Annotated in this window: 103 protein-coding genes, 1 tRNA gene, 3 pseudogenes and 1 other annotated feature (1 of these 108 only partly in view); of the genes and pseudogenes, 55 read left to right on the top strand and 52 right to left on the bottom strand. The window is 63.9% G+C overall.

The window, feature by feature from the left end; all coding sequences use genetic code 11:
- Positions 1-46: 46 nt before the first annotated feature.
- Together C8E02_RS10800 and C8E02_RS10795 are read right to left on the bottom strand one after the other, a co-directional pair.
- Positions 47-931 carry an alpha/beta fold hydrolase gene (locus tag C8E02_RS10800; protein ID WP_120810782.1) on the bottom strand — a complete coding sequence of 295 codons (885 nt, stop codon included), beginning with the start codon at positions 929-931 and terminating at the stop codon, positions 47-49.
- Positions 932-1057: 126 nt separating this feature from the next.
- The gene (locus C8E02_RS10795) at positions 1058-2254 is read right to left on the bottom strand and encodes an alpha/beta hydrolase (RefSeq protein WP_120810781.1); all 1197 of its coding nucleotides are present in this window, start codon (positions 2252-2254) and stop codon (positions 1058-1060) included.
- Between the two features lie 205 nt (positions 2255-2459).
- Between C8E02_RS10795 and C8E02_RS10790 the strand changes: the two genes are divergently transcribed.
- Positions 2460-3131, top strand: coding sequence for a TetR/AcrR family transcriptional regulator (locus C8E02_RS10790; RefSeq protein WP_120810932.1), 672 nt, complete (start codon positions 2460-2462; stop codon positions 3129-3131).
- A 105-nt stretch (positions 3132-3236) separates the two neighbouring features.
- Here the strand turns inward: C8E02_RS10790 and C8E02_RS10785 are convergent, their stop codons facing one another.
- Both C8E02_RS10785 and C8E02_RS10780 read right to left on the bottom strand, forming a co-directional pair.
- Entirely contained in the window at positions 3237-4076 is an 840-nt protein-coding gene (locus tag C8E02_RS10785) for a class III extradiol dioxygenase family protein (protein ID WP_120810780.1), read from the bottom strand.
- A gap of 2 nt (positions 4077-4078) precedes the next feature.
- The gene (locus C8E02_RS10780; protein WP_047965613.1) at positions 4079-4432 is read right to left on the bottom strand and encodes a protocatechuate 4,5-dioxygenase subunit alpha; all 354 of its coding nucleotides are present in this window, start codon (positions 4430-4432) and stop codon (positions 4079-4081) included.
- A gap of 91 nt (positions 4433-4523) precedes the next feature.
- On the opposite strand from C8E02_RS10780, the gene C8E02_RS10775 reads away from it, so the two are divergent.
- Complete coding sequence (locus tag C8E02_RS10775; RefSeq protein WP_211329221.1) at positions 4524-5441, top strand: LysR family transcriptional regulator; 918 nt, start codon at positions 4524-4526, stop codon at positions 5439-5441.
- Between the two features lie 94 nt (positions 5442-5535).
- Here the strand turns inward: C8E02_RS10775 and C8E02_RS10770 are convergent, their stop codons facing one another.
- The 19 genes from C8E02_RS10770 to C8E02_RS10680 all read right to left on the bottom strand — a co-directional run bounded on the left by C8E02_RS10770 (position 5536) and on the right by C8E02_RS10680 (position 25588).
- Positions 5536-6873 (bottom strand): MFS transporter, encoded by a 1338-nt coding sequence (locus tag C8E02_RS10770; protein WP_120810778.1) that lies wholly within the window; start codon positions 6871-6873, stop codon positions 5536-5538.
- A 141-nt stretch (positions 6874-7014) separates the two neighbouring features.
- The gene (locus C8E02_RS10765; protein ID WP_047965610.1) at positions 7015-7962 is read right to left on the bottom strand and encodes an AEC family transporter; all 948 of its coding nucleotides are present in this window, start codon (positions 7960-7962) and stop codon (positions 7015-7017) included.
- Between the two features lie 22 nt (positions 7963-7984).
- Positions 7985-8986 carry an aldo/keto reductase gene (locus C8E02_RS10760; RefSeq protein ID WP_120810777.1) on the bottom strand — a complete coding sequence of 334 codons (1002 nt, stop codon included), beginning with the start codon at positions 8984-8986 and terminating at the stop codon, positions 7985-7987.
- 154 nt (positions 8987-9140) lie between these two features.
- Positions 9141-10103, bottom strand: coding sequence for a Gfo/Idh/MocA family oxidoreductase (locus tag C8E02_RS10755; RefSeq protein ID WP_120810776.1), 963 nt, complete (start codon positions 10101-10103; stop codon positions 9141-9143).
- A complete protein-coding gene (locus C8E02_RS10750; protein WP_120810775.1) occupies positions 10100-10957 on the bottom strand; it encodes a class III extradiol dioxygenase subunit beta in 858 nt (285 codons plus the stop codon). Before C8E02_RS10750 ends, C8E02_RS10755 begins: the two co-directional genes overlap by 4 nt.
- Before the next feature lies 1 nt (position 10958).
- Entirely contained in the window at positions 10959-11396 is a 438-nt protein-coding gene (gene ligA / locus C8E02_RS10745; RefSeq protein WP_047965606.1) for a protocatechuate 4,5-dioxygenase subunit alpha, read from the bottom strand.
- A gap of 3 nt (positions 11397-11399) precedes the next feature.
- Positions 11400-12323, bottom strand: coding sequence for an amidohydrolase family protein (locus tag C8E02_RS10740; protein WP_047965605.1), 924 nt, complete (start codon positions 12321-12323; stop codon positions 11400-11402).
- Positions 12324-12326: 3 nt separating this feature from the next.
- Positions 12327-13259: an NAD(P)-dependent oxidoreductase gene (locus C8E02_RS10735; protein ID WP_120810774.1), complete on the bottom strand. Its 933-nt coding sequence runs from the start codon at positions 13257-13259 to the stop codon at positions 12327-12329.
- 5 nt (positions 13260-13264) lie between these two features.
- Complete coding sequence (ligK, locus tag C8E02_RS10730) at positions 13265-13960, bottom strand: 4-carboxy-4-hydroxy-2-oxoadipate aldolase/oxaloacetate decarboxylase (RefSeq protein WP_047965603.1); 696 nt, start codon at positions 13958-13960, stop codon at positions 13265-13267.
- Positions 13961-13970: 10 nt separating this feature from the next.
- The gene (locus tag C8E02_RS10725; protein ID WP_047965602.1) at positions 13971-14996 is read right to left on the bottom strand and encodes an amidohydrolase family protein; all 1026 of its coding nucleotides are present in this window, start codon (positions 14994-14996) and stop codon (positions 13971-13973) included.
- A 72-nt stretch (positions 14997-15068) separates the two neighbouring features.
- On the bottom strand, positions 15069-16424 hold the full coding sequence (locus C8E02_RS10720; RefSeq protein ID WP_047965601.1) for an MFS transporter: 1356 nt from the start codon (positions 16422-16424) through the stop codon (positions 15069-15071).
- Between the two features lie 260 nt (positions 16425-16684).
- The gene (locus tag C8E02_RS10715; protein WP_120810773.1) at positions 16685-17785 is read right to left on the bottom strand and encodes a 4-oxalomesaconate tautomerase; all 1101 of its coding nucleotides are present in this window, start codon (positions 17783-17785) and stop codon (positions 16685-16687) included.
- 133 nt (positions 17786-17918) lie between these two features.
- The gene (locus C8E02_RS10710; RefSeq protein ID WP_120810772.1) at positions 17919-18833 is read right to left on the bottom strand and encodes a LysR substrate-binding domain-containing protein; all 915 of its coding nucleotides are present in this window, start codon (positions 18831-18833) and stop codon (positions 17919-17921) included.
- A 166-nt stretch (positions 18834-18999) separates the two neighbouring features.
- The gene (locus C8E02_RS10705) at positions 19000-19896 is read right to left on the bottom strand and encodes a shikimate dehydrogenase (protein WP_120810771.1); all 897 of its coding nucleotides are present in this window, start codon (positions 19894-19896) and stop codon (positions 19000-19002) included.
- Between the two features lie 69 nt (positions 19897-19965).
- Complete coding sequence (locus tag C8E02_RS10700) at positions 19966-20973, bottom strand: TRAP transporter substrate-binding protein (protein ID WP_120810770.1); 1008 nt, start codon at positions 20971-20973, stop codon at positions 19966-19968.
- A gap of 62 nt (positions 20974-21035) precedes the next feature.
- Positions 21036-22316 carry a TRAP transporter large permease subunit gene (locus C8E02_RS10695; RefSeq protein WP_047965596.1) on the bottom strand — a complete coding sequence of 427 codons (1281 nt, stop codon included), beginning with the start codon at positions 22314-22316 and terminating at the stop codon, positions 21036-21038.
- 21 nt (positions 22317-22337) lie between these two features.
- Positions 22338-22841 carry a TRAP transporter small permease gene (locus C8E02_RS10690; protein WP_120810931.1) on the bottom strand — a complete coding sequence of 168 codons (504 nt, stop codon included), beginning with the start codon at positions 22839-22841 and terminating at the stop codon, positions 22338-22340.
- 77 nt (positions 22842-22918) lie between these two features.
- A complete protein-coding gene (aroQ, locus tag C8E02_RS10685; protein ID WP_120810769.1) occupies positions 22919-23359 on the bottom strand; it encodes a type II 3-dehydroquinate dehydratase in 441 nt (146 codons plus the stop codon).
- Positions 23360-23692: 333 nt separating this feature from the next.
- Positions 23693-25588 carry a bifunctional sugar phosphate isomerase/epimerase/4-hydroxyphenylpyruvate dioxygenase family protein gene (locus C8E02_RS10680; RefSeq protein ID WP_120810768.1) on the bottom strand — a complete coding sequence of 632 codons (1896 nt, stop codon included), beginning with the start codon at positions 25586-25588 and terminating at the stop codon, positions 23693-23695.
- Positions 25589-26313: 725 nt separating this feature from the next.
- Here C8E02_RS10680 and C8E02_RS10675 point away from each other — a divergent pair.
- The 9 genes from C8E02_RS10675 to C8E02_RS10635 all read left to right on the top strand — a co-directional run bounded on the left by C8E02_RS10675 (position 26314) and on the right by C8E02_RS10635 (position 34583).
- Positions 26314-26640, top strand: a complete 327-nt coding sequence (locus tag C8E02_RS10675) for a c-type cytochrome (RefSeq protein WP_047965593.1) — start codon at positions 26314-26316, stop codon at positions 26638-26640.
- Between the two features lie 15 nt (positions 26641-26655).
- On the top strand, positions 26656-27174 hold the full coding sequence (locus C8E02_RS10670; protein ID WP_147424484.1) for a hypothetical protein: 519 nt from the start codon (positions 26656-26658) through the stop codon (positions 27172-27174).
- 13 nt (positions 27175-27187) lie between these two features.
- Positions 27188-28738, top strand: a complete 1551-nt coding sequence (locus tag C8E02_RS10665) for an FAD-binding oxidoreductase (RefSeq protein WP_120810766.1) — start codon at positions 27188-27190, stop codon at positions 28736-28738.
- A gap of 15 nt (positions 28739-28753) precedes the next feature.
- On the top strand, positions 28754-30226 hold the full coding sequence (locus C8E02_RS10660) for an aldehyde dehydrogenase family protein (protein WP_120810765.1): 1473 nt from the start codon (positions 28754-28756) through the stop codon (positions 30224-30226).
- 59 nt (positions 30227-30285) lie between these two features.
- The gene (locus C8E02_RS10655; protein WP_120810930.1) at positions 30286-30594 is read left to right on the top strand and encodes a high-potential iron-sulfur protein; all 309 of its coding nucleotides are present in this window, start codon (positions 30286-30288) and stop codon (positions 30592-30594) included.
- 61 nt (positions 30595-30655) lie between these two features.
- Positions 30656-30832: a Sec-independent protein translocase subunit TatA gene (gene tatA / locus C8E02_RS10650; protein ID WP_120810764.1), complete on the top strand. Its 177-nt coding sequence runs from the start codon at positions 30656-30658 to the stop codon at positions 30830-30832.
- A 62-nt stretch (positions 30833-30894) separates the two neighbouring features.
- Positions 30895-32346, top strand: a complete 1452-nt coding sequence (locus C8E02_RS10645; RefSeq protein ID WP_120810763.1) for an aldehyde dehydrogenase — start codon at positions 30895-30897, stop codon at positions 32344-32346.
- 339 nt (positions 32347-32685) lie between these two features.
- On the top strand, positions 32686-33582 hold the full coding sequence (locus C8E02_RS10640) for a SphA family protein (RefSeq protein WP_120810762.1): 897 nt from the start codon (positions 32686-32688) through the stop codon (positions 33580-33582).
- 98 nt (positions 33583-33680) lie between these two features.
- The gene (locus tag C8E02_RS10635) at positions 33681-34583 is read left to right on the top strand and encodes a helix-turn-helix domain-containing protein (RefSeq protein WP_120810761.1); all 903 of its coding nucleotides are present in this window, start codon (positions 33681-33683) and stop codon (positions 34581-34583) included.
- Position 34584: 1 nt separating this feature from the next.
- On the opposite strand, the gene C8E02_RS10630 is transcribed toward C8E02_RS10635, so the two are convergent.
- Positions 34585-35508, bottom strand: a complete 924-nt coding sequence (locus C8E02_RS10630) for a helix-turn-helix domain-containing protein (RefSeq protein ID WP_120810760.1) — start codon at positions 35506-35508, stop codon at positions 34585-34587.
- 159 nt (positions 35509-35667) lie between these two features.
- Between C8E02_RS10630 and C8E02_RS10625 the strand changes: the two genes are divergently transcribed.
- Genes C8E02_RS10625 through C8E02_RS10605 form a run of 5 tightly spaced genes read left to right on the top strand, consistent with a single transcriptional unit; the run spans position 35668 to position 40973 of the window.
- On the top strand, positions 35668-37665 hold the full coding sequence (locus tag C8E02_RS10625) for a TonB-dependent receptor domain-containing protein (protein WP_170152142.1): 1998 nt from the start codon (positions 35668-35670) through the stop codon (positions 37663-37665).
- Between the two features lie 56 nt (positions 37666-37721).
- A complete protein-coding gene (locus C8E02_RS10620) occupies positions 37722-38831 on the top strand; it encodes an ABC transporter substrate-binding protein (protein ID WP_211329220.1) in 1110 nt (369 codons plus the stop codon).
- Entirely contained in the window at positions 38828-39898 is a 1071-nt protein-coding gene (locus C8E02_RS10615) for a FecCD family ABC transporter permease (protein ID WP_120810758.1), read from the top strand. The genes C8E02_RS10620 and C8E02_RS10615 overlap by 4 nt, the downstream gene beginning before the upstream one ends.
- The gene (locus C8E02_RS10610; protein ID WP_120810757.1) at positions 39895-40692 is read left to right on the top strand and encodes an ABC transporter ATP-binding protein; all 798 of its coding nucleotides are present in this window, start codon (positions 39895-39897) and stop codon (positions 40690-40692) included. The genes C8E02_RS10615 and C8E02_RS10610 overlap by 4 nt, the downstream gene beginning before the upstream one ends.
- A complete protein-coding gene (locus tag C8E02_RS10605; protein WP_120810756.1) occupies positions 40689-40973 on the top strand; it encodes a DUF2218 domain-containing protein in 285 nt (94 codons plus the stop codon). Before C8E02_RS10610 ends, C8E02_RS10605 begins: the two co-directional genes overlap by 4 nt.
- A gap of 150 nt (positions 40974-41123) precedes the next feature.
- Here the strand turns inward: C8E02_RS10605 and C8E02_RS10600 are convergent, their stop codons facing one another.
- The 5 genes from C8E02_RS10600 to C8E02_RS10580 form a co-directional block, all read right to left on the bottom strand.
- On the bottom strand, positions 41124-42137 hold the full coding sequence (locus C8E02_RS10600) for a Gfo/Idh/MocA family oxidoreductase (protein ID WP_211329219.1): 1014 nt from the start codon (positions 42135-42137) through the stop codon (positions 41124-41126).
- 144 nt (positions 42138-42281) lie between these two features.
- Positions 42282-43268 carry an inositol 2-dehydrogenase gene (iolG, locus tag C8E02_RS10595; protein ID WP_120810754.1) on the bottom strand — a complete coding sequence of 329 codons (987 nt, stop codon included), beginning with the start codon at positions 43266-43268 and terminating at the stop codon, positions 42282-42284.
- Between the two features lie 465 nt (positions 43269-43733).
- Complete coding sequence (gene iolG / locus C8E02_RS10590; RefSeq protein ID WP_120810753.1) at positions 43734-44747, bottom strand: bifunctional inositol 2-dehydrogenase/D-chiro-inositol 1-dehydrogenase; 1014 nt, start codon at positions 44745-44747, stop codon at positions 43734-43736.
- A gap of 89 nt (positions 44748-44836) precedes the next feature.
- On the bottom strand, positions 44837-45655 hold the full coding sequence (locus C8E02_RS10585) for a TIM barrel protein (RefSeq protein ID WP_120810752.1): 819 nt from the start codon (positions 45653-45655) through the stop codon (positions 44837-44839).
- Between the two features lie 82 nt (positions 45656-45737).
- Positions 45738-46637 (bottom strand): sugar phosphate isomerase/epimerase family protein, encoded by a 900-nt coding sequence (locus tag C8E02_RS10580; RefSeq protein ID WP_120810751.1) that lies wholly within the window; start codon positions 46635-46637, stop codon positions 45738-45740.
- 253 nt (positions 46638-46890) lie between these two features.
- On the opposite strand from C8E02_RS10580, the gene C8E02_RS10575 reads away from it, so the two are divergent.
- The 6 genes from C8E02_RS10575 (at position 46891) to C8E02_RS10550 (ending at position 55122) form a co-directional block, all read left to right on the top strand.
- On the top strand, positions 46891-47943 hold the full coding sequence (locus C8E02_RS10575; RefSeq protein WP_170152141.1) for a LacI family DNA-binding transcriptional regulator: 1053 nt from the start codon (positions 46891-46893) through the stop codon (positions 47941-47943).
- Positions 47944-48105: 162 nt separating this feature from the next.
- Positions 48106-49962 carry a 3D-(3,5/4)-trihydroxycyclohexane-1,2-dione acylhydrolase (decyclizing) gene (gene iolD, locus C8E02_RS10570; protein ID WP_245961126.1) on the top strand — a complete coding sequence of 619 codons (1857 nt, stop codon included), beginning with the start codon at positions 48106-48108 and terminating at the stop codon, positions 49960-49962.
- Positions 49963-50436: 474 nt separating this feature from the next.
- Positions 50437-51375: a sugar ABC transporter substrate-binding protein gene (locus C8E02_RS10565; RefSeq protein ID WP_120810748.1), complete on the top strand. Its 939-nt coding sequence runs from the start codon at positions 50437-50439 to the stop codon at positions 51373-51375.
- A 62-nt stretch (positions 51376-51437) separates the two neighbouring features.
- Positions 51438-52991, top strand: a complete 1554-nt coding sequence (locus tag C8E02_RS10560; RefSeq protein ID WP_120810747.1) for a sugar ABC transporter ATP-binding protein — start codon at positions 51438-51440, stop codon at positions 52989-52991.
- A gap of 75 nt (positions 52992-53066) precedes the next feature.
- Positions 53067-54092, top strand: coding sequence for an ABC transporter permease (locus C8E02_RS10555; RefSeq protein ID WP_120810746.1), 1026 nt, complete (start codon positions 53067-53069; stop codon positions 54090-54092).
- A gap of 112 nt (positions 54093-54204) precedes the next feature.
- Complete coding sequence (locus C8E02_RS10550; protein ID WP_170152140.1) at positions 54205-55122, top strand: DMT family transporter; 918 nt, start codon at positions 54205-54207, stop codon at positions 55120-55122.
- Here C8E02_RS10550 and C8E02_RS10545 read toward each other — a convergent pair.
- Positions 55052-55888: a MurR/RpiR family transcriptional regulator gene (locus C8E02_RS10545; protein WP_245961125.1), complete on the bottom strand. Its 837-nt coding sequence runs from the start codon at positions 55886-55888 to the stop codon at positions 55052-55054. The genes C8E02_RS10550 and C8E02_RS10545 overlap by 71 nt on opposite strands.
- A 258-nt stretch (positions 55889-56146) precedes the next feature.
- Here C8E02_RS10545 and C8E02_RS10540 point away from each other — a divergent pair, with 258 nt between their 5' ends.
- From C8E02_RS10540 to C8E02_RS10520, 5 genes are all read left to right on the top strand, one after another.
- Entirely contained in the window at positions 56147-58090 is a 1944-nt protein-coding gene (locus C8E02_RS10540) for a bifunctional 5-dehydro-2-deoxygluconokinase/5-dehydro-2-deoxyphosphogluconate aldolase (protein WP_120810928.1), read from the top strand.
- A 53-nt stretch (positions 58091-58143) separates the two neighbouring features.
- The gene (gene iolE / locus C8E02_RS10535; protein WP_120810743.1) at positions 58144-59043 is read left to right on the top strand and encodes a myo-inosose-2 dehydratase; all 900 of its coding nucleotides are present in this window, start codon (positions 58144-58146) and stop codon (positions 59041-59043) included.
- A gap of 11 nt (positions 59044-59054) precedes the next feature.
- Positions 59055-59852 (top strand): 5-deoxy-glucuronate isomerase, encoded by a 798-nt coding sequence (iolB, locus tag C8E02_RS10530; RefSeq protein ID WP_120810742.1) that lies wholly within the window; start codon positions 59055-59057, stop codon positions 59850-59852.
- Positions 59853-59944: 92 nt separating this feature from the next.
- Positions 59945-61441 carry a CoA-acylating methylmalonate-semialdehyde dehydrogenase gene (locus C8E02_RS10525; RefSeq protein WP_120810741.1) on the top strand — a complete coding sequence of 499 codons (1497 nt, stop codon included), beginning with the start codon at positions 59945-59947 and terminating at the stop codon, positions 61439-61441.
- 170 nt (positions 61442-61611) lie between these two features.
- Positions 61612-62349, top strand: coding sequence for a sulfite exporter TauE/SafE family protein (locus C8E02_RS10520; RefSeq protein ID WP_120810740.1), 738 nt, complete (start codon positions 61612-61614; stop codon positions 62347-62349).
- 84 nt (positions 62350-62433) lie between these two features.
- On the opposite strand, the gene C8E02_RS10515 is transcribed toward C8E02_RS10520, so the two are convergent.
- Positions 62434-63435 carry a LacI family DNA-binding transcriptional regulator gene (locus C8E02_RS10515; RefSeq protein WP_120810739.1) on the bottom strand — a complete coding sequence of 334 codons (1002 nt, stop codon included), beginning with the start codon at positions 63433-63435 and terminating at the stop codon, positions 62434-62436.
- 321 nt (positions 63436-63756) lie between these two features.
- On the opposite strand from C8E02_RS10515, the gene C8E02_RS10510 reads away from it, so the two are divergent.
- The 3 genes from C8E02_RS10510 to C8E02_RS10500 all read left to right on the top strand — a co-directional run bounded on the left by C8E02_RS10510 (position 63757) and on the right by C8E02_RS10500 (position 66743).
- On the top strand, positions 63757-64566 hold the full coding sequence (locus C8E02_RS10510; RefSeq protein ID WP_120810927.1) for a TIM barrel protein: 810 nt from the start codon (positions 63757-63759) through the stop codon (positions 64564-64566).
- A 42-nt stretch (positions 64567-64608) separates the two neighbouring features.
- A complete protein-coding gene (locus tag C8E02_RS10505; RefSeq protein ID WP_120810738.1) occupies positions 64609-65655 on the top strand; it encodes a Gfo/Idh/MocA family oxidoreductase in 1047 nt (348 codons plus the stop codon).
- A gap of 149 nt (positions 65656-65804) precedes the next feature.
- A complete protein-coding gene (locus C8E02_RS10500) occupies positions 65805-66743 on the top strand; it encodes a sugar ABC transporter substrate-binding protein (RefSeq protein WP_120810737.1) in 939 nt (312 codons plus the stop codon).
- A gap of 230 nt (positions 66744-66973) precedes the next feature.
- Here the strand turns inward: C8E02_RS10500 and C8E02_RS10495 are convergent, their stop codons facing one another.
- Entirely contained in the window at positions 66974-67987 is a 1014-nt protein-coding gene (locus C8E02_RS10495; protein ID WP_245961124.1) for a LacI family DNA-binding transcriptional regulator, read from the bottom strand.
- A 207-nt stretch (positions 67988-68194) separates the two neighbouring features.
- Between C8E02_RS10495 and C8E02_RS10490 the strand changes: the two genes are divergently transcribed.
- Genes C8E02_RS10490 through C8E02_RS10475 form a run of 4 tightly spaced genes read left to right on the top strand, consistent with a single transcriptional unit; the run spans position 68195 to position 71749 of the window.
- A complete protein-coding gene (locus C8E02_RS10490) occupies positions 68195-69280 on the top strand; it encodes a fatty acid desaturase (protein WP_120810735.1) in 1086 nt (361 codons plus the stop codon).
- A 55-nt stretch (positions 69281-69335) separates the two neighbouring features.
- The gene (locus tag C8E02_RS10485; protein ID WP_120810734.1) at positions 69336-69656 is read left to right on the top strand and encodes a MocE family 2Fe-2S type ferredoxin; all 321 of its coding nucleotides are present in this window, start codon (positions 69336-69338) and stop codon (positions 69654-69656) included.
- 13 nt (positions 69657-69669) lie between these two features.
- Complete coding sequence (locus C8E02_RS10480; protein WP_120810733.1) at positions 69670-70920, top strand: NAD(P)/FAD-dependent oxidoreductase; 1251 nt, start codon at positions 69670-69672, stop codon at positions 70918-70920.
- The gene (locus C8E02_RS10475; protein WP_245961123.1) at positions 70913-71749 is read left to right on the top strand and encodes a sugar phosphate isomerase/epimerase family protein; all 837 of its coding nucleotides are present in this window, start codon (positions 70913-70915) and stop codon (positions 71747-71749) included. The genes C8E02_RS10480 and C8E02_RS10475 overlap by 8 nt, the downstream gene beginning before the upstream one ends.
- Positions 71750-71883: 134 nt before the next feature.
- Here C8E02_RS10475 and C8E02_RS10470 read toward each other — a convergent pair whose 3' ends face one another.
- Positions 71884-73035 carry a pyridoxal phosphate-dependent aminotransferase gene (locus C8E02_RS10470; RefSeq protein ID WP_211329218.1) on the bottom strand — a complete coding sequence of 384 codons (1152 nt, stop codon included), beginning with the start codon at positions 73033-73035 and terminating at the stop codon, positions 71884-71886.
- Positions 73036-73178: 143 nt separating this feature from the next.
- On the opposite strand from C8E02_RS10470, the gene C8E02_RS10465 reads away from it, so the two are divergent.
- Positions 73179-73268, top strand: a tRNA-Ser gene (locus C8E02_RS10465).
- A 405-nt stretch (positions 73269-73673) separates the two neighbouring features.
- Here C8E02_RS10465 and C8E02_RS17830 read toward each other — a convergent pair.
- Positions 73674-73808 (bottom strand): annotated as a pseudogene (locus C8E02_RS17830) (phage integrase N-terminal SAM-like domain-containing protein); the annotation flags it as partial.
- Between the two features lie 168 nt (positions 73809-73976).
- Here C8E02_RS17830 and C8E02_RS10455 point away from each other — a divergent pair.
- On the top strand, positions 73977-74654 hold the full coding sequence (locus tag C8E02_RS10455; protein ID WP_170152139.1) for an HNH endonuclease: 678 nt from the start codon (positions 73977-73979) through the stop codon (positions 74652-74654).
- A 337-nt stretch (positions 74655-74991) separates the two neighbouring features.
- Here the strand turns inward: C8E02_RS10455 and C8E02_RS10450 are convergent.
- A pseudogene (locus C8E02_RS10450) lies at positions 74992-76124 on the bottom strand (IS3 family transposase).
- Positions 75781-75897: a sequence feature (AL1L pseudoknot), on the bottom strand. It overlaps the preceding pseudogene by 117 nt.
- Positions 76125-76462: 338 nt before the next feature.
- Between C8E02_RS10450 and C8E02_RS10445 the strand changes: the two are divergent.
- Genes C8E02_RS10445 through C8E02_RS10430 form a run of 4 tightly spaced genes read left to right on the top strand, consistent with a single transcriptional unit; the run spans position 76463 to position 83720 of the window.
- Positions 76463-77941, top strand: coding sequence for an ATP-binding protein (locus tag C8E02_RS10445; protein ID WP_120810729.1), 1479 nt, complete (start codon positions 76463-76465; stop codon positions 77939-77941).
- The gene (locus C8E02_RS10440; protein WP_170152138.1) at positions 77931-80666 is read left to right on the top strand and encodes a Z1 domain-containing protein; all 2736 of its coding nucleotides are present in this window, start codon (positions 77931-77933) and stop codon (positions 80664-80666) included. The genes C8E02_RS10445 and C8E02_RS10440 overlap by 11 nt, the downstream gene beginning before the upstream one ends.
- Positions 80656-81588: a PD-(D/E)XK motif protein gene (locus C8E02_RS10435; RefSeq protein ID WP_120810727.1), complete on the top strand. Its 933-nt coding sequence runs from the start codon at positions 80656-80658 to the stop codon at positions 81586-81588. Before C8E02_RS10440 ends, C8E02_RS10435 begins: the two co-directional genes overlap by 11 nt.
- Positions 81589-81608: 20 nt before the next feature.
- Positions 81609-83720: an AIPR family protein gene (locus tag C8E02_RS10430; RefSeq protein ID WP_120810726.1), complete on the top strand. Its 2112-nt coding sequence runs from the start codon at positions 81609-81611 to the stop codon at positions 83718-83720.
- A 245-nt stretch (positions 83721-83965) separates the two neighbouring features.
- On the opposite strand, the gene C8E02_RS10425 is transcribed toward C8E02_RS10430, so the two are convergent.
- Positions 83966-85537: a DNA cytosine methyltransferase gene (locus C8E02_RS10425; protein ID WP_120810725.1), complete on the bottom strand. Its 1572-nt coding sequence runs from the start codon at positions 85535-85537 to the stop codon at positions 83966-83968.
- Between the two features lie 68 nt (positions 85538-85605).
- Here C8E02_RS10425 and C8E02_RS10420 point away from each other — a divergent pair, with 68 nt between their 5' ends.
- Entirely contained in the window at positions 85606-86070 is a 465-nt protein-coding gene (locus C8E02_RS10420; RefSeq protein WP_120810724.1) for a very short patch repair endonuclease, read from the top strand.
- Here C8E02_RS10420 and C8E02_RS17645 read toward each other — a convergent pair.
- Positions 86027-86281, bottom strand: a pseudogene (locus tag C8E02_RS17645) (transposase); the annotation flags it as partial. The gene C8E02_RS10420 and the pseudogene C8E02_RS17645 sit on opposite strands and share 44 nt — an antisense overlap.
- Positions 86282-86521: 240 nt before the next feature.
- On the opposite strand from C8E02_RS17645, the gene C8E02_RS10410 reads away from it, so the two are divergent.
- Positions 86522-86704 (top strand): hypothetical protein, encoded by a 183-nt coding sequence (locus C8E02_RS10410; protein WP_120810723.1) that lies wholly within the window; start codon positions 86522-86524, stop codon positions 86702-86704.
- 378 nt (positions 86705-87082) lie between these two features.
- Here C8E02_RS10410 and C8E02_RS10405 read toward each other — a convergent pair whose 3' ends face one another.
- From C8E02_RS10405 to C8E02_RS10375, 7 genes are all read right to left on the bottom strand, one after another.
- A complete protein-coding gene (locus C8E02_RS10405) occupies positions 87083-89116 on the bottom strand; it encodes an AAA family ATPase (RefSeq protein ID WP_120810722.1) in 2034 nt (677 codons plus the stop codon).
- On the bottom strand, positions 89113-89448 hold the full coding sequence (locus C8E02_RS10400; RefSeq protein ID WP_120810721.1) for a hypothetical protein: 336 nt from the start codon (positions 89446-89448) through the stop codon (positions 89113-89115). Before C8E02_RS10400 ends, C8E02_RS10405 begins: the two co-directional genes overlap by 4 nt.
- Entirely contained in the window at positions 89445-89645 is a 201-nt protein-coding gene (locus C8E02_RS10395) for a helix-turn-helix transcriptional regulator (RefSeq protein WP_120810720.1), read from the bottom strand. Before C8E02_RS10395 ends, C8E02_RS10400 begins: the two co-directional genes overlap by 4 nt.
- Positions 89646-89735: 90 nt before the next feature.
- On the bottom strand, positions 89736-90467 hold the full coding sequence (locus C8E02_RS10390) for a hypothetical protein (protein ID WP_120810719.1): 732 nt from the start codon (positions 90465-90467) through the stop codon (positions 89736-89738).
- Positions 90468-90601: 134 nt separating this feature from the next.
- Entirely contained in the window at positions 90602-91834 is a 1233-nt protein-coding gene (locus C8E02_RS10385; protein WP_120810926.1) for a tyrosine-type recombinase/integrase, read from the bottom strand.
- 561 nt (positions 91835-92395) lie between these two features.
- On the bottom strand, positions 92396-93277 hold the full coding sequence (locus C8E02_RS10380; protein WP_120810718.1) for a hypothetical protein: 882 nt from the start codon (positions 93275-93277) through the stop codon (positions 92396-92398).
- 11 nt (positions 93278-93288) lie between these two features.
- Complete coding sequence (locus C8E02_RS10375; RefSeq protein WP_047965585.1) at positions 93289-93858, bottom strand: LemA family protein; 570 nt, start codon at positions 93856-93858, stop codon at positions 93289-93291.
- A 69-nt stretch (positions 93859-93927) separates the two neighbouring features.
- On the opposite strand from C8E02_RS10375, the gene C8E02_RS10370 reads away from it, so the two are divergent.
- Both C8E02_RS10370 and C8E02_RS10365 read left to right on the top strand, forming a co-directional pair.
- Positions 93928-94791, top strand: coding sequence for a Rossmann-like and DUF2520 domain-containing protein (locus tag C8E02_RS10370; RefSeq protein WP_120810717.1), 864 nt, complete (start codon positions 93928-93930; stop codon positions 94789-94791).
- Between the two features lie 38 nt (positions 94792-94829).
- Positions 94830-95033 carry a hypothetical protein gene (locus C8E02_RS10365; protein WP_120810716.1) on the top strand — a complete coding sequence of 68 codons (204 nt, stop codon included), beginning with the start codon at positions 94830-94832 and terminating at the stop codon, positions 95031-95033.
- Positions 95034-95105: 72 nt separating this feature from the next.
- On the opposite strand, the gene C8E02_RS10360 is transcribed toward C8E02_RS10365, so the two are convergent.
- Positions 95106-95810 (bottom strand): SAM-dependent methyltransferase, encoded by a 705-nt coding sequence (locus C8E02_RS10360; RefSeq protein ID WP_120810715.1) that lies wholly within the window; start codon positions 95808-95810, stop codon positions 95106-95108.
- Entirely contained in the window at positions 95810-96388 is a 579-nt protein-coding gene (locus tag C8E02_RS10355; protein WP_120810925.1) for a Maf family protein, read from the bottom strand. Before C8E02_RS10355 ends, C8E02_RS10360 begins: the two co-directional genes overlap by 1 nt.
- Positions 96389-96516: 128 nt before the next feature.
- Between C8E02_RS10355 and C8E02_RS10350 the strand changes: the two genes are divergently transcribed.
- The 10 genes from C8E02_RS10350 to pabC all read left to right on the top strand — a co-directional run bounded on the left by C8E02_RS10350 (position 96517) and on the right by pabC (position 105376).
- The gene (locus tag C8E02_RS10350) at positions 96517-97017 is read left to right on the top strand and encodes a YceD family protein (RefSeq protein ID WP_120810714.1); all 501 of its coding nucleotides are present in this window, start codon (positions 96517-96519) and stop codon (positions 97015-97017) included.
- Between the two features lie 30 nt (positions 97018-97047).
- On the top strand, positions 97048-97227 hold the full coding sequence (gene rpmF / locus C8E02_RS10345) for a 50S ribosomal protein L32 (protein ID WP_017509929.1): 180 nt from the start codon (positions 97048-97050) through the stop codon (positions 97225-97227).
- A 62-nt stretch (positions 97228-97289) separates the two neighbouring features.
- A complete protein-coding gene (gene plsX, locus C8E02_RS10340; RefSeq protein WP_120810713.1) occupies positions 97290-98336 on the top strand; it encodes a phosphate acyltransferase PlsX in 1047 nt (348 codons plus the stop codon).
- A complete protein-coding gene (locus C8E02_RS10335) occupies positions 98333-99292 on the top strand; it encodes a beta-ketoacyl-ACP synthase III (RefSeq protein ID WP_120810712.1) in 960 nt (319 codons plus the stop codon). Before plsX ends, C8E02_RS10335 begins: the two co-directional genes overlap by 4 nt.
- 170 nt (positions 99293-99462) lie before the next feature.
- On the top strand, positions 99463-100392 hold the full coding sequence (gene fabD / locus C8E02_RS10330) for an ACP S-malonyltransferase (RefSeq protein ID WP_120810711.1): 930 nt from the start codon (positions 99463-99465) through the stop codon (positions 100390-100392).
- 46 nt (positions 100393-100438) lie between these two features.
- The gene (fabG, locus tag C8E02_RS10325) at positions 100439-101176 is read left to right on the top strand and encodes a 3-oxoacyl-ACP reductase FabG (protein WP_047965577.1); all 738 of its coding nucleotides are present in this window, start codon (positions 100439-100441) and stop codon (positions 101174-101176) included.
- Positions 101177-101373: 197 nt separating this feature from the next.
- Positions 101374-101613 (top strand): acyl carrier protein, encoded by a 240-nt coding sequence (gene acpP / locus C8E02_RS10320; protein ID WP_047965576.1) that lies wholly within the window; start codon positions 101374-101376, stop codon positions 101611-101613.
- Between the two features lie 167 nt (positions 101614-101780).
- Entirely contained in the window at positions 101781-103022 is a 1242-nt protein-coding gene (gene fabF, locus C8E02_RS10315) for a beta-ketoacyl-ACP synthase II (protein WP_120810710.1), read from the top strand.
- A gap of 261 nt (positions 103023-103283) precedes the next feature.
- Positions 103284-104582 carry an aminodeoxychorismate synthase component I gene (locus C8E02_RS10310; RefSeq protein WP_120810709.1) on the top strand — a complete coding sequence of 433 codons (1299 nt, stop codon included), beginning with the start codon at positions 103284-103286 and terminating at the stop codon, positions 104580-104582.
- Complete coding sequence (gene pabC, locus C8E02_RS10305; RefSeq protein ID WP_120810708.1) at positions 104582-105376, top strand: aminodeoxychorismate lyase; 795 nt, start codon at positions 104582-104584, stop codon at positions 105374-105376. Before C8E02_RS10310 ends, pabC begins: the two co-directional genes overlap by 1 nt.
- Positions 105377-105475: 99 nt before the next feature.
- Here the strand turns inward: pabC and C8E02_RS10300 are convergent, their stop codons facing one another.
- Positions 105476-106105, bottom strand: coding sequence for a LysE family translocator (locus C8E02_RS10300; RefSeq protein ID WP_120810707.1), 630 nt, complete (start codon positions 106103-106105; stop codon positions 105476-105478).
- 125 nt (positions 106106-106230) lie between these two features.
- Between C8E02_RS10300 and C8E02_RS10295 the strand changes: the two genes are divergently transcribed.
- Positions 106231-106674, top strand: a complete 444-nt coding sequence (locus tag C8E02_RS10295) for an Lrp/AsnC family transcriptional regulator (protein WP_047965571.1) — start codon at positions 106231-106233, stop codon at positions 106672-106674.
- A gap of 174 nt (positions 106675-106848) precedes the next feature.
- On the opposite strand, the gene C8E02_RS10290 is transcribed toward C8E02_RS10295, so the two are convergent.
- The 5 genes from C8E02_RS10290 to C8E02_RS10270 all read right to left on the bottom strand — a co-directional run.
- The gene (locus C8E02_RS10290; RefSeq protein WP_147424481.1) at positions 106849-107406 is read right to left on the bottom strand and encodes a hypothetical protein; all 558 of its coding nucleotides are present in this window, start codon (positions 107404-107406) and stop codon (positions 106849-106851) included.
- A gap of 440 nt (positions 107407-107846) precedes the next feature.
- Positions 107847-109421, bottom strand: a complete 1575-nt coding sequence (locus tag C8E02_RS10285) for a PhnE/PtxC family ABC transporter permease (protein ID WP_120810705.1) — start codon at positions 109419-109421, stop codon at positions 107847-107849.
- Positions 109415-110209 carry a phosphonate ABC transporter ATP-binding protein gene (locus C8E02_RS10280; protein ID WP_120810704.1) on the bottom strand — a complete coding sequence of 265 codons (795 nt, stop codon included), beginning with the start codon at positions 110207-110209 and terminating at the stop codon, positions 109415-109417. Before C8E02_RS10280 ends, C8E02_RS10285 begins: the two co-directional genes overlap by 7 nt.
- Positions 110206-111051, bottom strand: coding sequence for a putative selenate ABC transporter substrate-binding protein (locus C8E02_RS10275; RefSeq protein ID WP_047965568.1), 846 nt, complete (start codon positions 111049-111051; stop codon positions 110206-110208). The genes C8E02_RS10280 and C8E02_RS10275 overlap by 4 nt, the downstream gene beginning before the upstream one ends.
- 251 nt (positions 111052-111302) lie before the next feature.
- Positions 111303-111452: the 3' portion of a hypothetical protein gene (locus C8E02_RS10270; RefSeq protein ID WP_120810703.1), read on the bottom strand. It continues 195 nt past the right edge of the window; only the last 150 of its 345 coding nucleotides appear in the window; its start codon lies beyond the right edge, outside the window — the gene reads right to left on this strand; its stop codon occupies positions 111303-111305.

Raw genomic sequence — 111452 nt, 5'->3', positions numbered from 1 at the left:
ACCTTACGTTAAGGGCAGCCCGAAATCCATAGCTCGCTTAGACGGATTATTCCTGAGCAAAGAACGATTGCAGCGTTGCGGCCAGGCTTGCCGGCTGCTCCCACTGCACCATGTGGCCGGCGTTGGCGATGACCGCTTCGCGCAGGTCGGCAAAGCAGGCGCGGCGTTCGTCGAGGGTGTCGAACACGCCCTTGGCCATCGGGTGATCCCACATCTCGCCGCCGATCACCCACTGCACCGGACAGCTGATGCGACGCCAGCAGGCCTTGGCCTCTTCCAGCCGGTACAGCACCGGATTGACCATCTTGTGGCGCGGATCGGCGCGGTAGCTCAGCGCGCCGTCGCGCTGCGTGGTCAGCGCCTGTGCCATGAAGGCGGCCTTGTCGGCGCCCAGGTGCGGGTTGCGCTCCTGCAGCCGGCGTGTCACCGCCGCCAGTGACGCCAGCGGCTGGTAGGCCGGTGGCTGCTGCTTCTCGCGCAGCCAGCGCGCGTAGCGGCCCGGCGCCTCGGCCGCGCGGCTGTCGGCGAGACCGAAGCCCTCCACCAGCGCCAGCTTCGCCACCCGCTCCGGGCGGATGCCGGCGTACAGGCCGCTGACCATCGCGCCCATGCTGTGGCCGACCAGGTTGGCCGCCGCCTGCGGGCTGTAGTGCTGCAGCAGCGCGTCGAGATCGGCGAGGTAGTCGGCGCTGTAGTAGCTGCCGCTGTTCCAGCCGCTGTCGCCGAAGCCGCGCCAGTCCGGGGCGATGATCTGCCACTGCGGCAGCAGGTCGGCGACGAACTGGAAGGTCAGCGCGCAATCCATCCAGCCGTGCAGCATGAACAGCGCCGGCGCGTCGGCCTCGCCCCAGCGCAGCACGTGGCAGGGATGGCCGTTGAAGTGGTGGTACTCGCTGCGCGGCTGGCGCAGCGGCTGATAGCAGTCAGGCATGGGGGCGATCCGGTGCAATCCGGTGTAGGCCGGCGTAATGGAAGCCCGTAGTGTAGCGGCTGGCATCCGGCCTGCCGAGTGCCGCGCTTGCGGCCAACGTTGGCCGCAAGCGTGGCGGCGGACGGCTCAGCGCGCGCCGGCCGCCTGCTGCAGCGTGGCGTCGCCGGCGCTGCTGCCTGCCAGCAGCTGCTGTATCTGCTGCAGCTGCCAGTCGAAATAGGGATTGAAGGTCAGCCGGGCGTGCACCTTGCCGGCTTCGCGGTAGCCCCAGTCGGAATACCACACCGTGGCGCCGTTGCGGCAGGCGGCGTCATCGGCGGCGTCCTGCCCGTTCTGGCACAGGCGCAGGCTGCCGTCGCGGCCGTACAGCGGGTTGTCCGGCGCAAACAGCACGCTCATGTGCGAGAACTGGCTGATGCGCTGCTGTGGCAGCCGGTCCGGGCGCCACAGCACGCGCTGGTCGCTGCTGGCCGGCGCGTTGCCGTACCAGATCAGCCGGCTGTGCGGATGGCTGAAGCGCTGGCTGAACTGCGCCAGCGTGTAGCGCACGTCGAGCACCGAGTCGTGCTCGCTCAGCACCATCAGCACCGGCCGCGGGTAGGGCTGGCGCGCCAGCTGTGCGCGCACGCTGGCGCTGCTGCGGTAGTACTGGCCGAAGCCGTTGGTCGGCACGTTCAGGTAGCGCACCGGCGTCTGCTGCGCGCGGCCTGGCTCCGGCTGGCGCAGCCACGGCCGCAGCGGTGCCAGCCACGGTGTCAGCCAATCGAGGCGGCTGTCGGACTTGAGGCCGGGCGAGAACAGCAGCAGGCCGGCGATACCGGCATTGGCCAGCGCCTCGCCCAGCACCAGATTGCCGCCGGTGGAAAAACCGCCGAGCCAGACGCGGCCAACCTCCCGCTGCAGCAGCTGCGTCTGTTCGCGCACCACCTGCTGCCAGTCGGCCATCGCCACCGGCAGCAGCGACTGCGGCGTGCTGCCATGGCCGGGCAGCAGCACGGTGCGCACCAGCCAGCCCTGCTGCGCCAGCCGCGGCGCGATGTCGACAAAGGAAAACGGCGAATCGCCCAGCCCGTGCACCAGCAGCACGCCGCCGCGCGGCGCACCGGCCGGCCGCCACTCGTGCGGGCTGTTGTAGTCCAGCTCGCGCTCGATGTCGGCGCCGAGGAACTGGCGATGCTGGCGCAGCCATTGCCGCGTCTCCTGCTGGTAGCTGGCAAAGCTGGCCTGTCCCAATGGTGGCTTGGGCGGCGGGCGGGTCTGGCTGCAGGCGGCGAGAGCGAACACGGCGGCCAGTAGCGGCAGGGTCAGGGCGCGGATGGGCATGGTGTCGGGCGGGTTCGGGGGAGCGGGCAATCCTGCTTGGTGGCTGGCAACGGCGGCAGAGTTCCGTACGCGGCCAGGGTTGGCCGCAACAGCCGCCCGGCGCGCAAATACAGCGGCGGCGCTTTTTGATAGGATGGAGGTCTTGTCCGCGGCGGCCGTCGTTGCCGGTGCGGCGTTCACTCAGTCTGGAACAGATGTGCCGATCATGAAAAACAGTGTCGAGGCGCCGGAAGGCAGCGCGGTGGTCAAGCAAAAGCGCAAGAACAACCCGGAGGGCATGAAGAAAAGCATACTCGATGCCGCGGTGAGCGAGTTCGCGCTGACCGGCTTCAGCGGCACCACGCTGGACGCCATCGCCGAGCGCGCCGGCACCATCAAGCGCATGGTGGTGTACTACTTCCGCAGCAAGGAAGAGCTGTACATCGCGGCGCTGGAGCGCTGCTACGGCGAGATCCGCGACATCGAAACCGGGCTGGACCTGGCCGAACTGTCGCCGGTGGACGCCATCATCCGGCTGGCGGAGTTCACTTTCGACTACCACGCCGCGCACACCGACTTCATCCGCCTGGTCAGCATCGAGAACATCCACCACGGCAAGTTCATCGCGCAGTCGTCGAAGATCAAGTCGCTGAACCGCAGCATCATCGAGGTGCTCGACGGCGTGCTGGCGCGCGGCAAGACGGCGGGGCTGTTCCGCCCCGAGGTCGATGCCACCGACCTGCACATGCTGATCAGCTCGTTGTGCTTCTTCCGCGTCGCCAACCGCTACACCTTCCAGACCATTTTCGGCCGCGACATGGTCAGCGAGGCGTCGCGCGAATCGCACCGCAAGATGCTGGTGGAGGCGGTGCTGGCCTACCTGCGGCCGCCGGGCTGAGCCGCACGTCGGCTGGCCACGGCCACGCCACTTAAGCAAAAAGCACCGTCCCGGCAGGGGAACGGTGCTTTTTTTACGACGTCAGCGCGGCGCTGCTGCTCGGGCTCAGCGGCATTCGAACAGCATCAGCCCGGCGGCGGTGTTGGAGATCGGGATGTGGTAGTTGCGGTGCAGCTCCACCACCTCGCCCGGCAGCGCGCCGCGGGTGGTCAGCCACATCAGCAGCTCCACGCCCTGGGTGCCGGTCTGCTCCACCAGCTCCTCGTTGCTGTACTGCGTCGCCCATTTGGGGGCGGCGGTGAGGCTGTCCATGAACTGCAGGTCGAAGGCCTTGTTGATGAAGCCGGCGCGCTCGCCGTCCAGCTGGTGCGACAGGCCGCCGGTGCCGATGATGACCACTTTCAGGTCATCCGGCCACGACGCCACCGCGCGTGCGATCGCCTCGCCCAGCTTGTAGCAGCGGGCGGCCGACGGCAGCGGGTACTGCACGGTGTTGATGCACACCGGGATGGTGCGCACCGGGCAGCGGTCCTGCTCGGGCCACAGCAGCTTCATCGGCAGCGAGAAGGCGTGATCGACCAGCATTTCCTGACAGGTGGTGATGTCGAATTCGTCCGCCACCAGGCCATTGATCAGCTGCCACGACAGCTCGGCGTCGCCGGCAAACGGCGGCAGGGTGGGGATGCCCCAGCCTTCGTCGGCGTTGTGGTACTGCGCGGCGGCGCCGACGGCGAAGGTCGGCAGCTTGTCGAGGAAGAAGTTCAGGCCGTGGTCGTTGTAGATCACGATCGCCACGTCCGGCTTCACCTCGTCCAGCCACTTTTGCACCGGCGGGAAACCGTCAAAGAACGGCTTCCAGTACGGGTCTTGCTGCAGGTTCTGCGCGATGGCGCGGCCGATGGCCGGAACGTGTGAAGTGGTAATGCCGCCTACGATTTTTGCCATGATTATTTCCCTGCCTCCAGCAACATCTGTTTGAACGCTTCCTTGCTCATCCCGGTCTGCAGCGCGCCGAGGTCCTGCACGTCCAGCCCGAGGATGCCGGCGAACTTGGCGAGGTAGTAGACATTGCCGCCGGCGGCCAAGAGGCCAAGCACGTTGCGCTCGCGCACCGCCGCGTACTGCTCGGCGTTCAGGCCGTAGCGCTGGCAGTAGCCGGCCTCGTCGGCGGCGAAGGCCTGACGGTTGGCCGCGTCGTTGAAGGAAAAGCACATCTTGTTGAGCGCGTAGCCCTTTTGCGCCAGATCACCGTCGAATACCGCGGTGCCGGTGACGCGGAGCTTACGTTTTGTTGTCTCCATCCTGTTCTCCCTATTGGTTTCCCTGCTTGCAGCGTTTGCTGTGTCGGGTAGTATCGGCAAAGTAATAACCGGAATAAAGACAGGGGTATTGATGGCACGTATGAGCGATTTCGATCATTTGCAGCTGGACGGCCGTTTGCTGCAGCTGCTGCTGGCGGTGATCGAGGAGCAGTCGGTCACCGGCGCGGCGCGGCGGCTGGGGGTGACGCAGTCGGCGGTGTCGCATCTGCTGGACAAGCTGCGCCAGATCACCGGCGATCCGCTGTTCGTCAAGAGCGGGCGCGGCATCGTGGCCACCGCCCGTGCCGAGGCGCTGGCGCTGCAGGCGCGGGTGCTGCTGGACGAGATGCGGCGCTTTGCCGCCGGCGAGGCGTTTGCGCCGGCGACACTGAACACCACCTTCATCATCGCCGCCAACGACTTCCAGCGCGACCTGCTGCTGCCGCCGCTGTGGCAGCGGCTGCGGCAGCAGGCGCCGGGGGTACGGCTGCGGGTGATCCCGTCCGATGTGCCCAGCAGCGAGATGCTGCGCGACGAGCACTGCCAGCTGGCGATCTCGCCGCGGCCGCCGGAGGCCGGCGACATCCTGCAGAAGCGGCTGTTCGAGGACGACTACCGCGTGTTCTACGATCCGGCGCAGCGCGCGGCGCCGGCGCGGCTGGACGACTATCTCGCCGCCGAGCATGTCACCGTGCTGTACGCGCCGCGGCGGATGCTGGACGTGGACCTGCAGCTGGAGGCGCGCGGCATCGCGCGCCGCTTCGCCGTCACCGTGCCGTCGTTCGCCGGCATCCCGGCCTTCCTGCGCGGCAGCGGCCTGCTGGCGACGCTGCCGGGCCTGCTCGGGCGCGGACTGATGCGCGACTTTGCCAGCTGCCCGCTGCCGGCCAAGGTTGGCCGCATGCCGATGTACATGATCTGGCACCTGAAATACCGCCACGACCCGGCGCACAGCTGGCTGCGCCGCGAGCTGGAGCAGGTGGCGGCCGAGGTGCTGGCGACCGCCTAGAAAGCGTCCCCCCCGCCGGCGGCGGGGGTGACAGGGGCGCGGCGCCGCCCCGGAGGCGGGAGGCGCCGCGCGGGTCCGGGCTACGTTGCCGGCATCAGTCCGGCAGGGTTTCCACCTGCCGTGGCGCCATGAAGTACAGCCAGGTCAGCGCCACGAAATAGCAGCACGGAATCAGCGTGAACAGCACCGAGTAGTTGTTGTTGGTCACCGTCAGCACGTAGCCGACGATCTGGGTCATGAACATGCCGCCCACGGCGCCGATCATGCTGCCAAAGCCGAACACGCTGCCGACCACTTCCTTCGGGGTGAAATCCATCACCAAGCTCCAGATATTGGCGGTCCACGCCTGGTGCGCGCCGATGGCCAGCGAAATGGCGGCCACCGCCAGCCACAGGCTGCTGGCGCCGGCGGCGCCGATGATGGACAGGATGCACAGCGCACAGATCAGCATGGCGGCCAGCCGTGCCGGGATCGGCGCCATGCCGCGCGCGATCAGCCACGACGACAGCGCGCCGCCGCCGACACTGCCGACATCGGCGGTGAGGTAGATCACGATCAGCGGGATGCCCATCTGCGTCACGCTGATGCCCAGCTGGTACTGCTGGTTGAGGAAGGGCGGCAGCCAGTACAGGTAGAACCAGAACACCGGCGCGGTCATGGTAAAGGCCAGCGCGTAGGCCCAGGTGCCGCGCAGGCGCAGGATGCGCGAGTACGGCACCTTGCCGGCCGGCGCCTGTGCCTCGGCGCTGATGTAGTCCAGCTCGGCGCGGCTCACGCCCGGGTGTTGCGCCGGGTCGTGGTAGTGGCGCAGCCAGTACAGCAGCCAGATCAGGCCGAAGCTGCCGATGACGAAGAACACCGCCTGCCAGCCCCACACCATCATGATCAGCGGCAGCAGCACCGGCGTCACCAGCGCGCCGACGTTGGTGCCGGCGTTGAACAGGCCGGTGGCCATCGCGCGTTCGCCGGCCGGGAACCACAGCCGCGTGGTCTTGACGCAGGCCGGGTAGTTGGCCGCCTCGGACAGGCCGAGCAGGAAACGGCAGATCATGAAACCGACGGCGGACGCCGCCAGCCCGTGCGCGGCGGCCGCCAGGCTCCACAGCAGCACCGCCAGCGCGAAGGCGTGCTTCACCCCGACGCGGTCGATAAAGCGGCCCTGCACGGCAAAGCCGATGGCGTAGCCCATCTGGAACCAGAAGTTGATATTGGCGTAGTCCTGCGCCGTCCAGCTCAGCTCCTTGGCCAGAATCGGCTGCAGCACGCCCAGTGCAGCGCGGTCGATGTAGTTGATGGTGGTGGCAAAGAACACCAGTGCCAGCATCCACCAGCGCGTGTGGCCAACGGCCATCGCGCTGTGCCAGCGCTGGCGCAGGGTGGGCTGCGCGCTGGCGAGGGCGATGACGGGGGTGTCGTGTTGCGGGGTGTGCATCTTGAGTTGTCTCCTGCGAGGTTGTGGTCGTGCCCTGGGTGCGGGCTTTTTCTCGTCGTCGCTTGATGTTGGCCGCAAGCCCCTGCGGGCGCGCGCGGCCTGCCGTCTTTGCGGCATGTGGCCCGGGTCTGTGCCCGGTGCCTAATGAAAAAACGGGTAATGCTGCAGCAGCCAGATTGCGGCGCTGATGGTGAGAAAGGAGCTGGTGGTCGCCAGCAGCAGGGTGGCGGCACAGAAGCCCTGCATGTCGTGGCGCTGGCCGAGGATGGGGAAGATGCTCAGCATCGGCATCGCCGCGGTCAGCACCCCGGCCATCGCCAGTCGCGGGTCGAGCGGGCCGAACAGCAGCAGCGCCCCCGCCACCAGCAGCGGGTGCAGCAGCAGCTTGCCGCTGGCGAGGATGCTGACGTCGCGCAGCATGCTGCGCAGCGGCAGGCCGACCAGCGAGCCGCCGATCACGAACAGCGCCACCGGCGCCGACGCGGTACCCAGCATCGCCACCGGCTTGGCCAGCAGCGGCGGCAGGCTGAGGTCCAGCAGCGCCAGCGTCACCCCGGCGACGATGGCGAGGATGATCGGGTTGCGGCGCAGCCCCAGCAGCGAGCGGCCGAAGGCGCGCAGGAAGCGCTCCTGGCGCGAGCCGTCGGCCTCGGACAAGGCGATGCCCAGCGGCAGCATCAGCAGGTTTTCCACCACCATGGTCAGTGCCAGCGCCAGCGTCGCCACCGGCCCCAGCAGCTGGTACACGATCGGGTAGCCGACAAAGGCGCTGTTGGAGCAGGACATGCCCAGCCCGTACAGCGCGGCGCGCGGCAACGGTTGCTGGCGGGCCAGCATTGCCCAGCCGGTGCCCAGCAGCAGCATCGCCAGCGAGCCGGCGGCGTAGGCGGCGAGATAGGGGGTGTTGAGCAATTCCGCCGGCGAGCGGCTGGACAGCGAGTGCAGGATCAGCGCCGGCAGCGCGAAGCGCACCACCAGCAGGCCCAGCGCCGCCAGCTTGTCCTGCGGGAACAGCGCCAGCCGCACCGCGAGGTAGCCCAGCCCGATCAGCATGAAAATAGGGGCGATCACCGCCAGGATATCGAGCATGGGTCGCAATCAGTGTTGCGCCTCAGGCGCGGAATTCTTCGGTGTCGATCTCGGTCTGCGTCGCCGCGTTGTAACGCGCGCCGGCAATCGGCAGCCATGCCAGCAATGCCTCCAGCTGTTGCAGCGTTTCCACGCGCAGCTGCACGCGGCTGGCGGCCACGTCCTCGCGCAGGTGCGCCAGGCGGGTGGTGCCCGGAATCGGGATCACGTGCTCGCCGCGGGTAAACAGCCACGCCAGCGCCAGTTGCGCCGGGGTGCAGCCGGCGGCGGCGGCGATGTCGCGGTAGGCGGCGAGGAAGTCAAGGTTGGCCGCATAGTTGTCCGCGGCGAAGCGCGGCATCGCGCGGCGGATGTCCTTGCCGTCCAGTGCGGCCAACGTGGCCATGTCCGGCAGGCCGTCGGCGAGGAAGCCGCGCCCCAGCGGGCTGAAGGCGACAAAGGCCACGCCCAGCTGCTTGCAGGCATCCAGCACCGCGATCTCCGCGTTGCGCGTCCACAGCGAATACTCGGTCTGCAGCGCGGCAATCGGGTGCACCGCGTGCGCGCGGCGCAGGGTGGCGGTGGACACTTCCGACAGGCCGATGCTGCGGATCTTGCCTTCGCGCACCAGCTCGGCCAGCGCGCCGACGCTGTCCTCGATCGGCACCTGCTTGTCCCAGCGATGCAGGTAGTACAGGTCGATGACCTCGGTACGCAGCCGGCGCAGCGCGTCTTCGCAGGTGCGCTTCAGCGTCTCCGGGCGGCCGTCGATCACCCTTTTACCCTCCACCCCGGTCATGCCGCACTTGCTGGCCAGCGTGATGCGGTTGCGGTGCGGCGCCAGCACGCGGCCCACCAGCTCCTCGTTGGCGCCAAAGCCGTACAGCGCCGCGGTATCGAACAGGGTGATGCCGGCGTCCAGCGCCGCCAGCAACAGCGCCTCGGCCTGTTCCGGCGTCGGCGGCACGCCGTAGGCGTGGCTGAGGTTCATGCAGCCGAGGCCAATGGCCGAGACCGAGAACGGGCCGAGTTGTCGCTGTTGCATGGGTTTGCTCCTTAAAGCATGTTTACGATCTTGCGAGCTAGAGCGAGACAAGGCGAAAACGGCTGAGGAAGCGGAGTTTACTCAGAGTAAATGAGCATCCGAAGCCGTTTTCAACGCCGTATCGCCGACGCGCAGCTGATCGTAAACAGGTTTTTTACAGACTGGCGTTCAGCTGCTGTTCCAGCTTGGCCAGCACCTGGTAGCACGGCAGCACCTTGGCCACCGACGAGTTCGGCTCGCGGCCTTCGCGGATGGCGGCGAAGAATTCGCGGTCCTGCAGCTCGATGCCGTTCATCGATACCGCCACTTTCGATACGTCGATCTGCTCTTCCTTGCCGCTGTACAGGTCGTCGTAGCGCGCGATGTAGGTGGCACTGTCGCCGATGTAGCGGAAGAAAGTCCCCAGCGGGCCGTCGTTGTTGAACGACAGGCTCAGCGTGCAGATGGCGCCGTTGGCCGCCTTCAGCTGGATCGACATGTCCATGGCGATGCCCAGCTCCGGATGGATCGGGCCTTGCAGCGCATTGGCCTGCACGATGGGGCTGCCGGCCTGGTAGGCGAACAGGTCCACGGTGTGGGCGGCGTGGTGCCACAGCAGGTGGTCGGTCCAGCTGCGCGCCTGGCCCAGCGCGTTCATATTGGTGCGGCGGAAGAAGTAGGTCTGCACATCCATCTGCTGGATGTTGAACTCGCCGGCCTGCACCTTCTGGTGCACGTACTGGTGGCTGGGGTTGAAACGGCGGGTATGGCCGACCATGGCCACGAGGCCGGTCTGCTGCTGCAGTGCGACCACCGCCTCGGCGTCGGCCAGGCTGTCGGCCAGCGGAATCTCCACCTGCACGTGCTTGCCGGCCTTGAGGCACTGCATCGCCTGCGCGGCGTGCACCTGGGTCGGGGTGCACAGGATCACCGCGTCCACTTCCGGCAGCGCCAGCGCGTCGGCCAGATCGGTGGCCACGTGGGCGATGCCGTACTTGTCGGCGACCTCCTTGGTGGCCTCATAGCGGCGGCCAACCAGCGATACCACTTCCACGCCGTCGATCAGGTTGATGGCGTCCAGATGCTTGATGCCGAAGGCGCCGGCGCCAGCCAGCGCTACCTTGATGGTCTTGCTCATTGCTTGTTCTCCAGAATCAGATGACCCACGGCGGTATTGGATGCCGGCACGTGGTAGAAGCGTTGTTTCAGCTCCGGCGCCGGGCCGCCGGCGACGTCGCTCATCGCGCCGCGCGCGATCAGCCACATCACCAGCTCGATGCCCTCGGAACCGGCTTCGCGCACGTAGTCGATGTGCGGCATTTGCGCGAGATCCGCCGGGTCGGCGATCAGGCGGTCGAGGAAGGCGTTGTCCCATTCCTTGTTGATCAGGCCGGCGCGCGGGCCCTGCAGCTGGTGGCTCATGCCGCCGGTGCCCCAGATCTGCACGTTGAGGTCGCCGTCGAACGACTCCACCGCGCGGCGGATCGCCTGGCCCAGCTGGAAGCAGCGACGGCCGGACGGCACCGGGTACTGCACCACGTTGACGGCGAACGGGATCACCGCGCACGGCCAGGCTTCAGGCTGGCCGAACATCAGCGACAGCGGCACGGTCAGGCCGTGGTCGACGTCCATCTTGTTGACGATGGTGAGGTCGAAGTCGTCCTGGATCACGCTCTGCGCGATGTGTGCGGCCAGCTGCGGGTGGCCCATCACCTTGGGTACCGGACGCGGCCCCCAGCCCTCATCGGCCGGCTGGTATTCGGCGCCGGTACCGATGGCGAAGGTCGGAATGAAATCCAGACTGAAAGCAGTGGCGTGGTCGTTGTAGACCAGGAAGATCACGTCCGGCTTCTGCTCCTTGATCCACTGTTTGCCGTAGTCGTAGCCGGCAAACACCGGCTGCCAGTACGGCTCCTGCGACTTGCCCAGATCCAGTGCCGCGCCGATGGCCGGCACGTGCGATGTGTAAACGCTCGCGGTAATGCGTGCCATATCAGTTGCTCCCCTTGCTCTTGCCTTGCGGCTGGTGCTGCGGCTGGGCGTCGCCGTCTTCGCCCAGATAGCGGTTGCCTTCTGCCGAGCGACCACCGCCCAGCATCATGTCGCGGTATTCTTCCTCGCTCATGCCGGTCATGCTGCCGGCCATCTGCTGGAAGCTCTTGCCGTCGGTGGCGCCGATCTTGGCCAGGAAATAGATGTTGCCGCCCAGCGCGATACAGCGATTCAGATCGCGGTCCAGCACCGCCTGCTTCTGCTCCTCGCTCATCGCCCACTCGTCGAGATAGCCGCGCTCGTCGGCCTTGAAACGGGCGCGGTTGTCGGCAGTCATCAGCGACATGCAGAACTGGTTCAGCCAGTAGCCCTTGCGCGATTGCTCGGCATCGAAAATGGTGGTGCCGGGCAGGTCCAGATACGGTTTGTTCAGTGCCATGATTTACGCTTCCTGTGTTTCTTCCGGCCAGTACAGGCGCATCGGGTTGGCCACCAGCAGCTTTTGCTGCAGCTCGGCGGTCGGCGCGATGTGCGGGATGAAGTCCACCAGCAGGCCGTCGTCCGGCATGTGGTCCTTCAGGTTCGGGTGCGGCCAGTCGGTGCCCCACAGTACCCGATCCGGGAATTCCTCGACTACCCGGCGTGCAAACGGCACCACGTCGCGGTAGGCAGCCTGCTCGCCGTCCAGCGCGCGCGGGCCGGTCAGCGACAGCCGTTCCGGGCAGCTGACCTTGCTCCACACGTTCGGGTGCTCGCGCATGAACTTCAGGAACAGCTCGAACTCCGGGCCGTCCAGCGGCTTGCTCACGTCGGGGCGACCCATGTGGTCGACCACCACGGTGGTGGGCAGGCCGGTGAAGAAGTCCCACAACTCCGGCAGGTCCACCGCTTCAAAATAGATCACCACGTGCCAGCCGAAGCGGGCAATGCGGCCGGCGATCTCCATCAGCTCGTCCTTGGGGGTGAAGTCCACCAGCCGCTTGACGAAGTTGAAGCGCACGCCGCGCACGCCGGCGTCGTGCATCGCCTGCAGCTCCTCATCGCTCACGCTGCGGCGCACGGTGGCGACGCCACGTGCCTTGCCGTCGGAATGCAGCAGCGCATCGACCATGGCGCGGTTGTCGGCGCCGTGGCAGGTGGCCTGCACGATCACGTTGCGGGCAAAGCCGAGCTGGTCGCGCAGCGCGAACAGCTGCGCCTTGCTGGCGTCGCACGGGGTGTACTTGCGTTCCGGCGCGTACGGGAACTCCGCGCCGGGGCCGAACACGTGGCAGTGGGCATCCACCGCGCCGGCCGGCAGTTTGAATTTGGGGGTGCTTGGGCCCTGGTACCAGTCCAGCCAGCCGGGGGTTTTTTCAAAGTGCATGGTTCAGTCTTTCTGTGTGAGGCTGGCTAGCAGCCGATCGGCTTCGGTGCGCCAGTCCGGGCTGCGGGCAAAATCGGGGGCATGCTTGCTGCCGAATACGCCGGCATCGGCGAGATCGGCCATCCACGCCTGACGGGCGGCGGTGCCGCTGGCCGACCAAGGCGTGAGGCTGGCGTCGGCGACGGTGTTGGCCACTTCGCGCACTTCCTCGCTGCGGCGGCGACCGTGCTCGATCACGCGCTGGAAGAAATACGCCGCCTGTTGTTCCCAGTCGATGCCGGGAAAGGTTTCGTACAGCGAGGCCACGACCGCGTCTTCCACGCCGTAGTGGCGGGCGGTGCTGAGGCTTTCGATCACCATCGCTTCCAGCCCCTTGATCATCACGCTGCGGCACATCTTGGTGGCCGAGGCGACGCCCAGTTGCGCGCTGGCAACGCGGGCGGCAAAGCCCAGCTCGCCCAGCAGCGGGCACAGCGCCGCCGCCGACTCGCCACCCAGCAGCAGCGGCACCTTGCTGCGATACGGCGGCACGCTGGTCATCACCGCGCCTTCCACGTAACGGCCGCCGGCACGGTCGATCAGCGCCGCGGCTGCCTGCTTGGCCGCCGGCGAGGCGGAGTTGAGGTCGAGGAAGAAGGCGCCGTGGCGCAGCGCCGGGGCGCAGGCTTCGGCCACCGCCACGGTCTGGTCGGCGGTCACCGCGCTGATCAGGCAGTCGGCGTCGGCGGCCAGTGCCAGCGGCGACGGTGCCAGCGCCACCCCAAGGTTGGCCGCATGGCTGCGCAACGGTTCGGCGCTGACCGGCTCGTCCAGCTTGCGGTCGTAGGCGCTGACGCGCACGCCCAGCTGGCGCAGGTCTTCCGCCAGGATGCGGCCAACCTCGCCGTAGCCGACGAGGCCGATGTGCCAGTGCAGGGGGGAGCGGGGCTGGCTCATGCTGTTCAGTCGATGTAGCGCAGGCCGGCCTGGGCCAGCGGTTCGCGCATCTTGTACATGTCGAGGCCCAGCACGCCGGCGGCCAGCTTGGCGCGTTTCTCGCCCTCGAAGCTCTCGCGCTTCTCGGCGGCGTCGGCCACCTGCTGCGCAAGCGCCGCCGGTACCACCACCACTCCATCCACGTCGGCAATCACCACATCGCCCGGGTTCACCAGCGCGCCGGCGCAGATCACCGGAATGTTCACCGAGCCCAGCGTCGCCTTGATGGTGCCCTTGGCGTTGATGGCGCGGCTGAATACCGGGAAGCCCATCTGTTCCAGTTCTTCCACGTCGCGCACACCGCCGTCGATGATCAGCCCCTTGGCGCCACGCGCCTGGAAGCTGGTGGCCAGCAGGTCGCCGAAGAAGCCGTCCTCGTTGTCGGTGGTGCAGGCGGCGACGGCGACGTCACCCGGCTGCAGCTGCTCGGCGGCGACGTGCATCATCCAGTTGTCGCCCGGCTGCAGCAGCACGGTCACGGCGGTGCCGCAGATCTTGGCGCCCTTGTACACCGGCCGCATGTACGGCTTCATCAGGCCGACGCGGCCCATCGCTTCGTGGATGGTGGCGACGCCGAACTGTGCCAGTTTGGCGACGGCGGCCGGATCGGCACGCTCGATATGGCGCTTGACGATGCCGAGCTGGTTCATTGGCAGGTTCATGATGTGCTCCTTATTTGTCCTTGGCCTTCAGCGCCGCGTCCAGACGCGGATACACGCGGCGGGCGTTGCCTTCGTAGATCAGGTGGCGCTCTTCGGCGCTGATGTTGGCCGCCTCGATGTAGCGCTTGGTGTCGTCGTAGTAGTGGCCGGTTTCCGGGTCGATGCCGCGCACGGCGCCGATCATCTCGGAGGCGAACAGCACGTTTTCCACCGGAATCACGCGGGTCAGCAGGTCAATGCCCGGCTGGTGGTAGACGCAGGTGTCAAAGAAGATGTTGTTCAGCAGATGGTCTTTCAGCAGCGGCTTTTTCATTTCCTGCGCCAGGCCACGGAAACGGCCCCAGTGGTAGGGCACCGCGCCGCCGCCGTGCGGGATCACGAACTTCAGCGTCGGGAAGTCCTTGAACAGGTCCGAGGTCAGGCACTGCATGAAGGCGGTGGTGTCCGCGTTCAGGTAGTGGGCGCCGGTGGTGTGGAACGCGCAGTTGCAGCTGGTGGACACGTGGATCATCGCCGGGATGTCGTACTCGACCATTTTTTCGTAGATCGGGTACCACTGTTTGTCGGACAGCGGCGGGCTGGTCCAGTGGCCGCCGGACGGGTCCGGATTCAGGTTGAGGCCGACAAAACCGTAGTCCTTCACACACTTTTCCAGCTCCGGGATACAGCTGGCCGGATCGACACCCGGCGACTGCGGCAGCATCGCCGCGCCGATGAAGTGCTCCGGGAACAGCTCGCTGACGCGGAAACACAGCTCGTTGCAGATCGCCGCCCAGGTGGCGCTGGTGTTGAAGTCGCCGATGTGGTGCGCCATGAAGCTCGCGCGCGGGCTGAAGATGGTCAGGTCGGAGCCGCGCTGCTTCATCAGCTTCAGCTGGTTGCTCTCGATGGTCTCGCGCAGCTCGTCGTCGCTGATCTGCAGCTCGGACACTTTCGGGCCCAGCTCGGGGGTGGCGAGGTTGGCCACCTGGCGCTTACGCCAGTCTTCCAGTGCCTGGGGCGCGGTGGTGTAGTGGCCGTGGCAGTCGATGATCATGTCGGTTTCCTCTCGGTAGCAGGGGGCGGCGCGGGCCGGGGCAGGTGGGGGCCCCGGCAGCCGCGGCGGTGATTAATGGCTTAGCGGGGCGGCCTGCAGCGAGACCTTGCCGCTGTCAGGATGGGCGCGCAGCTTGATGAACAGCGCGCTGGCGGCGATCAGGCCCGGGATGGCCAGCACCATGAACACCTGGTCGAAGCCCAGCTGGCGGCGCGCCAGTTCGGCCACCAGGAAGGAGCCGGCGATGCCGCCGAAGCGGCCGATGCCCAGCATCCACGCCACGCCGGTGGCACGACCCTGGGTCGGGTAGAAGCCGGCGGCCAGCGCCGGCATCGACGATTGCGCGGTATTCATGATGGTGCCGGCAACGAACACCACCACCACCAGCAGGCCGACGCTGCCGGTTGCCTGGCCGATGGCGTAGATCGACGCCGCGGTGAGCAGGTAGCCGATGGCGATGATGCGGTCGGCGTTGAAGCGGTCCATCAGGTAGCCGCAGAACACGGCACCGATGCCGCCCAGCGGGAACAGCGCCGAAATCAGCATCGCCTGTTTCGGCGCGATACCGGCGTCCTTGAACAGGATGGGCATCCAGTTGACCAGCGCGTAGAAGATCACCAGACCCATGAAGTAGGCCAGCCACAGCATCACCGAGCCGACACGGTAGGACGGCGACAGCACCACGGCGAGGCCGCTCTTGCCGGCCGCGACGGCGCGGGTTTCGGACAGGAAGAAGGAGGCGGCATCGGCGGCAGTAGCGGAGATGCGGCTCATGACCGCCTGGATGCGGGCGTGGTCATAACCCTTGGCCACCATGTAGCGCACCGATTCCGGCAACAGCAGCAGCAACACCAGCAGCAACAGCAGTGGCGTCACGCCGCCGAACACCAGCACGCTGCGCCAGCCCCACTGCGGAATCATCCACGAGGCGAGGAAGCCGCCCAGCGCCGCGCCGAGCGGGAAGCCGCAGAACATGGCATTGGTCAGCAGCGAGCGGCGCGCGGTGGGGCAGTATTCGCTCATCAGCGTCACCGCGTTGGGCATCGCCGCGCCGAGGCCGATACCGGTGATGAAGCGCATCACGGTCAGGCTCTGCAGGTCGGCGGCAAAGCCGGAAAGCAGCGTGAACAGGCCCAGTACCAGCACCGAGCCGGTCAGCACCTTCTTGCGGCCGAGGCGGTCGGCCAGCGGGCCGGCCATCAGCGCGCCGGCGGCGAGGCCGAACAGCGCGGCGCTGAGTACCGGTGCCAGCGCCGGCTTGCTGACGCCCCATTCCTGGATCAGCGACGGGGCGATATAGCCGATGGCGGCGGTGTCAAAACCGTCCAGCAGCACGATGCAGAAGCAGAGCGCGAAGGTAATCCACTGGAACCGCGAAAACGGATGGCGGTTGATGAACTCCTGCACATCAACAGATGGTTTGGTCATGGTCGTTATCTCTATGTTGCGTTTGGACTCGAAACCGCTCTATGGCGGTTTGGCGGGGTAAAACGGTTGCCGGCTGCCGCGTGGCGGCGGGATCGTCCTCTGCTGTTGTTGTATGAAGGATCGATCGACCGGCGGATGCTGCTTGGAGCCACTAACAAAACCCCTGATCCTGCGTTGCGCCTCCTTCTTGCCGTACGACTTGTACTGTCTGCGTCGGCGCGCCTTGGCTCAGGTGCTCTGCGAGGTTTTGTTAGCGGCGCTTAACGCTGCCAGACGGCAGCCGGAATCATCACTTCACCTTTCATGATCAGGCGCGCGGTGCGCAACAGTGCGGCGCGGGTCACGTTTTGCGGGTTGGCCGGATCGGTTTCCAGCTCCACCGAGAATTCGCCGGTCGGGTGCTCCACCGACACCCGCTTGCTGCTGCCGGCATCGATGCGGGCGATGCCGTCGGTGATGGCGCCGTCCAGCACGCAGGCGGTGCCGACGGTGACCGCGGCCAGCACGCCGATGGCGTCGTGGCACACGTGCGGGATGAAGCTGCGGGTGGTGAGGCTGCCGTCGTCGCCGCGTGGCGGCGCGATCAGCGTCATTTTGGGATAGGTCTTGCTGCTGACGTCGCCCAGGCCCATACGTTGGCCGCAGGTCAGGCGCAGCGCTTCCAGCTTTGTTTTCAGTTCGGTGTCGGCATTCAGCTCGGCCACGGTTTCGTAACCGCTGCGGCCAAGGTCGGCGGCACGCAGCATCACCAGCGGCATGCCGTTGTCGATGCAGGTCACCTCGATGTCGCCGATGCCGTCCACGGTGACGGTGTCGCGCACCTGGCCGGTGGGCAGCAGGCCGGCACACACCGAGCCGGCGGTATCGAGGAAGTTGATGGTGATCGGCGAGGCGGTGCCGGGCACGCCATCGATGCGGGCGTCGCCGTCGTAGCGCACCTGGCCGTTCGGGGTCTCGACGGTGATGTCGCAGGCCATGTCGGTATTCAGCGTCAGTACGCGGAAGGTGCTGGTCTCGCCCTGCGCCTTGAGCATGCCGGTCTCCAGCGCGAACGGCACCACCGCGGCCAGCATGTTGCCGCAGTTGGGGGTGGTGTCGACGCTGTCCTTGTCCGGCGTGATCTGCGCGAACAGGAAGGTGAGGTCGATGCCGGGCGTCGTGCCCAGGGCAACGATGCCGACCTTGCTGGTCAGCGGATTGGCGCCACCGAGGCCGTCGATCTGGCGGCGGTCCGGCGAGCCCATCACGGCGAGCAGCACGCGGTTGCGCAGTTCAATGTCTGCGGGCAAATCCGCTGCGTTGAAGAACGGGCCGCGCGAAGTACCGCCGCGCATGAACAGGGTAGGGATAGAGGTCTGCATGCGGCCAGTATCTGCCGGCCGGCGATGCTGCAAAATATGGATAGCTAACTAGTAGATATAGCAGTTTGATATGGACTGGATTCGAGAAAAGCCACCGGTCGCGGCGGCGCGTGCCAGCCCTGCACCCGGCGCCTTACGCCGCCGGCAAGGCCTTGCCCGTCACGATGGGCGGCACCATCTCGCGCACCAGCTCCTGCATCGCCTGTTGCGTCAGCGTGCTGGGGCGGTGCGAGCTGACCGCCAGCGCCAGCCGGCTGACCAGGCCCGGCTCGCCGATCGGGCGCAGCCGCAGCCGCGCCGCCTTGTCGCTGGTCGATACCGCCAGCCGCGACAGCACCGCGCAGCCGGCGCCGTCGGCCACCAGCTCCAGGATCGCCGGCACGCTGTCGATCTCCAGCGCAATGGTTGGCCGCAAGCCCTGCGCGCCCAGCTGCGACTCCACCAGCATGCGGATGGCGTGCGGCTGCGACGGGATCACCAGCGGCCTGGTGGCCAGCTCCGCCAGCGACACCGCGCCCGGCGCCACATCGCCATCGGCCAGCTCCACCAGGTACAGCATCTCGTCGCACAGCGGCGTGATGTCGATGTCGGAAGACGGCACCGGGTTGTACAGCAGCGCGATGTCGAGGCGGCCGTTGCGCAGCGCCTCCAGCATGTTGGCGGACAGACCCTCGCGGATTGCCAGCGACGCCTGCGGCAGCCGGGTGCGGAAGGCGCGCGACAGCGGCACCGACAGCACGCGGGACAGGCTGGGCGGCAGCCCCAGCGCCACCTTGCCGGCCAGCGCGCCGCGCACGCGGCCCAGCTCTTCCTTGGCGCGTTCCACCTGGTGCAGCACGCCGCGGCCGTGTTCCAGCAGCAGCTTGCCGGCCTCGGTCAGCGTCACGCCACGGCCGTTGCGCAAGAGCAGCGTCTGGCGCAATTCCACCTCCAGCTGGCGAATCTGGCGGCTGAGCGCCGGCTGCGCGATGTCGAGCACGATGGAGGCACGGGTGAAGCTGCCCAGCTCGGCAACGCGGACGAAATACTCGATCTGTTTCAGGTCCATGGCGGCGCGACAAACTGAAGGGAAGACAGGACAGCATACGCGATGGCGGGTAGCGCAGGAATGCCTTTCCGGCATAACCGCGGTGCCGACAGACAAAAAAATGGCCCGGCCGGTGACAACACCGAACGGGCCAGACAAGCAACGCAACGAGAAAAGGGAATAACGTTCAGGCCTGGGCGGCGATCATGCTGCGGAAGTGACGCTCCATGCGTGCGGTATCCGGCTGCCGCCCGGTGAACAGCTGGAAGGCGCCGATTGCCTGCCACACCGCCATGCCGCCGCCGTCGAGCACGCGGCAGCCGCGCTGGCGTGCCAGCTGCAGCAATTCGGTTTCCAGCGGGAAGTACACCACTTCGGCCACCCACAGGTCGCCGTGCAGCAGCGCTTCCGGCAGCGGCAGGCCGGGATGGCCGTCCATGCCGGTCGGCGTGGCGTGCACCAGGCCGCTGGCGGCCGGCATCGCCTGGCCCACGTCGCTGCTGCCCGTCACCTGCCGGTCCGGGAAGAAGCCGTGCAGGCGTGCGGCCAACGTTGCGGCGCGCCGGGCGTCCTGGTCGACGATCACCAGCTCGCGGGTGCCGGCCACCAGCAGTGCGTGGGCGACGGCGGAGCCGGCACCGCCACCGCCGAGCAGTACCACGCGCTGCAGGTCGTCCGCGGCGAAGTGGCGGCGGAACGGCTCGGCAAAGCCGGACCAGTCGGTGTTGTGGCCGTAGCGCTTGCCGTCGCGGAACACCACGGTGTTGACGGCGCCGATCTGGCGCGCGTCTTCCGACAGCTGGTCGAGGTAGGGGATCACCGCCTGCTTGCAGGGGTGGGTGATGTTGACGCCGGCAAAACCGCAGGCTTCGGCGGCACTGAGCAGCTCCGGCAGCGCCTCGACACCCTTGCCGATGCGGCTGAGGTCGATCAGCTGGTAGTGCAGCTTGAAGCCCAGTTCGGCCGCTTCCTGCTCGTGCAGATAGGGCGACTTTGAACGCTGGATATCCGCACCGATCAGGCCGATCAGCACCTTGTCCGGCACGCCGTGCTCGGTTGCGAATGATGAAACTTCAGAGATCATGTCATGCCTCGGTGGTTGACTCCCGGCGCGGCCTGCGGGGCGGCGCCGGGGTGGGGGGGGAATGGCGGCTTAGCGCAGTTTGGCCAGTTCACTGTTCAGCTCGCCCATCAGCTGCGGGCCGACGTTTTCGCTGAACTTTCTGGTCACGCCCTGCAGCTTGATGCGGATGCGGCCTTTTTCGGCGGCGGACAGCTCGTTCACCTTCATCGTCGCCTTCAGCTTGGCCAGCGCCTGGGCGGCGCCGTCACGGTTGACCTTGCGCTGGTACAGCGTGGCGTCACGCGCGGCCTTCTGCAGCAGCTTCTTCTCGTCGGCGGACAGCTGGTCCCACAGCTTCTGGCTGGTCAGCAGCACCTGCGGGTTGTAGACGTGGCCGGTGAGGGTCATGTACTTCTGCACTTCGTTGAGCTTGGTGCCGAGAATGGTGGCTTCCGGGTTTTCCTGGCCGTCGACCGCCTTGGTTTCCAGCGCGGTGTACAGCTCGGTGAACGGCATCGGTACCGGGTTGGCGCCCAGCGCCGAGAACATCTCGATGTACAGCGGCGACTGCACCACGCGCACCTTGAGGCCGGCGATGTCTTCCATCTTCACCACCGGGCGCACGTTGTTGGTCAGGTGGCGGAAGCCCAGCTCCCAGTAGCCGAGACCGACCATGCCCTTGCCCTGCAGCTTGGCCAGCAGCTTGCTGCCGATCGGGCCGTCGACGATGGCATCGGCTTCCTTGCCGCTGTTGAACAGGAACGGCAGGTCGAACAAGACGAATTCCTTGGCGTGGCTGGACAGCAGGCCGGCGTTGAGCACGGTGAAGTCGAGGGTGCCGCCCTGGATCGAGGACACGGTCTGCACGTCGCCACCGAGTACGCCGGACGGAAACAGCTTGACGGTGATCTTGCCGCCGGAAGCCTTGTTCACCAGCTCGGCGAACTTGGCGGCGCCCATGCCCTGCGGGTGCTCCTTGGCATTGAGGAAGGAGAAGCGCAGCGTGCGTTCCTTGATGTCGGCGGCGCTGGCCTGGCCGGCGAGGCTGAGGGCGAGGATGGCGGCACTGCCGAGCACGGCGATGTTGTTCAACTTCATGATGTCTCTCTCCATGTTGGAATTGGACTCCGGGGTCTCCTCCCCGGAGGTGCTACGAAAACTTAACGGGCAAACCAGGCGGCCGGCACGGTGACGATGCTCGGGAACAGCACCAGCAGGAACAGCACCGCCAGCTCGGCCAGCAGGAACGGGGTGATCGCCGAGATCAGCGCACCCATCTTGGTGCGGGTGGCGCCGCACACTACGTTGAGCACGGTGCCCACCGGTGGCGTGATCAGGCCGATCGAGGTGTTGATGATGAACAGCACGCCGAAGTAGATCGGGTCGATGCCGGCCTGGGTCACCACCGGCACCAGCACCGGCGCCAGGATCAGGATGGTCGGCGCCATGTCCATCGCGGTGCCGACCAGCACGATGATCAGCATGATCACCAGCATCAGCAGTGTCGGGTCGTCCATCAGCGGGGCCAGCAGCTCGATCAGCTGCGACGGCAGGTCGGCGATGGTGATCATCCACGCCGACACCAGCGAGGCGGCGACCAGGAACATCACGATGCCGGTGGTCTGGGCCGACACGGTAAAGACATGGAACAGCTGTGACGGCTTCAGCTCGCGGTAGATCACCATCGCCACGAACAGCGAGTACACCGCCGCCACCACCGCCGCTTCGGTCGGGGTGAAGATGCCGAACTTGAGGCCGCCGATGATGATGCCGGGCAGCAGCAGCGCCCAGAACCCGTCACGCACCGCGGCCATGATTTCACCCGCCGACTTGCGCGGCGCCGGCTGGATGTCTTCCGAGCGCGACACCCACCACCACGCCACGCACAGCGAGGCGGCGATCAGGATGCCGGGCACGATGCCGGCCAGGAACAGCTTGGAGATCGACAGGTTGCCAGCCACCCCCAGCAGGATGAAACCGATGCTGGGCGGGATGATCGGCGCGATGATGCCGCCGGCGGCGATCAGCGCGCTGGAGCGGGCCTGGTCGTGGCCGGCGCGTACCATCATCGGCACCAGCAGCACCGCCAGCGCCGCGGCGTCGGCCACCGCCGAGCCGGACAGGCTGGCGAGGATGCAGGAGGCGAGAATGGCGACGTAGCCGAGGCCGCCCTTGACGTGGCCGACCAGCGCCATCGCCACGTTGACGATGCGGCGCGACAGGCCGCCGACATTCATCACCTCGCCGGCGAGCAGGAAGAACGGTACTGCCAGCAGCGCGAAACTGTCGGCGCCGTTGATGAGGTTTTGCGCGACGATCTGCGCATCGAACATGTCCATGTGGTACATCAGCGCCACACCGGACAAGAGCAGGGCAAAGGCAATCGACATGCCCATTGCCATGGCACCGAGCAGGGTACCAAGAAAGATAGTCAGAACCATGATGCAGTCTCCGGCCGGGGCTTAGTCAGCGATATTCAGCGTGGTGTGCACGTCGGACACTGGTGCACCGCTGAATACCTTGTACAGATCGAATACGACGACGACGGCGGACAGCACGCTGAACACCAGGCCGGCCAGGTATACCGTCGCCATCGGCAGGCCGGTCATTGGTGCCGGGACGTCAAGGTTGATCACCACCTGCTGCCAGCTGCCGCTGCCGAACAGCCACAGCAGGTATAGCACGATGCCTTCCATCAGCACGTGGCAGACCTTCTGCGCCAGTACCGGCAGGCGCCGGACCAGGCTGTCGACATTGAGGTGGCCCTTTTCGCGCACGCCGACGATGGCGGCGAGGAAGGTCATCCACACCATGAACCAGCGCGAAAGCTCTTCGGAAAGGCTGATGCCGCTGTTGAAGCTGTAGCGCAGCACCACGTTGGTGAACACCAGCAGCACCATGCCGGCCAGCAGCAGGGCCATCATGCCCTTCAGTATCTGCATCGATACGTCGATTACTTTTTCCATCACAACCTCCATGCAGTGCGTCGCTGCAGCGCCGGGGCGCGGCAGGCGCGTCTGCCAGTCAAGAAACGGCTCGTCGTTTATTTCTTCAGGTGGCAGGCAAGGTGGTGCACCGCGAGGTTGTAACCCGCCGTACCCAGACCGCAGATCACGCCGGTCGCCACTTTTGAAACGTAGGACAGATGCCGGAAACTTTCGCGGCGATGGATGTTGCTGATGTGCACTTCGATGATGCTGCCGGGGAAGGCGGACAGTGCATCCATCAGTGCGATGGAGGTGTGGCTGTAGCCGGCCGGATTGATCACGATGCTGGTGTGCTGCTCGCGCGCCTGGTGGATCCAGTCGATCAGCTGGGCTTCGTCGTTGCTCTGGCGGAAGTCGATGGTGAGGCCGTATTCGCGCGCCACGCTGCGGCAGCTGCGTTCGACGTCGGCGAGGGTTTCGTGGCCGTAGATTTCCGGCTGGCGTTTGCCCAGCAGGTTCAGGTTCGGGCCGTTGAGTACCAGGATATCGGTGGCCATGTCAGCGCGCTCCCTGCTGGGTGGCGGCCACTGCTGGCGATGGTGGGAAGAACATGTCGTGCTCCTCAATCTCTCTGTGTCTTTTTTAGAAATGTACCTGTTGGTACATAATGAAAGAATGGCGTATCGGTGCCGCTTTGTCAATGTCTGATTGAGGCAAATCAAGGTCTTGCGATGACGGATTGTGGTGATCCGCAACAGTGCCGGCAGGCCCACGTTTGCTGCATTGCGGCAAACGGGCGCCGCCGCCGCAAACCGCGCCACCGCCGCCGGCGCCAGGCAAAAAAACGGGCGCCGACCGGCGCCCAAAGGAGAGTGTTTCAGTTGCGGAAACTAGCCGCCCTGGCGGTTGCGGCGTTGCGCCTGCGCCGCCAGCCGCACCGGCGCGTTGGCCGCGCCGTACTGGTCGTAACTGCCGAGGCGTTGCACGATCTCGAAGAAGAAACGCTCGTCGAACGGCGCGGAGTACACGTGCAGGAATTCGCCGCCGCCGGCGTCGCGGTCGTACAGCACGTTGTGCTGCTGCAGGCGCGCGACAAAGTCGTCGTCGAGGCTGAAACGCGCCAGCAGGTCGTCGTAGTAGTTGTCGGGGATGTCCAGCAGCGGCACGCCGTTGACACGTGCCTGCACCACCGCGGCGAAGATGTCGTCGCTGGCGAAGGCGATGTGCTGCAGGCCGGAGCCCTTGTAGGTCGACACCGAGCGCGCGATGGCGGTGTTGCGGTTTTCCGAGATGTTGAGCGGAATGCGGATGCTGTTGTTGGTGCTGCGCACCACGCGGCTCTTCATCAGGCCATACGGGTCCGGCAGCGTCCACTCGTGCTCGGTGGCAAAGCCGAAGATGGCGCGGAAGTGCAGGATCCAGTTGTCCATCGTCTCCGCCGGCAGGCCGATGGCGAAGTGGTCCAGCGCGGTCAGGCCGAGGCCGGGTGTGGTCGTATCGCAGGCGTCGAAATCCGACTGGTAGATGGACGCGCCGTCAACGTTGGCCGCAACCAGGTACTGCAGGCTGCCGTCCGGCGCGCGCACCGCCGGGATGTGGCGCTCGTTGGGGCCGACGCGGCTTTCGAACGGCTTGCAGCCGTACAGCTTGGCGCGGGTCAGCGCCTGCTGCGCGTCGTCGGTGCGGAACGCCGCGGCGCACAGCGACGGGCCGTGCGACACGTAGAAGGCGTGGGCGAAGGAATCCGGCTCGGCATTGAGGATCAGGTTGATGTCGCCCTGCTGGTACAGGGTGACGTCCTTGGACTTGTGCTGCCCGGCGCGGTTGAAACCGAACTGTTGCAGCAGCTTGCCCAGCCGCGCGCCGGAGTCGTCGTCGACCGCGAACTCCAGGAACTCCACGCCGTGGTAGTCGGCCGCCGGTGGCGGCGAGAACAGGCTGTCGGCCACCGCGCTGGCACCCTCGGCGCGCAGGGTGCGGGCGGTGACTTCTTCCAGATAGCGCAGCGAGCGCAGGCCGTCGATGGCGGTCAGCCGTGTCGGCGCGGCGCGGAAGCCGTCGTTGAACACCTCCAGCGACAGCGGGCCGCGGTAGCCGGCGGCGATGATCGGCGCGAGGAAGGCGCCCAGCTCGAAATCGCCCTGGCCGGGGAAGCTGCGGAAGTGGCGGCTCCACTCCATCACGTCCATGTTCAACAGCGGCGCGTCGGCCAGCTGCACGAACACGATCTTGTCGCCGGGGATCTGCGCCAGCAGCGACAGGTCGTCCTTGATCGCCAGGGTGTGGAAGCTGTCGAGGATGATGCCGAGGTTGGGGTGGTCGGCCTGCTGCACCAGGCGCCAGGCGTGCTGGTAGGAGTAGACGTGGCGGCCCCAGGCCAGCGCCTCGTAGCCGACCAGGATGTCGCGGCGCGCGGCGCGCTCGGCCAGCTGGCGCAGGTCGTCGGCAATCAGCGCGTCGTCCTGGCTGGTGTCCGGGGCCACGCTGCTGCACACCAGGATGCGGTCGGTGCCCAGCTCCTGCATCAGGTCGAACTTGCGTTCGGCGCGGTCGAGGTTGCGCGCCAGCCGCTCGCGCGGGCCGCCCTCGAAATCGCGGAACGGCTGGAACAGCATGATTTCCAGTCCCAGGTCGGCGCACATGCGGCGCACGGTGGCCGGTGTGCCGTCGAAGTAGAGCAGGTCGTTTTCAAAGATCTCGACGCCGTCAAAACCGGCTGCCGCAATCGCCTCCAGCTTCTCCGGCAGCGTGCCGCTCAGGGACACGGTTGCAATGGAATGCTTCATGCCATCCTCCGTTATTGGGTGTGTATCTCTTTATTATGTACCAATTGGTACATAAGTGGAAAAATCTTGCACCCGTGTGCGGCGGCGCGTGACCGGCTGCGACAAATTGGCGACAGTGCCGGTACGCGGCAGCCACACCATGCCGCTTGCGGCCAACGTTGGCCGCAGGCCGCGGCAAGGGGCAGGGAGTAGAGGGTAGGGAGCAGAGGCTAGGGAGTAGAGGCTAGGGAGTAGAGGCTAGGGAGTAGAGGCTAGGGCACGGCAGGAAACCGCCGCCGCAAGCCGTCGTCGGGTGGTGGCGGCAGCGCCGGGTTTTCGGTGCGACGGTTCAGCTGGAGCGGCTGCCGGATCCGCGTTCGCTGGCGGCACGGTCAATGCCATCGCGAAAAATCGTTTTTTATGTCAGTCACTTAGCTGGTTTCACCTTTTTGTAATCCAAAAACTACATTTCCCAAAAAAGTGCCATAAATACCCAAAAAACGATATTGAGAGGCTGCGGCTTCAACTATAGAGTTTTGGCACCACTACCAGATTGATCTTGCAACAACATTGCATCAGGTCAAGAGAAAGCCCGGTTTTGGTTGGCAAGCGGTTTCACCCCGTCATCAAGCAGGCAACAACAGTTCCGCCGTGGCCATGCCCGGCGCCGCGCCGTCATCAAGGTGACTGCGCGCGCCGCGCGGCGACGGCAAGCGGGTGAAGTGCGGACACACACAAGGAGAAAAATGGTGAGTAACGGGAACAGGATCAGCACGCGGGCGCTGCCGGGTGTGCTGCTGGCAGCCTTGCTGGCGGTGCCGGCGATGAGTGCCAGCGCCGAAGGCACGGCCGAGATCTCCAGAGGCCAGCAGTACTACGAAAAAATCTGTGCCAAGTGCCACGAGGCCGGCATCGGCCCGGTGCTGCTCGGCCGCGGCCTGCCGGAGGTGATCTTCACCACCATCCCGCGCAGCGGCCTGCGCGCGATGCCGGCATTCCGGGTGTCGGACATCGACGACGCCACCTTGCAGAGTCTGGCGAAATACCTCGCCAACTCCAAGCCAAAACCGTAAGCGGGAGGAGCAGGCATGACTACTGATCGTCGCACTTTGCTCAAGGGCCTGGCCGCCGTCGGCCTCGCCTTCAGCGGTGGCTCGCTGGCGCAGGCCGCCACCGTGCTGCCCTCCGGCAAAACCCTGGCCGCCAACGCCACGCTGCCGCTGACCGCGGTGGTGTCCGGCAGCGCGCTGGACAGCCAGTTTCTGGCCGGCGTCGCCGCCGCCGCGCAGCAGCACGGCATGCAGCAGCAGCCGGCGCTGCGCCTGAACGGGCTGGACGGCACCTTGCTGAACCACATTCACGCACTGGCACAGGATGCGCAGCCGGCGATGCTGGTCGGGCTGGTGGATGACGCCACCGCCACCGTGTTGCTGGACCTGGTGCGCTCATCCGGCGGCCGCGTGCTGTCGCAACAGCCGCAGCGGCTGGGCAGCGACGCCGCCCAGCTGGCCGCGCTGGGTCATGGCCTGGTGGCCAGCCCGGAGCGTGTGTTGCCGGCGTCCAACCCGCAGGGCACCGCCTGCGTTTCCTTCTGCTGCGTGATCTGAACGGAGTTATCTCATGGCTAGTAAATATCTTGCCCTGCCCAAGGGCGTCAGCGAGGCCCGTTTCGACGCGGCCATCAAGAAGTTCACCGCCGCACTGGGCAAAGACAATGTGCTGACTTCCGGCGAACACCTGCAGCCCTACACCAAGGTGATGATGGCGGTGGAAACCGAGAAACACATCCCGTCCGCCATCGTGATGGCCACCACCGTGGAGCAGGTGCAGGCGGTGGTGAAAATTTGCAACGAGTACAAGATCCCGGTGTGGACCATCTCCACCGGCCGCAACTTCGGTTACGGCTCGGCGGCGCCGGTGGAACGCGGCCAGATCGTGCTCGACCTGCGCAAGATGAACAAGATCATCCACATCGACCCCGAGCTGTGCACCGCGCTGGTGGAGCCGGGCGTCACCTACCAGCAGCTGTACGACTACATCGAGGACAACAAGCTGCCGCTGATGCTGTCGTTCTCGGCGCCGTCGGCCATCGCCGGCCCGGTCGGCAACACCATGGACCGCGGCGTCGGTTACACCCCGTACGGCGAGCACTTCCTGATGCAGTGCGGCATGGAAGTGGTGCTGGCCAACGGCGACGTGTACCGCACCGGCATGGGCGGCGTGAAGGGCGACAAGGCGTGGCAGGTGTTCAAGTGGGGTTACGGCCCGACGCTGGACGGCATGTTCACCCAGTCCAACTACGGCATCTGTACCAAGATGGGCTTCTGGCTGATGCCCAAGCCGCCGGTGTTCAAGCCGTTCGAGATCAAGTTCGACAACGAGGCCGACATCAGCGAGATCGTGGAAATGCTGCGCCCGCTGCGTATCGCACAGATCATCCCCAACGCGGTGGTGATCGCCGGCACGCTGTGGGAAGCGGCCACCTGCAATACCCGCCGTTCCGACTACATCACCACCCCAGGCCACACCCCGGATCACATCGTCAAACAGATCCAGAAGGACAAGCACCTCGGCGCCTGGAACGTGTACGCCGCGCTGTACGGCTCGCCGGAGCAGGTGGAGGTGAACTGGAAGATCGTCACCGAGACCATCAGGAAGGCCGGCAAGGGCCGCATCGTGACCCAGGAAGAGGCCGGTGACACCCAGCCGTTCAAGTACCGCGCGCAGCTGATGTCCGGCGTGCCCAACCTGCAGGAATTCGGCCTCTACAACTGGCGCGGCGGCGGCGGCTCGATGTGGTTCGCCCCGGTCAGCCAGGCGCGCGGCAGCGAGTGCGACAAGCAGGTGAAGCTGGCCAAGACCATCCTCAACAAGCACGGCCTCGACTACGTCGGCGAATTCATCGTCGGCTGGCGCGACATGCACCACGTGATCGACGTGCTGTTCGACCGCAGCAGCGAAGAAGAAACCAAGCGCGCCAATGCCTGCTTTGCCGAGCTGCTGGACGAGTTCGAGAAGGAAGGCTACGCCGTGTACCGCGTCAACACCGCGTTCCAGGAACGGGTGGCCAACAGCTACGGCCCGGTGAAACGCAAGCTGGAAAAAACCATCAAGCGCGCGCTGGACCCGAACGGCATTCTGGCACCGGGCAAGTCCGGCATCCGCATCTAAGGCAGGAAACTAGCGATGACAACGAAACAAGCATACGACGGCTTCGAACTGCAGCCGATCGCCGGCCAGTGGCGCCGAGGTGGTTCCAGCCAGCAGCTGACCGATACCAACCCGTACTCCGGCGACACCCTGCTGCAGCTGCAGCTGGCCAGCCGCGACGACGTGGACGCGGCCTACGCCGCCGCCGCCACGGCGCAGCAGGAGTGGGCCGCCCGTCTGCCGGAAGAACGTGCAGCGGTGCTGAACCGCGTGGTGGAAATCATGCTGGCGCGCGCCGAGGAGATCCAGGACTGGATCGTGCGCGAATCCGGCAGCTCGCGGCTGAAAGCCATCATCGAATGGGACAGCGCACGGCGCATCACCCAGGAATCCGCCACCTTCTGCAACCGCGTGGAAGGCCGCATCCTGGCCTCGGCCATCCCCAACCAGGAAAGCCGTGTCTACCGCGCCCCGCTGGGCGTGGTGGGCGTAATCAGCCCGTGGAATTTCCCGTATCACCTTACCGCCCGCTCCATCGCCCCGGCGCTGGCGCTGGGCAACGCGGTGGTGGTGAAGCCGGCCAGCGATACGCCGGTGACCGGCGGCCTGCTGCTGGCCAAGATCTACGAGGAAGCCGGCCTGCCGGCCGGACTGTTCAGCGTGGTGGCCGGCGCCGGCAGCGAGATCGGCGATCATTTCGTCGCGCATCCGGTGCCGAGCCTGATCTCGTTCACCGGTTCCACCGAGGTGGGCCGCAACGTTGGCCGCATCGCGACCGGCGGCCAGCACATCAAGCGCGTGGCGCTGGAGCTGGGCGGCAACGCGCCGCTGGTGGTGCTGGACGACGCCGACATCGAGCAGGCGGCGCAGGCGGCGGTGGTCGGCCGCTTCCTGCACCAGGGCCAGATCTGCATGAGCACCAACCGCGTGATCGTCGACGCCAAGGTGCACGATGCCTTCGTGGCCGCGCTGAAGGCGCGCGTCGAGCAGCTGCCGTACGGCGACCCGGCCGATGCGGCCAACATCGTCGGCCCGCTGATCAACGGCAAACAGCTGGACAGCGTGCTGACCAAGATCGAGCAGGCGAAAAAGGACGGCGCCACGCTGCTGGTCGGCGGCGCGCCGCAAGGCAACGTGTTGCCGCCGCACCTGTTCGTGGACGTCGATCCGAGCTGGTCCATCGCCGTGGACGAGACCTTCGGCCCGGTGCTGCCGGTGATCAAGGCCCGCGATGAGGCGCACGCGCTGGCGCTGGCCAATGCCAGCGAGTACGGCCTGTCCGCCGCGGTGTTCACCCGCGACTACGCCCGCGGCCTGCACTTTGCCCGCGGCATCCGCAGCGGCATGTGCCACATCAACGACATCACCGTCGACGACCAGACCAACGCGCCGTTCGGCGGCGAGAAGAACTCCGGTCTTGGCCGCTTCAACGGCGAATGGGCGATCGAGGAGTTCACCCGCGCGCAGTGGGTGACGCTGCAGTTCCAGCCGCGCCCGTACCCGTTCTGATCCTTTTCATCTTGCCGTACGCCGGCGGCCAGGCCGCCGGCGCATCTAAGGAGCAAACCATGCAATCACGTCGCAGTTTTCTGATCAACAGCGTAGGGGTCGTGTCCGCGCTGGCCGTGGCCCGCGGCGCGCTGGCCGCCGCCCCGAAAGTGGACGCGAAAGACCCGACCGCGGTGGCGCTGGGCTACGTCGCCGACGCCGGCAAGGTCGACAAGGCCAAGCAGCCGAAATATGTCGCCGGCCAGGCCTGTAGCAACTGCCAGTTCTACCAGGGCAAGGCCAGCGACGCCTTCGCGCCCTGTCCGATGCTGGCCGGCAAGCAGGTGGCCGGCAAGGGCTGGTGCAACGTCTACGTCAAGAAGGCCTGATCGTTAATCGCCGGGCCAGGGTTGGCCGCAGGCCGGCCGTGGCAACGGCAAGGAGAGCGCAATGGGTTCATTCAGCCTGTGGCACTGGTTGATCGTGCTGGCGGTGGTGCTGCTGGTGTTCGGCACCAGGAAACTGCGCCATGTCGGCGCCGATCTGGGCGGTGCGGTACGCGGCTTCAAGCAGGGCATGCAGGGCGAGGGCGAGCCGCCCGCAAGCGATGCCACGCCGAAAAGCTAGTTGCCGGCCGGCGCGCGCCGGCATACAAACGCAGCATGACCCATCACCCTGCGGAGAGCGCCATGCTGCACGCCCAGCTGTTCATCAATAACCAGGATGTCGCCTCGTCTGACGGCGCCACCTTCGACTGTCTCAACCCGGTCAATGGCGAGGTCGCCACCGTGGCGGCGGCGGCGAGCGTGGACAGCGCGCTGGCGGCGGTGAATGCCGCCACGGTGGCGTTCGGCGCCTGGGCGGCGATGCTGCCGCAACAGCGGCGGGCGCTGCTGGATCGCGCCGCCGACCTGATCGTGGCGCGCAGTGCCGATTTCAGTGCCGCGATGACGGCGGAAACCGGCGCCACCGCGGCGTGGGGCAGCTTCAACTGCCAGCTGGCGGCCAACATCTTCCGCGAGGCGGCGGCGCTGGTGACGCAGATCCAGGGCGAGCTGCCGCCGTCCAGCCGTGCCGGCGCCATCGAGATGGTGCTGCGCCAGCCGGCGGGCGTGGTGCTGGCCTTCGCGCCGTGGAATGCGCCGGTGCTGCTGGCGGCGCGGGCGGTGGCGATGCCGCTGGCCTGTGGCAACACCGTGGTGCTCAAAGGCTCCGAGCTGTGCCCGTACACCCACCGCCTGCTGGGCGAGGTGCTGGCCGAGGCCGGGCTGCCGCCGGGCGTGCTCAACGTGGTGCTGAATGCGCCGGCCGACGCGGCCAACGTGGTCGAGGCGCTGATCCGCCATCCGGCGGTGCGGCGGGTGAACTTCACCGGCTCCACCCGGGTTGGCCGCAGCATCGCCGAGATCGCCGCGCGCTACCTGAAGCGCTGCCTGCTGGAGCTGGGTGGCAAGGCGCCGTTCGTGGTGCTGGACGACGCCGATCTGGACGAGGCGGTGAAGGCGGCGGCGTTTGGCGCCTTCTTCAACCAGGGCCAGATCTGCATGTCGACCGAGCGCATCATTGTCGATCGCAAGGTGGCGGACGAATTCGTGCAACGTCTGGCCGACAAGGCGCTGAGCCTGAAAGCCGGGCTGCCGGACGAGCCAGGCTGCGCGCTGGGGCCGATGATCAGCGCCGGTGCCGCCGAGCGCATCACGGTGCTGGTGCAGGACGCGGTCGGCAAGGGCGCCGAACTGGTGACCGGCGGCCACGCGCGCGGCAGCGTGATGGCGGCGACGGTGGTCGACCACGTGACCGCGGCGATGCGGCTGTACGGCGAGGAGTCGTTCGGCCCGGTGGTGGCGGTGCTGCGCTTTGACGACGTGGAGGAGGCGATCTCGCTGGCCAACGACTCCGAGTACGGGCTGTCGGCGGCGGTGTTCGGCGGCGACGTGCTGCGCGCGCTGGAAGTCGCCCGCCGCATCGAGTCCGGCATCTGCCACATCAACGGCCCGACGGTGCTGGACCAGGCGCAGATTCCGTTCGGCGGGGTGAAGGACAGCGGTTACGGCCGTTTTGGCGGCCGAGCCGCGATCGACGAATTTACCGAGTTGCGCTGGATCAGCATCCAGCGCGGCGCGCAGCAGTACCCGATCTGAGAAGCTGTTTTACGATCTCGCGCGCTCACGCGAGACAAGGCAACAACGACTGAGGAAGCGGCGTCTAGCTGGATAAAAACAAGCATGCCGAAGGCGCTTTTAACGCCGTATCGCCCCATTGGGATCAGTCGCAGCAGATCGTAAACAGGTTCTGGCCGTATCTGGCCGCGGCCTACCCGGTCGTAGCCGGCCAAGCGCCGCGCCCCCATCCGGATGCGCGGCGTGCGGCCAACCTTTGCAGCGGGACGCTGCGCTGCCCGTCCCGCTTGCCTAGTCGTGCAGGCAGCGCTTTTTCACACCCATTGTTAATGACATATAAATAAAACGGAGAGATTTATCATGCAACAATCCAGAGCGCTCACCACCCTCGTCACCGCAGGCGTCTTGCTGTCGCTGGCATCCGCCGGCTGGGCGACCGAGGGCGGCGGCGGCATGTACCCCAACGGCAACGAGAACTACCTGACCGGCGCCTTGCCGCCGCCCGGCTTCTACGTGCTGGGCTACGCCTCTAGCTACAGTGCCGACTCGCTGCGCGACAACAACGGCGACAAGCTACCAGTGGACTTCAAGCTGCGGGTCAACGCGGTGGCGCCGCGCTTCATCTGGGTGAGCGACCTGCCGCTGGCCGGCGGCCAGCTGGCGATGCACGCCATCACCCCGCTGGTAGAGGTCGACGCCACGGTCAATGGCCAGTCGCAGCGCAAGCGCGAGCTGGGCGACATCGTGCTCGGTGGCGGCGCCGCCTATCACGTCAGCGACAAGCTGCACTACTACGCGGGCCTGGACATCAACGCGCCTACCGGCCAGTTCGACAAGAACGATCTGGTCAACGTTGGCCGCAACTACTGGAACGTGGAGCCGCTGCTGGCGGTGAGCTACGTGCAGCCTAGCGGCATCAACGCCGACGTGAAGCTGATGTACGACTACAACTGGAAGAACAAGGACACCGACTACCGCAGCGGCCAGGAAGTGCACGCCGACTACGCGCTGGGCTGGGGCTTCGGCAATGGCTGGGTGGCCGGTGTGGGCGGCTACGCCTATCGCCAGGTCACCGACGATACCGGGCCGAACGTGGCGGCGCACGGCAACCGTGGCAAGGCGTTCGCCATCGGGCCGTCGATCAAGTACGACAACGGCAAGGGCTACTTCGTCACCGCCAAGTGGCAGCGTGAAAGCGGCGTGGCCAACCGTGCCCGTGGTTCCGAGTTCAAGCTGCGCATGACGCTGCCGTTCTAAGCCGGCACCCACGATGTCCGCCACTGCGCCGCCATGTTCTGCATGGCGGCGCAGTGCCGTTATCATGTGTCTTTGTCCACCCTCGTCGCGGCCTGCCCATGACCCCCGTCGCCCAGCGCATCAATGCCCACGCCGCCGCCCACCGTATCGACACCACGCTCGATACCCGCCGCTACGCGCTGGCCAATGGCCGCCACGACACCGCGCGCGCGGCGATCCTGCTGTTGAGCGGCAGCGCCAGCCTCAGCCTGGACAAGGACTGCATCGAGCTGGCGGCGCCGGCGCTGGCCTGGGTCAACGTGCCGCCGCAAAGCCATCTGCGCGTCAGCGCCGGCAGCGCCGGCTACCTGTTGTCGTTGTCGGACGTGCTGGTGAAGGAGGCGGCGGGGCAGGGTGCGGAATCGGTGCCGCTGCGCTATCTGGCCGATCGCCGCGTCGTGCAGAACCGCCTCGACGCCGCCGAGGCGGTGCAGGAGATGGCCGCCTCGTTCCGCAGCATCGAGCGCGAGCTGAAGCTGGGCGGCAAGGCGTCGTGGAGCTATCTCACCGCCCATCTCTCGCTGATCCTGATCCACTGCTGGCGCCTGTCCGGGCTGGAGGATGTCAGCCAGCAGGGGCACAGCACCAATTCGACGCTGCTGATGCGCTTCCGCCACCTGGCCGAGCTGCACCTGCGCGAACACTGGAAGATCGCCCGCTACGCCGCCGAACTGGGCATCTCCCACGACCGCCTGCACGACATCTGCGTGCGCACCCTCAAACGCACGCCGCTGGAGCTGCTGCACGACCGCCTCACCCACGAGGCCTGCCTGCGGCTGGTGCGCTCCGGGCTGACCATCGAACAGGTCGCCGCCGATCTCGGCTTTCGCAGCACCACCCACTTCAGTCGCTTCTTCCGCCTGCGCACCGGGCTGACCCCGGCGCGCTACCGGCTGGAAGCCAAGCAGCAACTCAGCCGCCACGAGGCGCTGGCGATCCGCAACTACGCCGACTGGCCGTGAGCTAGCGGCGCAGGTTGCGCGGGCAGACGCCGTACTGGCGGCGGAAGGCGGTGGCAAAGTTGGCCGGGCTGCCGTAGCTGGCCAGTAGCGCGGCCTCGGTGACGCTGGCGCCCTGCAGCAGTAGCTGGTGCGCGCGTGCCAGCCGCTGCCGGCGCAGGTAGTCAAAAATGCTGCAACCGTGCACGGCGCGGAACTGCCGTTGCAGCGTGGTCGGGTTGCTGCCCAGCTCCCGCGCCATCTCCGCCAGCGACCAGGTGTCGGCGCTGCCGCTGTCCAGCAGTTGCTGCAGCCTTTCCACACGCCGGCGTTCTGCCGGTTTCAGTGCGCAGCTTGGCCTGTCCCCTTGCAATTGTCCCAGCGCCTCCATCAGCAGCTCCACGGCGTGGCACTCCTGATACAGGCGCTGCAGGTGCGGCGGCCGCTGTGCCGGGTGCAGCAGTTGCCCGGCCAGGCGCCCCAGCGCGGCGCCGACCTGCAGCGGGCGCACCGCCAGATGCTGCCGGCACAGGCCGAGGGTGCTGCCGCGGTCGCTGAGGTTGTCGAAACCGCCTTCCTCGAACCATTGCCGGTTGACCGCGATCACCACCTGGCGCTGCTGCATCGGCTGCGGGATGTCGCGCTGCAGCTGTTCGGTTTCGGCGATCGACAGCAGCACTCCCTGTGGCTGGCGGCTGGCATTCAGCCGCAGCGGCTGCTTGCCGAAGCGCGCTTCCAGCGTGCCCTCCAGCATCAGGATCAGCCGCAGGCCGGGCTCGGCGCTGCTCTCGGTATGCATCGCCTGCAGGATGTCGATGTGGGTGCAGTGCAGCGACAGCCCGGGGCGCAGGGTTTCGCTGACAAAGTGGCCGCGCACCGCCGGCGGCACCGTGTGGTGAGTGGCGCTGGGTTGCTGGCTGGCGGCAAGGGGGCTGCGCCCGGTGTTCATGGTGGGAGTCCTGTCGATTGTCCGTGGCGCAAAGCTTTTATTTTGGCAAGCAAAGGACGCGGCGGGGGAGATGTGGAAAAATTATAGTTGAGAATGATTATTGATAACAAGCCGGCTGCTGCCATATCGCCGGCATTTCTTGCACAGGACTGCTTTGCCATGACTCACACTCTTCCCCCGCCGTTCCGGCTGCCCCTGCTCAGTGTCATGTTGCTTGTCGGCTGGAGCAGTGCCGCACTCGCCGAAGACGGCGTCAGCCAGCTGCCCACCGTGGTGGTGAGCGCCAAAACGCCGACGCTGGACAAGACCATCCGCCAGGACGAGCTGGCCGACAGCCAGGCGCGCGACCTCAGCGACATCTACCGCAAGGACAGCGAGATCAGCGTCGGCGGTGGCGGTAATGCGATTGCGCAGAAGGTGTACATCCGCGGCATGGAAGAGTCGATGCTGAACCTCAGCGTCGACGGCGCGCAGATCAACGGCAAGGTCTATCACCACCAGAGTGCGCTGGTGATCGATCCGCAGCTGCTGAAAACGGTGGAAGTGGAGAAGGGCACCGCCGCGGCCAGCGCCGGTCCGGGCGCGCTGGGCGGCGCCATCCGCCTGGAAACCATCGACGCGCGCGACATGCTGCGCGACGGCCGCGATTTTGCGATGGCGCTGACCGGCGGCTGGTCCAGTAACAAGGGCTGGCGCAGCATGGCCACCGTGGCCGGGCAGCTGGACGAACGTTTTGACGGCCTGGTGTCGGGCAGCCTGCTGGAAACGCAGAACTACAAGAGCGGTGATGGCCAGCTGATCGACAACTCGGCGACCGAGCAGCAGAACCTGCTGGCCAAGTTCGGTTTCACGCTGTCGCCGGAGCATCGCCTCAGCGCCTCCTACCAGCACAGCAACGACGAGGGTATCCGCAACGCGCGCGCCAACATGATGCCGGTATTCGCCAATCCGCAGCTGCCCAACGACCCGATCCCGCAGCGCCTGACACGGGACACCGCCACGCTGCGCTACCAGGGTGGCAAGCTGGGCGTGGTCGACAAGGTCGATGCCACCGTCTACCAGTCGGTGGTGGAGTCGGAGCGCACCAACAAGGTTGGCCGCACCTATGGCGAGGAGATCACCACCACCGGCATGGATGTCGGCCTGCGCAGCTATCTGGGCGCGCACGTGCTGAAGTACGGCCTGAACTGGCGCGAGGAAGACACCGCGGCGCGCAACATTGCCAATCCTTACGGCCTGACCGGCAGTGGCACCGAGAGCCTGGGCGTCATGGGCGGCTATGTCGAAAGCCTGCTTGATTTTGATCCGGTCACCGTATCGGCTGGCGTGCGCTTTGACGACTACGAGTACACCGACAATCACCGGCAGCGCTACAACAGCAGCGGCTTCAGCCCCAGTGCCGGTATCAGCTGGCAGGTGCTGGACAGCCTGAAGCTGAGCGCCGGCCACTCGCGCGCGCTGCGCGGGGTCGGCCCGAAAGAGGCGTTCATGCTCGATATCGCGCGCTGGAAAAACGCCAGCGACATCGATCCGGAAAAGGCCAGCAACAGCGAGCTGGGTTTCCGTTTCGACCGGGGCGGTCTCAGCCTGTCGGGTAATGTCTACCAGCAGGACATCAAGAACTTCATCACCTCGATGGCTTGCGCCGGGGCGCCGGCCGGCTGCCGCGACAATGCCGGCGACGCGCGCATCAAGGGTTACGAGCTGGGCGCCGAATACCGCAGCGGCGCGCTGACCACCGGGCTGTCGGTGGCGCACAGCAAGCCGCGCCTCAACGACAAGCCGTTCTACGATGGTGATCTGGGGCTGGGTTCCAGCAGCGGGCGCACCTGGGTGCTGCACGCCAGCTACGACTTGCCGGCCTACAACATGGACTTCGGCTGGAGCGGTCGTTTCGTCGAATCGCTGGCCTACCGTCCGGTCGGCGCCGCTGTCGGCGTCAGCCGCACCAAGCAGGGCTACGGCGTCCACGATATCTATATCAACTGGCGGCCGCTGCATAAGGACACGCTGACCCTCAACCTGGCGGTGAAGAACCTGCTCAACAAGCACTACTACGATCACACCACCTACGCCTACCAGGTCTACCAGCAGCGCGTGCTGGGCTACCCGGAAGCCGGCCGTGACGTGCGCCTGCAGGCCACCTACCGCTACTGATCCTTCCACCAACCCCACGCCCCGGCCCATGCCGGGGCCAGGCTATTGGAGCTGCAATGAATTATCTGAAAGGGATGGCCCTCGCGCTGGGGCTGACGCTGTCCACGCTGACGCTGGCGGCCAGCGTCACCGATCTGGCTGGCCGCCAGGTGACGCTGCCGGCCAAGGTTGGCCGCATCATCCTCGGCGAGGGGCGCATGCTGACCACCCTCGCCATTCTGGAGAAACAGCAACTGCCGCAGCGGGTGGTCGGCATGCTCGGCGATTTCGAGCAGCTGGACCCGGCCGGCTACGCACAGTACCGCCAGCGCTTCCCGGCGCTGGACAAGGTGGTGCGCCTGGGCAAGACCAGCGCCGCCACCTTCAGCGCGGAACAGGCCATCGCGCTGAAGCCTGACCTGGCGATTTTCAGCCTCAGCGGCCACGGCCCCGACGTCAACGACCATGTCACGCTGAAGCGGCTGCAGGCGGCCGGCATTACCGTGCTCTATGTCGACTTTACCCGCGACCCGCTGCTGCACACGGTGCGCAGTGTCGAGGTGCTGGGCCAGGCGCTGGGCCGCCAGCAGGAGGCGGCCGAGTTCATCGCCTTTTACCAGGCCGAGATGGACAAGGTACGCCAGCGCCTGAAACTGACGCGCCGCCAGCCGACGGTGTTCCTCGAAAGCCGCGTCGGGCTGAGCCGCGAATGCTGCGAAACCATGACCCACGGCATGATCGGCCGGCTGCTGGACGCCGCCGGCGGACACAATATCGCCGGCAAGCTGGTGCCGGGCATGCACGGCACCGCCAACCTGGAATTCCTGCTCAAGGCGCAGCCGGAGGTCTATATCGGCACCGCCATCGGCAATCCGGCCAGCGTGGCGCGGGGTGTGCCCACCATCGCGCTGGGTAGCGGCATTGATGCCGCCACCGCCCGCGCCAGCCTGCGCAAGGTGCTGGGTCGCCCCGGCTTCCCGCAGCTGAAGGCGGTGGCCGGCAAGCGCGCTTTCGCCATCTGGCACCACTACAACTACTCCGCTCAGAACATCATCGGCCTGCAGGCGATGGCGAAATGGCTGTACCCGCAGGAAATGGCCGACCTGCAGCCGGAAGATACCCTCCGGCGTTTCTACCAGCGCTTCCAGCCGGTCGCGCTCAACGGCACCTACTGGACGCAGCTATGAGCACGACACTTGCCCTTGCCCTGGATGCGCCGCTGTCGCTGGCGCAACGCTACCACCGTGCCAACCTGCGCCGCGCCGCGGTATTGCTGCTGCTGGGGGCCGCGCTGTGCCTGAGCCTGCTGTGGGACATTGGCACCGGCCCGTCCGGCTTACCGCTGCGCGACATCGTGCAGGGGCTGCTGGCCCCGGAATCGCTGGAGATTGCCGACCGGGTGATCCTGTTCGATGTGCGCCTGCCGTACACCTGCATGGCGCTGGTGGTCGGCGCCGCGCTGGGCCTTGCCGGCGCACAGATGCAGACGGTGCTCAACAACCCGCTGGCCAGCCCGTTCACACTGGGGCTGGCGGCGGCCGCCACGCTGGGTGCCGCGATGGCCATCGTGTTCGTGCCGGTGCTGCCGTGGCTGCCGGTCGAGCTGCTGACCCCGCTGTGCGCCTTTTTGATGGCGCTGCTGTCCACCGGGCTGATCCTGTTGCTGCTGCGCTGGCACGGCGGCGGCAGCCACTCGCTGGTGCTGTTCGGTATCGCGCTGATGTTCGCGCTGGAGGCGCTGGTGTCGCTGATGCACTTTCTGGCCGACAGCAATGCGCTGGAGCAGATCGTGTTCTGGAGCATGGGCAGCCTGGGGCGGGCAAGCTGGCCCAACGTGCTGCTGGTGGCGGTCACCCTGCTGCTGTGCTTTGGCCTGGCGATGCGCCGCGCCTGGGCGCTGACCCTGCTACGCAGCGGCGAGGCGCAGGCGGAAAGCCTGGGCGTGGACGTGGCGCGCGTGCGCCGTGCCTGCCTGGTGGAAGTCAGCCTGCTGACCGCGGTGGCGCTGTGCTTTGTCGGCACCATCGGCTTTGTCGGCCTGGTCGGGCCGCACATCGCCCGCTTGCTGGTGGGCGAGCAGCATCGCTACTTCCTGCCGGCCAGTACGCTGTGCGGCGCGCTGATGCTGTCGCTGGCCTCCATTGCCAGCAAGTCGCTGATCCCGGGGCTGATCGTGCCCATCGGCATCGTCACCGCGCTGGTCGGGGTGCCGGCCTTCATGCTGCTGATTCTGGGACGGAGGGCCGCCGCATGAGCCTGCAGATCACCGCACTCAGCGTGCAGCGCCAGCGACGCTGCATCGTCGAGGATGTCAGCCTGGCCACGCCGCTGGCCGCCGGCAGCCTCACCGCGCTGGTCGGCCCCAACGGCGCCGGCAAGTCCACCCTGATCCATGCGCTGGCCGGCCTGCTGCCATCCAGCGGGCAGCTGCTGCTGGACGAGGTGCCGCTGTCCGCACTGCCGCTGCGCCAGCGCAGCCGGCAGGTGGCGCTGCTGCCGCAAAGCCTGCCGCAGAGCGTGGGGCTGTCGCCTTACGAATTGTTGCTGGGCGGGCTGCTGGCCAACGGCGTCGGCCGGCGCGAGGCGGAAACGCGCATCGATGCCGTGCTCCGCCGGCTGGGGCTGCTGACGCTGGCCATGCAGCGGCTGGACACCCTGTCCGGCGGCCAGCGCCAGATGGTGGCACTGGCGCAGGTGCTGGCGCGCCAGCCACGGCTGTTGCTGCTGGACGAGCCGACCAGCGCGCTGGACCTGCGCTGGCAGCTGGCGGTGCTGGGCGCCGTCGGGGAGGACGTGCGCCAGCGCAGCGCGATCGGCGTGATCGCGCTGCACGACCTCAACCTCGCGCTGCGCGCCTGCGACCGGGTGCTGGTACTGGCCGGCGGCCGCCTGCAGGCGGATGGCGCGCCGGACGCGGTGCTGGACGCGGCACTGCTGCGGCGGGTGTATGGCATCTCCGCCCGTATCGAACCCTGCTCGCAAGGGAGAGCGCAGCTGATCGTCGACCAGCTGCTACCTGAAACCCACCTGGAGGCATTACCGTCATGATTCACTACCACGCATTGGTGGCCACGCCGCACGCCGGCACCTATCTGTTCAAACTGTGCAAGCACTTTGCCCGCAAGGTGCCGGTGGAATTCGACGCGCAGCGCGGGCAGGTCTGTTTCCCTTACGGCAACTGCGTGCTGGAAAGCGACGCGGCCGGGCTGCGCCTGCGCAGCAGCGGGGAAAGCCTGGCACAGGTGCAACAGGTGATGGCGGTGCTGGACAGCCATCTGGCGCTGATTACGCGGCAGGCGCCACTGCAGATCGTGTGGCAGCCGGACTGAGGCCGCTGCGGCGGCGTGGTGCTTGCCGCGTCGCCGTCTGGCGGCACCGTCTGGCGTCGCGGCCTGCATGAACGGCGCCAGGCGCTGCCGCAGCAAACAGAAAACGCCCGCCGGGATCAATGCCGGCGGGCGTCTTGCGTGCTGGCGTGCTTACAGGCTGACCGCCTCGCCGCTGCGGAACGCCAGGGTGATGGCGAGGCCGATGCGGGTGGCCTCGCGCGCGTCGGCCAGCGTCACCGGCGACGGGCGGTTGTCGCGGATGGTGTCGACGAATACCTGCGCCTCGGTGACGAAGGCGTCGGCAAAGCGCTGGTAGAAGTCCTGCACGCACTCGTTGCGCACGCCGTGCGCGTCGCTGATCTCCACCCGGTTGGCGCGCGGGTTGGCACCCACGCTCAGACGGCCTTCGCTGGCGAAGATCTCGGTCAGCGTCTCGTGGCCGTGCGCCTGGGTGCGCGAGGCGTAGAAGCAGGCCAGCTGGCCGCCCTCGAACTCGCACATCGCCACGCCGTTGTCCACGTCCTGATGCTCGGCCAGCGCCGGATGCAGCGCATTGGTGCCGGTGGCCCACACCCGTTTGGGCTTGGGGTTGCCCAGCAGCCAGCGCGCGAGGTCGATGTCGTGGATGCTGCAATCCATGAAGATGCCGCCGCTGCTGGCGGAGAAGCGCACGAAGAAGCCGCTCTCGTCGTTGCGGTCGCAGGTCTGCGAGCGCAGCAGGTAGGGGCGGCCGACGCTGCCGGCGGCCAGTTTGGCGGCGGCGTCGCGGTAGCTGGCGTCGAAGCGGCGCACGAAGCCGATCATCACCTTCAGCTGCGGGTGACGCGCGGCTTCCTCTTCCACCGCCAGGCAGTCTTCCACGTTCAGTGCCAGCGGCTTTTCGCAGAACACGTGCTTGCCGGCCTTCAGCGCGGCGATGATCTGCGCGGCGTGCAGCGAGGTGGGGGTGACCAGGAACACGGCGTCGACGTCCGCATTGGCCAGCACCTCGGCGTAGTCGGCATACAGAGTCACGCCGGGCAGGGCGGTGGCGGCCCAGTCGCGCTCCTCGGCGACCGGGCTGCAGGCGGCAACGAGCTGCGCGCCGTGGGTTTGTTGCAGGTTGGCCGCATGGCGGCGGCCAAGACGGCCGAGGCCGACGATGGCGATACGTACTGTAGTCACGGGTCTGTCCTTATGCATGGGGCGCCAGCCCTGCTTGCGCCAAGCGCGGCGCTGCCGTTCCTATCGTCCATGAGCGGCGATGCAGGCCGCTGTCACGCGACAGCTCCGGGTTTGGCTGAGCTTGCAAGCAGGTATGGCAATGATTTACAGGGCGATGACGCGGCCTTCCTGCCACGAGCGGGTGGCGGCGTCGGCCAGTTCCAGCGCCTTCACGCCGTCCTCTACCGTGGTGCGCGGCGTCTCGCCCTGGGTAATGACGCGGAAGAAGTGCGCCATCTCGCCGGCGTAGGCGGCCTGGTAGCGTTCCAGGAAGAAGTGTTCCGGCAGGTCGGTGGCCACCTGCTTGCTGCCAAAGGCGGTGACTTCGGTCGGGCGGTGGTTGCCGGCCTGCAGCATGCCGAGGCTGCCCTGCACCTCGAAGCGCTGGTCGTAGCCGTAGGCGGCGCGGCGGGTGGTGTTGATCTGGCACAGGCGGCCGCTCCTGGTGCGCAGGGTCACTGCGGTGCAGTCGGCGTCGCCGGCGTCGGCAATGGCCGGGTCGGTCAGCACGCTGGCGCTGGCGTGCACGCTCACCACTTCGTCGGCCAGGATCCAGCGGCAGATGTCGAAGTCGTGGATCAGCATGTCCTTGAAGATGCCGCCGGAGCGCTTGATGTAGTCCACCGGCGGGGCGCCCGGGTCGCGGCTGGTGACGATCAGCATTTCCGGGCTGCCGATTTCGCCGGCGTCGATGCGTGCCTTGACTGAGGCAAAGGTCGGGTCGTAGCGGCGCTGGAAGCCGATCAGGCACGGCACCTTGGCCTCAGCCACCGCGGCGGCGCAGTCGCGGGCACGGGCGAGGTCCAGATCGACCGGTTTTTCGCAGAAGATGGCCTTGCCGGCGGCGGCGGCGCGCAGGATCAGTTCGGCATGGGTGTCGGTGCTGCTGGCGATGATGACGGCGCCGACGTTGCTGTCGTTCAGCGCGGTGTCGGTGTCGGTGACGCTGGCGCCGTATTGTTCGGCCAGCGCGGCGGCGGACGGCGCGTGGGTGTCCACCACGTATTTCAGGCGCACGCCTTGGTGCGCAAACAGGTTGGCCGCGTGAATCTTGCCGATACGGCCAGCGCCGAACAAAGCTACGTCGATCATGGTGGTCTCCGGGGTTGTCGAGCCGCTAATAAAACCCCTGATCCTGCGTTGCGCCGCCTTGCCGTACTTAGTTGTACTGTCTGCGGCGGCGCGCCTTGACTCAGGTGCTTTATTAGCGGCTCTGGCCATGCGCAGACCATTCTGCGCTGACACCCTGACGGGCGGGCCTGTGTTGTCAGCGCAGTATATATTTAGAAATTAATTTCTCAAATACTAATTTAATAGAAAATTTTGACCAGCTGTTTATTGTACCTGTCACGCAACAGCGCGCCGGCTGCCGTCACCCTGACAGGGATCGTGCGGCAGCCGGCGGCTGTTAATACCTTGGCTGGCTCACGATCTTGCGAGCTAAGGCGAGACAAGGCGAAAGCGGCTGAGGAAGCGGAATTGACATGAAGTCAATGAGCATTTCGAAGACACTTTCAACGCCGTATCGCCGACGCACCGCAGATCGTGAACTGATGCTTAGCGCGGGTAGAACACCGGACGTTCACCCATGCTGATGGCCTCGACCTGATGCGTTTCCTGCGCCTTCACGCAGGCATCGGCGGCCACGGCGGCGGCGTAGCCGTCCCAGGCCGACGGGCCGGTCAGCGCGCCGTCGCGGATGCCGTTGATGAAGCCCTGCAGCTCCACGTCGTAGGCGTCGATGAAGCGCTGTTTCCAGTCGGTGAGGATGGTGGTGCCCAGCCGCGCTTCGCTGCGCAGCAGCACGCTGGCCGGCTCCGGCAGGTTGGCCACGCCGCTTTCACCGACCACCGAGCACTGGATGTCGTAGCCGTACTGGCAGTTGACGAAGATTTCCACGTCGATGCGCACGCCGCGGGTGGTTTCCAGCAGCACGATCTGCGGGTCGGCCAGGTGCGAGCTGGCGTGGCTGCTCTTGCGCGGGAACACCACCTGGGCGGACACGTAGTCGTCGTCCAGCAGCCAGCGCAGCACGTCCAGCTCGTGGATCAGGGTGTCGGTGATCGCCATCGGCGTGGTGTAGCTGTCGCCCACGCTCGGGTTGCGGTGCGCGCAGTGCAGCATCAGCGGCGCGCCGATCTTGCCGCTGGTAATCACGTCTTTCAGCGCGCGGTAGCCGGCGTCGTACGGACGCATGAAGCCGACCTGCACCAGGCGCTTGCCGTGGGCGATTTCGGCGTCCACGATGCGGCGGCCGCCTTCGGCGGTCACCGCCAGCGGCTTCTCGCAGAACACCGGCTTGCCCTTGGCAATGGCGGCCAGCACGAATTCCTCGTGCGTCGGGCCCCAGGAGGTGACCAGCAGCGCCTGTACCGCCGGGTCGGCCACCAGCGCGTGGGCATCGGTGTGCACGATGGCGTCCAGCTGGTAGCGCGCCACGGTGTCGCGCGCCTGTTGTGGATTGATGTCGTTGACCGCCACCACGCGGGCGCCGGACAGCGCCTGGGTGATTCTGCGGATGTGGTCCTGGCCGATGGCACCGGTGCCGATGACGCCGATTTGCAGTGTCATGATCTGTTCTCTCTATGTGGTTGCTGCTGTTGTTGCTGTCGGGTCAAGGTTGGCCGCATGGCTTGCGGCCAACCTTGTGGTGTTGCGGCTCAGGTCAGCGAGTGGCGGATGTAGTCCATGCTGCTGCGCAGCAGCGCTTCGCTGTCGCTGGCTTCCATGATCTCGGCGGCAAACGGCTCGAACGACACTACGCCGTCGTAGCCGCGCTGCAGCAGGATGGCCAGCTGGCGCAGGTTGCCCAGGCGGTCGGCATCGCCGACCAGCACGCGGTGGCCGTCACGCATCTGGTTGTCGGCCAGCTCGGTCGATTCCACGCCGGAGATGTGCACCAGACCGGTCAGCTCCGGGTAGAAGATGTCCTCGCCGGACAGGTGGTGGTGGAAGGTGTCGTGCACCAGCTGGTAGTGGCGTTCGCCGGCGGCATCGAAAATCGCCTTCACCGCGTCGGACTTGCGGCGCAGCGAGCATTCCTCGAAGCCCAGCGGCTCCACCAGGCCGGTAATGCCGTGGTCGTCGAGGATAGGTCGCAGCTGCTTCAGCGCGCCGACCAGATCGCTGTAGCGCTCGCTGGCGCTGCGCTTGTCTTCCCAGCTGTTCAGCGGGCACATCACCAGCGCCTCGGCGCCGCAGTCGCGGGCGTAGGCCGCCAGCTTCACTGCACGGGCCTGCAGGTCGGCATCGAACACGTCGAACGGGTACAGCGCGTTGATGGAGCGGATGCGGATGTTGGCGGCCTGCGCGGCGTCGCGGATGGCGGCCGGGTCGGTGCCGTCGCTGATTTCCACGCCGTTCAGGTCGTTGCGGATCTCGATAGTGGCTACGCCCAGGCGCTGGCACATGGCCAGGTAGTCCTGGAACGACAGGCGCGGTGCGCTGATGCGGTTGATGGCAAAGTCGATGCGGCTCATGTTCGGTGTCTCCGGTTGTTTGTTCTGGGTAAAGCGGGGCCGACCCCGTGGCGGCACGGGGAGGCGAATTCGTGGCGCCGGGTTAACGGGCGTACTTGTTCAGGTAGCGCTGGATCTCGCCGCGCATGAAGCGCGAGGACTCGTCGGCGCGTTCTTCCCACGCGAACACGCAGGACGACAGCACGCCGTCGAAGCCGGTGTCGGCCAGGGTGGCGAAGAACACGTCCCAGTCGATCTCGCCCTGGCCGATGTCCAGGTGCTGGTGCACGCGGATGTGGCTGGAGCCGGGCGGGTTGACGATGTAGCGCAGCTGCGAGCTGGCCTTGTGGTTGAAGGTGTCGGCCACGCGCACGTGCGCCAGCAGCGGCGCGGCGTCGCGCAGCATGGCGGCCATGTCGTCGCCGTAGTAGAAGGTGTGCGGTGCGATGTAGGACAGCTTGACCTTGTCCGAGCCGAGCACGCGCACGATGTCCAGCGCCGGAGCCAGGGTTTCCACCCAGTCTTCCGGGTGCGGCTCCACCGACAGGGTGATGCCCTCGCGTTCGAAGATCGGCAGCAGCTCTTCCATCGAGCGCCACCAGGCCGCCTCGCACATCTCGCGGGTATTGGCGCCGGCACCCTGGCCGACGGAGCGCTCCGGCGAGGCGCCACGGCCGAATTCGGAGATCATCAGCTGGCAGCCCATTTCCACCGACACTTCGATGGCTTTCTTCCAGCACTTCATTGCCCACTGCCGCTCGTCCTCGAACGGGCTGGCCCAGCGGTACATCGGCTGCAGGGTGGCAAGGCCGACGCCATGCTCGCGCAGCGCGCGCTTGAACTCGGCGATGCGCTGCTTGTGGGCGCGCGGCATCACCCACCAGTCGAGGAAGTCGGCGCGCGGTGACAGCTCGATCTGGTCGTAGCCCAGCTCGGCGGTTTTCTTCACCAGCTCGGGCAGGCTGAGGTGGCGGTGCATGTAGGGGTCGAGTGCAATTTTCATGATGATCTCCTCCGGTTTTTAGTGTTGGCCGCACCCTGTGTCTGGGGCTGGTGTTGGCTAAATCTAGAGGCCGTCAACAGAAATGGCAGCACTGTTGTTGACGATAAATCATCAAAATGGGCGCTGGCCCGGATAAGCCGCAGGCGCATCCGGAGCCGGTTTGTCCGTAACATGGAAAAAGTGTTGGTCGCCCGTGCCGGAGGGCATGCGGCCAACGTTGCATCACGCCACCTCCATCACCAGGGAAGCACGCATGGATACACCTCTCCGTCGCAAGAAAAGCGCGCGTTTTGTCGAAATCGCCGCGTTGGCTGGCGTCAGCGTCGCCACCGTGGACCGGGTGCTGAACGAACGCGGCAGCGTGTCGGCGCGGGCGCGGGCGCAGGTGGTGGCCGCCGCGCGGCAGCTGGGGGTGCCGCGGCTGTTGCCGGAAACGCGGCACGGGCTGATCCACATCGACATCGTGCTGCCGGACAACCGCTCGCCGTTCTTCCAGCGCCTCAATCTGGCGCTGCAGCGCGGGGTGGCGATGCTGGACAAGCGGCTGGTGGTGCACCGGCTGTGGACGCCGGACCAGGACGAGGCGGCGTTGCTGCGCGCCATCACCCAGCGCCGCCACCAGCGCCAGGCGCTGATCGTGGCGGCGCCGGATACGCCGGCGGTGCGAGCCGCATTGCAGCAGGCGCGCGGGCGCGGCGAACATATTGCCATGGTGGTGACGCGGGTGGACGAGGTGCCGGGCGCGGCTTACGTCGGCATCGACAACTACGCCGCCGGCCGCACCGCCGGCTATCTGCTGGGACGGCTGTGCCGCAAGGTTGGCCGCATCCTGCTGCTGAGTAGCCGCCGCGACTACCGTGGCCACATCGAGCGCAGCCGCGGTTGCCGCGAGGTGCTGGCGGCGCAGTTTCCGGAGCTGGAGTGCGATGCGCGCAGCAGCGAAACCCACGACGACCCGGACAAGTGCTACTGGGCGGTGAGTCAGGCCTTCCAGCGCGGCGACGTGATCGCCGGCATCTACAATACCGGGGCCGGTTCGCCCGGCATCGAGGCGGCGCTGCGCCGCTTTGCGCTGGACAAGGTGTGCTGGGTGACGCACGAGATTTCCGACGATCACCGGCTGTACATGCAGCAGGGGCTGCTGGACGTGGTGATCGACCAGGACCCGGACACGCAGGCGATCCGCGCGCTGCAGCATGTGCTGGCGGCACTGGAGATGGCGCCGGCGGATGCTGCGGCGTCGGCGGCGGGCGAGTTCCGGCTGTATCTGCCGGAGAACATGGGGCAGCAGCCGTATCTGGGCTGATGGCTGACACAGGCGCAAGCGACGTTGCGAAATTAATTTCTATTGATTTAAATTTAAGAAAATATTTTGCAAAATGACGCCGTTCCTATATCGTGAGCAGGTAGCCGCACGCTGACGGCGGCGTAACGGCCCACGGCAGGCCGCATGGACAAGGAGACAAAGGTGAAGACAGTACGCTTGACGGTGGCCCAGGCGCTGGTGCGCTTTCTGGCTGCGCAGTATGTGGAGGCCGAGGACGGCACGCGCGAGCAGCTTTTTGGTGGCGTATGGGCGATTTTCGGCCACGGTAACGTGGCGGGTCTCGGCGAGGCGCTGTACGCGATGCGCGACGCGCTGCCGACTTTCCGCGCCCACAACGAACAAGGCATGGCGCTGGCTGCCGCCGCCTATGCCAAGGCGCACTTCCGCCGTCGCATGATGGCGGTGACCACCTCCATCGGCCCCGGCTGCAACAACCTGGTCACCGCCGCGGCCACCGCGCACGTCAACCGTCTGCCGATGCTGCTGCTGCCGGGCGACATCTTCATCACCCGCGCGCCGGACCCGGTGCTGCAGCAGGTAGAAGACTTCCACGACGGCGGTGTTTCCGCCGCCGACACCCTGCGCCCGGTATCGCGCTATTTCGATCGCATCGTGGTGCCGGAACAGCTGCTCACCGCGCTGCCGCGCGCCATCGCCTACCTGACCGATCCGGCGCTGTGCGGCCCGGTGACGCTGGCGCTGCCGCAGGACGTGCAGGCGCTGGCGCATGACTGGCCGGAATCGTTCTTTAACGAACGCACCATCCGCTTCCGCCAGCCGCCGGCCGAGGCCGCCGAAGTGGCGGAGCTGGCCGAGATCCTGAAAAACGCTAAGCGGCCGCTGATCGTCACCGGCGGCGGCGTACTGTACAGCCAGGGCGGCGTGGCCGCGCTGCGCCGGTTTGCCGACAAGCACGGCATTCCGGTGGGCGAGACCCACGGCGGCAAGGGTGCGCTGGCGTGGGATCACCCGCTGCTGGCCGGCTCCATCGGCGTCACCGGCTCGCCGGCGGCCAACGCGCTGGCGCAGGACGCCGACGTGGTGCTGGCGGTGGGCACCCGGCTGCAGGATTTCACCACCGGCTCGCACACGCTGTACGCGCAGGCCAAACTGCTGTCGATCAACGTCAATACCTTCGACGCCATCAAGTGGGGCGGCTGCAGCATCCAGGCCGACGCCACGGCCGGTCTGACGGCACTGAGTGCCGCGCTTGGCGACTGGCACAGCGAGGCGGCGTGGGACACGCAGGCGCGGCGGCTGTGCGACGCCTGGCGCCGCCAGGTGGCGGAGATCGTGGTCAGCCCGCGCGCGGCGCTGCCGACCTACGCCGAAGCCATCGGCGCGGTGCAGGCCTCGTCGGCCGATTCCACCGCCAACGACATCGTGGTGTGCGCGGCGGGCACCTTGCCGGCCGAGCTGCACAAGCTGTGGCGTACCAGCCGTCCCGGCGGCTACCACATGGAATACGGCTACTCCTGCATGGGCTACGAAGTGGCCGGCGGCCTCGGTGCCAAGATGGCGCAGCCGGAGCGCGAGGTGATCGTGATGGTGGGCGACGGCAGCTACATGATGCTGAACAACGAGCTGGCCACCTCGGTGATGCTGGGTCACAAGATCATCGTGGTGCTGCTGGACAACGCCGGCTACGCCTGCATCAACCGCCTGCAGCAGGCCTGCGGCGGCGCGCAGTTCAACAATATGTACGAGCACTGCCTGACCGGGCCGGACGGTGCGCCGACCATCGATTTCGAAATGAACGCCCGCTCGCTGGGCGCGGCGGCGGAAACGGTGTGCAGCGTTGCCGAGTTTGCCGAGGCGATGAAGCGCGCGCGCGCGTCGACCAAGAGCTACCTGATCAGCCTGCAGGTGGACGGCCCGCAGTGCACGCCGGAAGGTGGCAGCTGGTGGCAGGTGGGCATTCCGCAGGTGTCGGAGCGCAGCGAGGTGAACGCGGCACGCGAGCGCTACGAGCAGGCGGTGCGCCAGCAGCGCGTCTGAGTGTGCGCTTGAGCGTCAGCGGCTGAGGGTCGTCTTGTCCCGCCAAGCGGGTCGCCCAGCGATGGGCGGCCCGCTTGTTTTTTGCGGCCAACCTTGGCGACAAAGGTTGGCCGCAAGCGCTTGCCGTGGTGGCGTGCAGTTCGCGGCGTTTGCGGCGGCGGCGGGTGACAGCTCGCCTGAGGCAGCGGCTGCCCATGCGCTGTCGCGGTAGCACCGGCGGGGTCGGGCGCGGCGGTTTTCTGCTGCCGGGTGTCGCTGGCGGCGGGCACGCCGCCCGATGCCCGAGGCATGGTGTGGTGGCTTTGTAGAAATAAATTTCTACTTAAATTTTTATGTGAAATTTTATTTGCAATTGTCGGCGGCAACACTTATCTTAGCAATACGGATTTGCCGAAGACGCCGCTGGAGTTGCTCGCAACTGACACGGCACTCAACGGCCCGGTAGCAAATCAAAAAAACACAGGAGACACACCGATGAAACGTATTACCAAGCTTGCTGGTTCTGCTGTATTCGTTGCACTGGCCACCGCCGCCATGCCTGCCTCTGCCGCCAAGATCGGCGTCACCATGTCGGCTTTTGACGACAACTTCCTGACCGTATTGCGCAACAGCATGAAGTCCCACGCCGGCAGCCAGAAGGACGTCAGCGTCCAGTTTGAAGATGCGCAGAACGACATCGGTCGTCAGATCTCCCAGGTACAGAACTTCATCGCCCAGCGCGTGGACGCCATCGTGGTGAACGTGGTGGATACCGAAGTGACACCCAAAATCACCAAGATGGTGTCGGCTGCCGGCATCCCGCTGGTGTACGTGAACCGCCTGCCGGCCGACCGCGTGCTGCCGGCCAAGGTGGCGTTTGTCGGTTCCAACGAGGTGGAGTCCGGCACCCTGCAGATGAAAGAGGTGTGCCGCCAGATGGGCGGCAAGGGCAACATCGTGGTGATGATGGGTGACCTGTCCAACCAGGCTGCGCGCATGCGCACCAAGGACGTGGAAGACGTGATTGCCACCCCGGCGTGCAAGGGCATCAAGATCGTGGAGAAGCAGACCGCCAAGTGGTCGCGCACCGAAGGCCGCGACCTGATGATGAACTGGCTCAGCGCCGGCGTGAAATTTGACGCGGTGGTGTCCAACAATGACGAAATGGCGCTGGGCGCGATCCAGGCGCTGAAATCCGCCAAGCGCCTGAACGGTACCATCGTCGCCGGTGTCGATGCCACCCGCGACGCGCTGACCGCGATGAAGTCCGGCGACCTGAAAGTCACCGTGTTCCAGAATGCCGCCGGCCAGGGCCGTGGCGCCATCGACACCGCACTGAAGCTCGGCCGCGGCGAAAAAGTACCGTCGATGAACTACATTCCGTTCGAGCTGGTGACCCCGGCCAACCTGAAGTCCTACGAAGCGCGTAACTGATTGTCTGTGTTGCCGCGGTGGGGGCAGGCGACCCGCTGCGGCGCTGCAAAGGAACACGAGTCATGTTGAGTTTAGCACCAGAGAAAGTTGTCGCCGCGGCTGCCGAGGCCGCCGCAACATCACAGCCGGAAGCGACCCTGCTGATCGAAGTGGAAGGTGTCCGCAAGACGTTTCCGGGTGTGGTGGCGCTGGACAATGCCTCCTTCCGCCTGCGTCCGGGCACCGTGCACGCCCTGATGGGCGAAAACGGCGCCGGCAAATCCACGCTGATGAAAATCCTGGCCGGGGTGCACGAGCCGGACAAGGGCGTCTTCCGCCTGCGTGGCCGCGACATCGTGCTGAAGTCGCCGCTGGATGCGCTGGAACACGGCATCGCCATGATCCATCAGGAGCTGAACCTGATGCCGTACATGAGCGTGGCGGAAAACATCTGGATCCGCCGCGAGCCGCTGAACCGTCTGGGCTTGGTCGATCACGGCCGCATGAACCAGATGACGCGCGAGCTGCTGCAACAACTGTCCATCGAGCTGGATCCGGAAAGCAACATCATCGACCTCAGCATTTCCGCCCGCCAGATGGTGGAAATCGCCAAGGCAGTGTCCTACGACTCCGATGTGCTGATCATGGACGAGCCGACCTCGGCGCTGACCGAGCACGAGGTGTCGCACCTGTTCCGCATCATTCGCGAGCTGCGCGCGGCGGGCAAGGGCATCATCTACATCACCCACAAGATGAACGAGCTGGCGGAAATCGCCGACGAAGTCACCGTATTCCGTGACGGCCGTTTCATCGGCTGCAAGCAGGCCGAGCGCCTGGAGCGCGACGAGATCATCAGCATGATGGTTGGCCGCGAGATCACCGAGATGTTCCCCAAGGAGCCCGCCAAGATCGGCGACGTGGCGCTGACGGTACGGGGCCTGACCCTGGACGGCGTCTTCAGCGACGTGAGCTTCGAGGTGCGCCAGGGCGAGATTCTCGGCGTCGCCGGCCTGATCGGCTCCGGCCGCAGCAATGTGGCGGAGACGCTGTTCGGGGTGACCCCGGCCAGCGCCGGCAGCATCAGCATTTTCGGCAAGGCGGTGACGGTCGATTCGCCGCAGGTGGCGATGGCGCAGGGCATGGCCTTCCTCACCGAAGACCGCAAGGACACCGGCTGTTTCCTCAATCTCAGCATCCTGGAGAACATGCAGATCTCGGTGCTGAACGACGATCACCTCACCGCCGGTTTCGTGCACCAGAAGACGATCGACCAGCTGTGCGAAAGCATGGCGGCGACGTTGCGGGTGAAGGCACCGGGGCTGTACGAACGGGTGGAGAACCTGTCCGGCGGCAACCAGCAGAAGGTGCTGATCGGCCGCTGGCTGCTGACCAATCCGCGCATCCTGATCCTGGACGAGCCGACCCGTGGCATCGACGTCGGCGCCAAGGCCGAGATCCACCGCCTGATTTCCAAGCTGGCGGGGCAGGGCGTGGCGGTGATCATGATCTCGTCGGAATTGCCGGAAGTGTTGGGCATGAGCGATCGCATCATGGTGATGCACGGCGGCCGGGTGACCGGCATCCTCGATCGCGCCGACGCCGACCAGGTCAGCATCATGCAACTGGCCGCCAGCTAAAGCGCCGCGCCAGCACAACGCTAACAGCAGTAAGCACTGTCACAGTGCCACAAGACAAACATGGAGGATGGAACGATGGCTATCGCGAATACCGGCACGATCGACAAGCTCGACAAAGGGCCGCTGAGCAAATTCAGGATCCCTGCCGAGGCACGGATTTTCATGGTGCTGCTCGGTGTGGCGCTGATCTTCGAAATTCTGGGCTGGTTCCTGGTCGGACAAAGCTTTCTGGCCAACAAGGATCGCCTGCTGGTGATGATCCTGCAGGTGTCGGTGATCGGCATCATCGCGGTGGGGGTGACCCAGATCATCATCATGGGCGGCATTGACCTGTCGTCCGGCTCGGTGGTGGCGCTCACCGCCATGGTGTCGGCCAGTCTGGCGCAAACCTCGGAATTCGGCCGCGCGGTGTTCCCGTCGCTGACCGACCTGCCGATGGTGGTGCCGCTGCTGTCCGGCCTGGTGGTGGGGCTGGCTTGTGGCCTGCTCAATGGCTTCGTGATTGCCAAGACCGCGATCCCGCCGTTCATCGCGACGCTGGGCCTGATGGTGACCGCCCGTGGCCTGGCCAAGTGGTATACCGAAGGCGAACCGATCAGCATGCTGTCCGACAGCTACGCCGAAATCGGCAGCGGCGTGACGCCGGTCCTGATCTTCCTCGGTGTGGCCGCGCTGTTCCACGTGATCCTCAGCTACACCCGCTACGGCAAGTACACCTACGCCATCGGTGCCAACCGCGCCGCGGCACGGGTGTCCGGCATCAATGTCGGGCGCCATCTGGTGGTGGTGTACGCGGTGGCCGGTCTGCTGTCGGGCCTCGCCGGGGTGGTGACCTCCTCCCGCGCTGTATCCGGTCAGGCCGGCATGGGCATGATGTACGAACTGGACGCGATTGCCGCGGCAGTCATCGGTGGCACCTCGCTCAACGGCGGCCTCGGCAAGATCACCGGTACCGTGATCGGCGTGCTGATCCTCGGGGTGGTGACCTCCGGCTTCACCTTCCTGCGCATCGACGCCTACTATCAGGAAATCGTCAAAGGTGTGATCATCGTGGTGGCGGTGGTAGCCGACCAGTATCGTCAGCGTCATCGTCGCAGCTGATTGTTTTTTCAAGGTTGGCCGCATTGCGGCCAACCTTGTACGCGGCCCGGGCTTCCCGGGCCTTTGTCATTGGTACACCCCGCTGCGGCGGGGTTTTTGCGGGTAAGTGTTCTTGGATCAGGCAAGGGTAGGCAAGGTGGCGGCGGCGGATGCGGTGTTGCTACTGGTGACGTTGCTGGCAGCCAGCGGCTGGCTGTTTTCGAAGCAGGTATTGCAGCAGCTGCCGCCGTTGCTGTTCATGGGCCTGCGTTTCGGCACGGCCGGCCTGCTGCTGTTCTTGCTGGGCCGCTGGCGCGGGGCGGTGCTGCCGCGCCGGGCATTGCGGCCAACCTTGGGCTGCGGCCTGCTGTTCGGGGTGTCGATGATGCTGTGGATCAAGGGCTTGCAGCACAGCAGCAACCTGGGCGTGGCGGCCTTCATCTGCAGCATGGGGGTGGTGCTGGCGCCGTTTGCCAGCCGCCTGCTGCTGGGCACGCAGCTGAGCCGGGCGGCGTGGGGGTCGATGGCGCTGGCGGGGCTGGGCATGGCCTGCATGTCGCTGCGTGCCGGTGGCGGCCTGCACGCGTCGGACTGGCTGTTTCTGGCGTTCGCGCTGTGTTCCGCCGCCTATCTCAGCCTCAACAGCCATTTCATGGCGCGGGTGCCGGCGCTGCCTGCCACCGCGCTGCAGCTCTTGATGGTGGGAGTGATGTGTCTGTTGGGGAGCGTGCCGGGGGAGAAGTGGTCGTGGCCTGCGCTGCTGGCCAGCGGGCACTGGCTGCTGGCCAGCATCCTCTTGGCGACCTGTCTGCGTTTCCTGCTGCAGAACTGGGGGCAGGGCAAGATGCCGATCGCCCGGGCCGCCTTCATCCTGCTGCTGGAGCCGGTGTGGACGGCGCTGCTGGCCAGCTGGTGGTTCGGTTCGGTGATGACGGGGCTGCAGTGGCTAGGCGCCGGCCTGATCCTGGCCGCCATCCTGGTCAGTCGTCATAAGCCCCGGCGTCCTGCGTCTCTTCAATCACCAGTTCCAGCCGGTAAGACAGGGCAATGAACAGGGCCTGGCAAAGGCTGATGGTGCTGCTCATCGAGCGGAAGGCGAAGGCGGTGCCTTCCTTGACCGTCAGCACGGTGCTGGCGTTGCGCGCCAGCGGGCTCATCTTGCTGTCGCTGATCACCAGCAGCTTGGCCTTGTTCTGGCTGGCGACGCGGGCGCAGTAGCGGGTTTCGCGGCCGTAAGGCTGGAAGCTGATCGCGATCATCAGGTCGTTTTCACGGATGCTGCGCACCTGATCGTGGTACATGCCGCCGAGGCCGGAGATCAGGTGTACCCGTTTCTGTGTGTGCTGCAGTGCATAGCAGACATAGGACGCGATCGGAAACATGCGGCGCACGCCGACCACGTAGATGTTTTCTGCCTTGTACAACAGCTCCACCGCGGCGTCGATCGCCGCCGGATCCAGCGACTGGCTTAGTTCGTCCAGCCCCTGCTGGCAGGCGGAAAGAAAGCTCTGCGTCAGCTCGGTGTTGGAGAGCGGGGTGTCCTGGCTGGCAATGACAGTGCGGATCCGCTTCTGGTAGTTGTTGACGTTGCCCTGCGCCGGCGCGAACGAATCGCGGAACAGTGCCTGCATGTCACTGAAACCACTGAAACCGAAGCGTTGCGCAAAGCGCACGATGGCAGACGGCTGCACCTCGCAGGCCTGGGCGATGTCGGTAATGCGCTCCAGCACCAGCGTCGGGCGGTGTTCCTCGATGTACTTGGCGATGACCTTTAGTTGCTTGCTGAGGCCTTCGTACTCCTCAGAAATGCGCTGCATGAGTTGATCGGCAGTGATTCCGTTGCTCATATGCTGTTTTGACCTTGTAGGTTGATGGTTACATCTTAAAACGAAAGCTGGCGTTTTGAAAAAAATATTTCAGAAATTAATTTCTAGTAGAAAATAAATACGAAAAAAAAGTTGCATTCATGGCGGGGCAGGATTAATCTTGTTGCAAGACAGTAGCCAACGGCGACACCCCTGCGCAGATGCCGGAGCCGGCGCCACTGACCTTCTGAAACCAACGGAATGGACACCATGCAAAACCAGACATCCTTTGCACCCGACCGTAACCTCGACGTGATTTGCCTGGGGCGACTGGCAGTTGACCTGTACGCCCGCCAGCTGGGTGCACGTCTGGAGGATGCGAGCAGCTTTGCCAAATACCTTGGTGGTTCCTCTGCCAATATCGCCTTCGGTACCGCCCGTCTGGGGCTGAAGTCGGCGATGCTGTCGCGGGTCGGCGACGAGCAGATGGGGCGCTTCCTGCTGGAAACGCTGGAGAAGGAAGGCTGTGACATCAGCCAGGTGAAGATCGACGCGCAGCGGCTGACCGGCGTGGTGCTGCTGGGCATCAAGGACCGCGACACCTTTCCGCTCTTGTTCTACCGCGAGAACTGCGCCGACATGGCGCTGTGCGAAGACGACATCGACGAAGCCTTCATCGCCAGCAGCAAGAGCCTGCTGATTACCGGCACCCACCTGTCCACCGAAAAGGTGAACGCCGCCAGCCGCAAGGCGCTCGGTTTTGCCCGCAAGCACAATGTGCGCACCGTGTTGGACATCGACTACCGTCCGGTGCTGTGGGGCCTGACCGGCCGCGGTGACGGCGAGCAGCGTTTCATTGCCGACGATGCCGTCAGCGCCCACCTGCAATCGGTGCTGCCGCTGTTCGACCTGATCGTCGGCACCGAAGAAGAATTCCTGATCGCCGGCGGCAAGCCGGCGCTGCTGGACTGCCTGCAAGTGGTGCGCCAGCTGGCGCCGCAGGCGGTGCTGGTGGTCAAGCGCGGCCCGCTGGGCTGCGCGGTGATCGACGGCGACATCCCGGCCGACATCGACGACGCCTTCACCATCAGCGGTGCGCAGGTGGAAGTGATGAACGTGCTCGGTGCCGGCGACGCCTTCCTGTCCGGTTTCCTGTCGGCGTGGCTGCGGGGCGAGGACTACGCCAGCTGCTGCCGCCGTGCCAATGCCTGCGGCGCGCTGGTGGTGTCGCGCCACGGCTGCTCGGTGGCGATGCCGACCCCGGCGGAGCTGGACTACTTCCTGGGTCTGGCGGTAACGCCGCTGCGCCCGGCAGAAGACCCGACCCTGGCCCGGCTGCACCGCGTCAGCGTCAAGCGCAAGCAGTGGGACAACCTGTGCGTGTTCGCCTTTGACCACCGCAACCAGTTCTTCGAGCTGGCCCGGCAGAACGGCGTGCCGGAAAGCCGCATCTCGCAGCTGAAAACGCTGCTGGTGCAGGCAGTGGCACAGACCGAGGCCGCCAGTGGCCTGCAGGGCCGCACCGGCATCCTGGTCGACGACCGCTACGGCGAGGACGCGATGTACGCCGCCACCGGCCGCGGCTGGTGGATCGGCCGCCCGATCGAGCTGCCCGGCTCCAACCCGCTGGAATTCGACCACGGCCGCGCGCTGGCGGCACGGCTGGAAATCTGGCCGCAGGAACACATCATCAAGTGCCTGGTGCAGTACCACCCGGACGATGAAGTCGGCAACCGTTTGGAGCAGGAGGCGCAGGTGCGCGCCGTGTACCAGATGGCACAGCTCAGCGGCCACGAGCTGCTGCTGGAGGTGATCCCGTCCCGGAAGCTGCCGCAACAGCCGGACACCGTGCTGCGCGCGCTGAAGCGCTTCTACAACCTCGGCATCTACCCGGAATGGTGGAAGCTGGAGTCGATGAGCGCCGAGCAGTGGCAGGACATCGACACCCTGCTGGAACAGCGCGATCCGTACTGCCGCGGCGTGGTGCTGCTGGGGCTGAACGCGCCGGTTGGCGAGTTGCGCAAGGGCTTCGAGCAGGCACGCAACAGCCGCAGCTGCCGTGGCTTCATGGTTGGCCGCACCCTGTTCCAGGAACCGTCGCAGCGCTGGCTGGCCGGCCAGATCGACGACGCCGGCCTGATCGCCGCCGCCCGTCACAATTTTGAAACCCTGATCGATATCTGGCAGGCGCAACGGCGCCAGGCCCAGCAGTAAGCACGCCATCACGGCCGCTAACGACAACAGCAAGCAAAGACACGGACAACACTATGACTTCCACTTTCAAGGTAAAGATCGGCATCAACCCGATTTCCTGGTGCAACGATGACCTGCCGTCGCTGGGCGGTGACGTGACGCTGGACACCATCCTGCGCGAAGGCAGCGAGATCGGTTATCAGGGCTTCGAGCTGGGCAACAAGTTTCCGCGTGACGCGGCGGCGCTGAAGGCGGTGCTGGCACCGTACGGCGTGGCCTGCGTGTCCGGCTGGTATTCCGGCCAGCTGGCCGAGCGTTCGGTGGAGGAGGAAATCGCCAGCGTGGAAAACCATCTGCGCCTGCTGGTGGAAAGCGGTTGCCAGGTGATGGTGTACGGCGAGGTGGCCGGCTCCATCCAGGGCCAGATCGACACCCCGCTGTACAAGCGGCCAACCTTTACCAGCGAGGAAGCCTGGCAGCAGTACGCCGCCAAGCTGAACCAGTTCGGCCGCCACCTGGCGTCACGCGGCATCAAGCTGGCCTACCATCACCACATGGGCGCCTACGTCGAGCATCCGTCCGACGTCGATAAGCTGATGGCGCTGACCGGGCCGGAAGTGGGCCTGCTGTTCGATGCCGGCCACATGCGCTTTGCCGGCGGCGATCCGCTGACCGAACTGAACAAGCACATCGACCGCGTGGTGCACGTGCACTGCAAGGATGTGCGTGCCGAAGTGATCCGCCGCGCCCGCAACGGCAGCTGGAGCTTTTTGCAGTCGGTGCTCAACGGCGCCTTTACCGTGCCCGGCGACGGCGACATCCAGTTCGGGCCCATCCTGGCGCGTCTGGCGCAGCACGGTTACCAGGGCTGGCTGGTGGTGGAAGCGGAGCAGGATCCGACCATCGCGCCGAGCTACGAATATGCACAGAAGGGCTTCAACACCCTGTCCGGGCTGGTTGCCGGCCTGTCCTGAGGAGAGAAGGCATGAATTTGCTGGTTAAGGCAGACCAGGTAGGCAAGCCGCTGGTGGAAGTGACCCCGGCGTCGGCAGGCTGGACCCATGTCGGCTTTCGCGCCGTCAAGTTGGCCGCACAGGAACGCGAAGTGTGGCAGCAGCCAGGCCGCGAGTGCTGTGTGGTGATTCTGGCCGGCAAGGCCTGCGTCAGGGTGGGCGAGCAGCAGTGGACGCACCTGGGCGAACGGCAGAGCGTGTTCGACGACATGGCGCCGTACGCGGTGTACGCGCCGCCGGGCGTGGCGGTGGAAGTGACCGCCGAGAGCGCTGCCGAAGTGGCGTTCTGCTCGGCGCCGTCCGCCGGCAACCACCCGGCACGGCTGATCACCCCGGACAGCATGCAGCGCAGCGTGCGCGGCAAGGATGCCAACACCCGCTACGTCACCGACATCCTGCCGCAGGGCGAGCCGGCCGACGGCCTGCTGGTGGTGGAAGTGCGCACCCCGTCCGGCCACTCGTCCAGCTACCCGCCGCACAAGCACGACCGCGACGCACTGCCGGAAGAAAGCGTGCTGGAAGAAACCTACTACCACCGGCTGAACCCGGCGCAGGGCTTTGCCTTCCAGCGCGTGTACACCGACGACCGCCGCATCGACCAATCGATGGCGGTGGAAGACCACGACGTGGTGATGGTGCCGGAAGGCTACCACCCGGTGTCCGTGCCCTACGGCTACGAGTCCTACTACCTCAACGTGATGGCCGGCCCGAAGCGCGAATGGTGCTTCAAGAACGACCCGGCACACGAGTGGATCATCGCCAAGCCGTAAACCGAACCCCCACGACCCAGAACAGACCACAGGCAGACCCGCACGCGGGCTGCCGGGGCAGACTATTGCCCGCCAGCACAGGACAAAACGACATGAACCGCATCCTTAGCCACTTCATCAACGGCCAGCAAACCGCCGGTCACAGCAGCCGCACCAGCACGGTGTACAACCCGGCCACTGGCCAGGCACAAGCCGACGTGCTGCTGGCCGACAATGCCGATGTCAACGCCGCCGTCGCCGCCGCCAAGGCCGCCTTCCCGGCCTGGGCCGATACCTCGCCGTTGCGCCGCTCCCGCGTGATGTTCAAGTTCAAGGAGTTGCTGGAAGCGCGCCAGCACGAGCTGGCCGCCATCATCTCCAGCGAGCACGGCAAGGTGCATTCCGATGCGCTGGGCGAAGTCGCCCGCGGCCTGGAAGTGGTGGAGTTCGCCTGCGGCATTCCGCAGCTGCTGAAGGGCGAGTACACCGAACAGGTTGGCCGCGGCATCGACGCCTGGAGCATGCGCCAGCCGCTGGGCGTGGTCGCCGGCATCACCCCGTTCAACTTCCCGGCGATGGTGCCGATGTGGATGTTCCCGGTGGCGCTGGCCTGCGGCAACTGCTTCATCCTGAAGCCGTCGGAACGTGATCCGTCGGCGGCGTTGCTGATTGCCGAACTGCTGAAAGAAGCCGGCCTGCCGGACGGCGTGTTCGGCGTGCTGCAGGGCGACAAGCTGGCGGTGGACGGCCTGCTGACCCACCCGGACGTGCAGGCGGTGAGCTTTGTCGGCTCCACCCCGATTGCGCAGTACATCTACGAAACCGGTGCCCGCCACGGCAAGCGCGTGCAGGCACTGGGCGGCGCCAAGAACCACATGGTGGTGATGCCGGATGCCGATCTGGAACAGACCGTCGACGCTCTGATGGGCGCCGCCTACGGCTCGGCCGGCGAGCGCTGCATGGCGATCTCGGTGGCGGTGGCGGTCGGCAATGTCGCCGACGCGCTGGTGGAAAAACTGGCAACCCGTCTCAAGACACTGAAAGTCGGCCCCGGCAACGATCCGCAGTCGGAAATGGGCCCGCTGGTGACGCGCACCCATCTCGACAAGGTCAGCGGCTATATCGCCCGCGGCGTGGAAGAGGGCGCCAGACTGGTGGTGGATGGTCGCGGCCTCTCCGTGCCGGGCTGCGAGGACGGTTTCTTCCTCGGCGGCTGCCTGTTCGACAACGTCAGCACCGACATGGTCATCTACCAGGAAGAAATCTTCGGGCCGGTGCTGTGCGTGGTGCGTGTCGACAGCTTCAACGAGGCGGTGGAGATGATCAACAACCACGCCTTCGGCAACGGCACCGCCATCTTTACCCGCGACGGCGATTCGGCGCGCGAATTCGTGCACCGCATCCAGGTCGGCATGGTCGGCATCAACGTGCCGCTGCCGGTGCCGATGGCGTTCCACAGCTTCGGCGGCTGGAAAGCGTCGCTGTTCGGCGACCATCACATGCACGGCCCGGAAGGGGTGCGCTTCTATACCCGCATGAAGGCGGTCACCAGCCGCTGGCCAACTGGCATCCGCGCCGGCGCCGAATTCGCGATGCCAACGATGAAGTAAGACGGACGCAACTCTCCCAAGGCGTTTGTGTTTTTGCCACCCTGCGGGGTGGCTATTTTTTTCCACGGCGGTGCCGGCCGGCAACGGCCGGGGCACGCGACAGGGCCGCGACATGACGGTGCGTGACAACGCCCCGCCGCGAGGCACTGGCACGATGAAAGGCGCAAGTGATGCTCGCTGACTGGCTACCGGCCGCCATTGCCTCCGTGCTGCTGATGGGGCTGAGCAAGAGTGGCTTTGCCAATGGCTTCGGGGCCTTTGCCACGCCGCTGATGGCGTTGGCGATGCCGATCACGCAGGCGGCGGCGGTGATGCTGCCCTTGCTGCTGGTGATGGACATGGTCAGCGTGTTTTCACTGCGCAAGTCGGTGGATGGCGCGGTGCTGAAGCACTGCCTGCCGGCGGGGCTGTGCGGTGTGTTGCTGGGCTGGTTGCTGCTCAGCGTGGTGAGCCTGGCCGTGGTGTCGGTGCTGGTCGGTGCCATGACCTTGTGTTTCCTGCTGCAGCGGCTGCTGCCCGCCGGGGGGATCGATTGGCGCTGGCGCCCGTTCGCCTGGCTGATGTCGGCACTGTCGGGTTTTGCCAGCTTCATCTGCCATGCGGGCGGGCCGCCGATGATGATGTACTGTCTGGCGCGCAACATGGCACCCGGCTATCTGGCTGGTACCAGCGCGGTATTCTTTTTCATGGTGAATGCCATGAAGTGGCCGCTGTACTACCAGATGAACCTGCTCTCCAGCGGCAACATGCTCATGGCGCTGGCGCTGCTGCCGGTCGGCATCGCGGGGGTGCTGCTGGGGGTCTATCTGGCGGGCCGCCTGCAACGGCAGTGGTTCTATCGGGTGTCGTATGCCGGCCTGTTGCTGGCCGGGGTCAAGCTGATCGTCGACGGCGCCCAGCGCTGGTAGCCCGCGGCGCGGCCGCCGGCGGGCGTTGCCGGCCGTGTGTCCGCCACGCCTTTGCCCGCGGGCTTCGTACAGGCGCTGTCGCGGCTAGGTCGAGCCGCGGATGATCAGTTCGCCGGGGAGATTGATCGAGCGCGCTTCGCTGCGGCCTTTCAGCATGTCGATCAGCGCCGCGACCATCTCCTGCAGCGGCTGGCGATAGCTGGTCAGGTTGAACGACGGCGATGCGGCCAACTCGTCGCCGTCGTAACCGGCAATGGCCAGATCCTGCGGTACGCGCAGGCCAAACTCGTGTCTGGCGGTTTCGATGGCGCCGATGGCCAGCGCATCGTTTTCACACATCAGCACGTCGATGCGCTCGGCCGCCGGTGTCTGCTGCAGGTAGGTGCGCAGCGCTTGCGCCGCCGCCCGGTGATCGTAGCTGCCGGCGGCCAGCTCCGGCACCGGGGTGCCGGCTTGCTGCTGCCAGAATGCCGTGAAGTGGCTCTTGCGCCCCAGTGCAGTGGACAGCGAGCGCGGCCCGGACATGAAACCGGGGCGGCGATAGCCTTGTGCCCACAGGTGCTGGTTGATCGCCGCCATCGACACGCTGGCATCGCAGGACACCGCCGGGATGTGCGCGATGGTGCTTTCCCGCGCCAGCACATACAGCGGCGGGCGCGAGGCGGGCAGGGTCGATAGCTTCAGGGCTTCGTCCTTGAAGTCGGTACCGACCAGAATCACCGCGTCCACTTGGCGCTGGTCGGCATCCAGAATGGCGGACAGGTGGTCGAAGTGCTGGTTGATGTTGATCAGCACCGCAGCCATCTGCTCGGCCTGCAGTGCCTGGGTCAGTACTTCCAGTACCGGCAGTTTGTAGCTGTTGGCAAAGTCATCGACCAGGATCGCCACCAGATTGGTGGTCTTGGTCGTCAGGCTGCGCGCCAGCAGGTTGGGGCGGTAGCCCAGCTTGGCGGCTTCCTGCAACACGCGTTCGCGGCTGTGCTCGGCAATCGATGCGCCGGGGGTAAAGGCCCGTGTCACCGTCCATTTCGACACGCCGGCGGCCAGGGCCACGTCGGCTGCCGTCGCGCGGCTGGGTTTGCTCATGGAGCCTCCTTGGAAAATATTTTCCAATTTTAATTAAAATCAAAAAAATTTTCTTGACTTTGTTTGTGACGGGCTACTAATGTAACGTCAATGCAACCGGTAGCAAAGCAGGGGCGACAAGTTGGCGACGGGGTAACCGTCCAGGCCGTCCTTTCTTGAGTAGTAATTGCGACCGGTAGCATCAATGGCAGAGGGAAGGCGTGCAACTGGTCATGGTCGGGCTTCCCCTTTTTTTACGCATTGCTTTGCAACCGGTAGCAAAGCGCGGTTGCAGTGCATGAATGCCGCGGCAGACACAACAAAACCCACATGGAGATTGAGATGAGCAGTCAGGATCAGCAGCAAGCCAGCCCGTTCACGCTGGCGGTATGTGCCGAAATGGTGTTTCGCGATTTACCCATCGTGGAGCGTATTCACCGCATTCACGAGCTGGGCTTCCAGGTGGAAATCTGGGACTGGACCCGCCACGACATCGATGCGCTGGCGCGTACCGGTGCCACCTTCTCGTCGATGACCGGCTACATCCGCGGCACGCTGGCCGATGCCGCCGGCGCCGAACAGCTGCTGCACACCGCGCGCGAGTCGATCCCGGTGGCCAAGGCGCTGGGCATTCCGCGCCTGAACCTGCACGGCACCGGGCTGGACAACAAAGGCCTGCCGGTGCAGCCGGCGCACCACGTCAGCGGCGCCATGTGGCTGCAGGCGCGCGACACCCTCAACCAACTGGCGGAGCTGGGCGAGCGCGAAGGGGTGACCTTCGTGCTGGAAAACCTCAACACCGCGGTGGATCACCCGGGGGTGCCGTTTGCCCGCGCCGAAGACTGCCTGGCGCTGGTGGCGGCGGTGAACCGCCCCGGCCTCAAGCTGATGCTGGACCTGTACCACGCCCAGATCGGCGAGGGCAATCTGATCGAACTGCTGGGCAAGGCGCTGCCGCATATCGGCGAAATCCAGGTCGCCGACGTGCCCGGCCGCTGCGAGCCGGGTACCGGCGAGATCAACTATCCGGCCATCGCCCGTGCGTTGCAGGTGCTGGGCTACCGCGGCAGCATCGGCCTGGAAGCGTTTGCCTCCGGCGACGACGAGCTGGCGCTGCGCCGCTTCCGCGACGCCTTCACGCTGTCGGCCTGAGCGCGCTGCTGCATTCATCCCCCACAAAACAAGGAGTGAGACATGTCTTCCACCAAACCCGTCGCAGTGGCGCTGATTGGCGCCGGCCGCATCGGCGCCTCGCATGCCGAGATCGTCGCCCGTCGCCTGAAAAACGCCACCCTGGCCGCCATTGCCGACCCGGCACCGGGGGCCGCCGCCAGGCTGGCGGACCAGCTGGAATGCCCGCTGAGCTATACCGATGTCGATGAACTGCTGGCCAACCCGGAGATCGAGGCGGTGATCATCGCCTCGCCGGCACGTTTCCATACCAACCTGGCGGTCGCCGCCGCCCGCGCCGGCAAGGCAGTGTTCTGCGAAAAGCCGATGGCGCTGACGCTGGCGGATGCCGAGCTGGCCATCGCCGCCGCACGCGAGGCCGGGGTGCCGCTGCAGGTGGGCTTCAACCGCCGCTGGGACCGCGCCTTTGCCGAAGGCAAGGCGGCGATCGAGGCCGGCAAGGTTGGCACGCCGCAGCTGCTGCGCTCGCTGACCCGCGACCCGGGGCCGTTTGGCGCCGATCCGGCGCGCATCCCGCCGTGGACGGTGTTCTTCGAAACCCTGATCCACGACTTCGACACCCTGCTGTGGCTGAACGCCGGTGCCCGGGCGACCGAGGTGTACGCGGTGGCCGACGCGCTGGTGCGCCCGGATTTCAAGGACAAGGGCCTGCTGGATACCGCGGTGGTCACCATCCGTTTCGACAATGGCGCGGTGGCGGTGGCGGAGGCCAACTTCAGCGCGCTGTACGGCTACGACATTCGCGGTGAAGTGTTCGGCTCCGGCGGCATGGTCAGCATGGGCGACGTGCGCCGTTCCAGCATGACGCTGTTCGACAAGGATGGCGTTTCCAACGACACCTGGCGACTGGATACCGACCATTTCATTGACGGCTACACCGCCGAGCTGCACGCCTTTGTCGCCTCGGTGCGCAGCGGCCGCAACAGCGGCCCGGACGGGGCGGATGCCAAGGCGGCGCTGGAAATCGCGCTGGCCTGCATTGCCTCGGTGACCGAGCGCCGCCCGGTGGCGCTGGCCGAGATCCGCGGCCAGGCGGCAATCCAGCCGTGATGAACAACCGACCGCGGCTGGCGCGAAGCAGGTGCCGTGCCGCGGCGGGTAAGGCAAGAGCAGTCTGAAACAGCGTCATATGCCTGCCTGCTTTCCTGCGGGAAGGCGGCAGGTAGCGGTGGTATTAATAAAACACAGGAGATACACCAATGAAACGTTTCATCAAGCATGCAGGTTCGGTAGTTCTGGTTTCCCTCGCCATGCAGGCCATGCCGGCCTCCGCCGCCCGTCTGGGCGTGACCATGGCCACCTTCGACAATAATTTCCTCACCATTCTGCGCAACAACATGAAGAGTTACGCCGCCAGCCAGAAGGGGGTGAACCTGCAGCTGGAGGACGCGCAGAACGACGTTGGCCGCCAGATCAGCCAGGTGCAGAACTTCATCGCGCAGAAGGTGGACGCCATCGTGGTCAGCGCGGTGGATACCAGCACCACGCCGAAGATCACCAAACTGGCGCAGGCGGCCGGCATCCCGCTGGTGTTCGTCAACCGCATGCCCACCGACAAGACCCTGCCGCCGAAAGTGGCGTTTGTCGGCTCCGATGATTCGGTGTCCGGCACCATCCAGATGAAAGAGGTGTGCCGCCAGCTGAACGGCAAGGGCAGCGTGGTGATCATGATGGGCGATCTGGCCACGCAGGAGGCGCGGCTGCGCACCCGGTACGCGGAAGAGGTGATGGCCAAGGCGCCGTGCAACGGCATCAAGGTGGTGGAAAAGCAGACCGCCAAGTGGTCGCGCACCGAAGGCCGCGATCTGGTGATGAACTGGATGACCGCCGGCCTGAAGTTCGATGCCGTGGTGGCCAACAATGACGAAATGGCGCTGGGTGCGATCCAGGCGCTGAAGTCTTCCGGCAAGCTGGACAAGACTGTGGTCGCCGGCATCGACGCCACCCAGGATGCGCTGAACGCGATGAAGACCGGCGAGATGAAGGTAACGGTATTCCAGGATGCCGCGGCCCAGGGCAAGGGTGCGGTGGATGCGGCGATCAAGCTGGCAGCCGGCGAGAAGGTGCCCAGCATGATCTGGGTGCCGTACGAGCTGGTGACCGCGGCCAACTACAAGAGCTACCAGAGTCGTAATTGACGAGCGGCACCATGGACGCCCGCGCGGCGATTGCGTGGTGGCGGCTGTGGCGCGGTCGTCAGCCGTTGTTGTCTCCCGCTTGGTAAGCTTGGGCACCCCGTTGGGTGCCCTTTTTTGCGGGTGACGGAGCCCGCGCTGGCGCCAGCCTTGGGCTGCCCGCAGCGTGCGGCTTGATGTGGTGGCCGTTGCGGCGTGGTGACAAGCCGGGCGGGCTTGTCGGCCAGGGGCCGCTACACGTTGGCCGGGGTATAGGTGATGAACGGCAGGCTGCTCTGCAGCGAGCCACGAGTAGCCTTGTCCTGAGTCGCGGCCACCATCACCGCCACCAGTCGACTGGCCAGCCACTCCTGCGGGTGCGACAGCACCATGTTGACGCGGCGCTCGATCAGCGCCTGCCGCGTCACCGCAGTCAGATCCAGGCACACCGTCACCAGCCCCGGCGGCGGGTTGCCGTCCTTCAGCGCCTGCAGCACACCCTCGATACCGCCGCCGGCGATATAGATACCGGTCAGGTCCGGGTGCTGCTTCAGCAATTCCAGCGTCGCCGACTGCGCCAGGTGGATATCTTCCAGGCTGATCAGCGTGTCCAGCAGCTGGAACTGCGGCGCAAACTCGCGGAAGTAGGAACGGAAGCTCATCTCGCTCTGCTCCTGACACAGGTAGCGGTGGCTGCCGACGATCACCCCCACCTTGCCCGGTGCCGGCGCCAGCTCGGCAATCGCCCACGCCGCGGTGCGGCCAACCTTGCGGTGGTCGATGCCGACATAGCCGCTGCAGCTGTCGGCGGTGAGGTCGGAAATCAGCGCGAACACCGGGATGCCGCGCGCCGTGATGTCGTCGATGGCCTGGCTGACCAGCGGGTGATCGGCCGCCACCAGCGCGATGGCGTCCACCTTCTTGCTCAACTCGTACAGCTTGGCCACCACGTGTTCCGGTGTCAGCTCGTCCAGAAACGCCACCAACGCCTTGCCTGCAGGCTGCATCTGCGTCCGGGTCGCCGCCTCCAGCACGCTGCCCAGCTCGCTGTAGAAATGGGTGCTGCTCTTTTGCAGGATAAAGCCCAGCCGATAGCCGGCGGTGCGCTCGTCAAGCCGGTTGCGGATCAGGCCGGCGCGGCGAAAACCCAGCTTCTCGGCCGCCGCCAGCACCCGCTCGGCGGTTTCCTGGCTGACGCTGGCGCGCTTGTTGATCACCCGGTCCACCGTGGCCACGCCCACCCCGGCCTCGCGGGCCACATCCGTCATTGTCGGTCCCATTTTCTTGCCTTGTCTTGATGGTTTCTATCATTCGCTTTTTACCATCAAATGATAGCTATTGATGTCAAGTGAAGCGGCCGGATTGTACGCTGGCGCTGGCTGATTATACTCGATTACATCCTGCTGCCACTTGATTGCCAACAAGTAACCGCCAGCAGGCGCATCACGACACCATACATCGGAGGATGATAGAAAATGATAGAAAACAAGCAAATCCGGGACTACAGTCTCGATGGCCCCTGCGGCCAGCAGGCCGCCGCGCGCGGCCTGGTCTCGGCACAGTGGTTTGCCTGCAGCGTGGACCGCAAGCAGATGAAGCAGCTGATGCAGCGCGACGACTGGCAGGCGCTGAAGTACCTGGGCAGCTGGCTGGCACTCTTGCTCGGCAGCGGCGTGCTGGCCTTTCATGCCTGGGGCACGCCGTGGGCGGTGCCGGCCTTCCTGCTGTACGGCCTGCTGTATGCCGCCGGCGAGCACGGCTCGCACGAGCTGTCGCACGGCACGCCGTTCCGCACCGGCTGGTTGAACACTTTCTTCTTCCAGCTCACCTCTTTCCTCGCGCTGCATGAAACCGTGTTCTGGCGCTGGAGCCACGCCCGCCACCACACCGATACCATCATCGTCGGCAACGATCGCGAAATCGCTTTTCCGCGCCCCATCCGCCTGGCCGGGCTGTTTGCCGATTTCTTCTTCCTCAAGTCCGGCAGCATCGAGCTGGCGCGCACCGTGCGCCACGCCTGCGGCAGCGTCAGTAGCGCCACCCGCAGCTTCGTGCCGGCATCGGAAATCGGCCGCATGATCCGCTCCAGCCAGGTCTACACGCTGATCTTTGCCGCCACCATCGCCGCCTGCATCTACAGCGGCAGCATCCTGCCGGCCATGTTCGTGGTACTGCCGCGCTTTTACGGCTCGCCGCTGACCCAGGTGTTCAACATTACCCAGCACGCTGGCCTCGCCGAGAACGTGCTGGACCACCGCCTGAACACCCGCACCGTGATCTTCAACCCGCTGTTCGCCTTCCTGTACATGAAGATGAACTACCACGTGGAGCACCACATGTTCCCGATGGTGCCGTTCTACAACCTGCCCAAGCTGCACGCGCTGATCAAGGAGCAGTGCCCGCCGGCCCACCCCGGCCTGGCCGACGCCTACCGCGAGATCATTCCGGCACTGTGGCGCCAGCGCAGCGACCCTAGCTACACCATCCCGCGCCAGCTGCCGCCACTGCCGGCCAGCCACCGCGTTGCGGCCAACCCTGAAGCCGTTCGCAGCTACGCCTGAAGCCAGACAACCGCGCCGGCCAGCGCCGGCGACACCCACACCGAGGAGCCCCACCATGAGCCACTGGATCGCCGCCTGTGATGTCGACGACATCGAACAGGAAGACGTACTGCGCTTTGACCACGCCGGCCGCACCTATGCTATCTACCGCGCGCCGGATGACCAGTTCTACGCCACCGCCGGCACCTGCACCCACGAGAAGGTGCACCTGGCCGACGGCCTGGTGATGGACCACATCATCGAATGCCCGAAGCACAACGGCCGCTTCGACTACCGCAGCGGCAAGGCGCTGGGTGCGCCGGTGTGCGTGAACCTGCAGACCTACCCGGTGAAGCTGGAGGCCGGCCGGGTGTGGATTGCGCTGGCCGACGCCTGAACGGAGCCGCGCCATGAACCATTCCGCTCCCATCATCATCGTCGGTGCCGGCCATGCCGGCGGCCGCGCCGCGCTGGCCCTGCGCGAACAGGGCTACGCCGGGCCGCTGCTGCTGATCGGCGACGAGCCGCACCTGCCGTACGAGCGCCCGGCGCTGTCCAAGCAGCTGCTGCTGGACAGCCAGCCGGCGGCCGCCTGCCACATCGGCAGTGCCGAGCAGTACCTGACGCTGGCCATCGAGCGGCTGGCCGGCGTGCGCGTCGCCGCCATCCAGCCGCAGTCGCGGCGCATTCGCCTGCACGACGGCCGCGAGCTGGACTACCAGCAGCTGCTGCTGGCCACCGGCGGCCGTGCGCGCCAGGCCAGCTTGCCGGGGGCCGATCTCGCCGGCGTGCAGCTGCTGCGCACACTGGACGACGCCGCCGCGCTGCGGCCACGGCTGCAGGCCGGGCAGCGGCTGGTGGTGGTGGGCGGCGGTTTCATCGGCCTGGAAGTGGCTGCCAGCGCGCGCCAGCTGGGCTGTGCGGTGACGGTGCTGGAAGCCGGCGACAGGTTGGCCGCACGCGCCTTGCCGCCGCTGATTTCCGCCAAGCTGCTGGCGCTGCACCACTCACGCGGCGTGGAAGTGCGCCTTGGCTGCCAGATCGCGGCCTTTCGTGGTGACGGCAGCGTCAACGCGGTGGAGCTGGCCGATGGCGAGCTGCTGGCCTGCGACACGGTGCTGGTCGGCATCGGCATCCAGCCCAACACCGAGCTGGCCGCCGCCGCCGGGCTGGCGGTGGGCAACGGCATCCGCGTCGATGCCCGGCTGCGCACCAGCGACGCGCACATCTACGCGGTGGGCGATGCCTGCGAGTTTCCCTGCCCCGTCAGCGGCCAGCCGCAGCGGCTGGAAACCTGGCGCAATGCCGAGGAGCAGGGCCGCCACGTGGCGCGCAGCCTGCTGGGCGCCGCCGACGCCTATGCCGCGCTGCCGTGGTTCTGGTCCGACCAATTCGACCACAGCCTGCAACTGGCCGGCCAGCTGCAGGCTGCGGCCAACTGTGTGACCCGCGCGCTGCCGGATGACGGCCTGCTGCTGTTCTACCTTGATGCGGCGGAGCGGCTGCAGGGCGCCTGCGGCTGGGGTGCCGGCAACAGCATCGCCCGCGACATCAAGCTGGCGGAGCTGCTGATCCGCAGCGGCAAGCCGCTGCCCACCGCCGCGCTGGCCGACCCGGCCAGCAGTCTGAAATCCCTGCTCAAAGGAGTGGCCAGTGTCTAAGCAGTTGCTGATCTTTCAATCGATGTGGGCGATGGAGCGCATCCATCCCCACGGCCACACCGCCAGCGTGGAGGATAACCTGCAGCAGCTGGCCGTCGCCGGCTTCGACGGTTTTACCGACCACTACTACCAGCGCGCGCACGTGCAGCGGCTGGCGGCCACCGCCCGCGAACTGGGCCTGCAGGCCGAGGGCCAGGTGTTCCCCAGCGACATCGACGGCCTGCAGCCGGCGCTGGAGCTGGGCAGCGAATTCGGCTGCCACCACATCACCATCCAGGCCGACCTGCGCCCGCGTACGTTGCGCGAGGCGATCCGCGTGCTGGAAGGCTGGCAGCGGCTGGCGGAGCAGGTGGATTTTCCGGTACTGGTGGAAACCTACCGCTACCGGCTGACCAACGACCTGCTGTTCACGCTGGACGTGCTGCAGCAGCTGCCCAATCTCAAGCTGCTGGCCGACCTGTCGCACTACGTGGTGGCGCGCGAGTTGCCGCTGCCGCCGGCGGAAGAAGACCAGCGGCAGATGCACACCATTCTGGATCACAGCTGGGGTTTTCACGGCCGGGTATCCAACGGCCACCAGGTGCAGGTGCCGCTGCGCTTTGCCCAGCACCAGCCGTGGCTGGCCGTGTTCCAGGACTGGTGGCGCTACGGCATGCACAGCTGGCGAGCGCGCGCGGCGGCGGGCGACACGCTGTCGTTCACCTGCGAGCTGGGGCCGGCGCCGTATGCCATCACCGGCGCCGACGGGCTGGACATCACCGACCGCTGGCAGGAGTCGCTGCAGCTAAAAGCTATTGTCGAGCAGCTGTGGAAGGAAGTCGGGGCGTAGCGGGGCAGGGCGCCATCTGCCTGCCACAGCGCAATGATTCGTCGCCCTCTGGCCAGGGCCGGCAGTTTGCCGGCCCTGGCATTTGCTGTGCAGCGTCATTCCGGTGGCGCTTTCCGGATGAGCGTTTTGCGGCGCTAGCGCACCGTCTTCATGCGCGCCACCGCCTCGGCCAGACGGTCGATGCCGGTGGTGTAGGCGACGCGCACATAGCTGCCGGCGCGGTTGCTGCCGAAGTCTGCCCCCGGCGTAATCGCCACATTGACCTCGTCCAGTATGCGCTGGCAGTAGGCAAAACTGTCATTGGTCACCGCCGACACGTCGGCGTAGACATAGAAGGCGCCGTCCGGCACCGCGTCGATGCGCCAGCCCAGCGTCGGCAACACCTGCAGCAGGAAATCCCGCCGCCGGCCAAACTCGGCGCGGCGGCTTTCCAGTACATCCAGTACCGCCGGCTGGAATGCCGCCAGCGCGGCGTGCTGCGCCGCCGCCGGCGGGCACAGGAACAGATTCTGCGCCAGCCGGATCGCCGGCTCGACATAGGCCGGCGGCACCACCAGCCAGCCCAGTCGCCAGCCGGTCATCTGGAAGTACTTGGAGAAGCTGTTGATCACGAAGGCGTCGTCCGCCAGCTGCAATGCCGAGAACGAATCGGCGCCATAGGTCAGCCCCTGGTAGATCTCGTCCACGATCAGCGCGCCGTCATGGGCGCGACAGCGTTCGGCCAGCGCGGTGATCTCGTCGCGGCTGAGCACGGTGCCGGTCGGGTTGGCCGGCGTGGCCACCATCGCCGCCACCGTGTTCGGCTGCCAGTTGGCGTCCAGCTCGTCGGCTAGCAACTGGTAACGCGTCGCCGCGCCGACCGGCACTGTCTGCGGCACGCCGCCGAGCAGGCTGACGAAGTGGCGGTTGCACGGATAGGTCGGATCGGCCATCAACACGCCGTCGCCTTCGTCCACCAGCAAGGACAGGGCAATCTGCAGCGCGCCGGACGCACCCGGCGTGACGATGATGCGCTCCGGCGCCACCGTCACGCCGAAGCGCGACTGGTAGAACCCGGCAATCGCCTGGCGCAGCTCGGCCAGCCCCTGCGCCGCGGTGTAATAGGTATGCCCCGCCGCCAGCGCCGCACGGCCGGCATCGACGATGGTCTGCGGCGTGGCGAAGTCCGGCTCGCCCACTTCCAGATGGATCACATCATGGCCGGCCGCCTGCAAGGCGCGGGCCTTTTCCAGAATCGCCATCACCTGGAACGGGGCAATGGCGGACAGGCGTTTTGACAGTTTCACGGCAATCCCTTTGTTAGCGTCATTAGCACGCAGCATGGCGTGCCATCGGCAGTCAGTATGCCGCAGCCACCGCCCCGCACCAAATATTCATGAAATACGCTTGACCAATCAAAAATCGAAGTCTACAATGCGCAGCCTGAGTCGGAGAGGTGGCAGAGTGGTCGAATGTACCTGACTCGAAATCAGGCGTACGTGCGAGCGTACCGAGGGTTCGAATCCCTCCCTCTCCGCCAGACCAACATCTAAGCCCTTGAGAAATCAAGGGCTTTTTTGTTTTCCCCTCATCAGCCCATACTTTGACCCATACCTTGGCTGCAGCCAAGCAAAGCCATCTCTTCAGGCTACCCCCTCATGGTGACAACCCAGAGCGAGGATCCGGCTGAGTTAGTAGCTGGGAGCCTATTGTGGACTGTCCCGGGTACCGTAGACAAATTCCCGCCTCATGTGCAGGCACTGGTGGTCGTTGACCGCAGTGCCTGCCGTACCTGACCAGGGCGCTGATGCCAGCTGGTCAGCAAGGAGTAGACATACTTAGACGTGAAAGTGGCTTCAGCAATCGCCCCTGAGCTGCTGTTCTGACAAAATCTGCAAAGCAGTCACTCAAGACGATGGCAGCCACAGCTCATTGGGCAGCATGGCTAAAAATTTTCGATCTCTTCTTTCCCCGTGTCTCGCGGATGCCGCAAACCGTGCCACTTCACAAACAGTCGCCCCCATTGCACATGAGTCTGTTCGGTACGCAGGCTATAGTGTTTGTAACGAATTCGCTCACGAACCTGATCGAGCTACAAGTACACATGCCGTAAATCTAGGCAGAAAGCCTTTTTTCTCGTTCTCTTCGTGCCAATTTAGACCGCAAGGGCAGATATGGCCTGCGGCTTGGAGCCGTCTACATTAGGTTGAACATGACAAATCCCAGTGTAGTGACTTACAGACCGAGCATGAAACACCGGAGAGATCAGACCGTCATTCTGACATTGACGGCCGCCATCGAACGAGTCTTCGGCACCAGGGACGAGGACGGCGCTTATCCACTGGGTGCCTTCTACACAAGAAATGTCAGCAAGAAGACTTGGAGGCATGTCAAAGGAATTTGGTACGTCCCAAAGAATCCGGACAATTTCAGTCAAAGAGTCGTTGATCTAGAGGCGGTTGACCATTTTTCGCGGGCGATCTTATCAGGTGAAACGGTGCTACTGGGGACTACGACTGTTGACTGGGAAGCGATTCCTGAAGACTCCGCAGGCCTGTTGCCGCCGCGGCTTGCGGACGACATAAGCGCTGATGAGGGCGCTCGACAGCTCAGGTGGCATATGCGCCGAGAGCGTAAAAAAGGGCTGCGCAATGCGAAGATTGCAGCCGTACTCGGAGCGGGCGGCACTATCGCGTGTGAAGTTTGCGGCTTCGACTTTGCTCGCCACTATGGAGAACCGGGCGAAGGCTTTTGTGAAGTACATCATACGAAGCCGCTCAGAGATCGCACGGGTTCTGAACAAACGTCCATCGCTGATCTGGCAATCTTGTGCAGCAACTGTCACAGCACCATTCATCGCACCTCGCCCATGTGGGACGTGAGCAAACTCGCCAGTGTCTGGGCAACGCGGCATGCGGAGACGTAATTGTCTAACAGGCCTCTGCATCTTAACCACCTTCCAGCGTCGGCTTAGCGACGGTGTTGAATGTCCGCTTGTCGTCACCACAATAGGCTGCTTCAGGCCGAAGTGCGACACAGCAAGTCAACCGGAAGCGGTCACCGCCAGCACAGCATCCACTAAACGGTAAGAGTGCGCCGGCACAAGTGGTCAGCTGCGCCGGAATCCGCATCACACCGAGACCCGCTCAAAGGCCTCGAAGCTGATGCTGCCCAGGTAGCTGTGGCGGCGGGTTCGATTGTAAAAAGCTTTGATGTAATCGAATTGAGGCGCCCCGGGTTTCGCGGAGGCTGTTTTGTGTGAGTCAGGCCGGCACGGCCTGCTCGCTCAGACTGCGATAGTAGTTTGCTTCTGCCTCCGCCGGTGGAATGTAACCAATCGGCGCCAGCAAGCGGTGGTGATTGAACCACGCCACCCATTCCAGCGTCGCCAGCTCCACCGCCTCCAGACTCCTCTTTGTACAAGCCATTGATCGTCTCGGCCAGCGCGTTGTCGTAGCTGTCACCAGTGCTACCAACCGAGGGTTCGATGCCCGCTTCGGCCAGCCGTTCACTGTAGCGGATCGAAACGTATTGCGAGCCGCGATCGCTGTGGTGGATCAAAGTGTCGCGACCCGGCTGCCGCGCCCACAACGCTTGTTCCAGCGCATCGAGCACAAACTCGGTGTGCATACTGTGACTGACACGCCAACCAACGATAAAGCGGGCGAAGGCGTCAACGACGAAGGCGACGTAGACGAAATCCCCCTAGGTCGACACATAGGTGAAGTCCGAAACCCATAGTTGGTTTGGCCGGTCCGCGACAAACTGCCGATTCACCCGGTCGAGCGGACACGCTACGGCCGGATCGGGGCGAGTGGTGCGAACCGCCTTGCCGCGGCTAACGCCGCGCAAGCCGAGCTGCCGCATGAGCCGCTCAACGGTGCAACGCGCCACCGCGATCTGCTCGCGCCGGAGCTGACGCCAGACCTTGTCGGCGCAGTACACCTGCTGGTTGACCTGCCAGACGCGCTCGATCTCAGCCTTCAATCTGTCGTCACGCTGGGCACGAGGGCGGGATCGCGCTGCCGGGCGACGTAGCGGCGATAGGCGGACGGGGCGCCCTGCAAGACCCGGCAGATTGGCTCGACCCCAAGACGGTCACGGTGCGTGTCGATGAAAGTTCTCACAACGTGAAGCGGCGGTCGAGCTCCGCCTGCGCGAAAAACGCGCTGTCCAGCCGAAGGATCTCATTGGCCTTCTTCAGCTCGCGCACCTCGCGCTCGATTTCTTTGACGCGCGCGGCCTCCGTATCAGTCAGCCCGCCACGCAGGCAGGTATTGCGCTCTTGTAGGCGAATCCAACGGCACAGTGTTTCGGCGGTGCAGCCGATCTTGGCGGCGATCGAAACGATTGCGGCCCACTGGGATTCATACTGATCCTTGGCGTCAAAGACCATGCGTACGGCGCGCTCGCGGACTTCTGGGGAAACTTGGTGGATTTGCTCATGGCCCCATTCTCTCAAGTGAGGGAGCCTCCGCGAAACCCGGGGAGCTTCAGTGAAGCCGAGGCGACTCAGAGTCCGTCAAAGACGTCATGAATTTGGTTGATTGCATTAAATAGTCTAATGTACCATGCATTTATATATATATTTTGCATAAATATATGTATTTCACCAAAGAAAATACTTGTAAATAAACCTGTACTTCACACGCTCAACCCTATCATGATGCTGCTGCATGATCGGATAGATATGGAAGTATTGGACAGTCATCAAGCCAACATTGTGCAAAAATAATGAGTGAGTTAGAAGCAAGGCCCTACGCCTCCTCTCTGATCGAGTCCATGCGATCGGTAGGGTACTCCCTAGAGTCCGCAATCGCAGACCTGATCGATAACAGTATTTCAGCCAACGCAACTTCCGTGCGTATCGAGTTCCGCCCCTATGACGAGCCCTATCTAGCCATTATCGATAATGGAGATGGAATGTTGCCAGATGAACTCACGGATGCAATGCGGCATGGCAGCAAGAGCCCAAATAATGAGCGCAAGGAGGGCGATCTTGGTCGTTTTGGCCTTGGCCTCAAAACGGCCTCTCTTTCGCAGTGTAAGAAGTTGACTGTTATCAGCTTCAAGGATGGTGTTCTTTCGTGTCGCTGCTGGGACTTGGATCACGTTGCATTGCGCAATGATTGGATTTTGCTGGTACCAGACAGTAAAGAGGAAATACTCGCACTCCCCCACGTTGCAGAGCTGACGCAGTACGGTCACGGTACTATCGTGTTGTTGCAGTCACTGGACCGGCTGATCGCAGGAGAAAGCTCTGCTGAAACTGCCTTCCGATACAAGATCGAACAGGTTCGCCAGCACCTTGCGCTTGTTTTTCATCGTTTTCTCACTGGCGAGCCGAACTTGCCTCGCGTTGAGATCAGCATCAATGGGGATGCTGTTGAACCGATAGATCCATTTCTCATATCAAACCGTGCAACTCAGATAATGCCTGAGAGCCAGTTTCCAATTGAGAATAGCCTTATTACAGTACGCCCTTACATTCTGCCGCATTCCAGCAAACTGGCACCGGAGGTGCTGAAGCTCGCCGGTGGCGAAGAAAGCCTCCGCAAGTATCAGGGCTTTTATGTATACCGTAACCGCCGACTCATCATCTGGGGGACATGGTTCCGTCTGCGGAGGCAGGAAGAACTCTCCAAGCTGGCCCGGATTCGGGTTGATCTCCCCAATTCACTGGATCATTTGTGGACGCTAGATATCAAGAAGTCCACCGCACACCCGCCCGAAGTCATCCGGACAAGACTCAAATCGATTGTTGATCGCATCGCTGAGAGAAGTCGCAGTACCTATACCTATCGTGGCAGAAAAACCCGTGAAACTGGAATTACCCATGCTTGGGACAGGGTTGAAGGGCGCGGGGCTTCATTTTCTTACCGGATCAATAAGGAGCACCCCTTGCTCCGGGCGCTGCATGATTCGCTGGATAATGAGCAGGCTCGACTGCTGGATGGTGTGCTGGGCATGCTTGAGCAGGGTTTCCCTTGTGACAGCCTGTATGCCGATATGGCCTCAGACCTGAGGCAGGAGCGGGAAAGCTTTGATTTCCACGCACTGAAAGAAATGGCCCTGCAAATCATAGAGGCCATGGCAGCTGCCATGCCGAATGGCAGACATGCGGCTTTGCAAACCCTGCCCCAGCTGGAGCCGTTTAGCCACGCTCCGGAGCTCACTGCAAGAATCGTCAAGGAATTGGAAAATGCTGTCTGATAATGCCAAACGGCTAGAGGCCGCTGTAATGACAACCCTTACCCTGGACAGTATTCCTACCGAGGAACAAGTGGCATCGCTGGCCAGACAGTTGCGGGCAATACCTCCGTATGCGGTGGATGATGAAGAATTTGCAGCCGTAATCCGGCGGTTGCATACCAGCCTCCGCATCAGCATGGGGTTGGGGAATGTGGTTCGCGAGGATCACGCACCGTGGGTGTCTTCCCGCCGTGCAGAAATTGACCCCTTTTATGCCCGCCGCTATTTCCTTTATCTGAAGCAACAGGGCTGGCCGGCAGGGGTGCTGGGCAGCCTTGACAAGGTGACTGATGAAATCCTGGATGTTTTGGGCAATCCGGCCAGTGAAGCAGGCTGGCCACGGCGCGGGCTGGTCATGGGAGACGTCCAGTCCGGCAAGACATCCAACTATACCGGGCTGATCTGCAAGGCAGCAGATGCCGGTTACAAGCTAGTGATTTTACTGACGGGCACGCTGGAAAGCCTGCGCCGCCAGACACAGGAGCGACTTGACAGCGGTTTTGTCGGTCTTGACAGCTCCGGCGTGATTACCCGTCAGAGAAAGCGTCGGGATGTCGGCGTTGGTGTATTGAATGGTGCCCGCTCTGCCGGTGTGTTCACCTCGACGCTGGTCGACTTCAGAGCCGATACCATCAATCATCTTGGCTTCCGACTGAATGCTTTCAATGAGCCCGTTCTTCTTGTCGTGAAGAAGAACAAGAAAATCCTTGAGAACCTTACCCGCTGGCTGAAGGATTACAATGCTGACCAGTCGGGCAGCATTGACAGTCCGTTACTGGTGATTGATGACGAGGCCGATAACGCCTCGGTCAATACCAATCCGGAAAAAGCCACAGCTATCAATCACGCCATCCGGGAATTGCTGAAGGTATTCCCGCGCTCCAGCTATGTCGGTTTTACGGCAACCCCGTTTGCCAACGTGTTCATTCACCCGGAAACCGAAGACGAGATGCTTGGCGATGATCTCTTCCCCAAGGATTTCATTTACGCACTGGATGCGCCAAGCAACTATATCGGCGCACAAAAGATTTTCTCTGCTGAAGATGAGGCCAGCAGTCCGTTGCGTCCGATTTTTGATGCTGAAATCATTTTTCCGGCAGGTCACAAGGCTGGCCATCCCGTCAGCGAGTTACCCGAATCCCTGACTCGTGCTGTTAACTGCTTCCTGCTGGCCAATGCGACGATGGATCTGCGCAAGGGCTGCCCGCGACACCGTTCCATGCTGGTGAACGTCAGTCACTTCACGCTGGTGCAAGACCAAGTTAGACAGTTGCTGGACGAATACGTGAGGACAGTGAGGGAGGATGTCCGCAGTTATTCTCGGTTGTCCCTTGCCGAGTCATTGCGCAACCCGACCATGGCAACGCTGCACGACCTCTTCAATGACGAATATGGCCATATTGGTATCAGATGGACTGATGTAGCTGCGTGTCTGAGTGCGGCCGTAATGCCGGTAGAGGTAAGGGCCGTCAACCAGAAGTCAGGGGCCGCCAGCCTCGACTATCAGGCTTACAAGGAAAACGGACTGCGGGTAATTGCCGTGGGCGGGAACAGCCTGTCCCGGGGGCTGACCCTGGAAGGGCTGTGTGTCAGCTATTTCTACCGCACTACCAAGATGTACGATGCCCTCCTACAAATGGGACGCTGGTTTGGCTACCGAGATGGCTATGCCGATATTTGCCGGATCTGGATGAGTGATGAAACCAGCAACTGGTATGGTCACATTGCTGATGCAACCGAAGAACTGCGAAGGGAAATCCGGCGCATGCAGCTGGCCGGGCTCAAGCCTATCGATTTTGGTCTCAAGGTAAGGTCCAGTCCCGAAGCGCTGCCCTTGCTGATTACGGCACGCAACAAGATGAGGCATTCGGAAGAGATCGAGAAAGTCATTTCCATCAGCAACGAAGCCATGGAAACCTATCGTCTTAAGTCCGATCCCCCGACCATTGCCATCAATGCCCAAGCCGGGTTGCGGCTGATCGACGCCCTGCAAAAGAATCATGCTGAGAAATACTGCCCTGATTCTCGTAACCCCTTGTGGCTTGCCGTACCGAAAAGTGAAATCGTAGACCTACTGAAAAGCTATAGCGTTCACCCCATGCTGGTTTCCTTCAATGCAGAGGACATCGCAGGGTTTGTTGCCGAAGCCGGTCATGATTGTCTTGCCACTTGGGATGTTGTCATTCCCCAGGGTAATGGGCAGCAGCCATTGAGACTTGCTGACGGGTTGGAAATTTCTCCCCAGAAGCGTGCCGTAGCGCTGGATCCGTCAACCCGCTCCATTCTGGTGAACGAGAAGAAAATGCGTGTGGGTTCGCGCGGTGTTGAAAAATACGGCCTGACCGAGGAGCAAATCAGACAGGCAGAAGCACGCTTTTATGCCGACCCGAAGAATGAAGAGAGCAGTGTTTCTGATGCTACCTACCGTGGGGCTCGCATTCGTCCACTGCTAGCACTCCACTTCCTAGATGGCTTTGTCCGGAATGGTGCCGACAAAGAAGGAACGTCACTGGACACCGCAGGCCATCCGCTGCTTGCGCTTGGCCTGAGCTTTCCCCGTTTCAATGACTCCGACAACGGTGAGCGGATTCGTTACCGGGTTAACATGGTTGAATGGCATAACAACTATGAGATCCGGCTGGAAGAAGAAGGTGACGACGAAGAGGATGTCATGAATGACGCTTGATCAGCGCTGGAATGAATTGCAGCCGGCAAACAAAGATGATGTTTTCCAGCTGTTAGACCCAGACCATCCCCTAGATTTCTATATCGGACGCGACGCCCGGGGTGGGCGGTCCCTGCTGCTACTCACCACGGATACCCCGCCTGCACCCAAAGAGTACCGGGCAATCCGGATACAGACCTTCCAGCGGCCAGATGGTCGCTGGTCTCTGCTGTTCCGGCTTACCTCCCCGGAGCTAACCCAGCTGTTCACTTGGCTATGCCAGGATCTAGTAGAGGCCGGCCGTAGGGTTGTCGATCCGGCACGGCCAGTTGCCGTACTCATGAAGCGCTTTGCCAACTGGCAACGCCTGATGGCCAGTGGGCATAACGGCCTGATGGATGAAAACCGGATTCGTGGCCTGTGTGGCGAGCTGCTATTTCTCGAACAGCAACTATTGCCGGTCTTTGGTGGCTTGGCATCGGTTACCGGCTGGGTTGGCCCGGAGCGGGCCCACCAAGATTTCCAGATGTGCGACAAGGCATGGGAAATCAAGACCATTCGCCCAGGGAGTACCACGGTTCGCATTTCCTCCGAGCACCAGCTGGATAGCAAAGCCAGACCCATCGAGCTGGTTGTCGTGAGCCTAGCCGACCTGCAGTCATCCTCTCCGGATGGTTTTACGCTGAACCGGCTGGCAGACCGGCTTTATGAAAGCCTTGCCGGCGACCTAGAAGCCCAGGATCTTTTCTTGCAGCGGCTGGCTGCATACGGTTATATCCGGCGCCCGGAGTATGACAGCCGGTATTACCGCGTGACAGCCTGCGAAGCCTATGTTGCAGGCGACGGATTTCCTGCACTTGCACCATCTGGACTGCCAAGCTTCATCAGCCAGGTTACTTACGACCTCGACCTCGCCGGGTGCAAACCGTACCTGAAACAATAAGCTGCTCAGTGGTGAACACAATGAATCAGGAAGAGTTCAAAAACAGTCTACTTGGTGCCTTGGAAGATTCCCGTCTGGATGATTTCCGCAGGGACATGCTGGAAATGGTCAAGGCCAATGCTGTTGCCAACAGTGACTTCGAACAGTCAGCCTTTGTTACTGAAGCAGCCAGACAGTTGGAAGATGCCGAGGAGATCAGTGATTTTGTCCAGTGCTACTTTGAGGATCCGAATCCGACTGGCAGAAAACGCATGCGTATCGATGGCTATGCGCTGGATGAGGTTGATGGTTCGTATCGCTTGCTGGTTGCGGAATACCATGGAGATGGTGCCCCCCTGACGCCTACACTGAACAAAAAGGATGTAGAGCAAAGTTTCAAGTCTCTGCGCAACTTTGTTGAACAGGCGCTGGCTGGTGTCCTCCACTCCACCATGGAAGAAAGTCATCCAGCTTGTGCGCTTGCCAGCGACATTTACCACAAGGCGGAACATATCAGCCGCTTCCGGCTCTATCTGGTAACCGATGCTGAAATCCGGCTGAGAAAGAAAGATTGGCCGGAAGAAAATTGCGGCAACATTCCTGTCGAATTCCACCTCTGGGACATCGCGCGTTTCCAGCGGGTCAATGAGTCTCTTTCCGGGCAGGACGAGCTGGAAGTCGACTTCACCGAATACCTGCCGGATGGCATTCCCTGCTTAGCTGCCAGCCAGATGGCAGACAACTGCCAGTCTTACCTGTGCGTAATACCAGGGGATGTCTTGGCTGGAATCTATGATCGTTTCGGTAGTCGCCTACTGGAAGGTAATGTACGGTCCTTCCTGAGTACCCGGGGAAAGGTGAACAAGGGTATCCAGACAACGATCAAAAACGAGCCGGAAATGTTCTTTGCCTTTAATAACGGCATCTCGGCCACCACTACGGGAGCAGAAGTAAGGATCGGAGCGAACGGCATGCATCTGGTTGCCGCTCGCTACCTGCAAATCGTGAATGGAGGCCAGACCACCGCATCACTGTCGACAGCAAAAAGATCTGGGGCGAATCTTGCTCAAACTCATGTCCAGATGAAGCTTACCGTTATCGAGCCGGATCAGTCGCAAAACATTGTTCCGCGGATTGCACAATATGCCAACAGTCAGAACAAGGTCAGTGATGCAGACTTCTTCTCCAATCACCCCTTCCACGTGCGGATCGAGAACCTGTCGCGCAGGCTGTGGACTCCACCCTCCCAAGGTGAACAGCATGGAACACACTGGTTCTACGAGCGTGCAAGGGGCCAGTATCTCAACGAACAATCCCGGCTCACGGTGGCGCAGAAGAAAGCATTTGTCAGCCAGAATCCGCGAGAAAGGATGTTCAGCAAGACCGATCTGGCCAAATACGAAAACAGTTGGGAACAACTGCCTCACAAAGTCAGTCTGGGAGCGCAGAAGAATTTTATCGAGTACGCTAAGCGGATCAGTGAGCAATGGCAACATGATGCAGATAGCTACAACGAAGATTATTATCGCAATGCCATTGCAAAAGCCATTCTATTCCGCAAGACGGAGCGAATTGTTTCGCAGCAGGAATGGTACAAGGATTATCGCGCCCAGATCGTGACCTACTCGATTGCCAAACTGGCTGAGATGATCAAATCTCAAACCAGCTGGAAAACCCTAGACTTCAAGGTCATATGGAATCGGCAGGACATTACCCCAGCACTGGAGCTGCAAATCACCAGAATCGCTGGGCGCATAAACGAGATTATTTGCAGATCTGAAAACCAAGCCCGCAACATATCCGAGTGGTGCAAGAAAGAAGCATGCTGGCAACAGGTAAAGGAAGAAAAGCTTCCTTTTTACCAAGAATTTTTCAATGAGCTTGCTGATACTATTCAGGTCAATAAACAGGCACGTGAAGCCCGAGATATTCAGAAAATGGATGGCGGGATTGATGCACAGATTACGGTGGTTAACCTTGGGTCAGCCTATTGGAACAAAATACAAATATGGGGCAAGAAGAACCTCCTGCTTGGTGAGACGGATAACAAGTTGATTAGTACGGCCATCAAGGGAGTGCCTAACGAAAAACAGTCCAGAAAGCTGATTGAGTTGCGAGCTCGGCTAATTGAAGAGGGATTCAACGCTGATTGAAATGTCGATGGGATTGTTGGGGCTGATTAGGGTGCCTATCTTAAGTTAGAAGGGAATGTTAGGAGAGTCGAGTGTGCTTGAGTCGGTCTTGATACTTTGCATTGATGGCCTGTAAGGCTGGCTGGTAGCCACCAGCCAGCCTTATAGGCTACATTGTTGGGTGATTAAGGCTTCAGTAACGGGCAACCGATCAACGGAAAAAATCAGCAACTCTATGTCTTGCCCAAGTGTGCTGGAACACTAAACTATGCCAATATATCGGCCACGATTTTAGCAATCTGATGTGCTAGAAGTGGAGGAACGGCATTCCCTACTTGGTGATACTGCTGGGTACGCCCCCCTTGGAAGAAATAGTTGTCCGGGAATGTTTGTAGGCGTGCAGCCTCTCTTACTGTCAGGCTTCTACACTGGGCCGGATCGTAATGGATGAAATAATGTCCATCCTTGGAAATGTGGCTGGTGATGGTTGTTGACGGCCCATCAGCAGTTTGCACCCTGAATCGATCTGAAAATTTGCCCGTTTCCCAGTTTTTATGAGCAGGTGCAAGGCCTGGTAAATCAAACTCCTGATGCCCCTTGGGGGATCGCTTGTTAACCAATGCAAAGTTGGCTGCATAGCCGTAACGAGCCAAGTCATCAATGCGATGCCCGCGAGTTTCATGGTTGAGCCAGACTTTCAGTCTTGGGTCAAGGAGCCATGTGTCGAGATGCGCATGACCGGTGTTTCCAGTCTCAGCCTTTTTGGGGAGCCTTGTGCCTCCCGTATCAATGAAGTTGCCAACTTGGTCGACAGTCTTTCTTAAACTAGTAACCAAAGCTGTTGCTTGTTCCGATTGTCTTGCTGCGGCCACGGCCAGTTGTCCAAGCTGCTGGCGCACATACGATACCCACAACTCAGCAGAGTCCTTCTGCTTGCTTAACTGACTTCTTAGTGGCGGCAGGTTATCAATTACTTCTTTGACCCCCACTGGAAGGGTGCTATCAAGCTTCTGTAGATCTTTATGATAGTGATCCTCTCGAATGCCCAGCAGAATGACTCGATGACGTGCCTGAGGAATGCCATGCTCTTCTGCCCGAATGATGTATTTTGCGGCATCAAGTTGGGCCGGGTCGTCACCATCTCGGAAAGTGATGTCATGTACAAGGGAGACTATCCGATAGCATTGACCCTGCCGTCCAGTTTTGAGGGCTGCATCTGGGTTGGCAAGATCGCGCAATATCTGGTGGAAGATTTGTTCACCATTGATCCTAGATGACAGAATTCCCTTGACATTCTCCATTACGAATATGTGGGGCTGATAGTTCTGGATAATCCTCAGATACTCACGATAGAGGAAGTGACGGTTGTCCTCCTCAGGTTTGTAATCAACTTTCCCCATGTTTCGGGCGCGGCCAACCAGTGAGTATGCTTGACAGGGAGGGCCGCCGATCAACACCCAAGGTTGATGGGCTGGAGTCTTTCCAAGCGCGTGCTGGATGGCTGCGTCAAGAGCAGCATTTCCTTTGGTGCTTCCGATTTCGATGCATAATGCCTCTTCTCCAGCTTGGTTCCAAAGATCGATGGTGTCACAGCTAAAAGGCTTCTCGGACTCGCCATTGCAGAAGCGGTAGTAGTCTGTAAGCTTTTCCGGCCTTCTACTGTGCAATAGTCGATAGAAAGCTCGAAGGCGTAGCGTCTGATGCGCTATGGGGTCCTTTTCGGCCGAAACGGCGATCTGAAAGCCCCTACCATTTTGCAGCGATGAAAAGCCTTCACCCAAACCGCCTGGCCCAGCAAAAAGATCAACAACAGGAATTGGGGGGGTATTGGTGCTCATTGTGAGTATCTGTGTGTTCAATCAGACTACCAGGATACCAGGAAGCAAGGCGAGCAGGAAGCAAGTCAATGGATGTTGTTGATCGGAAGACAAGATCCCGCATGATGTCGGGTATCAGAGGGAAGAATACCAAGCCGGAGATTGTTGTGCGCAGGTATCTGCATGCCCAAGGCTTTCGGTTCCGGTTGCATGTGGCCGACCTGCCCGGTAAGCCTGATATTGTCTTGCGTAAATACAAGCTGTGCATTTTTGTGCACGGCTGTTTTTGGCATCACCATGAAGGCTGTCGATATGCGACAACGCCTAAGACGCGGACAGAATTTTGGATAGAGAAATTTACTACCAATAAGCAGCGTGATGCTCATGCGCGGATGCTGCTGCTCAATGCAGGATGGCGGGTATTTGAAATATGGGAATGTGGCCTAAAAAAACGGAGCGACGAATCTATTGGCTGGCTCTCTGAGTGCATCAGGGGGGAGGTTGCAATGCTTAGCTGGCCGAATTACTGGCGATCTCAAGAACTAGGTGCATAACGGCTTGCCGTGATTCAATCTCGGCATCCAAGTGCTCGTCAAATACCGCGATCGGCATCTTGAACCCCAGTAACGCACGAGGCCAGATGTTGAGCCGGTGCGCCATGGCATCCAGCTCCTCTTGGCTATGCACCGACAAGTCCGTCCCTTTGGGTAAATACTCCTAAATCAGACCGTTGGCGTTTTCGTTGCGGCCTTGCTGCCAAGGCGAGCGGGAACGTTATCACGGTATGTCGCGACGAAGGCCCATTCATCGCTACTGACTTCGATTGGCTAGGGTTTGCGGTTGGCCACAGCCATCGGACCTTACGACTCAGGCATCATTCAGAACTTACTCTAGTTATCAGAGACTGGCAGTCTACAATCCAATGAGTCGTCACCATGCATTAAGTACTTGCCACCTCGTTCTGGGCGGCCAAAGTCGGAATCGAGACAGGATGATTCCAAAGTCATGAAAAATGCTAAAAAAATCCGGCAGGACATAATCGCGGTGAACGTGGCTCAGGTGTACCTGTTGGTAATCGCCGTCTGGCTACTGTTTCACGGCGAATTCTTGGCCGCGCTTATCTTCGTCGGCTTTGCCCGACTGTTTGAATCCGCACTACCGGTGACCCGTAAAAACGACGACGAATAACCTGCCGATCCAGATAGACTAAGCGGGGCAAGCCCGGCTTTAACTATTGGCAGGCCACAACCCCTCCACGTCAGCACCACGGCCCCACCTGCAGGGAATCCCGATTTATCCGGTTTCATTGAGTCCCGATTTATCGGGTTTCATGGTTTCCCGGCCGCCCAGCTCGCTACAGGTACTTCCGCCGGTTTCTCGGCCTCCGAGGGCGGCGCCGAGCGCGGTTTTCGAAAAATGGCGAGATAGCTAATAAACGCCGTCAATTTTTCTGTCCATCCGGTCTTCCTAGAGAAACCAAACCGGACGGACAAACCGGATAGGCCGGAAAGGTGAATCCCGATTTTCGCTATTTTAGAACCACTGTTTTGGCGAACAAGGCGCAGCTCAGATCAAGTCGCTAATGTCGGTGGCAACCTCGGACGGCCGGCATTGACGTTTTGTGTCCGTCCGGTTTTGTTGTCTCGATGTATGTCCGGTTTGTCCGTCCGGTTTGGTACCACTAGGGGAGACGGACGGACACCCCTCCCCAAGCGACACATTCGCCCCATCGATTCGAATGAGTTTTCGGCCCTCCAGGGTGTCTTTTACCTCGTAGAATCGGTTGCGGGGGACTCTGGCTTCGATACACTGCGTCTGCCAATGAGCCACTGAGACAGACTCTGTATCATCGCCCAGCATCTGCTTGAGAATATCCAGTACGGTTACCTGGTGCTTCCCCAGCCTCACGGGCTCCTCGGGTTTCATATGGGCCGAGTGATCGGTCAACTTGAGTACTGCACTGATGGTGACTGCGTGGGTATCTTCCTGTAAGGGCACAGCAATCATTTCAAATGAGAGATCAGGCGGGTTTTCAGCATCTTTCATCTTGTGTGCGGTCAGCTGGACCCCTCCACCTGGACGACTCACCTCATACTCGGCATCCACTGCACCTTTAAGCGCCGATGACCCCCGCGCACCTTTGCTGCTGTCCTTGCCACTGTGGTGGACAATCACTACGGTGGCACGCCATTTCCGGCGCAACATGTCCACATTGCTGACAAATCGCCCCACATCCGCCGCGCTGTTTTCATCCCCGATGAAGTTACGGGCCATCGTGTCGATGACGATCACCCTCGGCATAACCCCCGTCGCAATGACAAGCCTGCGAATGGCATTGGCCACCCCCACTGCATTGAGACCATTTACAAGGTCGGCTGGGGCTTTGGACACGAACAGCTGTTCCGGCATACCCGAGAATCCATGGTATTGAGCCCAAGCTTTCACGCGCCTAGCGATCCCGTTGTGCCCCTCCCCGGCGATATAGAATACGGCACCCTGCTTGACGGCCTGTCCATGAAACGGGGTGCCCGTTGCGACGCAGCATGACATGTCCAGAGCAAGGAATGATTTCCCCATGCCGGGAGCCCCATACATGACTGCCATCGTGTCTTCCTCAAGGTAGGCATGAACCAACCAGGAGACTGGCTGTACCGACATTTCAGTGGCCTGGACGAAAGCGAATGCGTCCGACCCAATTTGTCCATATCCCTTGGCTCGTGCCCCATCAATCATCCGCTGCAGCTCCGCCCCCAAGAGCTCACGCGCTCGCTCTTCCCCCCGATGTTCGGCCACGTCGTACGCTACGGCAGAGAACACCAGCCGGATAGTGTCATCATCAGCACCACGGCCAACCAGTTGCCCGACAAGGCGCAATGAGCTGCCATGCACGTCTTCACCTTGTTGTAGCGCCTCCAGCAGCTCCTCCATTGAGCCGGGTTTCGCGGGCACCATCTCCAGCAGCTCAGGGTCTTCGTCATCCTCGCCTGCGACTATGTCGTAGCTGCCAGACGCTGCGCCAGGGGCCGCCCCGTTCTTGTAGATCGCGCTTGCGTCGAGCGCTGGCCATTCATCAAGGTAGACGGCCCCGCTCGTGGGCAGCACCTTGTATTCACCATTCGGAGGCCGCCCGATGTAGAACGACTGGCTCATGGTAAAGGACTCCCTAGCCAGAATGCCCCCCAGTGCCCCGTTAAGTCCCGCCGCCAGTCGTTCCCGGTCTTGAGGCAGATGATCACGCGCCAGTGGCACCAGCACCCGCCAGCGCGGACGATCAGGCGTGTGGCTGTGCGTGGTGACGATCACGGCCGACAGGTTGTAACGCTCCAGACGCTCGTGTGCGTCTTCGGGTGTTACGTCACCCTCGTCATAGTCGCCCTCGACCCCCGTAATTGCTGTCATCGCTGCGTCATAGCGCCGGCAGCCATTATCATTTGGCTGGCCGGTAAAGGTCGCCAATTTAATCAATGGAGCGGCTTTCTTGTCGCACGGGGGGATCTCTTCCAGCATGGTGCAGAGCTCGGGAAAGGTCGTTTCCCGCTCTTGCAACGCCCGCCCCCTAGCATCAGAAAAATAGGTGTACTTGATAACACGGGTAGTCATATGTCGCCGCTCCCCTTGCTGGTGTCACCTTCCGACCGTCTTGCGATGATCTCGACTCGGCCTGAACTCAGCAGTCTCTCTACCTCTGCGGCGCGGCGGTGCAGATCCGAAAGAGCAGCGGGCAGTTGCTGCTCATCCATCGTGGTCAGGTCATTCGTAGTGCGGGTGAAGGCATCCATGTAGCCTGTCAGGATGCCAGCCGCGTCCTTATCAAAGATGACAACCGCCCGTGAATCCGCTACCCGGTCGTACAGTTCTCGCAGGCGCAGCAGACGCTTGAGGAAGGCCTCAATATGTGCGCGGATAGTTTCCGCATCGGTATGGGCGTTCATGCTTGGCCCTCCAGACGAGCCTCGACCCAGACCTTGATGGCCTCGCTGTCCCAGCCGACTGCCCGAGCCCCAATGCGGTGGGCCTTGGGGAACTGGCCCAAGCTCATCAAGTGGTAAATCCATGCGCGGCCGAAGCCGGTAACGGCTTCGACTTCAGGCAGGCGCATGATGCGACGTGGTGCTGCTGCATTCAACATAGCCTTCTCCTTGTGCTCAGTGGCAACGAGTGGATGTGGCTAGAGTATTTACGCAGCAGAGAAGAGAATGTCAGGGACAGATATTCGGGGTTATTTGTCCCGATTTTGACGAAACGTCAGTTGACTGTAAGGTGATTTATCCCAATAGCGGGAGGCTTCACGCTTGAGGTTACCTCCTGGGTCGACTTTCCATGAGTCAGGCACAAGGTCTGGGCGCTGTTCGACGGCATCCCAGCAGGCTGTTTCGAATGACAGCGTAGGGTCTTCTTTGTGAATACGGTTGGCCAAGGCGTATAGGTTTTCTATGTTGGGATTGTGAATCCGGCGCTTTCCTTTCTTCCCCTTTGGCATCTTCCCGGATGAAAAACACTCTTCGTAATAGCTTCGAAAGGACGGAACCAAAAATACATCCTTGCGAAATTTGCGCGCGTCTTCAAAGGTCATGTTACCGGCCTTAATCTCCAGCTCAAACTGTTGAGCCAAAACAATCGTGTGCCAGCTCTGAAAGCGCGGAATAAACTTCATTGCTTCGGCATGTGGAATCGTGTGGAGTGTCTCGAGACTTTCGATGAGACCCAGTCTTCTCATCTCGTTAAGAAAAGCAGGGAAGCGAAAGATAGGAACTCGAAGAGGCCATAGGGGGGTGCCATCATCTTCTGCCAATTCGAAAATGACCCCTTCGGAAAAGATCCGCACCCCAATAACATTAAATGGTTGATCGAATCGACTATCATCCTCAAATTGCCCGCTCAACAGCGTATCAGGAAATGCACAGTATGCTGTCCCCAGACCTAGCATTCGGAATTGCACCTTTTTCGCCATCGGCAGCCCCTTCTCTGAGTGGGATTGATCATGAAATGAATCAGGTTTCCAGCCCGTTTATTCCCGCCTTCTAAAGAAATTTAGCAAAAATAGCACTAATGCCAAATATATTATTAAACAAGAAATTACCTTTTTTAGGCCTCGTCATTTTGGGAGTGCTTGTCCAATGCCTCCATGGAGTATCGGGCCCAGTCAGCCATCAGGGCACGCCGTTTCTCGAAGATGTCGCTGCGCCAGTAGGCAGCTTCCGCGCCATCAGCAATCCGGTGGGCCAAGGCCAGTTCACACACCTCACGCGGATACGGGGTACATTCGGCCGCCCAGTCACGGAAGGTCGAACGAAAGCCATGAACGGTCAGATGTCCTTTGCCCATGCGTCGCAAGGTCATAGTCATGGCTTGGTTGGACAACGGCTTGCCGGCCTTCAACCCGGAAAACAGGTAAGAAGAGCCCTCGAGTCGAGGCAATTGTTCCAGCAGAGTTAGCGCAGCATCGGACAAGGGTATGCGATGAGCCTTGCCTGCCTTCATCCTTGTGGCGGGAATGGTCCAGGTTCGCGATGCCAGGTCGACCTCGGCCCAGGTTGCTTCCAAGACCTCAGAGGTGCGGCAGGCAGTGAGGATCGTCAGCTCCAGCGCACGGGCACTGATGGCCTCCAGTTTTCTCAGCTCGGCCAAGAAATCTGGCAGCTCTGCCCATGCCATGGCCGCATGGCTTTTTACAGCACGAACCCGTGAGCGCTTCGGCAGCAACTTATCCAAGTGACCACGCCAGCGCGCCGGGTTCTCACCTTGGCGCAGGTTACGGGCCTTGGCCGCATCCAACACCAGCTCAATGCGGTTACGTACGCGGCTGGCGGTTTCGGGTTTGGTCGCCCAGATCGGTTGCAGAATTTCCAGCACATGCGCAGTCGTCACATCTTGTGCGGGTAGTGCACCAATAGTCGGATGAGCGTAGGTGGCAAGGGTGTTTTCCCACTGCTGGGCGTGCTTGGCATTTTTCCAGCCGGCCCGGTGGGCGGCGATATAGGCGGTGGCTATCTCCCTGAAAGTCACCGCACGGGCGGCTTCGGCCTCCTGGGCGGCGATCCTCGCCTCCCGCTCAGCGTCACGTACAGCCAAGGGATCGGTCCCAGTCTTGGCCAGCTTGCGCGCCTCAGTTGCCTTGTCTCTGGCTTCGGCCAAGCCGACCTCGGGGTAGCGGCCCAGTCCCATATCCCGACTCTTGCCGGCAATCTTGAAGCGGAATATCCAACTCGTCCCACCCGTTTTGCCAACCTTGAAATACAGACCGTCGCCGGCATTGGTCAGGCCGGCCACAGCGGCCTTTGCCAGCTTCTCAACTGTTTTACTCGTCAGGGACCCCATGCCGCTCTCCTCAGGTGCCATGCCAGCCCATACCCTAATAGCCCATACTTCAGCCCATACCTTGGATGTGGATTTCTGCTGCGCTCACTAGCCCTCACTGGATGAAGAATAGGCAGAGAAGTCTGTAAAATCTAGGCTGTACTGGATGTCATGAGTAACCAATAGACACTGATGTGGCGGACTCCCTCTCCGCCAGACCAACATCTAAGCCCTTGAGCAATCAAGGGCTTTTTTGTTTTCCGAGGCGGCTGCGGCCGCCGTCGCGATAATCGCCTGTCAAACGCCCTTCTTTGTCTGCTGGCTAATCACGTCGTTATGTTTGCAAGTTTCTGAATTCAATGGAGATTTTCCTCTGTCGGTCAGTGTCTGGGTAGAAGGCGCCACGGCGCGCGTAATGCCTCTCCAAAAAATCATCTTGAAGATCAAGCCCGCTACGGGCAAGCGCTGTCGCCGCTGCTTTCCGGAAAGAAAGCGCCTTCTGCCTTTTGTCTCGCCTGACCTTGTGGCGACCAAAGTGGCGACCTAAAGTGGCGCCCGGGCGGGCCAGGGGGGGCTTGGTCGCTAGCCGCCGCGCGCCAGCCACAGCGTCGCCAGCAGCGCGCAGGCGGCGTGGCTCCACGCCAGCCGGCGCAGTGCACCGGCGGTGTCCTGTGGCGAGCGCCAGCTGATGATGAAGGGGCGGCGGTCGGCGGGGCGTTGCAGGTGATGGCTGAGCGGGATGGCGGCCAGTGCGCGGTGGTTGCGGCCAACCTCGCCGTGGGCGGTCTGGCGCGCGTGCTCCCACTCCTCGCTGCTGAGTGTGCCGTCGCCGTTCTGGTCGAAGCGGCGCAGCAGTTGCGCCGGGTCCTGTTTCCATTCGTTCAGCGTCAGCTGCAGGTCGTCGCGGAAGGCCTGCCGGTCCGGTTGGCCGCCGAGGCTGCGCAGCTCGCCCAGCGCGTACAGCGGGTCGCCGATGGCGATCCAGCGCTCGCTCAGCACGTCGTCGCCGTCATGCCAGCTGCGCTGGTGGCGGGCCTCGATGCTGGCGCCGGCCGGTTGCACGATGATCTCGCCGCGCCGATCCAGCAGCCGGAACGAGTCGTCGCTGCACAGGCGTTCGCTGCGCTGCGGGCGTTGCTGGCGACCGTTCGGACGCCGCTCCGCCTGATACCACACGCAACGCATGCCACCAAATGGGGTCACCAGCGGCGGGCCGTCCAGCGCTGCGGCCTCGCCAAAGCATTCGCAATAGCCCTGTGCCGCCGCCTGCGAGGTGGTGGTCGGGGTGTCGGCCACATGGCGGTACTGGCGGTAGAAGTGCAGCCACAGCGCCACGCCGAGCAGGGCGCCGGCTGCCGGCAGTAGCCGCGGCGGCAGTTCGTCCAGTTGCCAGGCCAGCAGGGGTAGCAACAGGTAGGGCAGCAGCGAGGCGTAGCGCTGTTGCAGCGCCGCGAGCGGGATCATGGTGGTGTGGCTCAGCGTTCGAACAGCGCCTTGACGTCGACGTCGCGTTTTTCCGCTTCGGCAAAACGCAGCGCGCGTGCGGTGCGGAAGCCGAACAGGTTGGCGACGAACACGTCGGGGAATTGCTCGATGCGCACGTTGTTGTTGTTGACCGCTTCGTTGTAGAGTTCGCGGCGATCGGCAATGCCGTCTTCCAGCTGGCTGATACGCTGCGCCAGGTGGCTGAACTGCACATCGGCCTTCAATTCCGGATAGGCTTCGGCCACCGCGAAGATCTGGCCGAGCAGGCCGCGCAGCTGGCCTTCCAGTTCACCGATGCGGCCAACGTTACCGGCGCGGGCGGCCTCCGACATCGCGGCGCGCGCTTCCATTACCTGGGTCAGGGTGTCCTGCTCGAACTGGCCGTAGTGGCGGCAGACATCGACCAGCTTGGGGATCTCGTCGTGGCGCTGTTTCAGCAACACGTCGATATTGGCCCAGCTCTTGCTGACCTCGTGCTTCAGGCGCACCAGGCCGTTGTAGAGCAGGATGCCGTAGAAAAGCAGCACCACGAATGCAGAAACGAACAGGAAAAATGGCATGAGCGGGTGTCCTTTGAAATTCGATGCCATCGTCACCGCAGCGCTGGCGGGTGTCAAGAAAGTGGCGAGATGACTTCTCTCAATATTGTCGGCGGCGGGCGTCTGGGCAAGAGCGTGGCGCGGCTGGCGCACGACAGCGGGCGCTACCGCATCGGCGCGCTGCTGTGCCGCAGTCAGGCGTCGGCGCTGTCGGCGCGTGACTTTGTCGGTGCCGGCGTGGCGCTGACGACGCTGGCGGCCCTGCCGGCGGTCGACATCACCCTGCTGGCGGTGCCGGACGGCGAGATTGCCGGCGTGGCGGCCGATCTGGCGGCGGCGCGGGTGATTGCCGCCGGCAGCGTGGTGTGTCACGCCAGCGGTGTTGGCGAAGCGGCCTTGCTAGCGCCGCTGGCGGCGCAGGGCGTGCACTGCGCCAGCCTGCATCCGGCGTTTTCCTTTGCCGATCCGGCGCGTGCGGTGGCCGGTTTTGCCGGCACCCGCTGCGCGCTGGAGGGCGACGCGGCGGCCCTGCCGTTGTTGCAAAGCTTTGCCGCAGACATCGGCGGCGTGCCCTTCGTGCTGGCGCCCGGCGGCAAGGCGGCCTACCACGCCGCGCTGTCGATTGCCTCTAATTATCTGGTGACTCTGCACGATCTGGCGGCGCGGGTGGCGGCGCAGGCCGGCATGACGGACGAGGTGGCTGCTGCGGTGCTGGGCGGGCTGATGCGACAAACGCTGGAAAATACCCTGGCGTTGGGGTCGGCGGCGGCGCTGACCGGACCGATCGCACGTGGCGACGCCGGCACCGTGGCCAAGCATCGCGCAGTGCTGTCCACGCAAGATGACGCGCTGTACTGCGCGCTGGGTGTGGCCACCGCGAGGTTGGCCGCAGTACGGCTGACGGCGGCGCAGCAGCAGGCGCTGGCAGCGGCGCTGGGGACGTCAGTCATTTAGCGCTGGCGGCGTGGCGGGTGTCGGACAATAGGGGTGCGATGACGGAAGGCAGCTTGCAAGCGGTGGTGCTGGCGGCGCTGCAGCACGAATTGCGGCGCCAGGGCGAGAGTGACGACTATCCGGGCAGTTCCGCCGCAGTCGGGGCGCTGGAGCGGGCTGCCTTGTGCGGGGTGTTTGATCTGGAGGCGCTGGCCGAGGCGGTGTGTCGGGAACTGCAACGGCACGGCGGCGGGCCCGACTAAGGGGCGCTGGTGCTACTTGTTGTCGCGTCTGAACAAAGGTTGGCCGCAAGTGTTGCGGCCAACCTTTTGTCATCAGGCAGCGTGGATCACGAAGATCGCCGGCCGTTTGTGAAAGTCAGGCGCCTCCTTCGGCCAGTCCTTTACCAGCCGGCTGACGATGGTCTGCGTCGGTGCGGTGAGGTCGGCGGCTACGCACAGGCGGGTGGCCGGTGCCAGCGTGTCGCGCAGTTGTTGCAGCAGCGCGTTGTTGCGGTACGGGGTCTCGATGAACAGCTGGGTTTCGTTGTTCTGCCGCGAGCGCGCTTCCAGCGCCTTGATCGCCTTGCCGCGCTCGGCGGCGTCCACCGGCAGGTAGCCGTGGAAGGCAAAGCACTGGCCGTTGGCGCCGCTGGCCATCATCGCCAGCAGGATCGACGACGGCCCGATCAGCGGCTCGACGCGGTAGCCTTTCTCGTGCGCCAGCGCCACCAGCTGCGCGCCGGGGTCGGCCACTGCCGGGCAGCCGGCTTCCGACACCAAGCCCACATCCAGCCCGGCGGCCAGCGGTGCCAGCAGCGCGGCGACTTCGGCCGGCTTGGTGTGCTCGTTCAGCGTGTTCATCACCAGCTCGCGGATCGGCGTGCTCACGCCCAGCTGCTTCAGGTGTTTACGCGCGGTTTTTTCCGCCTCCACCACAAAATGGCTGATGTGGGTGACGCGGGCGCGCTCGCCTTCCGGCAGCCACGGGGTGTCGCCTTCGCCCAGTGGGGTGGGGATCAGGTACAGGGTGCCGGCCATCACAGGATCTCCACGCCTTCGTTCTGCAACATGCTCACCAGTGCGAACAGCGGCACGCCGATCAGCGCGTTGGGGTCGTCGGCTTCCACTTTTTGCAGCAGCGCGCCACCCAGGGTTTCGCTCTTGGCGCTGCCGGCGCAGTGGAGGGCGTCCGGCTCGCGCGTCAGGTAGTTGCGGATCTGCTGTTCGGTCAGCTGGCGCAGGGTGACTTTTGTGATGCCCACGTCTTCCTGGATGTGGCCGCTCTTGCTGTTATAAAGCGCCAGCGCCGAGTGGAACACCACGGTACGGCCACTCATCCACTTCAGCATTTCCACGCCGTTTTCGAAGCTGCCGGGCTTGCCGATCTGCTGGCCGTCGAGCAGTGCCACCTGGTCGCCGCCGATGATCAGCGCCTCCGGGAAGCGCTCGGCCAGCGACATCGCCTTGCTGCGTGCCAGGCGCACGGCGGTGTCGAGCGCGGTTTCGCCCGCCAGCGGGGTTTCGTCGCACACCGGCGCCACGGCGGTGACCGGCAGGCCGAGGCGTTCCACGATTTCGCGGCGGTAAGGAGAGGTAGAGGCAAGCACGATCTGCATGTCGGTCATCCGTGGTAAAGAGGGCGCAGGCTGCCTGTTGCATCAATGGCTTGTTGCCGCCGCTGCCGCAGTCAGTATGCTGGTTTGTTTTGACAAAGTGATGGCGCTGATAATATCATGCCGGGTTTATGTCTAACCCGATTTTGATTGATCCGCTCGCGTTTGCCCGCGATGGCGCTTCGTTGCAAAACGAACGGCCGGTTGCGACGCTCGCCGAGCGCGTACATGAGCTGCTGGCATCCGATGCTGGCGTGGTGAAATTCGAGGTGGAAGGTTTTCAGGACCGTCTGCTGCGACCCTCGCTGCGTTACCGTCTGTCTGCCACGCTCAGCGTTGAATGTCAGCGTTGCCTGACGCCGATGCCGTTCGAACTGGAAGCAGGGGGTGTGATTACCCTGTTCTCCCGCGAGGACAAGCTGGAAGCAGCGGTAGAGGCCGATGACGAACTGGACGCCATTCTGGCGGAAGAAACTTTCGACGTTATCGCACTGATCGAAGACGAAATTATCATGGGCTTGCCGCTGTCGTTGATGCACGACGACTGCGACACGGAAGAACTGAAGCGCGCCAAGGCTGACAAGCCTAATCCGTTTGCGGTATTGGCGGTGTTGAAGCAATCCAAGTCCTGAACGTTTAACTTGAATCCTTAGGAGTCGACCATGGCTGTTCAACAGAACAAAAAGTCCCCGTCCAAGCGTGGCATGCACCGCGCACACGATTTTCTGACCGCTCCGTCGCTCGCTAAAGAGCCGACTACCGGTGAAACCCACCTGCGTCACCACATCAGCCCGAACGGCTTCTACCGTGGTCGTCAGGTTGTGAAGGCCAAGGGCGAGTAATCGTTCCTTACTATTATCCTTACCTTCATAACAACAGGTAGGTTAACTACCGTGTCACGTTGATGACTATCACCGTAGCGGTCGATGCAATGGGCGGTGACGTTGGCCTCAAGGTCACTGTCCCTGCATCTGTCCAGTTCCTTAGCGACACTCCCGATGTCAATCTTGTACTGGTGGGCGATCAGGCGGCAATCGAAGCCGAGCTGATGGCACTGCCGGATTCCGTGCGCGCGCGTATCACGGTTCGTCATGCCTCCGAAGTGGTGGGGATGGACGAGTCGCCGCAGCTGGCACTGAAGAACAAGAAAGACTCGTCGATGCGGGTGTCGATCAATTTGGTCAAAGAAGGCCTGGCGCAGGCAGCGGTTTCCGCAGGGAACACCGGCGCGCTGATGGCGACGGCCAAATTCGTCCTGAAAACCATTCCCGGTATTGACCGCCCCGCCATCGCCAAGATGATGCCCGGCATCAAGGGCAATACCTGCGTGCTGGATCTGGGTGCCAACATCGATTGCTCGCCGGAGCAGTTGTTGCAGTTCGGCATCATGGGTTCCGAACTGGTGGCCAGTCTTGAGCAACGGACGAATCCAAGCGTTGGCTTGTTGAATATCGGTTCCGAGGACATCAAGGGCACCGAGTCGATCAAGCGTGCGGCAGAGCTGCTGCGCGAATCCGGCCTGAATTTCTACGGTAACGTTGAGGGCAACGACATCTTCAAATCGACGGTAGATGTGGTAGTCTGCGACGGATTTACCGGTAATGTTGCGCTGAAAGCCTCCGAGGGGTTGGCGCACATGATTTCTACGTTCCTGCGCGAAGAGTTTGCTCGCACGTGGTGGACCAAGCTGTGCGCCCTGGCCGCAATGCCGGTGCTCAAGCTGTTCAAGGCTCGTGTGGATCCCCGTCGTTACAATGGCGCCAGTTTTCTGGGGCTGCGGGGAATCGTGGTGAAAAGCCACGGTGGAACTGACGCGCTGGGATTTCGTATCGCGCTGGAGCAGGCTTGCGAGGAAGTTCGCGCCAACGTGATTGGTCACATTGCAGACCGGGTTGCCGTTCAATTACAAAATATCAAGCAATCCGAGTCAGAAGCTAAAGACAGCGCATGACCTATTCCCGCATTCTCGGTACCGGCAGCTACCTGCCGGAACTACTGATGACGAATGCGATGCTGGCTGAACGTGTCGAAACCAGTGACGAGTGGATTGTCTCTCGCACTGGCATTCGTGCGCGCCACATCGCCGCCGATGACCAGAAGACCAGTGACCTGGCCTATCTGGCGTCGCTCAAGGCTATTGAAAGCGCCGGTATCGAGGCCAGCGAGCTGGACCTGATCATCGTCGCCACCACCACGCCGGACATGGTGTTCCCCAGTACCGCCTGCATCCTGCAGGAAAAGCTCGGCGTGCCGGGCATTCCTGCGTTTGACGTGCAGGCCGTGTGCGCCGGCTTCATGTATGCGCTGGTGACCGCCAACAACTATATCAAGGCCGGCATGGCCAAGAAGGTGCTGGTGGTCGGTGCCGAACTGATGAGCCGCATTCTGGACTGGGACGACCGCCGTACCTGCGTGCTGTTTGGCGATGGCGCTGGCGCCATGGTGCTGGAAGCGTCGGACGAACCGGGCCTGCTGCACGCCAAGCTGGCCGCCGACGGCCGCTACCAGAGCATCCTGAATACCCCGGCGCAGATCGCCGGCGGCAAGATTCAGGGCATGCCTTACCTGCACATGGACGGCCCGGCCGTGTTCAAGTTCGCGGTCAAGGCACTGTCCGATATCGCGGAAAAAACGCTGGACGAAGCCGGCGTGGCGCAAGCCGATGTCGACTGGCTGGTGCCGCATCAGGCCAACCTGCGCATCATCGAATCCACCGCCAAGCATCTGAAGCTCTCGATGGACAAGGTGATCGTCACCTTGCCGGAGCAGGGCAATACCTCAGCTGCCTCCATTCCGCTGGCGTTTGACTGCGCGGTGCGCGATGGTCGCATCCAGCGCGGCCAGACTGTGCTGCTTGAAGGCATCGGTGGCGGCTTTGCCTGGGGCGCGGTACTGCTGCGCTTCTAAGGTGACGTGCGCGACAGGTGATCGCCTGTCGCGCGCCTTGCGCTACGAAACTGTCAAAACATCGTCCAGCTGCAGTGAACTGCGGCGATCATACGAGCGTTTGACAGTTTCTTTTGCATAAATCGCAGCAAGCGGTCATCATTCACCCCGTTTCAAAAGGAGACCCCGAGATGGCGTTTGCCTTTCTTTTTCCCGGTCAGGGCTCGCAGAGCCTGAAAATGATGGACGGCTTTACCGACCTGCCGGTAGTAAAACAGACATTTGACGAAGCCTCGGCCGCCCTGGGTGAAGACCTGTGGGCCATGCTGCAGGCGGAGACGCCGGAGGCGATCAACGCCACGGTCAATACCCAGCCGCTGATGCTGGCCGCCGGTGTGGCCACTTACCGTGCCTGGCTGGCGCAAGGCGGTGCCTTGCCGGTTGCCCTGGCCGGGCACAGCCTGGGCGAGTACAGCGCGCTGGTGGCTGCCGGGGCACTGGACTTTGCCGATGCGGTGAAGCTGGTGCGCTTGCGCGCCGAGGCGATGCAGGATGCGGTGCCGGCCGGTGAGGGCGCGATGGCCGCGATCCTCAACCTGTCCGATGACGACATCCGCGCAGCCTGTGCCGAAGCAGCACAGGGCGAAGTGGTGGAACCGGTGAATTTCAATTCGCCGGGGCAGGTGGTGATTGCCGGCAACAAGGCTGCGGTGGAACGCGCGATGGAGCTGTGCAAGGCCAAGGGTGCCAAGCGCGCGCTGCCATTGCCGGTATCGGTGCCGTCGCACTGCTCGCTGATGAAGCCTGCCGCCGACAAGCTGGCCGCGGCACTGGCCACGATCCAGATCAACTCGCCGCAGATTCCGGTGCTGCATAATGCCGACGTTGCCGCCTATGGCGACGCCGACCAGATCCGTGACGCGCTGACGCGTCAGCTGTACCGTCCGGTGCGCTGGACCGAAACCATCCAGCAGCTGGCTGCCGGTGGCATCGTGCTGATGGCCGAATGCGGCCCGGGCAAGGTACTGGCCGGTCTCGCCAAGCGTATCGACGGCAACGTGAACTGCCACGCGCTGACCGATGCCGCCAAGCTGGAAGCCGCTCGCGCCGAGCTGGCGTAAAGACACAAGGTTGGCCGCATGCGGCCGGCCGGGCAGGAGAGAGACAATGAGTTTGCAAGGTAAAGTTGCGCTGGTTACCGGCGCCTCGCGCGGCATTGGTGCTGCCATCGCCGACACGCTGGCTGCCGCCGGCGCCAAGGTGATCGGTACCGCCACCTCCGAAGGCGGCGCCGCCGCCATCGGCGAGCGCCTGGCGCAGTGGGGCGGTGTCGGCATGGTGCTGAACGTCGGTGAAGACGGTGCCATCGACGCGCTGGTCGACACCATCAGCAAGGAATACGGCGATGTGGCGATTCTGGTGAACAACGCCGGCATCACCCGCGACGGCCTGCTGATGCGCATGAAGGACGAAGACTGGGACGCGATCATGGATACCAACCTGAAGTCGGTATTCAAGACGTCCAAGGCGGTGATGCGCGGCATGATGAAGGCACGCTGGGGCCGCATCATCAACATCGCGTCGGTGGTTGGTGCGATGGGTAACGCCGGTCAGGCCAACTATGCGGCGGCCAAGGCCGGCATCATGGGCTTCACCAAGTCGATGGCACGCGAAGTCGGCAGTCGCGGCATTACCGTCAACTGCGTGGCACCGGGCTTCATCGATACCGACATGACCCGCGCGCTGCCGGAAGCGCAGCGTGAGGCGTTGGTACAACAGATTGCACTGGGTCGCCTGGGCGCGGCACAGGACATCGCTGATGCCGTCGATTTTCTGGCATCCAGCCGTGCGGCTTACGTGACAGGCCAGACCCTGCACGTGAACGGCGGCATGCTGATGCCGTAAGCGGCAACGGCAACGAATAGTTTTGTGGTTTTTGCCAGTGCAGCATGAGCATGCTGGCGGGTCAAAAGCCGGACTGACTGCCGATTCGTGGCCAATATCATGGCAATGATGTGACTGCGGTAGGCTTGGGCAGGTTTTTTTTGTAGAATGGCGGGGTTTTGTTGTCCCGTACACAGAAAGGTAAAGGATTTAAACAAATGGAAAACATCGAAGCGCGCGTTAAAAAGATCGTTGCCGAGCAACTGGGCGTGAACGAAGCCGAAGTCAAAATCGACTCTTCGTTTGTTGACGATCTGGGCGCCGACTCCCTGGATACCGTTGAACTGGTAATGGCACTGGAAGAAGAGTTCGAGTGCGAAATCCCGGATGAAGAAGCCGAGAAGATCACCACCGTTCAGCAAGCAGTAGACTACGTTACGGCTCACCTGAACAAGTAATCCCCCCGGGGCTTACCAGGACCTCTGCCGGTGTAGCCTAGGCTCGCCTGCAGAGGTCTTTTGCTGTAGTGGCTCTGAAACGTGCGTTTGATTTAATGGCACGCCATTAAGCACCGTCCGTTCAGGACTATCGGGAGATTCCCTCCCTTTTTTCGCGGAGATACCCTGTGTCAAAACGCAGAGTAGTAGTGACCGGCCTGGGCCATGTGTCCCCGGTCGGCAACGATGTGAGCAGTGGCTGGGCCAATCTCCTGGCCGGCAAGAGTGGTATCACCACCATTACCCGCTTCGATGCCAGTGATATTGCCTGCCAGGTCGCGGGTGAAGTCAAAGGCTTCGACATTACCCAGTACATTTCGGCGAAAGACGCGCGCCGCATGGATGTGTTCATCCATTACGGCATCGCGGCTGCGCTGCAGGCGGTGGCGGATTCCGGCCTCGACGACGTGCCGGGCCTGGACAAGACCCGCGTCGGCGTGAACATCGGTTCCGGTATCGGCGGCCTGCCGCTGATCGAGGAAACCGGCGTTGCCCGCCACGAAGGCGGCATCCGCAAGATCGGCCCGTTCTTCATTCCCGGCTCGCTGATCAACATGGTTGCCGGTCACGTATCCATTCTCAAGGGCTATCAGGGTCCGAGCTATGGCATCGTGTCCGCCTGCACCACCGGTGCCCACTGCATTGGCGACGCCGCGCGCGTGATCCAGTACGGTGACGCCGACGTGATGGTGGCCGGTGGCGCCGAAGGCACCATCTCCAGCCTGGCGGTGGGCGGCTTTGCCGCGATGAAGGCACTGTCGACCCGCAACGACGACCCGGCGACCGCCTCGCGGCCGTGGGACAAGGGCCGTGACGGCTTCGTGATGGGCGAGGGTGCCGGGGTGCTGGTACTGGAAGAGTACGAGCACGCCGTCAAGCGTGGCGCCAAGATCTACGCCGAGCTGGTTGGCTTCGGCATGAGCTCCGACGCGCACCACATCACCGCGCCAAGCGCGGAAGGCCCGGCCCGTGGCGTGCTGAACGCGCTGCGTGACGCCAAGCTGAATCCCGAGGACGTGCACTACGTCAACGCGCACGGCACCTCCACGCCGCTGGGCGATGCCAACGAAACCAACGCGCTGAAGATCGCGTTTGGCGACCACGCCAAGAAGCTGGTAGTGAACTCCACCAAGTCGATGACCGGCCACCTGCTGGGCGGTGCCGGCGGTGTGGAAGCGATCTACTCGATTCTGGCGGTGCACAACCAGGTGTCGCCACCGACCATCAACCTGCACGATCAGGATATCGAAGGCGGCTGCGATCTGGACTACTGCGCCAATACCGCGCGCGACATGAAAATCGACGTGGCGATCTCCAACTCCTTCGGGTTTGGCGGTACCAACGGCACGCTGGTATTCAAGCGCGTGTAAGCCGCACGCAACGGTGTCGAAACCGTTGACAGCCAAGACCGCTGCGATAAACTCGCGCGGTCTTTTCTTTTTGCGGCCAACATGACGTTGCTGTTGCCGCAAGATGGCGGGTAGTGCCGGCAGTCGCAGCCGCGCTGGCAAGGCATGGCGGCGGATGTATAGTCCTATTAGGTGGCAGGCGGCGGCGAGCAAGTGACGCCGCCCGTGCCCGGCCAGTCGCCCCGCCATCCTTGCCGCAACCGAACCTCAGGCCCTGCTGCCATGCACTGTGAACTGCTGAGTTTTACCCCCGATCTGCTGGCGTTGCACGCCCACGATCGCGCCCGTTTCCCGTACCTGATGCAGTCGTCGGGTGACAGTGGCTGGGACATCCTGATGGCCCTGCCGCAGCAAACCCGCATCTATCGCGAAGGCGAGGGTGCGCAATTCCTCGACGACGTGCGCGCGCTGCCGCTGCCGCAGGCGGTGACCAATCCGCACCGGCTACCGTTCAGCGGCGGCTGGTTTGTCTATCTCGGTTACGACCTGCTGTCCGAGTTCGAACCCAGCGTGCCGCAGGCGATCAGCGACAGCTTCCCGCTGGCGGTGCTCAGCCGCATTCCCGCCGCGCTGCTCTACGACCGCGTGAAGCAGGAAAGCTGGCTGCTGGCGGAAACGCCGGCGCAGCTGGACACGCTGAAACAGGCGCTGGTGGAGTCGGAGCCGTTTGCGGCCAACCCTGTGGTGCTGCAGGCGCTGGAAGAAGACCCGCCGCACTGGTACACCGACGCGGTGGTCAAGCTCAAGGACTACATCTACGAAGGCGACGTGTTCCAGGTCAACATCTCGCGCGGCTGGCGTGCCACGCTCGGCGCGGATGTGCTGCCGGTGGACCTGTACGCCGCGCTGCGCCGCGCCAACCCGGCGCCGTTCTCGGCACTGGCCGATTTTGGCGACGCGCACATCGTCAGCTCCTCGCCGGAACGGCTGGTGCGCGTGCACGACGGCTGGGTCGACACCCGCCCCATCGCCGGCACGCATCCGCGCTCGCCGGATGCGGACGAGGATGCCGCGCTGAAGCAGCGGCTGATCTCCAGCATCAAGGAGCGTGCCGAGCACGTCATGCTGATCGACCTGGAGCGCAACGACCTCGGCCGCATCTGCCAGCCCGGCAGCGTGGAGGTCAACGAGCTGATGGCGGTGGCCAGCTACGCCTACGTGCACCACATCGAGTCCAATGTCCGGGGCCGCATCCGTGACGGCGTGGGCACCGTCGACGTGTTCCGCGCGCTGTTCCCCGGCGGCACCATTACCGGCTGCCCGAAAGTGCGCACCATGCAGATCATCCGCGAGCTGGAAAACAGTGCGCGCCGCGCCTACACCGGCAGCCTCGGCTACCTCAACCGCGACGGCACGCTGGATCTCAACATCCTGATCCGCACCTTCATGCAGCAGGGGCAGCAGCTGCGCTTCCGCGCCGGCGGCGGCATCGTCGCCGATTCTGATCCGCAGCGTGAATTGCAGGAAACCCGCCACAAGGCGCGCGGCCTGTTGCGGGCGCTGGGCGTGGAGCAGGCGTGATGCTGATCAACGGCCAGCCGGGCACCCAGATCAGCGCCAGCGACCGTGGTCTGGCCTATGGCGACGGTCTCTATCGCACGCTGGAAGCGCGGCACGGCACGCCGCTGCTGTGGCCCTGGCAATGGCAAAGGTTGGCCGCAGATTGTGCCGCGCTGCGCCTGCCGTGTCCGGACGAGGTGCTGTTGTTAAGCGAGATTGCCACCGTTGCGGCCAAGCTTGAGCGCGCGGTCATCAAGATCGTGCTCACCCGTGGCGCTGGCCAGCGCGGTTATGCCATGCCGGTTCACAGCACCCCGACCCGTATTGTCAGTGCCGCCGCTTGGGCCGGCTATCCGCCGGATCGCGCCGCGCAGGGAGTTGTCGCCCGCTGGTGCGACACGCGGCTGGCGATTCAGCCGCGACTGGCCGGTATCAAGCACCTCAACCGCCTGGAAAACGTGCTGGCGCGCAGTGAGTGGCATGATCCGGCCATCGCCGAAGGGCTGATGCTGGACATGGACGGTACGGTGGTGGAGGGCACCATGAGCAACTTGTTCCTGGTGCAGGGTGGTGAGCTGCTGACGCCGCTGCTGGATCGCTGCGGTGTATCCGGTGCCATGCGCGCCTGCGTGATCGACACTGCGGCCAACCTTGGGCTGACGGTGCGCGAACTGCGCTTGTCTCCACCGCAAGTGCTGGCTGCGGAAGAGGTGTTTCTCTGCAACAGTCTGGCCGGGATCTGGCCGCTGCGCGAGCTGGGGCCGCAACAGTGGCAGCCCGGCGCGCTGACCCGCCGCCTGCAGCAGCTGCTCTGATCTATCGCCGGCGGCTAGTGCAGGCCGGCACTAGCCATCCTCCCCTGAGCTGAGCCTTCTCCCACCGCTGTTCCCCGTCATGCCGCTGGCGGTACAGGCTCAGAGCCATACTGCCAGCGTGCGCCACGCCAGCAACAGCGCAAAGCCGATCAGCAATCCACCGCAGGCCTTGTCGACCATCAGCTGCCCGCGCGCGCCCAGCCGCGACAGCAGCCGGCCGCCGCCGTAGGCCAGCAGCAGCCACCATAGCGCCGAACCGGCAAACACGCCCACCACCATCAGCACGCTATCGGCCAGCGACGGCGTGCGCGCGCCGGCCAGCCCGGCGAAGATGGCGATGAAGGACAGGATGGTCATCGGGTTGGTCAGCGTCAGCGCCAGCGCGCTGCTGTAGGCGCGCGGCAGGCTGTGTACGCTGGCGGTACGGGCGGCGTGGCTGGCCGCGTCGCGGCGTAGGGTGGCGATGCCCAGGTACAGCAGTAGCACGCAGCCGGCCAGCGCCAGCGGTGTCGCCAGGCGCGTCAGCAGCGCGATCAGCGTGCCGAGGCCGGCGGCGCCGATCGCGGCGTAGATGGCGTCGGCGGTGGCGGCGCCCAGCCCGGTGACAAAGCCGGTGGCCGCGCCCTGGCGCAGGGTGCGCTCGATGCACAACAAACCCACCGGCCCGACCGGTGCGGCAATCGCCAGCCCGATAAGGGCGGCCTCGACAAACAGGTGGCTGCTTTGCATGGCGTCTTGCTCCTCGATGTGATGGCCTAGTGTGCGACGGCAGCGCCGGGGGCGCCATGAGGTATCTTCGCCAGAATGCGATGTCGGGTTTATATTCTTAGGTCAAACAGCAGAAAGGCTTGCAAATGGAAGTGGATGGCAAATCGTGGCTGATCCTGCAGGCGTTGCAGGACAATGCGCGGCAATCGCTGACCGAACTGGCGCAGACGGTGGGGCTGTCCGTGCCGGCGGTATCGGAGCGGGTGAAACGGCTGGAAGAGGCGGGGGTGATCAGCGGCTACCACGCCGCGGTGGCGCCGCTGAAGGCCGGCTTCGCGCTGTCGGCGCTGGTCGGCATCACCGTACCGCAACCGGCGAAGAAGGTGCTGCTGGAAAGGTTGGCCGCAATGGCGGAAGTGCAGGAGTGCCACCACGTGACCGGGGTCGATTCCTACGTTTTCCGCGTGCTGGCGCGCGACGTGTCGCATCTGGAGCTGCTGGTGTCGCGGCTGAACGATCTGGGCGAGACGCGCACCAGCATCATCCTGTCGACCCCGCTCAGCAACCGGCCGGTGTTACCGCCAAGATAGGGGGGGCAGGCCAGTACAGGTTGCGCGACAAAACGGTTGCTGATTAATTGGTTAGCATCTCGTAAAGCGCACTGTTGGACTCAAAGAGCTTTGTGGAGGTCATTGACTGACCAGACCGAGCAACAGGCATGCCGAATAACCTAAGCAAGGGGAGAGAGAAGCATAAGGTTCCTTTCATGGAGAGGGCGGAGGCGGCGTGGCATCATCGAGGTGTTGTGCTACGTCTGACACAGGGGGCTGGGTTGTCGAGCTTTTCGTGGGGGGCTCTCCCTGATACTGGTTCGGAATGTGGGTGATGAGCGCCACACAGATCACGACCGCACCAGCGGCGACCGCGAGTAAACCGGGGGAGGTGGTAGCGAGTGCTGCTTTGAACCCTCCAGGAACTTCTCCGCTGGCTTGACTCTGCCCCTCCAGTGCATGGAACGCCACTGCTGTCCCAGCTAGCATCACGGTTGCACCGAAGTAAATGGCAAGAAAACGCATAGAAATAAGTCCAAGCATGGTCATGCTGGACCAGGTGAACAGTGGGTTTAGCTCCGTGTTAGTTTGGGCTAAATGGTACATGGCTCGTACGATGAGCAACACGAAGACCGGCGAGACGAGGATGGTCACAAACAGAACAAGGGCCATTCCGCCGAAGATGCTGGCAGCCCAGTGTGGAGGCTCTTTGCCCTCTTGGCCTTGCTTGGTCTCCCCTCGGAGTGCCTCATTTGTCCTCTCGGCCGCCATGATGTGCTCCTCTCGCCTCATTTTGTGACATTATGGAAACGTCACTTTCCTATGACTTAGAGTAGTACTCCTAGGCACCAAGTCCAGCCCGCCAGGCATGATCTATCGGTATACGGGAGGGTAGCTAAGGTGCTTAATTTGAAATGGTGACGGATGAGTTACACCAGCGCTGGGCTCTCGGAATGTCGGCGTGGTCTGAACGGCACGCGACCCGAAGTGGTAGTTTGTAGTTTTAAAAAGCAGCGATCAGCGTTCAAGGTCAAGGGAACTGCATAGCTTCATTGTCCAAAGTCTCCATGTGGTGACCTAAACTTCCACTTGTGGCCGACAACAGAAGTCATTCAGGCATGGCTCACCGCTCCGGCCGACAACTCGCCCCCAAAACAATGCGGCCAACCTTTCCCAAGGTTGGCCGCATTGTTTTCAAGCCAGCCGGCAGGCTATAGCAGCTTCTGCCGCAGCCAGCGGCTGAAGCTCTCCACCCCCCACGACAGCAGCAGCATGGCCAGGATCAGCGTGGCGGCGTTGGACAACTGGAACAGCGACAGCGCCAGATACAGTTGCTGGCCGAGGCCTCCGGCGCCGACCAGGCCGAGGATGGCGGCGATGCGGATATTGTTTTCCCAGCGGTACAGGGTGTAGGCGATCCACTGCGGCAGCGCCTGCGGCAGCAGACCGTAGCACAGGCAGGCGAGGCGGCCGGCGCCGCTGTGGCGCAGCGCGGCTTCCGCGTCTGGTGGCATGTTTTCCAATGTCTGCGCGAACAGCCGGCCCAGCACGCCACTGGTGTGCACCGCCAGTGCCAGCACGCCGGCGGCCGGGCCGAGGCCCAGCGCCAGCACTGCCAGCGCGCCCCACAGCAGGTCCGGCGTGCCGCGCAGGAAATTGAGCAGCAATTGCACCGGCGCGCGCAGCCAGCGCGGGCCGCGGTTGCTGGCCGGCAGCGCCAGCAGCGCACCGCCGATGAAGGCCAGCGCGCTGCCCAGCGCCGAGACCAGCAGCGTTTCCAGCACGCCGCTGCCGACCTGGACGAGGAAGTCGCCACGCAAGGTTGGCCGCAGGAATTCCTGGGCGAAGCGCCACAGCCCGGTGACATCGAACGGGGCCTCGCGCCATTGCGGCCATAGCCACAGCAGCGACAGGGTCAGCAGCAGCAGCGTGCCGGCGGCCAGTCCGGCGCCACCGGCGCGGCTGTGGATGGCGGCGCGGCTGACGCGGCTGACGCCCTCGGTCAGCGCCACCAGCGCGGCGAACAGCAGCAGCAGGCTGCCGACTTCGCCGCCGTTCAGCATCCGCATCGAGGTATCTAGCAGCAGGCCGAGGCCGCCGGCGCCGACAAAGCCCATCACCGCCGAGGCGCGGATCGCGCATTCCCAGCGGTAGACGCTATAGCTGATCAGCTCGGTCGCCGCCTGCGGCAGCAGTGCGTAGCCGAAGATGGCCAGCCGCGATGCGCCGCTGGCAGCTAGTGCCGCCGCGGCCTGCGGCGGCTGCGATTCCAGGATTTCGGCGTAGACCTTGCCCAGCATGCCGCCGTAGGCCAGCCCCAGCGCCAGCACCGCCGGCAGGCTGCCAAGTCCGGCGGCGCGTACCAGCAGCAGCGCCCACACCAGGTCCGGCACGCCGCGCAGCACGATCAAGACGCCGCGCAGCAGACGTTGCAGCCACTGCCAGCCGCGGGCCGGCGCCTCGCCGCACAGCGTGTCGCGGTCCAGCGCGCGGCTGGTCAGCAGCGCCAGCGGCAGGCCGATCAGCACCGCCAGCGCGAGGCCGCTGCTGGCAATCGCCAGCGTGGTGGCGGTTTCGCGCAGCATGTCGTGCAGGAAGGCGCCGTCGGTGCTCGGCGGGAAGAAGTCGGCGACAAAGCGCCACAGCGTGCCGGCGGTGTCGCCCTCGGCCAGCAGCAGCGGGTTGAAGCCGGTGTAGACCATCGCCGCCAGCAGCAATAGCGGCGTGGCGATGAGGCCGGCCAGCCGCGACGCGCGGGCCGGGTCGTGCAGGCTGGCGCTCAGCATGGCGCGATCCGGATGCCGCTGCCCAGCGCCGGCTCGTCGGCGGTGGCCGGCTGTTCGCCGGCGTACAGCGCCGTCAGCAGCGACGGGGTGAGCTCGGCGCGCGGCAGGTCGAAGGCGATGCGGCCGTCACGCAGGCCGATCAGGCGCGGGAAGTGGGCCAATGCCAGCTCCACCGAGTGCAGGCTGACCAGCAGCGTGGCGCCGCGCTGACGGGCATCGGCACACAGCAGCGCGACGGTATCGTCGGCCAGGCGCGGGTCGAGCGCCGATACCGGCTCGTCGGCCAGTAGTAGTTCGGGTTGCTGGTACAGCACGCGGGCGATGCCGACGCGCTGGCGCTGGCCGCCGGACAGGCGGTCGCAGCGCTGCCACAGCTTGTCGCCCAGCTGCACCCGTTGCAGCGCGTCGCGGATGGCGGCGACATCCTGCGGCCACAGCAGGCGGCGCAGTGCGGCCAACGTGGACAGCTGGCCGAGCTGGCCGGCGCCGATCGCGGTGACCACCCGCTGCAGCGCCGGCAGCGGCGGATGCTGGTACACGCTGCCGATGCGGCTGCGCAGCCGGCGCAGTGCCGGCGCGCGCAGCTGCCACGGGTCCTGCCCCAGCAGCTCTACGCTGCCGCCATCGGGACGGTGGCAGCTGTTGGCCAGCAATAGCAGCGACGATTTGCCGGCGCCGGACGGGCCGATCAGCGCCACCTGCTCGCCCTGCGCCAGTTGCAGCGACAGCGGCTGCAGGATGCGGCTGCCGCCTAGGCTCAGGCTGGCTGCGTCAAAACGCAGGCTCATTGCAGCAGGCCGGCTTCCTTGGCAGCGGCTTCGATGCCCTTGTAGTTGGCGGCCTTGGTCGGAATGAACTTGCTGGCGCGTTGCAGATCGAGAATGGCTTTGTGCTCGGGGTTGGCCGCATTCAGCTTCAGGAACGCCTGCTGGATTTTCTGCTGCAGTTTTTTATCCAGGCTGCCGCGCACCGTCCAGTTGTAGTCGAAGTACGGCGGGGTGGTGCCCAGCAGCTTGACCTTGCTCTGGTCGACCTTGCCGGCTTCGACCAGCTTGTCCCATACCGAGGCGTTCAGCACGCCGGCGTCGACCTTGCCGGAGGCAACCCAGGCCACGGTGGCGTCATGCGCGCCGGAGTAGCCGACGCTCTTGAAGAAGGTTTCCGGCTTGATGTGCTGCTTTTGCAGGAAGTAGCGTGGCATCAGGTGACCGGAGGTGGACGAGGCGGAGCCGAAGGCAAAGCTCTTGCCCTTCAGCTGCTGCAGCTTGCTGATGCCGCTGTCGGCATTGACGATGTATTTGGAGGTGAAGCGCGAATCTTCCTCGCGCTGCACCAGCGGTACCACCTTGCCGCGCTGGCTGGCCTGCACGAAGGTGAAACCACCCAGCCACGCCATGTCGATCTGGTCGGCGTTGAGCGCGGTGACCACCGCGGCGTAGTCGCTGACCGGCACGAACTGCACCTTCATGCCCAGCTCTTTTTCCAGGTACTGGCCCAGCGGCGCGAACTTGCGTTGCAGCTCGGTCGGGGCTTCGTCGGGAATGGCGGAGACTTTCAGCAGCGCTTCGGCGTGGGACAGGGTAGCGGCGGCCAGCAGCAGGCCTGCCACGGACAGTTTGGCAATGTTCATGAGCGGATTGTCTTTCGGGTTAGGCGGGCAACAGGCCGCCACCATCAAAAAAGCAGTCGCGCGGACTGCTCGGTGCAGGCGGACGATAAGCCGCCAAAGTGGCCGTATTTTATGCCAGATCGGCGCGCGCGCCTAATCGCGTCAGCATAAAACTGGGGGTGGCGCGCCGGCATTGCCGGCCGTGCGCGGCGCTTGCGGCCAACCTTGTCGCCTGCAAGGCCGCGACGGTGCGGTCGGAGGCGGCGCAGGCGTCAGTCGACGCGGTAGCGGATCCAGCCGCGTGCCTGCAGGCAGCTGCGGTAAAGGTCGTCGCGCGCGCGTTCGTTGATGTCGTAGCTCTCGGTTTCGGCGTCCTGCCAGTAGGGCAGCGTGCGGCTGCAGCGGGTGCCAGCAGGCGAGCA

It is taken from the genome of Vogesella indigofera, assembly GCF_003633895.1.
Lineage (GTDB): Bacteria > Pseudomonadota > Gammaproteobacteria > Burkholderiales > Chromobacteriaceae > Vogesella > Vogesella indigofera.
This window is presented reverse-complemented; position numbering and strand designations above follow the sequence as displayed.

Bases quoted from the DNA above. Each gene is read 5' to 3' on its own strand.
- C8E02_RS10800 (WP_120810782.1), bottom strand. From the start codon at position 931: ATGCCTGACTGCTATCAGCCGCTGCGCCAGCCGCGCAGCGAGTACCAC.
- C8E02_RS10795 (WP_120810781.1), bottom strand. From the start codon at position 2,254: ATGCCCATCCGCGCCCTGACCCTGCCGCTACTGGCCGCCGTGTTCGCT.
- C8E02_RS10790 (WP_120810932.1), top strand. From the start codon at position 2,460: ATGAAAAACAGTGTCGAGGCGCCGGAAGGCAGCGCGGTGGTCAAGCAA.
- C8E02_RS10785 (WP_120810780.1), bottom strand. From the start codon at position 4,076: ATGGCAAAAATCGTAGGCGGCATTACCACTTCACACGTTCCGGCCATC.
- C8E02_RS10780 (WP_047965613.1), bottom strand. From the start codon at position 4,432: ATGGAGACAACAAAACGTAAGCTCCGCGTCACCGGCACCGCGGTATTC.
- C8E02_RS10775 (WP_211329221.1), top strand. From the start codon at position 4,524: ATGGCACGTATGAGCGATTTCGATCATTTGCAGCTGGACGGCCGTTTG.
- C8E02_RS10770 (WP_120810778.1), bottom strand. From the start codon at position 6,873: ATGCACACCCCGCAACACGACACCCCCGTCATCGCCCTCGCCAGCGCG.
- C8E02_RS10765 (WP_047965610.1), bottom strand. From the start codon at position 7,962: ATGCTCGATATCCTGGCGGTGATCGCCCCTATTTTCATGCTGATCGGG.
- C8E02_RS10760 (WP_120810777.1), bottom strand. From the start codon at position 8,986: ATGCAACAGCGACAACTCGGCCCGTTCTCGGTCTCGGCCATTGGCCTC.
- C8E02_RS10755 (WP_120810776.1), bottom strand. From the start codon at position 10,103: ATGAGCAAGACCATCAAGGTAGCGCTGGCTGGCGCCGGCGCCTTCGGC.
- C8E02_RS10750 (WP_120810775.1), bottom strand. From the start codon at position 10,957: ATGGCACGCATTACCGCGAGCGTTTACACATCGCACGTGCCGGCCATC.
- ligA (WP_047965606.1), bottom strand. From the start codon at position 11,396: ATGGCACTGAACAAACCGTATCTGGACCTGCCCGGCACCACCATTTTC.
- C8E02_RS10740 (WP_047965605.1), bottom strand. From the start codon at position 12,323: ATGCACTTTGAAAAAACCCCCGGCTGGCTGGACTGGTACCAGGGCCCA.
- C8E02_RS10735 (WP_120810774.1), bottom strand. From the start codon at position 13,259: ATGAGCCAGCCCCGCTCCCCCCTGCACTGGCACATCGGCCTCGTCGGC.
- ligK (WP_047965603.1), bottom strand. From the start codon at position 13,960: ATGAACCTGCCAATGAACCAGCTCGGCATCGTCAAGCGCCATATCGAG.
- C8E02_RS10725 (WP_047965602.1), bottom strand. From the start codon at position 14,996: ATGATCATCGACTGCCACGGCCACTACACCACCGCGCCCCAGGCACTG.
- C8E02_RS10720 (WP_047965601.1), bottom strand. From the start codon at position 16,424: ATGACCAAACCATCTGTTGATGTGCAGGAGTTCATCAACCGCCATCCG.
- C8E02_RS10715 (WP_120810773.1), bottom strand. From the start codon at position 17,785: ATGCAGACCTCTATCCCTACCCTGTTCATGCGCGGCGGTACTTCGCGC.
- C8E02_RS10710 (WP_120810772.1), bottom strand. From the start codon at position 18,833: ATGGACCTGAAACAGATCGAGTATTTCGTCCGCGTTGCCGAGCTGGGC.
- C8E02_RS10705 (WP_120810771.1), bottom strand. From the start codon at position 19,896: ATGATCTCTGAAGTTTCATCATTCGCAACCGAGCACGGCGTGCCGGAC.
- C8E02_RS10700 (WP_120810770.1), bottom strand. From the start codon at position 20,973: ATGAAGTTGAACAACATCGCCGTGCTCGGCAGTGCCGCCATCCTCGCC.
- C8E02_RS10695 (WP_047965596.1), bottom strand. From the start codon at position 22,316: ATGGTTCTGACTATCTTTCTTGGTACCCTGCTCGGTGCCATGGCAATG.
- C8E02_RS10690 (WP_120810931.1), bottom strand. From the start codon at position 22,841: ATGGAAAAAGTAATCGACGTATCGATGCAGATACTGAAGGGCATGATG.
- aroQ (WP_120810769.1), bottom strand. From the start codon at position 23,359: ATGGCCACCGATATCCTGGTACTCAACGGCCCGAACCTGAACCTGCTG.
- C8E02_RS10680 (WP_120810768.1), bottom strand. From the start codon at position 25,588: ATGAAGCATTCCATTGCAACCGTGTCCCTGAGCGGCACGCTGCCGGAG.
- C8E02_RS10675 (WP_047965593.1), top strand. From the start codon at position 26,314: ATGGTGAGTAACGGGAACAGGATCAGCACGCGGGCGCTGCCGGGTGTG.
- C8E02_RS10670 (WP_147424484.1), top strand. From the start codon at position 26,656: ATGACTACTGATCGTCGCACTTTGCTCAAGGGCCTGGCCGCCGTCGGC.
- C8E02_RS10665 (WP_120810766.1), top strand. From the start codon at position 27,188: ATGGCTAGTAAATATCTTGCCCTGCCCAAGGGCGTCAGCGAGGCCCGT.
- C8E02_RS10660 (WP_120810765.1), top strand. From the start codon at position 28,754: ATGACAACGAAACAAGCATACGACGGCTTCGAACTGCAGCCGATCGCC.
- C8E02_RS10655 (WP_120810930.1), top strand. From the start codon at position 30,286: ATGCAATCACGTCGCAGTTTTCTGATCAACAGCGTAGGGGTCGTGTCC.
- tatA (WP_120810764.1), top strand. From the start codon at position 30,656: ATGGGTTCATTCAGCCTGTGGCACTGGTTGATCGTGCTGGCGGTGGTG.
- C8E02_RS10645 (WP_120810763.1), top strand. From the start codon at position 30,895: ATGCTGCACGCCCAGCTGTTCATCAATAACCAGGATGTCGCCTCGTCT.
- C8E02_RS10640 (WP_120810762.1), top strand. From the start codon at position 32,686: ATGCAACAATCCAGAGCGCTCACCACCCTCGTCACCGCAGGCGTCTTG.
- C8E02_RS10635 (WP_120810761.1), top strand. From the start codon at position 33,681: ATGACCCCCGTCGCCCAGCGCATCAATGCCCACGCCGCCGCCCACCGT.
- C8E02_RS10630 (WP_120810760.1), bottom strand. From the start codon at position 35,508: ATGAACACCGGGCGCAGCCCCCTTGCCGCCAGCCAGCAACCCAGCGCC.
- C8E02_RS10625 (WP_170152142.1), top strand. From the start codon at position 35,668: ATGACTCACACTCTTCCCCCGCCGTTCCGGCTGCCCCTGCTCAGTGTC.
- C8E02_RS10620 (WP_211329220.1), top strand. From the start codon at position 37,722: ATGAATTATCTGAAAGGGATGGCCCTCGCGCTGGGGCTGACGCTGTCC.
- C8E02_RS10615 (WP_120810758.1), top strand. From the start codon at position 38,828: ATGAGCACGACACTTGCCCTTGCCCTGGATGCGCCGCTGTCGCTGGCG.
- C8E02_RS10610 (WP_120810757.1), top strand. From the start codon at position 39,895: ATGAGCCTGCAGATCACCGCACTCAGCGTGCAGCGCCAGCGACGCTGC.
- C8E02_RS10605 (WP_120810756.1), top strand. From the start codon at position 40,689: ATGATTCACTACCACGCATTGGTGGCCACGCCGCACGCCGGCACCTAT.
- iolG (WP_120810754.1), bottom strand. From the start codon at position 43,268: ATGATCGACGTAGCTTTGTTCGGCGCTGGCCGTATCGGCAAGATTCAC.
- iolG (WP_120810753.1), bottom strand. From the start codon at position 44,747: ATGACACTGCAAATCGGCGTCATCGGCACCGGTGCCATCGGCCAGGAC.
- C8E02_RS10585 (WP_120810752.1), bottom strand. From the start codon at position 45,655: ATGAGCCGCATCGACTTTGCCATCAACCGCATCAGCGCACCGCGCCTG.
- C8E02_RS10580 (WP_120810751.1), bottom strand. From the start codon at position 46,637: ATGAAAATTGCACTCGACCCCTACATGCACCGCCACCTCAGCCTGCCC.
- C8E02_RS10575 (WP_170152141.1), top strand. From the start codon at position 46,891: ATGGATACACCTCTCCGTCGCAAGAAAAGCGCGCGTTTTGTCGAAATC.
- C8E02_RS10565 (WP_120810748.1), top strand. From the start codon at position 50,437: ATGAAACGTATTACCAAGCTTGCTGGTTCTGCTGTATTCGTTGCACTG.
- C8E02_RS10560 (WP_120810747.1), top strand. From the start codon at position 51,438: ATGTTGAGTTTAGCACCAGAGAAAGTTGTCGCCGCGGCTGCCGAGGCC.
- C8E02_RS10555 (WP_120810746.1), top strand. From the start codon at position 53,067: ATGGCTATCGCGAATACCGGCACGATCGACAAGCTCGACAAAGGGCCG.
- C8E02_RS10545 (WP_245961125.1), bottom strand. From the start codon at position 55,888: ATGCAGCGCATTTCTGAGGAGTACGAAGGCCTCAGCAAGCAACTAAAG.
- C8E02_RS10540 (WP_120810928.1), top strand. From the start codon at position 56,147: ATGCAAAACCAGACATCCTTTGCACCCGACCGTAACCTCGACGTGATT.
- iolE (WP_120810743.1), top strand. From the start codon at position 58,144: ATGACTTCCACTTTCAAGGTAAAGATCGGCATCAACCCGATTTCCTGG.
- iolB (WP_120810742.1), top strand. From the start codon at position 59,055: ATGAATTTGCTGGTTAAGGCAGACCAGGTAGGCAAGCCGCTGGTGGAA.
- C8E02_RS10525 (WP_120810741.1), top strand. From the start codon at position 59,945: ATGAACCGCATCCTTAGCCACTTCATCAACGGCCAGCAAACCGCCGGT.
- C8E02_RS10520 (WP_120810740.1), top strand. From the start codon at position 61,612: ATGCTCGCTGACTGGCTACCGGCCGCCATTGCCTCCGTGCTGCTGATG.
- C8E02_RS10515 (WP_120810739.1), bottom strand. From the start codon at position 63,435: ATGAGCAAACCCAGCCGCGCGACGGCAGCCGACGTGGCCCTGGCCGCC.
- C8E02_RS10510 (WP_120810927.1), top strand. From the start codon at position 63,757: ATGAGCAGTCAGGATCAGCAGCAAGCCAGCCCGTTCACGCTGGCGGTA.
- C8E02_RS10505 (WP_120810738.1), top strand. From the start codon at position 64,609: ATGTCTTCCACCAAACCCGTCGCAGTGGCGCTGATTGGCGCCGGCCGC.
- C8E02_RS10500 (WP_120810737.1), top strand. From the start codon at position 65,805: ATGAAACGTTTCATCAAGCATGCAGGTTCGGTAGTTCTGGTTTCCCTC.
- C8E02_RS10495 (WP_245961124.1), bottom strand. From the start codon at position 67,987: ATGACGGATGTGGCCCGCGAGGCCGGGGTGGGCGTGGCCACGGTGGAC.
- C8E02_RS10490 (WP_120810735.1), top strand. From the start codon at position 68,195: ATGATAGAAAACAAGCAAATCCGGGACTACAGTCTCGATGGCCCCTGC.
- C8E02_RS10485 (WP_120810734.1), top strand. From the start codon at position 69,336: ATGAGCCACTGGATCGCCGCCTGTGATGTCGACGACATCGAACAGGAA.
- C8E02_RS10480 (WP_120810733.1), top strand. From the start codon at position 69,670: ATGAACCATTCCGCTCCCATCATCATCGTCGGTGCCGGCCATGCCGGC.
- C8E02_RS10455 (WP_170152139.1), top strand. From the start codon at position 73,977: ATGAAACACCGGAGAGATCAGACCGTCATTCTGACATTGACGGCCGCC.
- C8E02_RS10445 (WP_120810729.1), top strand. From the start codon at position 76,463: ATGAGTGAGTTAGAAGCAAGGCCCTACGCCTCCTCTCTGATCGAGTCC.
- C8E02_RS10440 (WP_170152138.1), top strand. From the start codon at position 77,931: ATGCTGTCTGATAATGCCAAACGGCTAGAGGCCGCTGTAATGACAACC.
- C8E02_RS10435 (WP_120810727.1), top strand. From the start codon at position 80,656: ATGACGCTTGATCAGCGCTGGAATGAATTGCAGCCGGCAAACAAAGAT.
- C8E02_RS10430 (WP_120810726.1), top strand. From the start codon at position 81,609: ATGAATCAGGAAGAGTTCAAAAACAGTCTACTTGGTGCCTTGGAAGAT.
- C8E02_RS10425 (WP_120810725.1), bottom strand. From the start codon at position 85,537: ATGAGCACCAATACCCCCCCAATTCCTGTTGTTGATCTTTTTGCTGGG.
- C8E02_RS10420 (WP_120810724.1), top strand. From the start codon at position 85,606: ATGGATGTTGTTGATCGGAAGACAAGATCCCGCATGATGTCGGGTATC.
- C8E02_RS10410 (WP_120810723.1), top strand. From the start codon at position 86,522: ATGAAAAATGCTAAAAAAATCCGGCAGGACATAATCGCGGTGAACGTG.
- C8E02_RS10405 (WP_120810722.1), bottom strand. From the start codon at position 89,116: ATGACTACCCGTGTTATCAAGTACACCTATTTTTCTGATGCTAGGGGG.
- C8E02_RS10400 (WP_120810721.1), bottom strand. From the start codon at position 89,448: ATGAACGCCCATACCGATGCGGAAACTATCCGCGCACATATTGAGGCC.
- C8E02_RS10395 (WP_120810720.1), bottom strand. From the start codon at position 89,645: ATGTTGAATGCAGCAGCACCACGTCGCATCATGCGCCTGCCTGAAGTC.
- C8E02_RS10390 (WP_120810719.1), bottom strand. From the start codon at position 90,467: ATGGCGAAAAAGGTGCAATTCCGAATGCTAGGTCTGGGGACAGCATAC.
- C8E02_RS10385 (WP_120810926.1), bottom strand. From the start codon at position 91,834: ATGGGGTCCCTGACGAGTAAAACAGTTGAGAAGCTGGCAAAGGCCGCT.
- C8E02_RS10380 (WP_120810718.1), bottom strand. From the start codon at position 93,277: ATGATCCCGCTCGCGGCGCTGCAACAGCGCTACGCCTCGCTGCTGCCC.
- C8E02_RS10375 (WP_047965585.1), bottom strand. From the start codon at position 93,858: ATGCCATTTTTCCTGTTCGTTTCTGCATTCGTGGTGCTGCTTTTCTAC.
- C8E02_RS10370 (WP_120810717.1), top strand. From the start codon at position 93,928: ATGACTTCTCTCAATATTGTCGGCGGCGGGCGTCTGGGCAAGAGCGTG.
- C8E02_RS10365 (WP_120810716.1), top strand. From the start codon at position 94,830: ATGACGGAAGGCAGCTTGCAAGCGGTGGTGCTGGCGGCGCTGCAGCAC.
- C8E02_RS10360 (WP_120810715.1), bottom strand. From the start codon at position 95,810: ATGGCCGGCACCCTGTACCTGATCCCCACCCCACTGGGCGAAGGCGAC.
- C8E02_RS10355 (WP_120810925.1), bottom strand. From the start codon at position 96,388: ATGCAGATCGTGCTTGCCTCTACCTCTCCTTACCGCCGCGAAATCGTG.
- C8E02_RS10350 (WP_120810714.1), top strand. From the start codon at position 96,517: ATGTCTAACCCGATTTTGATTGATCCGCTCGCGTTTGCCCGCGATGGC.
- rpmF (WP_017509929.1), top strand. From the start codon at position 97,048: ATGGCTGTTCAACAGAACAAAAAGTCCCCGTCCAAGCGTGGCATGCAC.
- plsX (WP_120810713.1), top strand. From the start codon at position 97,290: ATGACTATCACCGTAGCGGTCGATGCAATGGGCGGTGACGTTGGCCTC.
- C8E02_RS10335 (WP_120810712.1), top strand. From the start codon at position 98,333: ATGACCTATTCCCGCATTCTCGGTACCGGCAGCTACCTGCCGGAACTA.
- fabD (WP_120810711.1), top strand. From the start codon at position 99,463: ATGGCGTTTGCCTTTCTTTTTCCCGGTCAGGGCTCGCAGAGCCTGAAA.
- fabG (WP_047965577.1), top strand. From the start codon at position 100,439: ATGAGTTTGCAAGGTAAAGTTGCGCTGGTTACCGGCGCCTCGCGCGGC.
- acpP (WP_047965576.1), top strand. From the start codon at position 101,374: ATGGAAAACATCGAAGCGCGCGTTAAAAAGATCGTTGCCGAGCAACTG.
- C8E02_RS10310 (WP_120810709.1), top strand. From the start codon at position 103,284: ATGCACTGTGAACTGCTGAGTTTTACCCCCGATCTGCTGGCGTTGCAC.
- pabC (WP_120810708.1), top strand. From the start codon at position 104,582: ATGCTGATCAACGGCCAGCCGGGCACCCAGATCAGCGCCAGCGACCGT.
- C8E02_RS10300 (WP_120810707.1), bottom strand. From the start codon at position 106,105: ATGCAAAGCAGCCACCTGTTTGTCGAGGCCGCCCTTATCGGGCTGGCG.
- C8E02_RS10295 (WP_047965571.1), top strand. From the start codon at position 106,231: ATGGAAGTGGATGGCAAATCGTGGCTGATCCTGCAGGCGTTGCAGGAC.
- C8E02_RS10290 (WP_147424481.1), bottom strand. From the start codon at position 107,406: ATGGCGGCCGAGAGGACAAATGAGGCACTCCGAGGGGAGACCAAGCAA.
- C8E02_RS10285 (WP_120810705.1), bottom strand. From the start codon at position 109,421: ATGCTGAGCGCCAGCCTGCACGACCCGGCCCGCGCGTCGCGGCTGGCC.
- C8E02_RS10280 (WP_120810704.1), bottom strand. From the start codon at position 110,209: ATGAGCCTGCGTTTTGACGCAGCCAGCCTGAGCCTAGGCGGCAGCCGC.
- C8E02_RS10275 (WP_047965568.1), bottom strand. From the start codon at position 111,051: ATGAACATTGCCAAACTGTCCGTGGCAGGCCTGCTGCTGGCCGCCGCT.